The 115343-nt window shown below is 33.6% G+C and carries 96 protein-coding genes and 4 tRNA genes (1 of these 100 only partly in view); 21 read left to right on the forward strand and 79 right to left on the reverse strand.

The window, feature by feature from the left end:
• A protein-coding gene (locus BN4220_RS01210; protein ID WP_066712446.1) for a glycoside hydrolase family 28 protein crosses the window boundary here: on the reverse strand, window positions 1-1325 show its 5' portion. Its footprint begins 241 nt before the window's first position; the window shows 1325 of its 1566 coding nt (coding positions 1-1325); the start codon lies at window positions 1323-1325; the stop codon falls past the left edge of the window.
• Window positions 1326-1378: 53 nt separating this feature from the next.
• Window positions 1379-2524 carry a glycoside hydrolase family 88/105 protein gene (locus BN4220_RS01215; protein ID WP_242867721.1) on the reverse strand — a complete coding sequence of 382 codons (1146 nt, stop codon included), beginning with the start codon at window positions 2522-2524 and terminating at the stop codon, window positions 1379-1381.
• 118 nt (window positions 2525-2642) lie between these two features.
• Here BN4220_RS01215 and BN4220_RS01220 point away from each other — a divergent pair, with 118 nt between their 5' ends.
• Together BN4220_RS01220 and kduD are read left to right on the forward strand one after the other, a co-directional pair.
• Window positions 2643-3518: an AraC family transcriptional regulator gene (locus BN4220_RS01220; protein ID WP_066712448.1), complete on the forward strand. Its 876-nt coding sequence runs from the start codon at window positions 2643-2645 to the stop codon at window positions 3516-3518.
• Between the two features lie 402 nt (window positions 3519-3920).
• Window positions 3921-4682 (forward strand): 2-dehydro-3-deoxy-D-gluconate 5-dehydrogenase KduD, encoded by a 762-nt coding sequence (kduD, locus tag BN4220_RS01225; protein WP_066712450.1) that lies wholly within the window; start codon window positions 3921-3923, stop codon window positions 4680-4682.
• A 119-nt stretch (window positions 4683-4801) separates the two neighbouring features.
• Here the strand turns inward: kduD and BN4220_RS01230 are convergent, their stop codons facing one another.
• The 20 genes from BN4220_RS01230 to BN4220_RS01325 all read right to left on the reverse strand — a co-directional run bounded on the left by BN4220_RS01230 (window position 4802) and on the right by BN4220_RS01325 (window position 25403).
• Window positions 4802-5578, reverse strand: coding sequence for an SDR family NAD(P)-dependent oxidoreductase (locus BN4220_RS01230; protein ID WP_066712807.1), 777 nt, complete (start codon window positions 5576-5578; stop codon window positions 4802-4804).
• 105 nt (window positions 5579-5683) lie between these two features.
• Entirely contained in the window at window positions 5684-6694 is a 1011-nt protein-coding gene (locus BN4220_RS01235) for a LacI family DNA-binding transcriptional regulator (protein ID WP_066712453.1), read from the reverse strand.
• A 69-nt stretch (window positions 6695-6763) separates the two neighbouring features.
• Window positions 6764-8179 (reverse strand): C4-dicarboxylate transporter DcuC, encoded by a 1416-nt coding sequence (gene dcuC, locus BN4220_RS01240; RefSeq protein WP_066712456.1) that lies wholly within the window; start codon window positions 8177-8179, stop codon window positions 6764-6766.
• Between the two features lie 71 nt (window positions 8180-8250).
• Entirely contained in the window at window positions 8251-9171 is a 921-nt protein-coding gene (gene rihC / locus BN4220_RS01245) for a ribonucleoside hydrolase RihC (protein WP_066712458.1), read from the reverse strand.
• A 97-nt stretch (window positions 9172-9268) separates the two neighbouring features.
• Window positions 9269-10186, reverse strand: coding sequence for a ribokinase (gene rbsK, locus BN4220_RS01250; protein WP_066712459.1), 918 nt, complete (start codon window positions 10184-10186; stop codon window positions 9269-9271).
• A gap of 113 nt (window positions 10187-10299) precedes the next feature.
• Window positions 10300-10716, reverse strand: a complete 417-nt coding sequence (locus tag BN4220_RS01255; protein ID WP_066712461.1) for a GNAT family N-acetyltransferase — start codon at window positions 10714-10716, stop codon at window positions 10300-10302.
• 193 nt (window positions 10717-10909) lie between these two features.
• Window positions 10910-12265 carry a C4-dicarboxylate transporter DcuC gene (dcuC, locus tag BN4220_RS01260; protein WP_066712463.1) on the reverse strand — a complete coding sequence of 452 codons (1356 nt, stop codon included), beginning with the start codon at window positions 12263-12265 and terminating at the stop codon, window positions 10910-10912.
• A gap of 513 nt (window positions 12266-12778) precedes the next feature.
• Window positions 12779-14110 carry a TIGR04283 family arsenosugar biosynthesis glycosyltransferase gene (locus tag BN4220_RS01265; protein WP_066712465.1) on the reverse strand — a complete coding sequence of 444 codons (1332 nt, stop codon included), beginning with the start codon at window positions 14108-14110 and terminating at the stop codon, window positions 12779-12781.
• 83 nt (window positions 14111-14193) lie between these two features.
• Window positions 14194-15171, reverse strand: a complete 978-nt coding sequence (locus BN4220_RS01270; protein WP_066712467.1) for a (Fe-S)-binding protein — start codon at window positions 15169-15171, stop codon at window positions 14194-14196.
• Window positions 15152-15541, reverse strand: a complete 390-nt coding sequence (locus BN4220_RS01275; RefSeq protein ID WP_148401674.1) for a hypothetical protein — start codon at window positions 15539-15541, stop codon at window positions 15152-15154. The genes BN4220_RS01270 and BN4220_RS01275 overlap by 20 nt, the downstream gene beginning before the upstream one ends.
• A 150-nt stretch (window positions 15542-15691) precedes the next feature.
• Window positions 15692-16756: a sulfurtransferase gene (locus BN4220_RS01280; protein WP_066712471.1), complete on the reverse strand. Its 1065-nt coding sequence runs from the start codon at window positions 16754-16756 to the stop codon at window positions 15692-15694.
• Between the two features lie 182 nt (window positions 16757-16938).
• Complete coding sequence (locus BN4220_RS01285) at window positions 16939-17952, reverse strand: aminoglycoside phosphotransferase family protein (RefSeq protein ID WP_066712474.1); 1014 nt, start codon at window positions 17950-17952, stop codon at window positions 16939-16941.
• 114 nt (window positions 17953-18066) lie between these two features.
• Window positions 18067-18876 carry a rhodanese-like domain-containing protein gene (locus tag BN4220_RS01290; RefSeq protein WP_066712477.1) on the reverse strand — a complete coding sequence of 270 codons (810 nt, stop codon included), beginning with the start codon at window positions 18874-18876 and terminating at the stop codon, window positions 18067-18069.
• 123 nt (window positions 18877-18999) lie between these two features.
• Window positions 19000-19872, reverse strand: a complete 873-nt coding sequence (locus BN4220_RS01295; RefSeq protein ID WP_066712481.1) for a nucleoside hydrolase — start codon at window positions 19870-19872, stop codon at window positions 19000-19002.
• Between the two features lie 103 nt (window positions 19873-19975).
• A complete protein-coding gene (locus BN4220_RS01300; protein WP_082811950.1) occupies window positions 19976-20833 on the reverse strand; it encodes an ABC transporter ATP-binding protein in 858 nt (285 codons plus the stop codon).
• A gap of 11 nt (window positions 20834-20844) precedes the next feature.
• Window positions 20845-21657: an ABC transporter permease gene (locus BN4220_RS01305; protein ID WP_066712486.1), complete on the reverse strand. Its 813-nt coding sequence runs from the start codon at window positions 21655-21657 to the stop codon at window positions 20845-20847.
• Window positions 21654-22535 carry an ABC transporter permease gene (locus BN4220_RS01310; RefSeq protein ID WP_066712487.1) on the reverse strand — a complete coding sequence of 294 codons (882 nt, stop codon included), beginning with the start codon at window positions 22533-22535 and terminating at the stop codon, window positions 21654-21656. The genes BN4220_RS01305 and BN4220_RS01310 overlap by 4 nt, the downstream gene beginning before the upstream one ends.
• Complete coding sequence (locus BN4220_RS01315; protein WP_066712491.1) at window positions 22535-23773, reverse strand: ABC transporter substrate-binding protein; 1239 nt, start codon at window positions 23771-23773, stop codon at window positions 22535-22537. Before BN4220_RS01315 ends, BN4220_RS01310 begins: the two co-directional genes overlap by 1 nt.
• A gap of 225 nt (window positions 23774-23998) precedes the next feature.
• Window positions 23999-24691 carry a TVP38/TMEM64 family protein gene (locus tag BN4220_RS01320; protein ID WP_066712498.1) on the reverse strand — a complete coding sequence of 231 codons (693 nt, stop codon included), beginning with the start codon at window positions 24689-24691 and terminating at the stop codon, window positions 23999-24001.
• Entirely contained in the window at window positions 24681-25403 is a 723-nt protein-coding gene (locus tag BN4220_RS01325) for a TVP38/TMEM64 family protein (protein WP_066712500.1), read from the reverse strand. The genes BN4220_RS01320 and BN4220_RS01325 overlap by 11 nt, the downstream gene beginning before the upstream one ends.
• 387 nt (window positions 25404-25790) lie before the next feature.
• Here BN4220_RS01325 and hpdB point away from each other — a divergent pair, with 387 nt between their 5' ends.
• The 4 genes from hpdB (at window position 25791) to BN4220_RS01345 (ending at window position 30543) form a co-directional block, all read left to right on the forward strand.
• On the forward strand, window positions 25791-28481 hold the full coding sequence (hpdB, locus tag BN4220_RS01330; RefSeq protein ID WP_066712503.1) for a 4-hydroxyphenylacetate decarboxylase large subunit: 2691 nt from the start codon (window positions 25791-25793) through the stop codon (window positions 28479-28481).
• 35 nt (window positions 28482-28516) lie between these two features.
• On the forward strand, window positions 28517-28777 hold the full coding sequence (gene hpdC / locus BN4220_RS01335) for a 4-hydroxyphenylacetate decarboxylase small subunit (RefSeq protein WP_066712507.1): 261 nt from the start codon (window positions 28517-28519) through the stop codon (window positions 28775-28777).
• A gap of 13 nt (window positions 28778-28790) precedes the next feature.
• Window positions 28791-29729: a 4-hydroxyphenylacetate decarboxylase activase gene (gene hpdA, locus BN4220_RS01340; protein ID WP_066712510.1), complete on the forward strand. Its 939-nt coding sequence runs from the start codon at window positions 28791-28793 to the stop codon at window positions 29727-29729.
• A gap of 118 nt (window positions 29730-29847) precedes the next feature.
• The gene (locus BN4220_RS01345; RefSeq protein WP_066712513.1) at window positions 29848-30543 is read left to right on the forward strand and encodes a Crp/Fnr family transcriptional regulator; all 696 of its coding nucleotides are present in this window, start codon (window positions 29848-29850) and stop codon (window positions 30541-30543) included.
• Between the two features lie 71 nt (window positions 30544-30614).
• On the opposite strand, the gene rlmD is transcribed toward BN4220_RS01345, so the two are convergent.
• The 12 genes from rlmD to BN4220_RS01405 form a co-directional block, all read right to left on the reverse strand.
• The gene (rlmD, locus tag BN4220_RS01350) at window positions 30615-32024 is read right to left on the reverse strand and encodes a 23S rRNA (uracil(1939)-C(5))-methyltransferase RlmD (protein WP_066712516.1); all 1410 of its coding nucleotides are present in this window, start codon (window positions 32022-32024) and stop codon (window positions 30615-30617) included.
• 279 nt (window positions 32025-32303) lie between these two features.
• The gene (locus tag BN4220_RS01355; protein ID WP_066712519.1) at window positions 32304-33248 is read right to left on the reverse strand and encodes a 3'-5' exoribonuclease YhaM family protein; all 945 of its coding nucleotides are present in this window, start codon (window positions 33246-33248) and stop codon (window positions 32304-32306) included.
• Window positions 33249-33335: 87 nt separating this feature from the next.
• Complete coding sequence (locus BN4220_RS01360) at window positions 33336-34694, reverse strand: S1C family serine protease (RefSeq protein ID WP_066712522.1); 1359 nt, start codon at window positions 34692-34694, stop codon at window positions 33336-33338.
• 117 nt (window positions 34695-34811) lie between these two features.
• Window positions 34812-36215, reverse strand: coding sequence for a HAMP domain-containing sensor histidine kinase (locus tag BN4220_RS01365; protein WP_066712524.1), 1404 nt, complete (start codon window positions 36213-36215; stop codon window positions 34812-34814).
• A gap of 141 nt (window positions 36216-36356) precedes the next feature.
• A complete protein-coding gene (locus BN4220_RS01370) occupies window positions 36357-37067 on the reverse strand; it encodes a response regulator transcription factor (RefSeq protein WP_066712526.1) in 711 nt (236 codons plus the stop codon).
• 15 nt (window positions 37068-37082) lie between these two features.
• Window positions 37083-39467 (reverse strand): endonuclease MutS2, encoded by a 2385-nt coding sequence (locus BN4220_RS01375; RefSeq protein WP_066712529.1) that lies wholly within the window; start codon window positions 39465-39467, stop codon window positions 37083-37085.
• A 609-nt stretch (window positions 39468-40076) separates the two neighbouring features.
• Window positions 40077-40571: a tRNA (cytidine(34)-2'-O)-methyltransferase gene (locus BN4220_RS01380; RefSeq protein ID WP_066712533.1), complete on the reverse strand. Its 495-nt coding sequence runs from the start codon at window positions 40569-40571 to the stop codon at window positions 40077-40079.
• Window positions 40572-40840: 269 nt separating this feature from the next.
• A complete protein-coding gene (locus tag BN4220_RS01385) occupies window positions 40841-41311 on the reverse strand; it encodes a chemotaxis protein CheX (RefSeq protein WP_066712536.1) in 471 nt (156 codons plus the stop codon).
• Between the two features lie 92 nt (window positions 41312-41403).
• Window positions 41404-42567 (reverse strand): pyridoxal phosphate-dependent aminotransferase, encoded by a 1164-nt coding sequence (locus BN4220_RS01390; RefSeq protein ID WP_066712539.1) that lies wholly within the window; start codon window positions 42565-42567, stop codon window positions 41404-41406.
• Entirely contained in the window at window positions 42564-43046 is a 483-nt protein-coding gene (locus BN4220_RS01395; RefSeq protein WP_066712542.1) for an Lrp/AsnC family transcriptional regulator, read from the reverse strand. The genes BN4220_RS01390 and BN4220_RS01395 overlap by 4 nt, the downstream gene beginning before the upstream one ends.
• 24 nt (window positions 43047-43070) lie before the next feature.
• Window positions 43071-44054 carry an AIR synthase related protein gene (locus BN4220_RS01400; protein WP_066712545.1) on the reverse strand — a complete coding sequence of 328 codons (984 nt, stop codon included), beginning with the start codon at window positions 44052-44054 and terminating at the stop codon, window positions 43071-43073.
• Between the two features lie 160 nt (window positions 44055-44214).
• Window positions 44215-45216: a VanW family protein gene (locus BN4220_RS01405; RefSeq protein WP_066712548.1), complete on the reverse strand. Its 1002-nt coding sequence runs from the start codon at window positions 45214-45216 to the stop codon at window positions 44215-44217.
• A 309-nt stretch (window positions 45217-45525) separates the two neighbouring features.
• On the opposite strand from BN4220_RS01405, the gene BN4220_RS01410 reads away from it, so the two are divergent.
• Window positions 45526-46143: a hypothetical protein gene (locus BN4220_RS01410; RefSeq protein WP_066712551.1), complete on the forward strand. Its 618-nt coding sequence runs from the start codon at window positions 45526-45528 to the stop codon at window positions 46141-46143.
• Here the strand turns inward: BN4220_RS01410 and BN4220_RS01415 are convergent.
• The 17 genes from BN4220_RS01415 to mazG form a co-directional block, all read right to left on the reverse strand.
• Window positions 46115-46840 carry a 3'-5' exonuclease gene (locus BN4220_RS01415; protein WP_066712554.1) on the reverse strand — a complete coding sequence of 242 codons (726 nt, stop codon included), beginning with the start codon at window positions 46838-46840 and terminating at the stop codon, window positions 46115-46117. The two genes, BN4220_RS01410 and BN4220_RS01415, sit on opposite strands and share 29 nt — an antisense overlap.
• A 1-nt stretch (window position 46841) precedes the next feature.
• Window positions 46842-47510 carry an endonuclease III gene (gene nth, locus BN4220_RS01420; protein WP_066712557.1) on the reverse strand — a complete coding sequence of 223 codons (669 nt, stop codon included), beginning with the start codon at window positions 47508-47510 and terminating at the stop codon, window positions 46842-46844.
• Between the two features lie 14 nt (window positions 47511-47524).
• A complete protein-coding gene (locus BN4220_RS01425) occupies window positions 47525-49264 on the reverse strand; it encodes a B12-binding domain-containing radical SAM protein (RefSeq protein WP_066712559.1) in 1740 nt (579 codons plus the stop codon).
• A gap of 94 nt (window positions 49265-49358) precedes the next feature.
• Window positions 49359-49429, reverse strand: a tRNA-Gly gene (locus BN4220_RS01430).
• A 263-nt stretch (window positions 49430-49692) separates the two neighbouring features.
• A tRNA-Leu gene (locus tag BN4220_RS01435) sits at window positions 49693-49778 on the reverse strand.
• Between the two features lie 3 nt (window positions 49779-49781).
• Window positions 49782-49863 (reverse strand) — tRNA-Tyr (locus tag BN4220_RS01440).
• Between the two features lie 545 nt (window positions 49864-50408).
• Window positions 50409-52262: an ATP-dependent zinc metalloprotease FtsH gene (ftsH, locus tag BN4220_RS01445; protein WP_347477042.1), complete on the reverse strand. Its 1854-nt coding sequence runs from the start codon at window positions 52260-52262 to the stop codon at window positions 50409-50411.
• A gap of 21 nt (window positions 52263-52283) precedes the next feature.
• Window positions 52284-52805: a hypoxanthine phosphoribosyltransferase gene (gene hpt, locus BN4220_RS01450; protein WP_066712561.1), complete on the reverse strand. Its 522-nt coding sequence runs from the start codon at window positions 52803-52805 to the stop codon at window positions 52284-52286.
• A gap of 34 nt (window positions 52806-52839) precedes the next feature.
• On the reverse strand, window positions 52840-54246 hold the full coding sequence (gene tilS, locus BN4220_RS01455) for a tRNA lysidine(34) synthetase TilS (protein ID WP_066712563.1): 1407 nt from the start codon (window positions 54244-54246) through the stop codon (window positions 52840-52842).
• A 177-nt stretch (window positions 54247-54423) separates the two neighbouring features.
• On the reverse strand, window positions 54424-55923 hold the full coding sequence (locus BN4220_RS01460) for a SpoIIE family protein phosphatase (RefSeq protein WP_066712564.1): 1500 nt from the start codon (window positions 55921-55923) through the stop codon (window positions 54424-54426).
• Window positions 55924-56149: 226 nt separating this feature from the next.
• Window positions 56150-56223: transfer RNA gene (locus BN4220_RS01465), tRNA-Met, on the reverse strand.
• 119 nt (window positions 56224-56342) lie between these two features.
• Window positions 56343-56636, reverse strand: a complete 294-nt coding sequence (locus tag BN4220_RS01470; protein WP_066712566.1) for a hypothetical protein — start codon at window positions 56634-56636, stop codon at window positions 56343-56345.
• Complete coding sequence (yabQ, locus tag BN4220_RS01475) at window positions 56596-57246, reverse strand: spore cortex biosynthesis protein YabQ (RefSeq protein ID WP_066712569.1); 651 nt, start codon at window positions 57244-57246, stop codon at window positions 56596-56598. The genes BN4220_RS01470 and yabQ overlap by 41 nt, the downstream gene beginning before the upstream one ends.
• A 16-nt stretch (window positions 57247-57262) precedes the next feature.
• Window positions 57263-57547: a sporulation protein YabP gene (gene yabP, locus BN4220_RS01480; RefSeq protein ID WP_066712571.1), complete on the reverse strand. Its 285-nt coding sequence runs from the start codon at window positions 57545-57547 to the stop codon at window positions 57263-57265.
• A gap of 79 nt (window positions 57548-57626) precedes the next feature.
• Window positions 57627-57866 carry an RNA-binding S4 domain-containing protein gene (locus tag BN4220_RS01485; RefSeq protein ID WP_066712573.1) on the reverse strand — a complete coding sequence of 80 codons (240 nt, stop codon included), beginning with the start codon at window positions 57864-57866 and terminating at the stop codon, window positions 57627-57629.
• A gap of 96 nt (window positions 57867-57962) precedes the next feature.
• Window positions 57963-58238, reverse strand: coding sequence for an HU family DNA-binding protein (locus BN4220_RS01490; protein ID WP_066712576.1), 276 nt, complete (start codon window positions 58236-58238; stop codon window positions 57963-57965).
• 341 nt (window positions 58239-58579) lie between these two features.
• The gene (gene mazG / locus BN4220_RS01495) at window positions 58580-59290 is read right to left on the reverse strand and encodes a nucleoside triphosphate pyrophosphohydrolase (protein WP_066712578.1); all 711 of its coding nucleotides are present in this window, start codon (window positions 59288-59290) and stop codon (window positions 58580-58582) included.
• A 217-nt stretch (window positions 59291-59507) separates the two neighbouring features.
• Here mazG and BN4220_RS01500 point away from each other — a divergent pair, with 217 nt between their 5' ends.
• Complete coding sequence (locus tag BN4220_RS01500; RefSeq protein ID WP_066712585.1) at window positions 59508-61286, forward strand: glycoside hydrolase family 2 protein; 1779 nt, start codon at window positions 59508-59510, stop codon at window positions 61284-61286.
• A gap of 84 nt (window positions 61287-61370) precedes the next feature.
• Here the strand turns inward: BN4220_RS01500 and BN4220_RS01505 are convergent, their stop codons facing one another.
• The 6 genes from BN4220_RS01505 to truA form a co-directional block, all read right to left on the reverse strand.
• Complete coding sequence (locus BN4220_RS01505) at window positions 61371-62348, reverse strand: patatin-like phospholipase family protein (protein ID WP_066712587.1); 978 nt, start codon at window positions 62346-62348, stop codon at window positions 61371-61373.
• A gap of 67 nt (window positions 62349-62415) precedes the next feature.
• Window positions 62416-62739, reverse strand: a complete 324-nt coding sequence (locus BN4220_RS01510) for an MGMT family protein (RefSeq protein ID WP_066712589.1) — start codon at window positions 62737-62739, stop codon at window positions 62416-62418.
• A 33-nt stretch (window positions 62740-62772) separates the two neighbouring features.
• Complete coding sequence (locus tag BN4220_RS01515; protein ID WP_066712592.1) at window positions 62773-64101, reverse strand: APC family permease; 1329 nt, start codon at window positions 64099-64101, stop codon at window positions 62773-62775.
• The gene (locus BN4220_RS01520; RefSeq protein WP_066712595.1) at window positions 64065-64571 is read right to left on the reverse strand and encodes a hypothetical protein; all 507 of its coding nucleotides are present in this window, start codon (window positions 64569-64571) and stop codon (window positions 64065-64067) included. Before BN4220_RS01520 ends, BN4220_RS01515 begins: the two co-directional genes overlap by 37 nt.
• 217 nt (window positions 64572-64788) lie before the next feature.
• Window positions 64789-65331, reverse strand: a complete 543-nt coding sequence (spoVT, locus tag BN4220_RS01525) for a stage V sporulation protein T (RefSeq protein WP_066712605.1) — start codon at window positions 65329-65331, stop codon at window positions 64789-64791.
• 119 nt (window positions 65332-65450) lie between these two features.
• Window positions 65451-66242 (reverse strand): tRNA pseudouridine(38-40) synthase TruA, encoded by a 792-nt coding sequence (truA, locus tag BN4220_RS01530; RefSeq protein WP_066712607.1) that lies wholly within the window; start codon window positions 66240-66242, stop codon window positions 65451-65453.
• 204 nt (window positions 66243-66446) lie between these two features.
• On the opposite strand from truA, the gene BN4220_RS01535 reads away from it, so the two are divergent.
• A complete protein-coding gene (locus BN4220_RS01535) occupies window positions 66447-68564 on the forward strand; it encodes an LTA synthase family protein (RefSeq protein ID WP_066712609.1) in 2118 nt (705 codons plus the stop codon).
• Window positions 68565-68665: 101 nt separating this feature from the next.
• Here BN4220_RS01535 and BN4220_RS01540 read toward each other — a convergent pair whose 3' ends face one another.
• The 13 genes from BN4220_RS01540 to BN4220_RS01600 all read right to left on the reverse strand — a co-directional run bounded on the left by BN4220_RS01540 (window position 68666) and on the right by BN4220_RS01600 (window position 83908).
• Window positions 68666-70507 (reverse strand): heavy metal translocating P-type ATPase, encoded by a 1842-nt coding sequence (locus tag BN4220_RS01540; RefSeq protein ID WP_066712612.1) that lies wholly within the window; start codon window positions 70505-70507, stop codon window positions 68666-68668.
• A gap of 22 nt (window positions 70508-70529) precedes the next feature.
• Entirely contained in the window at window positions 70530-70745 is a 216-nt protein-coding gene (locus BN4220_RS01545) for a heavy-metal-associated domain-containing protein (RefSeq protein WP_066712614.1), read from the reverse strand.
• Window positions 70746-71012: 267 nt separating this feature from the next.
• Entirely contained in the window at window positions 71013-71411 is a 399-nt protein-coding gene (locus BN4220_RS01550; protein WP_066712617.1) for an ArsR/SmtB family transcription factor, read from the reverse strand.
• A gap of 371 nt (window positions 71412-71782) precedes the next feature.
• Window positions 71783-73000, reverse strand: coding sequence for an ABC transporter permease subunit (locus BN4220_RS01555; protein WP_066712619.1), 1218 nt, complete (start codon window positions 72998-73000; stop codon window positions 71783-71785).
• Window positions 73001-73002: 2 nt separating this feature from the next.
• Complete coding sequence (locus BN4220_RS01560; RefSeq protein ID WP_066712621.1) at window positions 73003-73779, reverse strand: ABC transporter ATP-binding protein; 777 nt, start codon at window positions 73777-73779, stop codon at window positions 73003-73005.
• Window positions 73780-73882: 103 nt separating this feature from the next.
• Window positions 73883-74083, reverse strand: coding sequence for a helix-turn-helix transcriptional regulator (locus BN4220_RS01565; RefSeq protein WP_066712624.1), 201 nt, complete (start codon window positions 74081-74083; stop codon window positions 73883-73885).
• A gap of 353 nt (window positions 74084-74436) precedes the next feature.
• Window positions 74437-75486: a peptidylprolyl isomerase gene (locus tag BN4220_RS01570; protein ID WP_066712627.1), complete on the reverse strand. Its 1050-nt coding sequence runs from the start codon at window positions 75484-75486 to the stop codon at window positions 74437-74439.
• 121 nt (window positions 75487-75607) lie between these two features.
• Window positions 75608-79099 carry a transcription-repair coupling factor gene (mfd, locus tag BN4220_RS01575; RefSeq protein ID WP_347477045.1) on the reverse strand — a complete coding sequence of 1164 codons (3492 nt, stop codon included), beginning with the start codon at window positions 79097-79099 and terminating at the stop codon, window positions 75608-75610.
• A 50-nt stretch (window positions 79100-79149) separates the two neighbouring features.
• On the reverse strand, window positions 79150-79719 hold the full coding sequence (gene pth, locus BN4220_RS01580; protein WP_066712633.1) for an aminoacyl-tRNA hydrolase: 570 nt from the start codon (window positions 79717-79719) through the stop codon (window positions 79150-79152).
• A gap of 105 nt (window positions 79720-79824) precedes the next feature.
• A complete protein-coding gene (locus BN4220_RS01585; RefSeq protein WP_066712635.1) occupies window positions 79825-80901 on the reverse strand; it encodes a polysaccharide deacetylase family protein in 1077 nt (358 codons plus the stop codon).
• A gap of 286 nt (window positions 80902-81187) precedes the next feature.
• Window positions 81188-81463: a septation regulator SpoVG gene (gene spoVG / locus BN4220_RS01590; protein ID WP_066712637.1), complete on the reverse strand. Its 276-nt coding sequence runs from the start codon at window positions 81461-81463 to the stop codon at window positions 81188-81190.
• Window positions 81464-81500: 37 nt separating this feature from the next.
• Entirely contained in the window at window positions 81501-82637 is a 1137-nt protein-coding gene (gene glgD / locus BN4220_RS01595) for a glucose-1-phosphate adenylyltransferase subunit GlgD (protein WP_066712811.1), read from the reverse strand.
• Entirely contained in the window at window positions 82634-83908 is a 1275-nt protein-coding gene (locus BN4220_RS01600; protein WP_066712639.1) for a glucose-1-phosphate adenylyltransferase, read from the reverse strand. The genes glgD and BN4220_RS01600 overlap by 4 nt, the downstream gene beginning before the upstream one ends.
• A gap of 438 nt (window positions 83909-84346) precedes the next feature.
• Between BN4220_RS01600 and murC the strand changes: the two genes are divergently transcribed.
• The 4 genes from murC (at window position 84347) to BN4220_RS01620 (ending at window position 89674) form a co-directional block, all read left to right on the forward strand.
• Window positions 84347-85753, forward strand: a complete 1407-nt coding sequence (gene murC / locus BN4220_RS01605) for a UDP-N-acetylmuramate--L-alanine ligase (protein ID WP_066712641.1) — start codon at window positions 84347-84349, stop codon at window positions 85751-85753.
• A 396-nt stretch (window positions 85754-86149) separates the two neighbouring features.
• Window positions 86150-87253 carry a DnaD domain protein gene (locus BN4220_RS01610; RefSeq protein WP_066712644.1) on the forward strand — a complete coding sequence of 368 codons (1104 nt, stop codon included), beginning with the start codon at window positions 86150-86152 and terminating at the stop codon, window positions 87251-87253.
• A 60-nt stretch (window positions 87254-87313) separates the two neighbouring features.
• Window positions 87314-88303, forward strand: coding sequence for an ATP-binding protein (locus BN4220_RS01615; protein ID WP_066712646.1), 990 nt, complete (start codon window positions 87314-87316; stop codon window positions 88301-88303).
• Window positions 88304-88507: 204 nt separating this feature from the next.
• Window positions 88508-89674 carry a ribose-phosphate pyrophosphokinase gene (locus BN4220_RS01620; RefSeq protein ID WP_066712649.1) on the forward strand — a complete coding sequence of 389 codons (1167 nt, stop codon included), beginning with the start codon at window positions 88508-88510 and terminating at the stop codon, window positions 89672-89674.
• 111 nt (window positions 89675-89785) lie between these two features.
• Here BN4220_RS01620 and BN4220_RS01625 read toward each other — a convergent pair whose 3' ends face one another.
• From BN4220_RS01625 to BN4220_RS01645, 4 genes are all read right to left on the reverse strand, one after another.
• The gene (locus BN4220_RS01625; RefSeq protein ID WP_066712652.1) at window positions 89786-90757 is read right to left on the reverse strand and encodes a CPBP family intramembrane glutamic endopeptidase; all 972 of its coding nucleotides are present in this window, start codon (window positions 90755-90757) and stop codon (window positions 89786-89788) included.
• A gap of 493 nt (window positions 90758-91250) precedes the next feature.
• Window positions 91251-93605, reverse strand: a complete 2355-nt coding sequence (locus BN4220_RS01635) for a transglycosylase domain-containing protein (protein ID WP_197467872.1) — start codon at window positions 93603-93605, stop codon at window positions 91251-91253.
• Between the two features lie 185 nt (window positions 93606-93790).
• Window positions 93791-95872 (reverse strand): ATP-binding protein, encoded by a 2082-nt coding sequence (locus BN4220_RS01640; RefSeq protein ID WP_066712657.1) that lies wholly within the window; start codon window positions 95870-95872, stop codon window positions 93791-93793.
• 15 nt (window positions 95873-95887) lie between these two features.
• Window positions 95888-96973, reverse strand: coding sequence for a metallophosphoesterase family protein (locus tag BN4220_RS01645; RefSeq protein ID WP_066712659.1), 1086 nt, complete (start codon window positions 96971-96973; stop codon window positions 95888-95890).
• A gap of 222 nt (window positions 96974-97195) precedes the next feature.
• Between BN4220_RS01645 and BN4220_RS01650 the strand changes: the two genes are divergently transcribed.
• Window positions 97196-98278, forward strand: a complete 1083-nt coding sequence (locus tag BN4220_RS01650; RefSeq protein WP_066712662.1) for an HD-GYP domain-containing protein — start codon at window positions 97196-97198, stop codon at window positions 98276-98278.
• A gap of 181 nt (window positions 98279-98459) precedes the next feature.
• Here the strand turns inward: BN4220_RS01650 and BN4220_RS01655 are convergent, their stop codons facing one another.
• From BN4220_RS01655 to BN4220_RS01665, 3 genes are all read right to left on the reverse strand, one after another.
• Window positions 98460-98792: a rubredoxin-like domain-containing protein gene (locus BN4220_RS01655; protein ID WP_066712665.1), complete on the reverse strand. Its 333-nt coding sequence runs from the start codon at window positions 98790-98792 to the stop codon at window positions 98460-98462.
• 332 nt (window positions 98793-99124) lie between these two features.
• The gene (locus tag BN4220_RS01660; RefSeq protein ID WP_066712668.1) at window positions 99125-100879 is read right to left on the reverse strand and encodes an ABC transporter ATP-binding protein; all 1755 of its coding nucleotides are present in this window, start codon (window positions 100877-100879) and stop codon (window positions 99125-99127) included.
• On the reverse strand, window positions 100876-102606 hold the full coding sequence (locus tag BN4220_RS01665; RefSeq protein WP_066712671.1) for an ABC transporter ATP-binding protein: 1731 nt from the start codon (window positions 102604-102606) through the stop codon (window positions 100876-100878). The genes BN4220_RS01660 and BN4220_RS01665 overlap by 4 nt, the downstream gene beginning before the upstream one ends.
• A gap of 214 nt (window positions 102607-102820) precedes the next feature.
• Between BN4220_RS01665 and BN4220_RS01670 the strand changes: the two genes are divergently transcribed.
• The 3 genes from BN4220_RS01670 (at window position 102821) to BN4220_RS01680 (ending at window position 107028) form a co-directional block, all read left to right on the forward strand.
• The gene (locus tag BN4220_RS01670; RefSeq protein ID WP_066712674.1) at window positions 102821-103663 is read left to right on the forward strand and encodes a MerR family transcriptional regulator; all 843 of its coding nucleotides are present in this window, start codon (window positions 102821-102823) and stop codon (window positions 103661-103663) included.
• A gap of 123 nt (window positions 103664-103786) precedes the next feature.
• A complete protein-coding gene (locus BN4220_RS01675; protein WP_066712677.1) occupies window positions 103787-104284 on the forward strand; it encodes a QueT transporter family protein in 498 nt (165 codons plus the stop codon).
• 83 nt (window positions 104285-104367) lie between these two features.
• Window positions 104368-107028: a YfhO family protein gene (locus tag BN4220_RS01680; RefSeq protein ID WP_066712681.1), complete on the forward strand. Its 2661-nt coding sequence runs from the start codon at window positions 104368-104370 to the stop codon at window positions 107026-107028.
• A gap of 157 nt (window positions 107029-107185) precedes the next feature.
• Here the strand turns inward: BN4220_RS01680 and asnS are convergent, their stop codons facing one another.
• Window positions 107186-108577, reverse strand: a complete 1392-nt coding sequence (asnS, locus tag BN4220_RS01685) for an asparagine--tRNA ligase (RefSeq protein WP_066712684.1) — start codon at window positions 108575-108577, stop codon at window positions 107186-107188.
• A 304-nt stretch (window positions 108578-108881) separates the two neighbouring features.
• Window positions 108882-110150 carry a transglutaminase domain-containing protein gene (locus BN4220_RS01690; RefSeq protein ID WP_066712686.1) on the reverse strand — a complete coding sequence of 423 codons (1269 nt, stop codon included), beginning with the start codon at window positions 110148-110150 and terminating at the stop codon, window positions 108882-108884.
• Window positions 110151-110356: 206 nt separating this feature from the next.
• On the opposite strand from BN4220_RS01690, the gene BN4220_RS01700 reads away from it, so the two are divergent.
• From BN4220_RS01700 to BN4220_RS01715, 4 genes are all read left to right on the forward strand, one after another.
• Entirely contained in the window at window positions 110357-110599 is a 243-nt protein-coding gene (locus BN4220_RS01700) for a (2Fe-2S) ferredoxin domain-containing protein (protein ID WP_066712693.1), read from the forward strand.
• Complete coding sequence (locus BN4220_RS01705; protein WP_066712696.1) at window positions 110599-112326, forward strand: [Fe-Fe] hydrogenase large subunit C-terminal domain-containing protein; 1728 nt, start codon at window positions 110599-110601, stop codon at window positions 112324-112326. Before BN4220_RS01700 ends, BN4220_RS01705 begins: the two co-directional genes overlap by 1 nt.
• Before the next feature lie 15 nt (window positions 112327-112341).
• Window positions 112342-113514: a SpoIIE family protein phosphatase gene (locus BN4220_RS01710; RefSeq protein ID WP_066712700.1), complete on the forward strand. Its 1173-nt coding sequence runs from the start codon at window positions 112342-112344 to the stop codon at window positions 113512-113514.
• A 259-nt stretch (window positions 113515-113773) separates the two neighbouring features.
• Window positions 113774-115225, forward strand: coding sequence for a 4Fe-4S dicluster domain-containing protein (locus BN4220_RS01715; RefSeq protein WP_066712703.1), 1452 nt, complete (start codon window positions 113774-113776; stop codon window positions 115223-115225).
• Window positions 115226-115343: the final 118 nt, after the last annotated feature.

Consider the following 115343-nt stretch of genomic DNA (forward strand, 5'->3'; position numbering starts at 1 on the left):
TAAAAGTAAGCTGCTGCAACATGACAGTTTTTACACACAATATTCTTAAACTTTAAATCCTTAATACTTGGAGTACGTTCATCTACTGGTAATGCTTCCTTACTAGAAACGTAGTTTGTCCTTCCGTCTGGGTCACAGAAATAAAAACTATTCACAACAAATGGTGTTTGAACATGATCCATTTCAATATTTTTAAAATAAATATTCTGAAGAACTGAATCCTCTCCTCTTCCTCTTCTTGTCTTAATACGTAATCCTCGGTCTGTCTCTTCAAATTTACAATTCATAACCTTGATATTATCTACACCAGCAGCTATTTCACTTCCAATCGTAACTGCTCCATGTCCTTTTTTCATGTAAGAATGTCTTATTATGAAATTCTTTGATGGTGTTTTATACGTCTTACCCATATAAATCTTACCAGACTTAATTGCAATGCAGTCATCTCCAACAGAAAAATATACCCCAACAATTTCAACATCATCGCAGGATTCTGGATCGATGCCATCTGTATTTTGGGAATTTGAAGGAGATAGGATAGTAATATCATAAAAACGTATGCTTTTTGAAAAGTATGGGTGCAGATTCCAAGCTGGTGAATTTGTAATTGTCACCCCTTGAAGTGTAACATTTTTACAATTATTTAGAAAGAGCATTTTCGGACGTGCTGGATCATTTTTTCTCTTTTCTTGATCCCACCAATTATCAAAACTTGCACACCCATCAATGGTTCCCTTTCCACAGATTAATACATTCTCAACTTCAATCCCTGTAATCAGTGACGCAAAACTATCTAATGGATTTCCTTCCCAGGAGGCTAATAAATATTCCGAACGCTCATCATAACTCTCCACTCTTCCTGGAAGTACAGGAAATTTAGTTTTATCTATAAATGCAGAGAGAACTGCTCCTTCTTCTAATTCTATTATTATATTACTCTTTAAGAATAGGTTAGTAAATTTATAGGTTCCCTTTGGTACCAAGACCCTGCTATTTTTCGGGCAACTCATAATTGCTGCTTGTAAGAAAATTGTATCATCCGAGATACCATCTCCCTTTGCTCTAAAATCTTTTACATTTAGTGTTACAAATTCTTCATTTGTGTGTACTTTAACGTCTGTCGAATATTGATCTCCCTGAACAATACTTAATGTATAATCCGTGTCTGGTGACAATCCATATAATGTTTCCACTACTTTATTAGAGGTCATAACCTCCTCTCCGTTACAAATAATCTTATATTCCTCTGTATGATAACATGATTTTTCATCTTGTAATTCAATTACAATGCTTCTCGCAGTTGTTAATAATATATGAAATTCCAATGTTTTTCTCCTTTCTTATTAAAAAGTTTCAGAATTTTTTTAATGCAATGGATTTATTTGTTCTGATTTAATTTTAGATATTGTGCATATGCCATAAAAAGTGCTGCTATCCCTTTATTATCATTGGATACTATAGGTTCGGAAAGATAATATGAGATACTTCCATCTCTTCTTAGATTATCCTTTGGTCCAAGACCAGATACCGCATTTATATCATTTAATATGTATTTCCCATCCTTATATACTAATTTTCTCTCAATAATACTATTAAGAATGTTTTCGGCAGCCTTTTCATATTTTTCTGGTAATATAACTTTCATTCTACAAGCTTTAAATATTGACGCTGCAATCATTGCCGACCCTGATGTTTCAAGATAATTTCCTTCTTGCTCAGGAAGTGCGATTAACTGATAAAACAAGCTACTTTCTTTCTCTTGATACTGCAATAATCCTTTCAAAGCTTCTTTAAACAAATCACCCAATGTACGATAATTTTCATAAATTGCTTTTGACATCTCCTCCATCGTATCAATGAGTGCCATCTGGTACCATGCGATGGCACGTAGCCAGAAATTCTTTGAGCAGCCACCTGGTTTTTTCGCCCAGAATATTTCCTCTGATTCATCAAATCCGTGGTAATGTAACTGTTTTTCAGGATCAAACATATGCTTTCTCACTTGAAGAAACTGTTTTACGATATCTTGATAATGTTCCTTCTTCCCATATTTCGTCTCACATGCTGTATAAAATGGTTGTGCCATATATAAACCATCCAACCATACTTGGTTCGGATATATTTTTTTGTTCCAGAAGTTTCCGGATTCCGTTCTTGGCTGTTCGTTCAGCTGATTTTCTAAAACTTTCACTGCCTTATAAAACTTTTCATTTCCAGTCTGTTCATATGCAAAGATTAAGGCTCTCCCTGGTGCTATGTTATCTAGATTGTAGTCTTCTAGTTTATAGTGCTTTAATGTTCCATCTTCTTCTATATATTTATCCAAATAAGAGATGATAAATTCACGGAATAAACTCTTTCCTGTTGCTTCATACAGTTGGATTGCAGCCATAAGAATACATCCATCTTCGTAATTCCATTTATTAAATCGAACATTTTCATAGTTCCTATAAAACACTTCTACAAATGCATTTATTTTCTTTTCATTTATTACATTTAACATTTTTACAATCCCTTCTTTCATTATTTTCCTTCTATTGTTTAGTATAGTGGTTTATAGTATAATAATCTAAGATTATATTCCTATTTTTGCTATTTTTTCAAACTTAAATGAACAGAGAGAAAAGGAATGGTATGAAATTATGAAATATACAGTATTTGCAGAAAGAATGGATGGAGTGCGTGTTGAACATATCATACGAGATGTTGAATTTACAATGCCAGTCAAACACATGCATCCAGAATATGAACTGTTTTATTTAATTGAAGGGGATCGCTACTATTTTATAGAAAATGAAACCTACCTTATTCATACTGGAAGTCTAGTTTTCATTAAAAGAAACGAAATTCATAAAACAGGTGCTGTTCAAAATCGTACCTACCATAACCGAATATTAATTTCTGTTGCTGCAGAAGTATTAAATCCATTTCTAAATGCCATCGGACTATGTTCATTGGAACAATTTTTCTCAGGCCACCGAGTGGTTACCCTTGATACACAGGGGCAGAATTATGTTTTACAGAGGTTTAAAGAAGTTGCAAAAGAAATAAATGAAAAAAAAGAAGGCTATGAATGCCTTGTTAAAATGAAAATTACTGAACTGCTACTTTATATTCAAAGAATTCGCAAAGACCCTCGCCGTATATTAACAGAAACAATCTCTGAATCCGGGAAACATAAGAAAGTCCAAGAAATTACTACTTATCTATGTAGACATTATAGAGAGCAGTTTTCACTGGATGATTTAGCAGATAATTTTTATATCAGTAAGAGTTATTTAAGTCGCATTTTTAAAGATGTAACTGGATTTACCATTACCGAATATACAAATATTCAAAGGGTTAAATTTGCGAAAGGAATCTTAGAAAATAAACGTTGTAATATAACAGAATTATCCGCCCAATCAGGATTTGAAAGCATTACTTATTTTGAACGGGTTTTTAAAAAATACACGAAATTATCGCCTTTAGAATATCAAAAAGCGATTCATTCAAATTCATTCAAATCAAGAGAATAAAAGCTGTTAAATTAAAATTTCATAATAGAAAAAGATTGTTACAGAATAAACACATTTCTAATAAAAATAAGGGAATTTAGCATCAAAAGACTGAAAAATAGCTTAAATCACGTTATCTTTTTAACATTTGTTGAAAAGTTCTGACTACTATGATATCATTTCCATTGGCGCTAGAATCAATGTAATTTTGATTACATATATCTAGTAGAGCTTTCGTAAATGCAAAGCGCATAATATATACATATCTACATTTAACAATTCCTTATGCATACATTGCATAAGTAATATAAAAAATAGTAAATAATAGAATAATCAAGCAAAGTCTAAAACTTAGAATGCGAATTTTTCTATTTTACTAAACTAGACTTTACAAAGTTTTGCACATGAAGAGGAGTGGAAAAAATGATATTAGACATGTTTAACCTTAATGGAAAAGTTGCTGTTGTTACAGGTGCCAACACAGGCCTTGGACAAGGAATGGCCGTTGCACTTGCACAGGCTGGTGCAAAAGTAGTTGGCGTTGCAAGACGTTCCTGCGAGGAAACAAAAACTAAGATTGAAAGCTTTGGAGGAACATTTGTTGAAGTAAACGCAGACCTATCAACAACCGAACCTGTTCAAAGAATACTTGATGAATCTTTAGCAGCATTTGGAAGAGTTGATATTCTTGTAAATAATGCTGGATTGATTAAAAGAATTGATTCTATTGAATATGATGAAGCAAGTTGGGATCAAGTTATAAATGTGAATCATAAGGTGGTATTTTTCCTTTCACAGGCATTTGCAAAACAGTATGTGAAACAAGGACAAGGCGGAAAAATCATTAATGTAGCTTCTATGTTGTCATATCAGGGTGGTATAAGAGTTCCTGCATATACAGCAAGTAAGAGTGCTATTTTAGGTCTTACAAGAGCACTTGCAAATGAATGGGCAAAATATAATATTAATGTAAACGGTATTGCGCCTGGATACATGGCTACTAACAATACTGAGCAACTTAGAAAAGATGAAGACAGAAGTACCGAAATTCTTGATAGAATTCCAGCTGGACGTTGGGGCACTCCTGAAGACATGCAAGGTGCAGTAGTTTGGCTTGCATCTGATGCTTCTAATTATGTAAATGGCTTTACCGTAGCTGTAGATGGCGGTTGGTTAGCAAGATAATAAAAAGTTGGAATACGGTTTCGTATTCCAACTTTTTTGTGAGCAAAAAAAGGTTGCCGCAAAAAAGATATCTTCTCTTCTACGACAACCCCTTTATGGTCTATGTAATAGCTTAAATATTAAACAAGAGCTCCTCCACCATCTACGATTATGAATTGACCTTGAACATAACTAGAGGCATCACTGGAAAGATATAATACAGTTCCATTTAACTCCCCTTTGTTTGCAGGGCGTCCTGTAGGGTTTAATGTATTATATTGAGTCAAGAATTCCTGCGATTTAAATAAGGTAGCACTTGTCATTTCACTTTCAAAAAGAGCTGGTCCAATGGCATTTACAGTGATTCCATACTTTGCATAGGATGCTGCCATACCTCTTGTTAAACCAACAACTGCTGCTTTTGAGGAGTTATAGGAATGTCTAATAAATGCATCAAATTTATCTGCAACTACTGCATTTACAGACGCAATATTAACAATTTTGCCATAGCCTCTTTCTTTCATTTGAGGAACTACATATTTGCTGGCTAAAAAGATACCTTTTACATTAGTATCAAAAGACTTATTCCAGTCTTCTACGGACATACTATCTACTCCGCCACGTACTGCAACTCCTGCATTATTTAGTAAAATATCAATATGTCCAAAAGTATCAAGTACGGTTTGCATTGCTGCCTTTACACTTTCTTCATCGGTAACATCGCATCCAACTGCAAGTACTTTTCTACCTGTCTTTTCAAGTTCTTCTTTTACTGCATTTAACTTTTCTACACGTCTTGCTAATATTGCAACATCTGCCCCTGCCTTTGCATATGCAAGTGCAGCATCTGCACCAAGACCTGAACTTGCTCCAGTTACAACAGCTACTTTTCCTGATAAGTCAAATAAATTATCCATGTCCATTCACCCTTTCTTTCTAATTATTGTATCAAATTTATTAGTCTTCATTCATTTTATTGGATTTATCCATCCATCTAAAACGCCATATAGTCTGCATTGTAATTATTTATTTATTAACTTAACACTTTCATTTACAAGTAATTGAGGATATAAGCAAATAACTTCTGGTGCGGCATTTTCGTTATTAATATGTTTAAATAATAATCTACAGGAATTTCTCGCCAGTTTACCTAAATCTTGATCAATTGTAGTTATCTCTGGTGAAACAACAAAATTATGTAACGTATTATCATAACTAACGATAGAATAGTCATCAGGAACTTTTTTGCCATATTCACTCAAACATTTTAAAAATCCAAGTGTCATCATATCATTACAAATAAATACTGCTGTTAAATCACTATTCACAATTTCTTTCCCCGCATTATATCCGCCGATTGCCTTATATTGGCCATCATAAATATAATTTTCATTCACAGGTAAATTAAATTGTTTCATGGCCTCTTTATAACCAGTAACACGGGAATTCGCTTTTGCTACCGCATTTCCGATACAACCAATTTTGGTATGTCCACTTTTAACCAACATTGATACTGCTTGAAAAGAACCATTGATATTGTCTATGTAAACTTTGTTGCATTCAACATCATCCAAATAACGATCTACCATAACATATGGAACTGGAAGCGATTTTAAGTATATTTTAACTTTCTCATAGTCTTCATCGCTTCCGATACTTGGGGTATAAAGAATACCATCTACACCTCTGGAAACCAATAGATGCAATAATTCAATATCTGCTTGGGGATTTTCATCGGAGTTTACAATCATGATTGCGTATCCCTTCTTACGGCAATATTCTTCGATTCTCTTAGATAGCGATGAGAAGAAAATATTTTCGATATCGGGAATAATTAATCCTATTACATTCGATTTTTTAGTAACCAAACTTCTTGCCTGCTGATTCACTGTGTAATTGAATTTTTTTGCAACCTCTATAATCCTTTTTTTTGTTTCCTCAGCAATTCTACATTCTTTTTCATTAAGCACCAAAGAAACTGCTGCTGCACTTACACCTGCTTCTCGTGCAATATCTTTAATTGTAACTTTCATTTTATGTAACCTCCAGACAACCAATCCTTACAAACTATATAGTAACACAGGTTACTAATAAAAGCCATGCTAAAGGAATAATATCATGGATAATATAAACATAAATACAACGCCAGAAATCATGGGAATGGATGTACGCTTTACAAGTTCTAGAGGATTAATCTTAACTGTACCCGCTACAATCATAACAACTGCTGCTACCGGCGATACCGCTCTTATGATATTTCCTGCTAATGCCATTGGAATTGTGACGGCAAAAGCACTGATACCTGCCGCTGTTGCTAATGGCATCATCAATGGCACTAATGCATAGAATAACGCCGTTCCACTACCACTTACTAAAACAATGATTAGGGTTAGCCCAACAAGTATTAGTGGTAACACAAATCCTAAGCCTGATCCTTTGATTTCAAGCATTGTGTTTTGTAAGGATGATATTAAACCGATTGATTTAAGGCCAGAAACATAAACAGTCGCAGCAACCAACAAAGCTACGATTGACATAGAACCACCCATGCCTTTAAAAAAGTTTTCTGTTTTACTAAAAGCTTCTGCAGTGCTTTTGTTACGAATCGTTTCGCAAAGGATAGCAACAACAAAAGAAAATAATACTGCCAGTTCAACACTTACATTAACGGTTACTCCCGCAAAAGTATCAAATATATAAATTGCAATTAACAATAAAATAGGAAATACCGGTAAAATGGTATAGACGATTCGATATATCAAACCGCCCTTGATTTCGTCTACTTTCTCCATCTTTACTTCATCTTCATTATGTATCGGAGTTTTTTTGTCTAGATACTTTTGCCAAATAAAATGTACTACCGCCATAACTATTAATGTTGGTATCGATACAACTGCATGATATTTTAAGACATAGTCGGATACTGTTAATCCAGTAAATTCAGGATATTTTGCAAGCTCTGTTGCAATTGCTACATTATCTCCTCCCAAAGGTGTGGGCATTACCGTTGCTGTTGTAGCAATTACAGCTGCTGTTGTAAGAGTTGTCATTCCTGCCTGACGTAATACTGGGTACAACGTTGCTAATAAAATAATCGCCAAATTAGATGCACTTGGTATTACTAAAGAAAGTAAGTTACCTATTAAGAAAACGACAGGAACTAGAATATATACGGATTTAATCTTTTTAATTGGTTTTGTTAACGTATGAACTGTAACTTCATTTGCACCAATCGCTGACATATACGCAGTATATCCACCTAAAATCATGATGATAAAACCAGCGGAAGTAAGTGACGATTTAAATTCATTGATAATTACCAGTAGTGGATCTAAGAGTAGCAATCCTGATGATTCAAAATTGCTACCACCAATTGTGTTTCCTGCAAACGATGCTACATACATTAATAAAATACCCATTACTAGCATGGTTATCTTGATATCCATCTTTTTAATTAACATAACAATAACTATAATAATTGATAGCAGTGCGATACTATACATAATAAAGTTATTCATATGAAGTCACTTCCTTCCGCTTATTTTACATCAGGCCCTACAGCTTTTATGTCTTATAAAATTACATTTAACTAATTGCACTTACGAATTGATTCTTTAAACCATTGACGGAATTTATCCGGATCAATATCAAGACAAATCTTAGCATTGTTTGGTTGTTTTAGATAACCTCTTAAGTCAACTACGGTACATCCTGCAGTCATTGAACCTGCAAGTTCAACATCAATGTAGGTATCTACTACTTCATAAATTTCAGGAGCAAGTAGGTAAGCGATAGCAGTACTATCATACATTTTTAACCCTGTGTTAAAACTACCACCACGATATTTTTTGAATAAGCAGTATGCCATTTCTCCTGTTTTATTCATAGTTTTAATTTCTTCACTATCCTCTGGCAATACCAATGCCTTCATACCAACATCTAAGCCTACCATGGTAATTTCAAGTCTGCTATGGAATAGGATATGTGCAGCTTCTGGGTCAACACCTACATTATATTCTGACATAACACCCTTATTTCCACGGCTTGCACTTCCACCCATCATAACAACTTCTTTGATGTTTTCTTTTACTTCTGGATATACCTTTAATAAAAGTGCTACGTTTGTTAATGGCCCAATAGCAACGATTGTTATTGGCTCTTCGCTTTCCATGATAACCTTTCTCATGGCATTTATTGCGTGCTCTTTTATTGGCGTTTGAGTTGGATCTTCAAAATCATAACCTTCCATACCACTCTTACCATGAACTGAGCTAGCGTCTTCATAAGGTCTGATGAGTGGCCCCTCTGCTCCTACTGCAACTGGGATATTCTCTTTTTCAAAGAATTTTAATAAACGCAATGCATTGTATGTGGTTTTATCTAATCCAACATTACCTGCTACAGTGGTAATTAACTTTACATCTAATTCCTCTGAATATAATGCAATCGCAATTGCTAAGGCATCATCAATGCCTGGATCTGTATCTATAATAATTGGTCTTTTATTCATAATTTTCTCTCTTTCTGCCTTTGGCTGAACACAATAATGAAAAGGATTTTCCTTTCCAGTGGAAATACTGCTATTTCACAGTGAAAACACTATTATTTTACTTATTCTCTTTAAAATATTCCTCTACTTCATTTAAGTAAGGTATCGCAACCTGTGCACCCTCTTTAGTAACTGTTAGAGCTGCTACATCGGAAGCAAATCTTAAACCTTCTATAAAATCTTTATCGTAAACGATATAGCGACATAAAGCTCCAATATAGGAATCTCCTGCTGCTGTTGTATCCACGGCTTTTACTTTTCTTGAATCTATATGCTGAAGTTTACCATTGTAATTTGTAATACTTCCATCTGTACCAAGTGTAACAATCGCCTTTACACCCTTAGCCTGAAATACATCCAGTACCTCTTGATAGGTGCCTTCATTATCAGGGTAAATACCAGTTAATAACTCACATTCGCTTTGATTTACAATAATTAAATCTAAATATTGATATAAATCATCTTCTAATACTCTTGCAGGAGCAGGGTTTAAAATCGTATAAAGTCCAAGTTCTTTTGCATACTTTAAAGATTTCTTAACAACTTCAAAATCATTTTCTAGCTGTGTTAAGAAAACATCCCCTGGATTCCCAATCTTTTGTAATTTATCTTTTATAGAATCAAAATCCAATGCATGATTTGCACCATTACTTAGTATAATTCTGTTATCATTGTTACACCTCGTAATCATAGCAACTCCCGATGAAACGTCATCAGAAATCTCTACATTAGAAACATCTACACCATAGTTTTTTAAATCCTCTACTAATTGCTTACCAAAGATGTCATTTCCAACTTTAGCAATCATTTTAACTTCTACACCAAGTTTAGCCGCAGCTACTGCTTGGTTACCGCCCTTACCACCTGAATTCATAAAGAAACCATATCCATTAATAGTTTCACCGCTCTTTGGCATATAATCACTTTGAATTGAAAGGTCCATATTTAGGCTGCCTAGTACTATTAGTTTTTTCATAATTGGTCACCTCTTCTTTAATAAAACTGCCACTTCACAGTCATTTTTCATTCGTAATCAAATTGCCAGTCAAGCATGCGCATTTCCTCATATATCTGAAGTCTTTCCATAAATCATACACTATGATATTTAACCATTCCCGGTCCTAAGTCCTTAGTCGGTCTTTCAATAAAGCCAAACTTTTTATAAAATCCAGCCAGTCCTGGAGTAGACATAAGCCCTATATATGCGCCATCGCATGCTGTCTTTGAAATGTATTCTTCTAAACGATTCATCAACATAGAACCTATCTTACGTTTTTGATATTCAGGAATAACTACAACATCCTTAATAAAAAAAACAATTCTTCCATCTCCGACGATTCTTGAAATCCCTACGGGCTTTCCATCATCAAAAATCACCACTGTATAAAGAGAATTCTCAAGGGAAATTTTTACGTCTTCATAACCATATTCCTTAAAATTTACCTGCTTTCTGACATCGATATATATTTCTGGAGTTAATGCATTATCAACAACTTCTAATTTCATCCAATCACCTATATCTTAAATATCCCTTCAAAAATATAACGAACTATAATCTCTTTTTAAATATAACGAACCATAATCTCTAAATAATTTGCTTTTAAATATTTCTACTAAATTAAAAGCTTTTACTGCAGTTTAAACGATAACTTGAATATTATTATAAAAATGAGCGCCAGTAAGCGCTCATTCTTTTAGCTTAGAATAATAACACAAATGATAAAACTAAGCAGCTTATCGTTCCAACAATAATTGGCACGCTTGTTCTCTTAACTAACTGAATTGGAGTTGCTCCAGTTGATGATGCTACAATAACGATAACAGCTGCCACTGGTGATATCGAACGCACCAAGTTAGCAATCATCTGCATTGGTAGAGCGATCATCGCTGGTGATACACCTGCTGCCGCAGCAACACTTGGAATTAATCCAACCGTTGCATAAAATACAGATAATCCATTACCACTAATTAATCCAATCACAAATGTAATTCCACTAAACGCTAACATCATAATAACGCCAGCACCTTCTAATCCATTTGCTGATTCCATAAGCATATCAACAACACCTAGAGCTTTTAATCCATTAACGAATACAGTTGCTGCAACCATTATGGATACTACAGATGCTAAACCAGTTCCCATACCTTTGAAAAACTCTTGCACATCTTGAGTAACCTTAGGGATTTGTCTTTTTCTTAAAGCTTCACATATAATTGTTACAATTAAACTGATAAAAGTAATAGTTACTAGGCCAACATTTAATGAAGGAAATCCTAAATTTATAACAATTACTAAAATCAAAGGTAATACTGGTAATAATCCATAAAAGGTTGGAGGTAGATCTTCACGTAGACCTTTTAACTCAGTTTTAAATGTAGTACCTTTTGCTTCATCCTTTTTATCACAATATTTTTGCCAAAAATAATGTGCAATAGTCATAAGAAGTAATGAAGGAATGGAAATAGCCGCATGCTTTCCAACATAATCAAGTATTGTCATCCCAAAAGTTTCAGCTGCGATTACATTGTCAGCTCCAAGGGGTGTAGGCACGATCGTTGCTGTAGTAGCAATAATACCTGCTGCTGTTAAAGGGCTCATTCCGACTCTTGTTAAAATTGGGAAGAGTGTTGCCATTAATAATACGCCTAAGCTAGAAGCACTTGGTACAACTAATGACAATAAGTTTCCTAGTAAAAATATAATTGGCACTAAGACATATTTTGATTTGATCTTACCGATCGGTTTTAACATAATCTGAACAGTTTTATCATTAGCACCAATATAAGTCATGTAGGTTGAATAACCCATTAAAGTCATAAGTGTTAAACCTATGTTACCTAATTGACTTAAAAATGCTGTCTCAATATTTTTGAAAATATCAAGCAGCGCAAAACCAGTTGTAGAATCACTATCCAAAACTGGATGTCCTAAAATGACAGCTGCAGCTAATAAAATAATTCCACATAAAAGTAATGCAATTGTAGTATTATATTTCTTTACAATTAACACTGTAAGCAATATTATTGCTGCAATTGAAATAATAATCTCGACCATATTTGTTCTCCTTTTCTTCTGTTATAATTGAATCTAGAGCAAATGGTAAAACGTTTTATCTTATGAGTATAAAATATCATATTTTTATTAACCTTGTCAATAAAAATATAAGACGCCTTCATACATTTTGTTTAAAATAGATTTTATTTTTAATTGTTTTTGTAAGTTTTGCATAAATAATTTTATTGTATTTTCTATTATTTGGTATATTCTTTATTAGAGGCATTAAGAACTAAAGTGCGCTTCATACACTCTCGCGAGCAAATACTTATATAACACACCTTTTGCTCCGCGCACAGATGCGTATCCTTAGGGGGAACGATTTTTAAATAATAGAACAAAGCGTTTATGCTTTTATTTCTTATCATTAAAAAAAGACAGATGTATCATGACTAATTTATTGTCATATACAACTGTCTCTTATTTAATATGCTAAGCTCCTTCTCAAGCTCCTTATATTTTATCAAACAAACTTTTTCTATGCTATTCTCGTACCCTTATAATGCCTATATTCTACCGTATATCCTTATATAACTTTGCAATCTTATTAACATCCACACCACTTCGATACATCTTTCTTAAACGATTCATCTGCCACATCAATTTAAGCTTAGGAATCGTACCTTTTGGGAATCTTCTATCCGAAGTATAGATACGTTTCTTGGTCATTCCTAACTTTTCATTTCTTTCTTTTAATGTAAGGGATAGTTGATAGTCCTCCATAATAGGAAGATCAGGGAACATCCCTATTTCGAAAAATAAGTCTCGATCAATAAAAAGCCCTTGATCACCAAATATTACTTTTCTATCTTTTACTCGATGATTAGAAATAACCCTACATGTCCACATAAAGAAATTCCAAGAATGAAAAGCAATTCCAAAACATCCTACTCTATGGTCTTTCATTACATACCGAATTTGGCTGAGAGGATTCTTTGGAAGCTCACTGTCACAATGCAGAAAGAATAAAATATCACCAGTACTTTCTTTTGCCCCAAGATTCATTTGATTTTGTCTTCCCTTTTTCGAATGAAGAATACGAAATTCTAAGTCCAGTAATTCCAAGGTTTTATCAGTACTCCCTCCGTCCACAAATAAAATTTCACATTTATTTTTAAGAGGTCTTAATTGCTCTTGCATCTTAATTATTGTAGCTTCTTCATTATAAATAGGAACAATAATAGAAATACGGCTTGTCCGCATTAAATACTTACCAGTCATTGTTTGTTGTAGGCTCTTATCTGTGCGCATTCGTTCTTTAAATCTTTTTAAATCCTCTGGAACATCCATATCTGATAACTTTGGTATATATCCTATTGTTATCCCGTGATCCCTTAAGTATTTAGAAGTATTCTCAAGCACCTTATCATGCCCATAACTTTGTTTATGAAACACTTCAATATATGGAGTTTTCATTCCAACTAAATAATATCCTCCATCTGAAGTGGGCCCAAATACTACATCCTTACTTTCTAAAATACAAAAAGCCTTTTGAAGATGTTTTGCTCTAATCTCAGGTACATCCGTTCCAATTAAAATACAAGCGTCATATCCATGGCCTAAAACGCTTTGAATGCCATGATACATTTTTTCACCCAAATCTGTTCCGGTCTGAGGGAAATACTCCTTATCACTACCTAAAATAGAAACCAGGCCATCTTCTTTACCTTCTGGGGTGTAGCAAACATAGATATCTGCGCCTACCTTCTGGCACTCCTCTTTTATATCATAAAGAAAACAACGATGCAGCTGTGCACATTCCGATGGCTTAAGCCAAGGCATCATTCTCGTTTTCGTCTCTCCCGGGATAGGTACCCGTGTAAATATAATGATTGCTCTTTTCATTTACTTATTATCTCCAGTATCTTAATTAATTACTGCCTTTTGTTACTTATTAGTGTGAAATAGGTTTTTCTTCAAGCTTCATATTACCAGAACTTTGTTTTTATTCGATTCATTAGCGACTTTTCTGTATCTGGATCTTCGTGAATCCCTAAAATTTCTGTTAAAATGTGTGACACATTTTCACATCCATTTCTACTAAGATGCCCCGCACAGGATCCACAATACGTATAAATGTGCTTATAATTTTTCAATGCTTTTGGCATTCTTTTTGCTAACTCTGGCTCTTTCACCCCAGCGCAGCCTCCAAGCCCACAACACTGTGCCTCCTGTATGACATGAACCTCACCGTTTAGATAAGTATTCATCCATGAAAGCCACCTATTTTCTTTGCGATCTGGGCAAGGTCTAAAGACCTGTATGTCTCCTTTAATTTTCTGACCAATTCCAAGTTCTTGAAGCTTCTCATAAATACTAACTACCTTAACCTGTAATTTTCCTTCTAAAAAGTCATAACAATTAGGACAGACCATAATTACTTCCTGAATATTAAACTTTTTCAATCTATCATTCAAATTATCTAAGAGTAGTTTCTCCTGCTTGTACAATCCCAATTCAGCGATTGGTTTCCCACAACAATCAAATACCACACCTATGTCTGCCTTCTCTTTTAATAAATCAACTAGCCTCTTTGTGGTTCTGGGATAAAACGATGGAAAATTACAACCGGGAAACAATACACTTTTTCCCGGCTGCTTATAATTCCGAAAGAGATAGTTCTTCTTTTCACCTAGAAGCATGTTGTACCCCTTTACAGGTAACTTTCCATTATTTTTTTCTGTTTGCTCCCTACGTATTTGAAGAATAACTTCTCTTCCATCAATTCCTTTTGGACAAACCTCAGAGCATTTTCCACATAAAAAGCAGTGATAAGCCAATTCTTTAAAATCTTTCATAGCACCGATATCTATCTTATACTTGTCAAGAAACAGACAGTTCTTCATACACAAACCACAATGTATACATGAATTTGTATCTACCGATTTATGAAATTCCTTTTTCATAATTTGCACTTCCTTTTGATGGGTCAGTGAGTATCGCAGCAAATGCCTTTATAATCTGTACTATAGTGGCGAGAGCAAAAATAGGACTAATAAAATAAAAAGCTCTCATAGTTTTTACTGAGTTCATAGCTGTAAACACCGTATACAACACCGTCATTACAACCATCCCCCCATTCACCATAGAAGTCATCTTCGTGATTTTATTTCTTCTGATTATATAAAATATAACAACTGCTACTGTCAAGAGTACAATCAGTAATAATACGGAAGTCTTCCATGATTCTAAGGGATAATCTCGTTCCCATCTCTGATTTTTATAAATCACGTATCTGGCCATTCCCATTTTCTTTTTTGTAAAATATCGTATCAAATATCCTCCTAAAAACAGAAGTAATTCTACCAATGTCAAGAAGAGATAGCCTACCTTTCTCATATTTATAACCATACTCCTTCCAAAGTAGTTGAAAAACACAGTTTTTCAACCTGCTACACTTGCTATTAACTTTCAACTTTTACAGAATTATTTTGCTGCTTTATCCGTTGATAGCTCTCCTACTGTAGTATATACACAATCATCACTATTTGGATCTCCTACCTGAACTGGAAGCTCATCATTCATCTGCCATTGATTCCAACCTCCATCGTATAAAGAGACATTTTCATAAGAATTCTCATAACAGATTAAAAATGGAATTGTTGCTCTCCATCCTGTACCACAATAGAAAGATAGTTCATTATCTAAAGAAGCGCCAGATTCTTGTAAGTATCCCTCTAACACATCAATTCCTACTGTAGTTCCATCTTCGTTATTATAAGATCCGTCATCGGTATCATGTCCCCAAATTGCACCTTTTGGCTCTCCAGCTCTATCAATGTATCCGTAGCCGCTTGTCTCACCTAGAAATTCTTGTTTACTTCGAATACTAACTAACTTGAAATTTTCATCATTTTCAAGCTTATCTTTTACTTCATCAATAGAAAGTATATACTCAGGATGTGCAGGAATGGTAACTCCAAAATCTTCTTCTGTTTTACTTGGCTTATTACTTTCTTTTTCTATTGCATAATCAGCCTTTACCCAGGCTTCCATTCCACCATCTAAACATTTAACATTTTCAACTCCTGCCCAAAGCATAGAAAATGCAACTCTATCATCGGCTGAATTTGAACCTGTATCACTATAACAAATCACTGTTGTATCTTTTGTAATACCAAACTCTGACATCAACGCTACAAATTCTTCTGGCTCTCTTAAATTCCAGTACTCTTCTGACTCAACATTGTCTGTATTCATATGAACGGATCCTGGAATATGACCTTCCTTATATGTGACGCTATCTTCTTCTGTACCCCATGAACATTCAAGAATAATATAATTTTCCGATTCCTTTTGATTTCCATCAATAACACTCTGTACCCATTGTGGTGTCACATACACTTTTCTAGTATCTACTGCATCCGCTGTTACATTGCTTTCTTCTTTTTGCTGTGTTGCATCGTTTTCCTTTGTAGCCGCTGTGCAACCAGTTACCAACACACTTGCCATTGCTGCGCATAATAATACTTTTAATACTCTCTTCTTCATCGTTTACTCCTAATTCTAAAATATTTATTCTAACTCTTATCTACCTTAAGTTTAAATTCGTAACTCAAGCTTCTTAGTTTCAAAATCTATACTATACTTGATAAATTCAACCAGAACAGTATATTAATTACAAGGATTGAAACTTTTACGTCGACGTGACTATGATGAATTTGTGAAACGAATTAAGGTTTAAAATACTGTCTTTCAATACGAACCAAAAAATCTTCATTTAAATAATCCTCAAGTTTATGGAATGTATCTTGATTACGTATGAGTCGTCCTGGTTCTTGGTATTGCACCCACGCCATAGCGCACCATGTAATCCCTCGAAGACAGGTAATTGATATAAAAAGTTCTAACTGTTCTTTCAAGTTCTCTATCATAAATCGTCCATCCACAGCCATAAGATACGCTTGTACAAACTCATCTATTTCTTTTTGAGAAAGAATAATATCCGTCTTCCAAAAAGTAGTGGTAGGAGCTAGAAAATGTCCCAAATCCTGTACTGGATTCCCCGATAAAGGCTTCTCCCAGTCCACCAGATAATTAGATTTCCCATAACCGTTTATAAGGAAATTTCCTGAATTAAGTTCCGTGTTAATGCAACAGTGATATCCTGTATAAACACCCTCGGAAGCTAATTTTTCCTCACCATACTTTAACATTTTTTCAATTTGTTTCTTAATCTTAATACTACCAAGAGGCGAATCATAATATGTTTGAACCATAGCATGGCATTCATCTAAGATAGCCTTAAGAGGATTTGGTGGCGATAAAAGCCCTTTATGACCTAATATCGGAACACTATGAATATCAGCCAAACATTCTGCTGCAAGAGGAAGATCCGTTTTATAATTTAAACTTCTTCCTTCTAAAAATTCCATAACCATGACACCATAATCTAGGAATTCTTTGCTTCCATCTACATAGAAAGGTCTCGGGGTTCGTCCAGATTCCTTTAAAAATTCAAGAGCATCATATTCATATTGTATTTGATTTAAAAGATTCATTTGGCTCCCTGTGTTTACTCGAAGGACCATCTTCTTCTTCGTCACCGGATGCTCAAAAACATAGTTAATATTATATTCACCTTGAGCCAATTCTTTATATACGATTCTTTCTTCTTTCGGAATTTCTAACACATCCTTTAAACTACTCTGCTCAAGATAGTCTCTTAACCCCTTAATCTTGTCCATTCCTTTTATCCTTTCTTAAAAACTATCAAAGATATTTACGACCCGTATTATAATTTCTAAATACGGGTCGGTATTTCGGAAAATCCACGAACCAAGGAAACTCTTACTTTTATTTTACTCCTGTACAAAAGCTGCCTGTACTGCTGCTCCCTTTGCTCCATCTTCAATAATATATAAATTGTCTACATCAAATCCTGCATCTTTTAATACAGAAACACCTGCTTTGGCACATTTATTACCACTGTAACATAAGAAGTAAACTGGTTTCTCTTTATCTAATTTTTCTTCAGCCAAATTATACAATGCTGTCTGTGCTTTTGCATCATCAAAATCTGTTAAATCACTATGAATAGAGCCTTTTAAATGTCCTGCATTATAATTCTCATCATCACGTACATCAATGATTTGAGCATCCGCATTTTGTAATGCTTCTTCACCACTTATATACTGCCATTCAATAGTTTCATCAGAACGATCTGTTGTAAGTGCATTCTTCTCTTTCGCCAATGCTTTTGCTCCACCTTCAACTGTATAGATTAAAGATGCGTCAATACCTGCTTCTGTTAACACTTCTGTTGCTTTCTGTGCCCCTCTTTGTCCACTATTACAAATAATATAGATTTTTTCGCCATCATTTAAATTTTCTTTTGCATAAGTAGCCATTTCATCTGCAAGGGCTTCCTCTTCTAAAGGAAAAATCGGACACCACTCAGAGCCTACAACTCTTCCTTCTTCATATGTACTCCATTCACGTACATCTAATACATGTCCGCTTCCATCTTTCGCTAACTTCACAGTTTCAGAAGCTGACACATACTGATATCCGTCGTCTGAAACCTTAGCACCCTCCTTAGAATTACATCCTACCAATAAGGATAATGATAATACCACTGCGAACCCTAAACTCATTACTTTTTTCTTCATAATTAATCTCCTATCTGTGCACTTAGCACACGTACAAATCAGTTTGAGTAAAAGATATCCTTCCTCTCACCCTAATTTCCTGTTCTTTTAATTTTTATGTATTCAAAAGCTTATAACTTTCCCTTATTTATAAGCCATTGGTACCTCAAGCCATGTGTCATATATATTGCGTTTAAATGACATTTCATCTTTTATTTCAGGCAAATTCAAGGTATATCCTTCGTTTTCTTCCCTTAAATATCCCTTCGTTAAATCTTCCTTTGAAAGATCAAAAAATCTTTCCTTCTTTTCAAATAATTCAGGATGCATTAAATATACCGCTGCCGTAACATCCCAGTTATAGAATCCTTTAATTCCATACCCATCCTGATTATAAGAAAACCAGTAGTCGGTTTTCTCCCTGATATATTTTGCAATTCTCTTTTCACTGTTAAAAAGTTCCCTTTTATACTCTTCTTTTGTGAATAAAACCTTCAAACAATTATTACCGGTAATAACGGATACATCATGTCCGTATTTCAAAACATGATATGTGGCCAGTGGATCGCAAGAAAAATTCAGCTCATCCATCACTTTCTTTTCAAATACCAGCGGAGAGGTAATTCCACCCATCAATACAATCTCTTTTACATATTTATAAAAATTAGGTTCCAGTTCATATGCGCCTTGCAAATTGGTCAAAGACCCAGTAGCCAGAATGGATAATTCCCCTGGATAGCGACTTGCCATCTCAGCCAGATATTCAGATGCTTCATTCCTATAATCACCAGGACAACTTCCGCCCTTCTTTAAAGTTATGTCCTCACATCCAATTTCCTTTTGCATCTCTTTTATATTCGAATAAACTGCGTCAATCTTGTTGTTGCCATAGGTTGCGGTGATTCCACAAACTGTAGCATCCTTACAGCCTAATAGATATAGTAATGCCAATCCATCATCCACATCACATCCCTTAATTCCCATGGTATTATCGCAATCAAATATAATTTTCTTCATCACAAACTCCTATCTGTGTGCTTTTCCCACGTAATATGACGTATTCTTCAAGAACTATATGTTTTATTAAGAGCTAAACGTTTTCCTAGAACTATAAGCTTTTCTAGTTCTCACTTATCTCTTTTCGAAAATAAGTAAAACCTGAACCATCCACTGCAATATTCACTTCATAAACGCCATCCTCTAAGTCAGCCTCCCATTCACAGGCCTTACCTATGAATCTGCCGTTCTTAACGGTCCCTATCATGCAGTTTGCCTTCCCAATATATTCTTCAACCTTCTGATTTTTCGGATGATATAGTATATTGTGAGGAACGTCATATTGAATGATTCTTCCTTCACTCATCAATGCAATTCGGTCCGATAACTGAAGTGCTTCCTGCTTATCATGAGTGACTAAAATGGTAGTTAAACAGCGTGTTTCATGTAATTTCTTAACTAAACTAGCCATCTCTATCCGAAGCTTCCCATCCAGCCCTGAGAAGGGTTCATCTAAGAGCAGTACTCTAGGCTCGGCAGCCAATGCTCTTGCCAGTGCGACTCTTTGCAGCTGCCCCCCTGACATTTCTCGTATCTTTCTCTTTTCAAAGCCCTCAAGTTGAACTTCTTTTAATAATTGTGATACCCGCTCTTTTTGAATCTTCTTAGGTATCTTTTTAAGTTCCATAGAAAATGCAATGTTTTTTTCTACTGTCATATGAGGGAAAAGACGCAGGTCTTGAAATACAATCACAGTCCCTCTTTTTTCAGGTGGTATTTCCTTCATAGATTTTTCATTTACGGAAATCTCCCCTGATTCTATCTCAATCAGACCGGCAATGCTCTTTAAAAGTGTACTTTTACCGCAACCAGATGCCCCTAATAAAGATATAAATTCACCGTCTTTTATCTCCATATTCACTTCATGTAAAATGTCTTCTTTTTGTAATTTTACATTTAATTTTTTAATGACTAAACTCATACAAACTCCTGTTAGGCATAATAATCTACTTTGTAGTTTTTACTGTATTTATTTGCAACCCACTCAAATAGTCCAAATATAACGAGTGTTATGCCTAAAAACACAGCACTATATACCGAAGCAATATTTCTATCTCCGCTCTGCAAATAAGGTACCATCACTATGGTAAAGGTTTTCACCTTTCCTCCGCCAATTAATAAGGTAAGAAAATACTGACTAAAAGACACAAGGTATGCCATGCTAAACGCTGACAACATCACCGGTACTAAAAGTGGTAATGATACCTTATAAAATGCCTTAAGGGGTGTTGCTCCAAGAACTCTTGCCTGCTCTTCCAATCCTTTTCCTACTCCCTTGGTTCCATCCATCAAAAGCCTGATTGCATATGGTAGGGAATAAATAAGTTGGGCTATCACTACCCCATACACTGTATTGTTAAGTCCTGCCTTAATAAACGTCACCTGTATCCCCATAGCGAATACCGTTGCTGGCACCATAAAAGGTAGAATCGATAGGAAATAAAGTATTCCTTTTCCTTTAAAATCATAAAATACAAATGCTCTTGCCGTCATGGTACCTATCACTACTGACAAGGCTGCTACCACAGTAGATATGAATATACTGGACATAAAGAGCGAAACCATCTGATGTTTTCTACTAAGTATTTCTAGTGCTGCACGAGTAGAAAAAACCTGAGGTAACAAATCTGGCCATGCCCAGCGTTCTACAAATACCCAAATGAAAATTGTGAAAACAGGTATCAAAATGATAAGCGCAAATGTGAATAATATTAATGTAGTAATTTTATTCTTCTTTCCTGTCATTCTTTTCCCTGCTTTCTTTGGTTCAATCTCCTGATCTTTTTTTCCATTAGTATATAGTAAATACACGCACTGATACATGAGATAATAATAATGATTCCATTTAAAGCCATAGCATAAGGTCTGTTCTTTAAATTCGGATGAATATACTCAATATATGCCTGTACGGGAAGTGCTCTTGGCATTGTTGCTCCAAGAATCGCGGGCAGCTCATATGCTCCTAACGAAAAGACAAATATAATAAGGAATCCACTTAGGATTGAATTTTTACAAAGCGGTAATGTTACCTTATAAAAGGACGTCCATCTACTAGCCCCCAAATTCCTAGCTGCTTCACCTAATTTATCATTGATATTCGACATTAAAGCAATAATAAAATATATAATAAAGGGAACCTCTTTCCACAGATAAGCCAGAATAATTCCTATCCCATAAGAATCATACATAAACATTGGAAATTGCTGCTGTTCCTTAATAATTCCTAAAGAATAAAAAATTCTGGCTACCATTCCATTTTGAGATAATATATTAATTGTAAATAACGCTACCACTACATGAGGCACCACAATAGGCAGTTGCACAATTCTCATGTAACTCCCTTTTGTTCTGCGGCTCATAACAATCACAGCACATATAACTACACCAATGAACGTTGCTAGTACAGAAGAAATAAAAGCAATCCTAAGACTATATTCAATGGACCTCATTGTACTTGGATTTCTTAAAATCTCTTTATAATACTTAAGTGTTGGTTCCGTTAATCCAAATGCAGGAATCACCCCAAGGCTCTGAGCAATTGCACTTATTAATCCGATTAAAAATATTATTGATAATATTATCTGCGGTATTAACAATCTGTAGGGAGCTGACTTCTTCCACATTACTTCCCAACTACCTCTTCTTCCCATATTTCTTCAATGATAGGTACTAATTCAGCCTTCATCTCTGGTAAACGTTTTTCAAGAAGTTCATCTTGAGGAATTGTTCCTTTTCCTAGATCTACTTTATCAAAAGCTTCTTTTTGTGTATCATTTAATTTATCGTAATCCACTACCGGAAGTACTTTCAACTCATCATATCGGTCTGCCTGAACTTCAGGAGAAATCATTTCATTAATGGCTACCATGGCTCCAGCTTTGTTTGGTGCATTCACTGCGATTGCCATAAAGTTAGTATTTCCAATGGTGCCCTTGTCAAACTGAAATGTCTGAGTCGTTTCAGTATACGTTCCATTTTCTATCTTTATCGCTGTCCCATATGCATCATAGCTCATATTTAGTAACACTTCACCATCTGCAAACATGTTATCCAGTGTGGTTGAAGAATTCGGAAATGTAGTTCCCTGATTCCATAAATATGGATTTAACTGTCTTAAATATTCAAGCGCTGGTTCTATGGCTTCTTTTACCACTTCTTTATCTGCTTCCATCGTAAGAAACTGTTCATATCCACAGATATCATAAATAACGTTACGCACAAATGCACTTCCTGTAAAATCTGGAAGGGCTGGATATGTCACCTTCCCCGGATTCTTTTTCACAAATTCCATTAATGCCTCAGTGCTGGTTGGCAATTCAGTAACAACAGCAGTATCTGCAATCATGACAATCTGTGCCTTTCCATATGGTGCCTCAAATCCCTCAATCGGGTATGCAAAATCTAATGTAACATCTTCTGATTCTGTATCGATATACTCGTTATAATTCGGAAGTTTATCTACAAATGGACCGTAAAGCATATTATTTTCTTTTGCAGATTGAAAATTCTCACCATTGATCCAAATCATATCAATACTTCCTTTTTCTTTCCCTGCCTGTACTTCACCAGAGAGTTGGCTAAGTACCTGATCAATGTCCATAGGTACACGTTCCATGGTAATATCATATTTTTCTTTCATAAGTGGTGCAAATTCATTATCAAGCCACTGATTAAGCTGTTCATCTCCACCCCACCCGTAAAACGTAACTGTGGTTCCTTTTGCTGACTCTACCATTTCTTCAAAGGTCATATCAGCGATATCTGTTTCCATTTCCTTTGTATTATTCTCTTTCTTTGAGCAAGCTGCCATAGAAAATAGCAGTACTGTAAGCATAAACATTGTAAACAATTTCTTTTTCATGGTGTTTTTCCTTTATTCCAATATTTTTATATTCGCATCCTACTTTTCATTATTACTGTAATTCTAAATTCTATTTATTTATGTAATTTGTTCCACCTTCTTCATTTTTTCATTCATAACTTTACATTTATTCATCCATTCTCATTACTTATGAATTCACATCATCAAATTCATTCATCTATTTACGTTACTTTTTAGTTAACATCATTTTCAAATCCTCATATCTTACAATTCTTCCTTATCAGCCTTTAGGAACTTTCTTTGAATCAAAATTCCCGTTCCAGTAACTACAAACGCAAGAATTCCTGCAATGAGAAAATATCTCCATTTTTCCTCACCTGCCGTAAGCCCCGCAGCTCCAATTGTAAAAAAAGATACTCCAGGAAGCATAAATATGAATGTAAAGATTGAGTATTTCCAAAAACTAATATCAGTAATCCCATAGGCGAAATTCTGCAAATTGTATGGGAAAATTGGAACCATTCTAGTAATCATTAATACGAGCATATCGCTCTTTCCATCTTCTAAAAATAGAAGTTTTTTTAGTACACTATTCTTCTCAAGCATCGGCTTAATTGTGTCCCTCAAAAAAAATCGTGCAGTTAAAAATGCTAACATTGCTCCTAAAGTGGTGGCAACAAGGCATGCAAATATACCAATGACAGGTCCAAACAAAACCCCCGCTATAACAGCAAATGTAATGCCTGGAAGGGCAAACACCACACATCCGACAATCGTCAGCACAATATAGATGAAAATGGCTACTAAGAAATTATTATTGACGATTTCCTGTAAAAAGGAAAGGTTGTCCATGTTGCTCAAATACTTAGACCAACCAAAACAGCCGTTTAATGTCACAATAACAATAACAAGCAACGTAAATAACAGAAGCTTTGTTAAGCCTTTCTTATTTTCCATTGTTACCGTGCCTCTTCTGACGTTCTATGTAAAGCTGGCGGAATAAAACAATCAATGCAGACAGTGCAAACAAAATCAGTAATGCTGTTACAAACATCTGTGCACCACCAGTTAGCATTCCTCCCACATAAGAGTAAATAACGGTTGCAGGTAATTGACCAATCCCAGTTGCAACTATAAAGCCACCAAATGACATAGACGTAAGCCCTGACGCATAGCTAACGATATCAAAAGAGATAAAAGGAAGTAATCTAGCAATTAATATACTCATACGACCATGCTTTTTGAAAAAATCATCAATTTGTTTTATTCCTGTTTTACTTGTCAATTTTTCTACTACATCACGTCCCAAAATTCTTGCAATAAAGAAGCAAATAGCTGCTCCCACCATAGAACTCACCCAGGATAAAATTGCCCCCTGCCACCAGCCAAATAGATTGGCATTTGCAAATGTAATTAAGAAAGCTGGCAACGGTGCCGCTATGGATTGTAATATCATCAATAAAAATGATACCAATACTGCATACGGTCCATAAGACTCAACGAACGTTCTAAGTACCTTAAAATCACCGCTTGCGAACATCTTTAATATACTATTAAAATTCTTATTTACTGATGGTATAAAAAAATACATCAGTACTGCCGCCACAAAAAAGGCAAGCATAACGACCTTGGTCACCCATTTTCTCTTTTTTAATGCATTCTTCTCCATAATTCCCCCTGATTTCTTGTCTCGACTTTCAATTATAGCATGCATCCCATATATTTCAATTAATAGGGTCTATATATACAAAAATACAATATATAACCATAGATATATAGATGATATGATTAAAAGCTTCCAAGAGTTAAATGCTACTCCTTTTATATTTTCTAAAGAATGTCTATTCAGGATAGTGTAATTTACACTATCAGATGATAAAAAATAAGTACTATAATATTATCGTTTCAAGAAACTCTGTAAGTCAGTACTTAATAAGTTCTGATTTACAGATTTTTTTGGGGTCAATCTATTTATGCTGGAATTTTACAACAATATAAATTCCAACTAAATAGTTTATTGATATATATTAGTTAGGAAAGAAAAGAGGTATTTTAAATGAATTCAACAGGAAATACACTTGAAGATGTCTTAAAAAGTCGTGGTATTGACATGGCAGATGTTGACGCTCAAGATTATAAAATTCCAGAACCAAAAGAGAGCACAAAAAGACTTATGGAAATCTACTACAACTTAAAAGTTACTGCAGATATGGAAGCTCCATACTGGTACAACAGAGCTTGGTGGGAAAATGACGGAGATGTAACTATCGTAAGAAGAGCGAAAGCTATGGCTGCATGCTTATCACATATCACACCTACAATTTTGCCTTATGAGAAACTTGTTATGAACAAGACAAAGAATGTTAGAGGTGCTTTCCCATTTCCTTGGGTTTGTGCAAGTTTCTTTAACGCACAGGCAGAAGCTTTAATGAACGAAGTGGATGCTCCAGCAGAGAGTGAAGCTGATTCAGTCAGCATGGTTGGTGCTGGTGGCGGTAATGTTACTGAAAGTTATGGAAATGTTATTTCTCTTGCTAAGAAGTTTGGTATGAGAAAGGAAGAAATCCCAGTTTTGGTTAAAACATCTAAACCTTGGGATGGGGTTTCTGTTGAAGACATAAGTGCAAAATATGCAAAGTTCACACCAGGTTATGATTTAGAACAACGAATTATGGAATCTGTTATCTGTATGTTTGATTCCTGGGCAATTCCTCAAGGACGTGAAGTAATGAACTATTACTTGCCTTTGGAATATGGTTTTGACAGAATCATAGAATTATGTGATGAAAAAATCGCTGAGGTTATGGGTGAAGCAGGTGATGATGGAATTCAGGGCATGAGTAGAGGTTATTACTACGTAGCAATGAAAGAAATCACAAAAGGATTGAGCGCTTGGTGTGAAAACTATTCAAAGCAGGCACAATATTTAGCTTCCATTGAAACAGACCCAGAATTAAAAGCTAACTACGAAAAGATTCAAGAAGTTATGGGAAATATTGCACATAAGAAACCTTCAAACTTCTGGGAAGCAATTCAGATGACAATCTGTTGTCATTTAGGCGTTGTCAATGAAGATCCTCAGTCTGGTCAATCCATTGGTAGACTTGGACAAGTATTACAGCCATTTTATGAAAAAGATATTGAAGATGGCATTATGACAGATGAAGATGTTATTGAACTTCTTGAATTATACAGAATTAAAATTACTTGTATTGAATGTTTTGCATCCGCTGGAGTATCTGGCGGTGTTCTTTCCGGCAATACATTCAACAACCTTTCTTTAGGTGGACAAAGTTACCATGGCCTTACAGCAGTTACTCCACTGGAATATTTAATTGTTGAAGCAGGTATGAGAAATAGAACTCCTCAACCTACACTAACTGTATTATATGATGAAAAGACACCTGAAGACTTTCTTATGAAAGCTGCTTCCTGTACAAAATTAGGATGCGGATATCCTGCATGGGTGAATAACCAGACTGGTATGAACTTTATGTTAAGAAATTATGGACCAGAAGGAATGAGTCTTGAAGACGCAAGAGCATGGTGTCTTGGAGGATGTCTTGAATCTGCCCCTGGATGCTTCTTACCACTACATTATAATGGAAAAGTAACCATGATTCCTGGCGGAGCTTCACCTACCTGCGGTACAGGTGTTCATTTTATTGCTATGCCTAAAATACTTGAACTTGTTTTAACAAACGGTCTAGATAAAAGAACAGGAAAACAAATATATCCAGCTCACAATAGAACGATTGATTCTTATGAAACCATGGTGGATCAATGGGGAAAATATATGGAGCTTACTACAGATGTTGTTAATAAGGTTAATAATATCCAAATGGATCTTTGGAGAAAAAATAACATGCCTGTTGTTAACTCACTCTTAAAACCAGATTGCTTTACCAATGGTCAAGACATTGGTGCTATGGGCGCAAGATATAATGCAACGATTAACTTCGAATCTTGTGGTACTATCACATTGATTAATTCCTTAGCTTCTATTAAGAAAAATGTCTTTGATGATAAAAAGTTTACAATCGAAGAAATGACAGATGCATTGCTTAATAACTTTGGATTTGAAACTGCATACCAAACAGGGGTATTCTCACCAGATTCAAGAGTGAGCACAGAAAACAGCCCTAAATACGAAGAGATTTTTGCGGCTTGCATAAATGCACCAAAATACGGAAATGCAGACCCATATGCTGATAATATTTTAAGAGACTATGAGTATTACATGTATGACATGGTTCGTAAATTTAAGTCATACTACGGCAAACCTTTATATCTATGCCAAATCTCAGTATCAACCCATGGTCCTCAAGGTTTTGTAACATTAGCTACAGCAGATGGAAGATTGGCAGGTACAACTTACTCAGATGGTTCTTTATCTGCAGAGGCTGGAACTGATAAGAATGGTATTTATGCTATATTCGAATCTGCATCTGTTTATGACCACTCAATGGAACAAAACTCACAAATGAATTTAAAACTTCATCCTACAGCAGTAAGAGGTTTGAATGGAACAAGAAAACTTCTTGATATTGTACGTGCTTACATGAGAAAAGGTGGATTTCATGTTCAGTTTAACGTTGTTGATTCAGAAACATTAAGAGATGCTCAGGAGAGACCAGATAATTACAGAGACTTAATGGTTCGTGTAGCTGGATTTACACAGTACTGGTGTGAAATCGGTAAGCCTATACAAGATGAAGTTATTTACAGAACTGAATATGAAGCATAATAAGGAACATTTAAAGAATGAACGGAGGCAAATCTATGCGTCACTATGATTGCAAAAATTATATAAATTTAGATTGTGAGAAAGGTATATGTGCTCTATGTAAGGCGATTGTACCTATTGATGGTGAAGGAAGTGAAGCTTGCTCTAATTTTAAAGCTGCTGATAAATGTGGAAACTGTAAAAACTTCTCTAACCCAGATAAATACGGAATTGGAACATGTACTGGATTAGGTAAAGAAAACTGGTCATATGCTACTATGAATGCTTGTACCTGTTCAGGATATCAAGCAAAATAGGGTAGGATAAGACATGAGTAAAAAGGGCTTAATATTTGACATACAGAGCTTTTCTGTACACGATGGACCAGGATGTAGAACCAGCATATTTCTAACAGGATGTCCTCTGCAATGCAAATGGTGCGCAAATCCTGAAAGCTGGATTCCTAAAAAGCATCTTCTATTTGCAGAAAACTCCTGTAAATGGGAGAAAGGCTGTCGGGCATGCAAAAATGTATGCCCACATAATTCAATTACCTTTGATGAAAATGGTAAGCCAAGTATATCCTTTGATATTTGTAATAAGTGTGAGACTTTTGACTGTGCAAGTATCTGTCCAAATAATGCTTTAAAACAGTGTGTGAAAGAATATACTGTAGATGATGTTATAAAAATCTTAAGACGTGATTTTAATAATTGGGGTCCTCAGGGAGGAGTCACTTTCTCAGGAGGAGATCCTCTCATACAGCATGAATTCTTAATTGAAGTTTTAAAGGAATGTAACAAATGGCAAATTCATACCGCTATTGAGACCAGTGGTTATGCAAAAGAAGAAGTATTTTTAGAAGTACTCAAGCACATTAATTTCGCATTTATTGATGTGAAGAACATGGATAGAGAAAAGCATAAAGAGAAAACGGGAGTATATAATGATTTAATACTTTCAAATATTGAAGCACTGAAAAAATCCGATTGGAAGGGTAGACTAGTTCTAAGACAACCTACCATCGCCGGCTATAACGACAGTGATGAAAATGCATATAAGTTAATTGAATTTATGAACAAAAACTCATTATATGAAATTAATCTTCTAAAATTCCATAGGTTGGGAGAAACAAAGTGGAATCAACTAGGAAAAGAGTATGCATATCATGATAATGGAGACATAACACAAGAAAAACTGGAACATCTTCAACAAATATACTTAGATAATAATATAGCTTGCTATATAGGTGATAACACCCCTTTCTGATATTTATTCATAAGTAACATAGAAGGTTGATTTTTTGAAAAACTAGTAGTTCTAATATTGGAATTACTAGTTTTTTATATATAATATAAATATACACTTATTTATAAAGGATGATTTGATGGAACTAAAAGACATATGCATATATGATTACATAAAGGATTATTTGAATGAAATATACATTGTAAACTATAATAAAGGACAATATATTGCTCATTCCAATGAAAACTTTGAAGGTATTTATTTTATATTGGATGGAGAGGTTAAAGTAGAATGTATCACTAATTATGGAAAGAGCTTTTTAGTAGACGAGCTTTCTAAAAATGAATTTGTAGGGAAAATTAGTTATATGTATGAACAGAATTTATTGTGTGATATTACTGCCATGAGTAAGGTTACTCTACTTAAAATAGATAAAGACACCTTTAAAAAACTGCAAAAAAACTCAGAGTTCTTAAAAATATTCCTATTTAAGACTAGCAAGAGAATCTATTGTATGTATAAGAAGCTTATGTTAAGGGATTTATTCAGTCTGGAAGAAATCTTTGCATTTTACATGCTAAAAAATTCTAAAAACAATATATTTGAATATAAAAGCATGTATAGTCTTTGCAAAACCTTGTCCATGAGCAGAAAAAGTCTTTATAATACAATAAATAAGCTTATAGAAAAGGGTTATATTAGAAAAGACAAAAATTCACTTATTATTTTAGATAAGGAATATCTAAATAGAATATCCATATCCGTAAGAGAATTTTATGAAATAGATGATTGTGATTGCAAATTTGACATAAAAATCCCCTATCCCCTTTCATAAGGAGTTAGAGGATTTATATTCTCTTAAAATACACCTTCAGTTACTTAAACAAGGTTCAAATCCTTGTAAAATCAAGCCTTCTTTGTTAATTGACAAACCGTCTCCACATGTGTTGAATGTGGAAACTGATCCACTGGGCGTACCTTTTTCACTTCATATCCGTTCTCTGTCATATACTTAAGATCTCTTGCTAAGGTTGCTGGATCACAAGATACATAAACAACTTTCTTAGGCTCCATAGCAATCACAGTATCTAATAAACTTTGATCACAACCCTTTCTTGGAGGATCTACAACAATAACATCCGCTCTCATACTGCCATTGCTTTCTTTATACTTTTTAGGTAAAACATCTTCTGCCGCTCCAACAAAAAATTCTGCATTGTTTATATTGTTTAACGTTGCATTCCTCTTTGCATCCTCAATGGCTTCTGGTATAATCTCAACCCCATACACTTCCTTGGCTTTCTTAGCTAAGAATAAAGAGATTGTTCCAATTCCGCAGTATAAATCCCAAACAATTTCCTCTCCACTAAGGTCTGCATAGTCAAGTGCTAAATCATAGAGCTTCTTTGTTTGTATCGGATTTACCTGGAAGAATGATAATGGTGAAATTTCATATTTAATATCACCAATCATATCTGTAATAAAGGTTTGTCCAAATATAGGAATGATTTTCGTTCCAAGAATAACATTCGTCTTGTCCTTATTTACATTTAGACATATACTTTTTAAATGATATTCTGGATAATCATTTAGGGTTTCCTTTAATTTGCTTACCAACTGCTCTATATATGGTAGTTTCGTTCCATTAATTATTAAGCATACCATAACTTCTTTTGTAGTAAATCCAACTCTAGTTAAGATATGACGAACTAAACCTTCATGTTTCTCTTCATTGTATATACTTATCTTATACTCGTCTAAAAAATTTCGTATCGTATCTAAAATTGGTACATTAATTTTATCTTGTATATAGCAGTGACTGGAATCTATAATGCTGTGAGTACGGCTTGCATAAAATCCAATGGTCACTTTTCCTTCTTTATTTAGACCTACTGGAAATTGTGCCTTATTTCGATAATAGTATGGTTCTTCCATACCAACTATCGGTTCCATAGGAATGTCTTTTAACCCGCCGATACGCTCTAAACAATTTCTTACCTTATTTTCTTTAAAAGACAATTGCTTTTCGTAAGACAAAGGTTGAACTTGGCACCCACCACACTTTGTGGCAATTGGACATCTAGGTTCAACGCGGTCAACGGAAGGCACAATAATTTTCTCAATCTTTGCATATCCATACGTTTTTTTAGTTTTTAATACTTTTGCTAAGATGGTATCTCCAACTACTGCATCTTTGATAAATAAGGTAAAACCCTGATATTTACCAATGCCTTCACCATCACTTCCGATATCTTCAATGATAACTTCAACTAAATCATTCTTTTTGGGAATATTGATACTTATATTTTCCTTCATTACTCAATTCCTATCTATCTATTAATTTTATTAATTTCCTTGTTATAATATATCATACGTTTTCTCATATAATATATGTAAATTTACATAAGCAACGCTTTATATTCTTACCCTTTTATATTCTTACCGAAACTAAATAAGTTTTTCATTAATATTTACATACTTCTTAACCATTACAGAAAGCTTTATTTAAAGAACAAACGCATGGAATTTATAGTATGTGAATAACTACACATATAAAATTTCATGCGTTTGCCTAGGTCATTATAACCCTATCTATTAATATATTGAAGTTCTACGAACATTAGATTCAAATAATCTTTGATAACCAAGCCAGTCGCTCTTTTCTTCTGAACTATTTAAAAGTTCTGTCATCGTTTGAAGCTTTGCATCCAAGTTGTCAGCTAAGCTAAGGGCTAATGCTTCTGCAATTGCTGGTTTTTTAGGTGAACCATATTCTAATTCACCATGATGAGCTAATATACAGTGCATAATTTCATTTGCCATCTTATTTGGAAAACCTGGAATGGTTTTTATTCGCTCATTAATTAATTGTGTTCCCATATAGATGTGACCTAGAAGATTTCCTTCATCGGTATAATCATTTTCTGGAAATGGCGAAATCTCTTCAAGTTTACCAATGTCATGAAACATAGCAGATGCCAGTAATAAATCTCTTTGTAACATAGGATAATGATCTGCTAAGTAATCACACAATTTTGTAATACCTAAAGTGTGCTCTAACAATCCACCAATAAAACCATGGTGTACACTCTTAGCTGCTGAATGCTTTTTAAATTTATCAATAAACTTTTTATCCTCTACAAAAAAACTATTAACTAAAGCTTTCATATGAGGTTCTTTAATCTTATTCACATAACTAAGAAGCTCTTTATACATCTCCTCTACATTTTTTGTAGATGTTGGCATAAAATCTGCTGGATTATATTCACCTTCTTGACTCTTTCGTATACGCTTTACATTAAGTTGTAATGTACCTTGAAAGTTAGTCACTTGAGCCTCGATATGTATATAATCCATGGCATCAAAGTGTTCTATTGCCGGTCCAAGCTCCCATACCTTTGCATCAATTGTTCCTGTTTTATCTTGTAAAAGCAAAGAATAATAGCTTTTCCCATTCTTAGTTTTTAATGTCTGGGTCTGCTTACAAAGGTATGTTTCTTTAAGCATTTCACCTTCTCGTAACTCGTTTAGATATCTCATTTTTATACCTGGCCTTTCTAACTCCATAATTCCATTATACCCTACAAATGCCGAGATATAAAGTAAGAAATATAATAATCCATAAATCTACTTACTTTTTTTTTGTAAAACTACATCAACTTCCATCTCTTTTAATACTTGCTTTGATTTTCTTTGTATGGTTATCGTAACTTTTTCACCAACACTATGGGTATTTAAAATTCTATTAAATCCATTCATTGACTTAACTTTTGTATTATTTACTGCTGTAATTATATCTCCTTGACAAATTCCAGCATCTAAAGCTGGGGAATCGGAATGTATATCTGTTACATAGATTCCATTTTCAAGTCCCTCTTGTTCTAAAAAGTCTTCTGGTATATCCATTCCTTGAATACCAAAATAAATACGATCCGTTTTATTTGCAAGTGATGAGATAACCGGCTTTAGCTTCGAAATTCCAATAACAGTGCTTATATTAGAATTTGTATCTTCCTTTAATGTCTGCGTAATAACCCCAATTATATCACCATATTCGTTAATTAATATACCAGCACTTTCCGGTGTATCTGTAATGTTTGTAGTGAACAAATCAAGGCTATTATCTGTTACATACACTAAACTACCCTTGCTTGTTATCATTCCTATTTCCATCGAACCAGCATAACCATTAGGGCTTCCAAGTGCCATTACAAAATCACCTACTGCAACTCCATAAGATTCACCTAAATCAGCTTTTACGATATGTTCAAGCTTATCCTCTGGTATGCTTTTAAGTTCCACTGCAATGACTGCAAGATTATATTCTTTATCATAATTCCATAACACCCCAGAAGCCGTTACATCCCCATAGAATTTTACTTCAATGTTATCTGCATTCTCGACTTTATCTAGATTTGTAAGAATTAAGATGTCTACATTATTTTCTCCAATTACAACACCTGTGGTTGATTTTCTCTTCTCATATTCATTGTTAAACCAATCCACTCCACTTTCCACTGCTGTTACGGTTGTTAAGGAATGGTTGATTTCACCCGCAAGTTCTTTAATATCTGAATATATACTTTGTAAATCTCCAAGTGTAGCATCAATTTTTTGCTCTATAATTGTTGGTTGAGGCTTTTCTTCCTTTTTCTCATCTACCGTCTCACTTGCACCATTGGTTGGCGCAATACTTATGCTAGGGATAGGAGTAGGTGTTAAACCTATCGCTGCACCGGCTTCATCTGGACCGTTTGAAGGAAATAAAATCTGCTGGCGCTGGGCCTCGTCCAATCCTAATAAATGAAACAATAAAGAATCCGATTTTATAAATGCTATTCTTGCCACAATCCCAAAAATGACCGCAAGAACCAATGTAGCTGCAATTGAAAGCATAAAACGCTTAATTCTATGCTTTCTTCTTGAAACTACCTTCTCTTGTATAAAACTGAATTCTTTCTCATTTCCACGTTTCATTGTATCCATATACCTTCTCCTTATGCTTCCATAAGTTACGCTTGTCTTATCATTGTAGCACCAACTTATGAACATATTATGAAGATTTTGTAAATATTGTTACTTATGCAAGGTTATGTGTCATTTTTATATATCTGAGCGATGTAAGGTAAAAATAAATTCTGTTCCAACACCTTCAGTACTAATTACATTTATATTCTCATTATGCGCTAAAAGTATCTCTTTCGTAATTGAAAGTCCTAAACCAGTACCTTTTTTATCCTTGCCTCTTGATGTATCAGTTTTATAAAATCTTTCCCAGATTTTTTTAATGCTATCTTTTGGTATACCAATTCCATGATCTTTAATTGATATAAAAACCTTGGAACCCTTTTCCTCAACAGAAACCTTAATTGTGGATTCTGGATTACTAAATTTAATTGCATTATCAATTAAATTGTATAAAACTTGTTGAATTTTATCAACGTCTGCATCTACATATATTTCCATTGATGAAAATATAAGATTAAGCATTATTTTCTTCTTTGTACACTGACCTTCAAAGGTTGCTGCTGTTTTTCTTATTACCTTATTAATATCAAAAGAAGTAATATCTAATATTGTTCCATTATTCTCAAAACTATTTAATGCAAGTAAATTAGTTGTTAACTTTGTAAGGCGCTCTGCCTCAAACAAAATAATATCTAAATACTTTCCTTGCATTTCATAGCTTATCGTTCCATCTAGCATTGCTTCTGCATATCCTTTAATACTAGTTAGAGGAGAACGAAAATCGTGTGATATATTTGCTACGAACTTTTTTTGATAATCATCTAGATTTTTTAATTCATCTGCCATATATCGAATGGTATTTGCTAAATCACGATACTCATCATGGGAATATACTTTGATTGGATAGTCAAAGTTTCCACTGGAGTATTCTTTCGTTGCTTTTATCATCCTCTCTACTGGAATCACCGTAATATAGTAGATAATCATAAATATTAAAAGTAAAATTAACAGAAAAATAAGATAGCAAATATTGATAAAGTCAACATAGTTAACACTATCCCCTTTGATTCCTTCCATCGAAGTATGAATGCATACATAACCCTTTACAGAATAATTATAAGGAATCCTTACGATAACACTTAACATTGGTTCCGAAAAAATCCCTTTAAAATATACATTTTTAGCATATGTTTGTTCTAAGTAAGTCTCATCTATCTCATTGATATTAATACCCTGGGCATTACTTTTTGTATCAGCAATTACTTCTCCATTGTTGTCTACAATCCATATTCTCGTCTTTAAAAATGAATCTACCGTACGAAGTTGCTTTAGCATATCTGTTAATGACATTTGCTCATTGTAGTATTGGCTCGCATATTCTGATACAATAAGGGATGCTTCACTATAGAGTGCTTCTTTTTTCTTTTCAATTAAATTTTCTTGCATAAGATTTCTGCCAAACGTATTTAATAAAAAGAACATAGATAGAGCAGCAATCAAATATAGAACTACTAATTTTATAAGTACACGTTTTTTCATAGTGCTCCCCCTATCCTGTATACTTTCTTAGTTGTAACCCTTATCTTTCGTGTTTTCCCTAAAATACCTCTTTTATTAAATATATGATATAGTGCGCACAACTTCTTCGAAATCATACTAATCTGCCAACGCAATCATATTCTATTTTTTCACTTCAAACTTATACCCAATTCCCCAAACAGTAGATAGCCTCCAAGACTCATGATCTTTTATCTTTTCACGTAAACGCTTAATGTGAACATCTACCGTTCTTGTATCTCCCATATATTCATAACCCCAAATATGATCTAGCAACTGCTCTCTTGTAAATACTTGATTTGGATGAGAAGCTAGAAAATAAAATAATTCTAGCTCCTTTGGTGGCATTTCAATCACTGCCCCATAATAAGTAACAGAATAGTTGGACTGATTTACCGTAAGGTCTGGATAAGATACAAAATCGCCTGTTTGTGGTATGCTTTCTTGTCCGGATTGTGGTGCTTGAACCACTCTTCGAAGTACCGCCTTTACCCTAGCTACAAGTTCTTTTGAATCAAATGGTTTTATCATATAATCATCTGCACCAAGCTCAAGACCAAGAACTTTATCAAAAATCTCGCCTTTTGCAGACAACATAATTATAGGAACCGAAGACGTTTTTCTAACTTCACGGCATACCTCGTATCCATCAATTCCTGGAAGCATCAAATCTAATAAGATTAAATTTGGTTGATAACGTTTGAATTGTTCAATCGCTTCTTCTCCATCATATACAATTAAAGTATCAAAACATTCTTTGATTAAATATAAAGAGATAAGTTCTGCTATATTAGCATCATCATCAACAATTAATATTTTTTGCTTTGTTGCCATTTGACCCCACCTTTTCTACTTAAATTCAACGATAGTTACACCATGGTCCCCTTCACCAAACCCTCCAATGCGGAAAGATTTCACATATTTTGTGCGTTTTAAATGTGCATGTACTGCCTCTTTTAATGCACCCGTACCGCGGCCGTGAATAATTGTAACTTGTGGTAAATGTGCAAGATAAGCATCATCTAAGTATTTATCTACTAAAGGAATTGCTTCATCTACACGTTTCCCAATAATGTTTATTTCAGGGCTAATGGATAAGGATTTGCTCATACGTATCTTACCACTTTGGGTTTTCGTAAGAACAGGCGTCTTAATAGTTTCTTCATCGATCAACTCTAAATCTTTAATATTTACAAGGGAACGCAAAATACCCATTTGCACATATAGATCACCTTTTGCATTTGGAAGTGAACTAACGGTACCCTTTAAGTTAAGACTTAGAACATTCACAGAATCTCCTAGTTTAAAGTCACTTGGTTTATGTTGTTTATTACTCTTCTTTTTCTTTACCGCAAGCTTAGAATCAGCTTCACCCAATCGTTCACGTAAGGCATTTCTCTCATTTTCCATATCCTTACCAATGCCGCCTTCTTTGCTCCACTTATTGTACTTACGTATTGTCTCATCCGCATAGTCTTTTGCTTCTTGTAAAATCTCACGAGCTCTTTCATTGGCTTCTCTTAAGATTCTTTCTTTTGCAGAGTCAATCTTATCATTCTTTTCTGCCAAACGCTTTTTAAGCTCTTCAATCTCTTTTTTATGAAGATTAATTTCTTCTTTGTCTTTTTCCATTGCAATACGACTAGCTTCTAAGTTACTAATAACGTCTTCAAAGCTTTCATCCTTTGTACCAATAAGTTCTCTCGCATTATCAATGATAAAATCAGGTAGTCCTAATTTTGAAGAGATGGCAAATGCATTACTCTTCCCTGGAATACCTATTAATAAGCGGTAAGTTGGTCGTAAGGTTTCTACACTAAACTCACAAGAGGCATTGGAAACCCCTTCTGTTGATAGCGCATATATTTTAAGTTCACTATAATGGGTGGTTGCCATTGTGCGAATTCCCTTATCCTTTAAATAGGACAAAATAGATATTGCTAATGCAGCACCTTCGGTTGGATCTGTACCCGCACCTAATTCATCAAATAAAGCTAATGAATTTTCATTGGCTTGCTTTAAAATGGATACTGTATTTGTCATATGAGATGAGAATGTACTTAAACTTTGTTCAATGCTTTGCTCATCCCCAATGTCTGCATATACTTCTTCAAAGACTGATAATTCAGAACCATCAAAAGCTGGAATATGAAGTCCTGCTTGCCCCATAAGGGTAAATAAACCAACAGTTTTTAATGAAACCGTCTTACCGCCAGTGTTTGGTCCTGTAATTATTAATAAATGAAAGTCTTTACCAAGATAAATATCAATTGGCACTACGTGATGTGGATCAATGAGCGGATGACGTCCTTTTTTGATATTAATATAATGATTATTATTAAATTTAGGTTCTGTACCCTTCATTTGCTTCGACAACTGAGCTCTTGCAAATATAAAATCAAATTCCACAAGGGTTTGTAAGTTATATTTTAAATTCTCTGTTTCTTCTGCAACCATATTACTTAATTCTGCAAGAACTTTTTCAATTTCTTCTCGCTCACGAACCGCTAGCTCTGCTAATTCATTGTTTAGCTTAACAATTGCCATCGGCTCAATAAATGCTGTGGAACCAGTGGAAGATTGATCGTGCATCATACCTTGGAAGGTGTTTTTATATTCTTGCTTTACTGGTAAACAATAACGACCATTGCGCATTGTAATAAGCGCATCTTGAAGCATTGTACGAGTAGTGCTGGAATTTAATATGGTATTTAACTGCTCATGTACTTTGTCATTTGTTATTTTAATTTGTCTACGAACACTCTTTAAGCCTGGACTTGCATCATCTGCAATCTCTTCTTCTGAAATAATGCATCGTAAAATTTCATTATTTATTGGAGATAATGGCTCTAATAGACGAAAACGTTCTGATAAGCTATCGCCTTCTTCCTCATCATCTTCGTTTTTAGAGGAGTACCCATAATTCTTTACTCGAAGTGTTGCTGTTAATATAGAACTAATTCTTAATAACTCACCTGCTCCAAGTGTTGATCCAACCTCCAAACGGATAAGAGAAGCCCTAATATCTGGCACTCCAGAAAAGGATAGACTGCCTTTCTTAAAAATACGAGATAGCGCATCACTCGTTTCTTTTTGCATTGCTAGTATTTCTTCAAGATTACTACTAGGCTTTAAATGGGAACATTTCTCCTTTCCCATTGTTGAACCGGCATATGCGGTTAATTTATCGATAATTTTGTAATATTCTAATGTCTTTAATGCTTTTTCATTCATAACTTGACCTCCAAGCTTTCACAAGGAATCCCATACATATCGATTGCACAGGTATACACCAATACTTTGGATTATTCACAATATTGTTAAAATAAGCTGATCATATCTATTTTACATTATTTCTCTTAAAAATTAAACATAAACTTTATTTTTGAATTGGCTATAATGCCTTTGTTACTTTGTTGGAATGGCGATTTGGATAAAACAGAAAGACTCATGCTTCGATTTCAATGTATAAGAAGTACTAATTCTCTTATTATTTGTGTTAAGCATATCAGCAAACAGATAACTCGCCTAGCTCAAACAAATCTGTTTGCTGATATAACACAAATAATAAGAGAAAAGTACTTCTAATACATTTCCATAGGCGCATTCGTTCTTTCTGTTTTATCCAAATCGCCGGCAAGGTTTTGAAACAAGTAGTTGATAGGGAAATTTTTAATAGAGATATCTTTTTTAGAGACAACGCAAAGCACCTGCCAATAAATTTGCTTCTTTGTTAATTTACGATAAAAACAAAGAAAAGAAATTTATCAACAGGTGCACTATTAGAATAACCTTTTTGTCCACAAATATACATGTTTATGCACAAATTAGTTTCTATTCATCTTACTCATCCCAAGAATGGTGATGTAACTCTCCAAACATACGCATATGATCAAAGTTATTCTGGCGTAATGCTTCATAGAGTACGATGGCTACCGAGTTACTTAGATTTAGAGAACGAATGTCTCCTATCATAGGTATACGAATCGCTGTATCTTTATTCTGTAATAGAATTTCTTCTGGGATTCCTGCGCTCTCCTTACCAAACATAATATAGCAGTCTGGTTCATATGAAACTTCTGTATAAACATGTCTAGCCTTTGTTGTTGCCATATATATTTTAGCATTTGGATTTTTAGCTAGAAAATCTTCATAGTTTTCATAAACAGTAACGTCTAGATCTTTCCAATAGTCTAATCCAGATCTTCTAATTGCTTTTTCATCTAAGCTAAAACCTAGCGGTTTGATTAAGTGTAATTTAGCTCCCGTTGCTACACACGTTCTACCGATATTCCCTGTATTTGCTGGTATTTCTGGCTCAAATAATACAATGTTCATATTAAAAACTCCTTAGGTAGGCTAATTTCTATAATGCCTTTTTATTTAAATTCAATTAATTCTTTAATTCTATTATTGTTTTATCATCTATTATTTAAATAATTTTCTATCTATTATTAAATAATTTTTTTATGATCTATTATTTTAATCAATTATAATAAATGAATAATTAAATTGATTATATAAATCAAATTATAATCAATTCATTTTATGAGTCATTCCATTTAAGAAGGGTTGTTGCAAAAATTATTCCGCAACAACCCCCTTCTTTATGCGCTTAATGCCACATTAATTTCAATTACCTTATCTTCTTCATAGATAAGTGGTATACAAATATTAGCTGCGTACATACTCGAAAAAGTGACTGGTCCGCTACAAATCGTAGGAGGTGTTATATCAATACCAATTCCCTTTGTTGAAAATACAGTTGCAGTATTTCCAAGAATCATATTGCCTAGTTCACACACTGCACTTTGTGCAAGATCATTCATTTCATCCAATGGCATCATACACATCTTTGAAGCAACGTCCAAAGCTACTGTATTTTGAAAATCAAGAATAACCTGACCTTTCATCTTACCGGTAACTCCTAGCATAATAAGTAACGACTGTTCTCCAAATTTAGTATCCTTAGTGTAAGGTTTACCAATTTGAGCATCGATACATACCATATCTCTAAGAACCTTTGTTGCTGCAACTAAAAATGGATTGATATAATCAGCATTCATTATTGCCGCCATTGCTGTTCCTCCTGTGTATTTCAAGAAATATTTAGTAATTTATCCTAACTAAATAGATTGTAACACACCTAAGATTTTCCTTCAACTTTTTCTTATTTTCGATATTTATTTACAAAACGCTCAATTCTTCCTAACGCTTCTTTTAAAGCTTCAATGGAATACGCATATGAGATACGTAAATATCCTTCTCCTGAATCACCAAAGGCTGTTCCAGGAACTACTGCAACTTTTTCTTCTAGCAATAATTTATTTGCAAATTCTTCAGATGTCATTCCTAAACTTTTAATGCTTGGGAACACATAAAAAGCTCCATATGGTTCAAAACATTCAAGTCCCATTTCATTAAGGGCATGAATTAAAAAGCGACGACGTTTATCATATGCATCACGCATCATTTCAACGTCAGGATCGCCATTTCTTAAAGCTTCTACGGCTGCATATTGGCTTGTTGTAGGCGCACACATAATGGCAAATTGATGAAGTTTAGTCATTTGACGAATTATTTCTTTAGGGCCTACTGCATAGCCAAGTCTCCAACCTGTCATTGCATGAGATTTGGAAAAACCGTTAATTACAATGGTACGCTCTTTCATTCCTGGAAACTCTGCAATGGAAGTATGTCTTACTCCATATGTAAGTTCAGAGTATATTTCATCTGAAATAACATATAAATCTTTTTCAATTATAACCTCCACAATTTCAGAAAGTTCTTCTCTTGTCATAATTGCTCCCGTTGGATTATTTGGGAATGGCATAACCAAGATTTTCGTTTTTTCTGTAATTGCGTCTAACAATTCCTGTTTGGTTAATTTGAAGTTATTTTCTTGCTTTAATGGAATTACAACAGGTACACCGTTTGCCATAGCTACGCATGGAACATAAGAAACATAACTTGGCTGAGGTACTAAAACTTCATCCCCAGAATCTAACATACAACGAAGGGCAACATCTATTGCTTCACTTCCACCAATTGTAACTAAAACTTCAGAATCTGGATGATAACAAAGATTATATTTTCTATTTAAATAACAACAAATTTCTATTCTTAAGTCCTTTAAACCTGCATTCGAAGTATAAAAGGTACGTCCTTTTTCAAGAGAGTATATACCCTCTTCACGGATGTGCCAAGGAGTATCAAAATCTGGCTCTCCTACACCTAATGATATTGCATCTTTCATTTCATTTACAATATCAAAAAATTTTCTTATACCGGATGGCTGTATTGTAGTAATTTTTTTATTTAATGGGTCTCTCAAGGTGTAATCAGCATCCTTTCATCTTCAACTTCTTGAATCAATGGTATACCATGTTCTTTGTATTTCTTTAGAACAAAATGGGTTGCAGTACTAAGCACTGACTCCATTGGGGCTAGTTTGCTAGAAACGAAATTTGCAACTTCACGCATGCTCTTACCATCAATAATTACAGTAAGATCAAATCCGCCAGACATTAAATATACAGATTCCACTTCTTCAAATTTATAAATGCGTTCTGCAATTTTATTAAAGCCTTGTCCTCTTTGTGGAGTTACTTTTACTTCAATCAGTGCTGTTACCTTTTCACTTTCAGTTTTATCCCAGTTAATTAGGGTTGGATAACCACAGATAATTGATTCGTCTTCTAATTCTTTGATTGTCTGGGCGACTTCTTCCTCCGTGGCCCCTAACATTATCGCCAAATCTTTAACGGATAATTTACTGTTCTTGTCAATCGCTTTTAAAATCTTTTCTCTCATGCTTATCCACTCCTTTACGAAATATTATAATACTTTATATATCTGATCGCCCTTTGATGGCTCGAGATATCTTATTTCATCCTCATTATGAATTATTTTATCATTGGAAGAGGATACATTACCTATTGCAACAACCGGAATATTCCCAGCTTCTAAAGACCTTATAATCTCCTCTGGGTTACTTGTTACAATAAGCATACAACCGCCTGAAACAAGCATGTATGGATTTAGATCATAAAATTCGCAGAACTCAATGGTCTCTTGTCTCATTGGTATTTTTTTAAGATCAATATCAAAACCACAATTTAGTCTTACAGAAAGCTCCCACAAAGCGCCGAAAATTCCACCCTCAGCAACATCATGAAGATACAACTCTTCCTTATCTTTTAAGGCCTCATAAACTCCTTTTAAAGATAAATCAATATGCTCTGCATCTCCATTTGATATGAATGTTTTTGTATATCTAGAGTTTAATTCTTCAAATTTCATCTCTGCTAAACGAATGGTACCTTCTAGCCCAATAGGATTTGCAAGTAAAATTGTCTGATTTGCTTGGGCAAATTTCTTTGCCTTTCCTTCATTACTATTTTGCACACCAAGGGCATTAATTGTAAGAACAGCTTCAATTACTCCATCGCTAATCGTAGTTTGTCCACCAAGAACATCAACTTCATGTTGAGCACCTATTTTATCAATAAGTTTCATCCATTCCTTGATGGTACTTTCTTCAAACTTCCTTGGAATGGTTAACGAAACTGTCATACCTACTGGTTTCGCTCCACTTGCATAAATGCTATTGATTGCACGGTAAACTGCAGTAATTGGTACAAAGTTACCATGCCCTGTAATTGTGGCTGTAGATGTTAACACATCCGCTCCTTGTTGTAAGGTAACCCCATTGGCATCAAGTCCAATCTGCGGACGATTTAAAACATCCTTTCGTCTTATTTTTATATTTTTAAATACAGATCGATCTAATACTGCATGTGTAGCCTTACCTAGTTTCATAGCAACCTCTTTCTCTTTCGACGTAATATCAATTTCATACACTAACGTGTCAATTAAGCGATATTATACATCATTACAAATGATGTTTCAATCATATTTCCATTTAATTCACGAAGTTTATATGATGTCTTTTACTTTTTATTTGAGATCAAAATACTTTTTATTCACTCTTAGTTCCCACCGTCATATATTGTGGTGACGCTTCATAAACACTCTTATTTATCTTGATTCGATCTACTTCTTGGCCATTTACATATACAATTTTATAAAGCTCAGCCTCATATCCAGTATGTGGTGCTTGGGTTACTTTGACATAACTTGATGGTTTTGTTTTATCGTAAGTGATCACTGCTTTCGGAGGTTTTGTCTCTTTTAAAATCACCGATTTAAACTCTATTTTTCGTACTTGTTTATCCCTTGTTTCCTCACCTAAAATAGTAAAGGTTAACCTTCCATCTTTTGCAGTAGCATTTATTACAACTGGGTAATCTAAATTATTTGTAAAACTTAGATCCATATAATCCCCTGCAATCGCCGCATCTCTGGATAGATCCACATAACTAACAGTCATCGAATGTGCATGCCTTTCTGTAACTTCAAGTTCTGCACCAAGTATAGCATTATAAAGTGTGGTAGATACCTGACAGATTCCACCCCCAACACTGGATACAATTTTCCCATCCTCATAGGAACTGGCAACCGTATATCCATTCTCTTCTGTAATGGGTTTTAATGCCTCATAGCAAGAAAAGCTCTCTCCAGGTAAAATACTTGTCCCATTTATTTTCTTTACTGCATTTTCGATGTTTTGCTTTCTTGCCTCGGATGAGCTTAGATAACTTGTGGTATATTTTCCCAAAACATTATCAAGAGTTAACGATGCCCCGCTTCCTGGATTTTTGGGAGTCTCTTCATCCTCTACTTTTCCTCCTTGTGCACCTGTTGTAACGATTGGCGTTATTTCAGGCGCTATGCTAGGTGTAGCAATAGGGGTTATCCCCGAGGTTACATTTGGCACATCCGAAGGAGCTTCTAACATAGGCCCTTCATTAGATAAAGCCCCGCCGTTTTCTTCCAGCGAGGCTTTTTTATTACAAGCGGACAAAATGCATCCTGCAAATACTATTGTCGCAATTATAAATAAAATGTATTTTTTGTTCATAATCCAACCTCCTGCTTTGTGAAAAATTCATGCAATCGTGTAATATTAGAAGGCAATTTCTAGTACTACGACTTCATTGACATTTATCATTATTCTATGTATATTTGAAATAGATATACATTTTAATGATAAGTTGTCACAAACACAGAAGTGTCTTTTTATTTGTTAAAATGCAGCTACAACGATGGATAAAAGCATAGAAAGTACGAGTAATAAGATAATAACTGTTGAAATTATTCTTTGTGTTTTTTTATTTCTAAAATTCATGTTGTTCACCTCTTTCCAATTTTACTGAAAGGTCGTGTTATTATGCCCGCAACTTTAATCTGTATTATGATTTTCGTTATATGGTTAAAATACCAATTATCAAAATCCTCGAAACAATCCACAAAGGAAGCTAGTTCATTCTGGGATAAAGAAAATAAGTCTAATTTTGTTCGAAAAAAAGATATCTCAAATTTAGATTATATATCCATACCTCTTGATACTTTACCCTTTCAAGAAAATGCAAGTCAAGAAATTAATTTTATTCAAAATGAAATTAGAAAACTTGCCACTAAGAAAATTCTCAATTTAACCGGCTATTCTAATACGGATTTAAAACTTACATACGGCACTGCTAACATTAATGTCTTGTCTGATTATGATCAAAATTACACTTTCTTAATTCGTAATTTGCATAAATGGGCCACTCTTTTATATGATGCAGGTCAATTAAAAAATGCAAAAACTGTTTTATTATTTGCAATTGATTGCCGCTCAGATATCAGCGGCACTTACATTTTGCTTGCAAACATATATGAGATGGAAAAAAATCCAGACAAGATTTTGGAACTAATTAAAATTGTTGATTCCCAAAATAGTCTGATAAAGGAGACCGTCCTAAATTCCTTAAAAACTATCTACGAGAAAGCATGCCATGATTGAGTATAATTTTATCAATTAGCTTAGAAGCACTACTCTTCGTAAGTTCATCGAGATTTACCTTTTCACTAATATTATGATACTCCATTAAATCAAGCAAGTACTTTTTCTGTTTTGCAGTTATAGGTTCTTGCTTTTTTGGTTTATAATTCAGTACCTCTGGCTCAAATTGATCATCCAATTGTTTTTTATCTTCTATACACTTTTTTATCAAACCTTCATACAACTCTGCCGCTGCTTTTGCATCATCGTACGCACGGTGCTTATTCTCTCTTATAATTCCGTATTTCTCACACATTGCCTCTAAGGTTCTGCTTGGTAATTCAGGATGTATCACTTTAGCAAGTCTTAATGTGTCAATTCCCCTAGTTTCAAAACTATACCCTAGACGCATTGCTGCAGTTTTAAGAAAGCTAAAATCAAATTTTATATTATGTCCAAGAATTAAATCGGTATCAAAAAATTCTAAAAATTCAGGAAGAACTTCTTTGATACTTCTTGCATCTTCTAGCATTTCATCAGTAATTCCAGTTAAGTCAACTATTCTAGATGGTAAAGTAATCCCAGGATTTATAAAACTTGAGTAAGTATCCACTACTTCACCATCTACGTACTTGACTGCCCCAATTTCAATGATTGCATCCTCCTCTGGACGCAATCCAGTCGTTTCAATATCGACTGCTATATATGAGCGTTTCATTTTATGAAACCACCTTTCTACCCTCTTTGCATAAATCCTTTAAAAAGCATTCCATGCATTTTGGACTTCGTGCAGTACATATACTTCTACCATGTGTGATGATCTGGATATTGTATAAAATCCAATGATCTTCTGGCAGAATTCTCATCAAATCATATTCTATTTTCTCTGGGTCTTCTTCTTTTGTAAACCCAAGTTTTTTTGAAATACGCTTTACGTGAGTATCTACAACAATACTTGGCTCATGAAAGATATTTCCGCGAATTACATTCGCTGTTTTTCTTCCTACCCCAGCAAGAGCGGTAAGTGCATCGATATCATTTGGAACTTCACCATGGTACTCAAGGAGTAATGTTCTCATGCATGCAATAATGTTTCTCGCCTTATTACGATAAAATCCAGTAGAATGAATATCCTTTTCTAATTCTCTAACATCTGCATTTGCAAAATCTTCGATACTTGTGTATTTTTTAAATAAATCTTTCGTAACAATATTTACTCTCTCATCCGTACATTGTGCACTTAGCATCGTAGCAATCAATAGCTGCCAAGCATTTTCATGGTTTAAGTAACACTTATATTCCGTTGTATAATGCTCATCTAATAATGCTAGTATTGCATTAATTCGCTCTCTCTCTGCTTTTGTAACACGCTTTTTTGTTACTTTCAATGAACTCTTCCTTTCTAAAAGAATCCCTTTAGTTTTTTAGTCATTGCTGCCTGAGTTAAAGGATCTTTCTTGCTATAGTCAAATACCACATAACAATCCTCTTTCTTTAAAGGGCTTCCTTGAATCAGTGCTTCTACGTCTATTGTAAAATATTCCAAATGAATCATTTCACCAAACTGACCTCTGATTTCTTTGTTTGACATAAATTCCTTAAGATTTGCCTTATAAGAATCTGTAGAACATGCAAAGGCTGGTCTGGCTTTTAATTTTTCACGAAGGTATAAATCATATACAAGGATTTGGTCAAATACCTCATAGTAATCCTCATCCATAACGCGTTCCTCTCTAATAAAGGAACGTAATATCTCGTATCGTTTCATTCTAGAGTGGTTCATGCCAAAGAGCCCATTCTTTTCATAATAAACTCCAAGGCTTTCAAACAATGTAAAGGCATCACTAAAATAACGCTCTAAAAATCGTACTGTATGGGTAAATTGATCACTATTGTAATACACTTCTACCATCTCTTCCACTGCTTTTAAACGGATGACATCATCATATGGCAACCAATTCGTATACAATACCTCATAAGGAGCAATTTCTTTGTAAGCGATACCATACTCCTCACTCTTATCACGCATTAATGAACCTTTTAATACCTTTAAGAACCCTAATTGAAGTTGATCTGGTCGCATTGCATAAACATCGTTAAAGGACTTCTTAAAGGAATTATAATCCTCAAATGGCAAACCTGCAATCAAATCTAGATGCTGATGTACATTATGGGCTTTTTTTACCAAGGCTACATTTCTTGCAACCTTTTTTAAATCCATCGTTCTTTGTATCGCTATAATCGTTTCTGGATTCGTTGATTGCACACCAATCTCAAGCTGTATTAAACCTGGTCGTAAAGTAGCAATTAGCTCAATTTCATCATCCGTAAGAATATCTGCTGCAATTTCAAAATGAAAATTCGTAACACCGTTGTCGTGCTCCCTAATAAATTCCCAAATCGCCATAGCATGTTTCTTATTACAATTAAACGTACGATCAATAAATTTAACTTGTGCCACTCTATGTTTTAAAAATAATAATAACTCTTGCTTTACTAAGTCGATATCTCTAAGACGAACACGTTTATCAATAGAGCTTAAACAATAACTGCAAGAAAATGGGCATCCCCTGCTTGTCTCATAATAAATAATACGGTTTTCAAACGTACTTAAATCCTGATTCTCTTCGTATAAAAAGTCATAGATAAATGGTAGTCTTGAAAAATCCAGTGGCTCTCTTACTTTTGTTATTACACATTTTCCATTTTGATCACGATATGCAATGCCTCTGATATCATCTAATGTTCCTTCATTCTTTACGTAATGTCTTGTCAAATCAAGAAAAGTAGCTTCCCCTTCACCAATCATTACTCCATCCACTTGTGGCATACTGTCTAAAAATTCTTTTGCATCGTAGCTTACTTCAGGACCACCTACCCATATTTTAACGTCCTTATCTAATTTACGATATTCACGAATAATTTCTCTTATTAGTCCAATATTCCAAATATAGCATGAAAATGCTAATACATCTGGCTTTTGTTTATATATCTTTTGTAAAATATCATCGGAATAATTGTTGATTGTAAACTCTGCTAAGAAGATATGTTCTTTAAACTCCTTCGCATAGCACTTTAGACTATAGATTGCTGGATTAGAATGGATATACTTTGCATTGATCGCAGTTAATAATATTTTCATAATGTCCTCCACACTGCCAAAGACAGATAAAATACGGAGCTAAAAGTACTCTTTGTATTTTTTTATATTATAATCTATTTTTGGGTACACAAAAAGCGGGTGATGGGAATCGAACCCACGTATCTAGCTTGGAAGGCTAGTGTTCTACCATTGAACTACACCCGCATGTCTACTATACTTATTACGACAATAGATATTCTATTATTTGAATCAATCGTACAACTTAACACTCACTGATTCGTTGTTATTTGTTGTTCTCTTGAACATTGATTATTTTATCGTAATTCAGTTTATTTGTCAACTATTTTTTTAACTTTTTTAATTTTTTTTAAAGCATATCTAATTACATCAATAAAAGGCTAAAATGAAGTTTCGAAAAAACAAAAAAAAGAAATTCCATCGTCTAGAATTTCTCTCTCAGTATATACTGCCGGCGACCGGAATCGAACCGGTACGGGAGATTAGTCCCGCAGGATTTTAAGTCCTGTGCGTCTGCCAGTTCCGCCACGCCGGCATATGGATGGAGAAGGATTCGAACCTTCGAAAGCGTCGCTAACAGATTTACAGTCTGCCCCCTTTGGCCACTCGGGAACCCATCCTTATTGGTACTGACAAGGATGAATTATAGCACACTATTTTTAAAGAATCAAGCCTATTTTTAAATTTTTTTTATTTTTTTTAAATTTCCTGTTCTAATATGCAAAATCAGTAAGTATACTATTATATTTTTACAATATACAATTGTGAATATACTTTTATATTTTTATAATACCCAATTGCAAATATACTGTTATATTCTTACAATTGGGTATTATAAAAAAGGACAGCTTTACGGGTGCTGTCCTTTTTCGGAGAAGGTATTTTTGTTACTTATGGGGTGTAGCAAAAACTATATAATGTATTGGGGTTTACGTGTATTATTATAACATCCATGCACATATAAGTGTGCACAAACATTATTCTAATTTGTATTCTTTTTTGTTCGTTTTCACAGTGGCTAAATTATCCAGCAAAAACTCTCTTGTAAACTCATCTAATTTTTGTCACTTTAAAAAGACTTTTTTATACTAGTGTAAAAACTAAAAATAGCTACACACCCCCTGTCTATATGACAGGAAGCGTCTAGCCATTAAAAAAGCAGTTTTTAAATTTCTATGTTTAACGACTCGATATTTTCGCCATCATGAAATAAAGCTTCAAACTCCTCACGTCCGATTCTTTCTTTCTCAATTAAAAGATTTGCACAATTATGCAATATATCCATATGATCGATAAGAATCTTCTTTGCTTCACTATAGCAATCATCAATGATTTTTCTTACTTCTTCATCAATCTTACTAGCGATTGTTTCACTATAACTTCTTGTGTGAGCAAGATCACGACCAATAAATACTTCGTCGTCGTCATTTTCATAATTAACCATACCAATGGTATCTGTAAAACCGTATCTAGTAACCATACTACGTGCGGTTTTTGTTGCTACCTTAATATCTTGAGAAGCTCCTGTTGTAATATCATCGAAAATCAATTCTTCTGCGATTCTACCACCAAGACTTACAATAATATCTTGACGCATTCTTCCCTTAGTATTAAACATCTCATCCTTTTCAGGTAATGGCATTGTATATCCTGCTGCACCATTTCCTGTAGGAATAATTGAAACCGTATAAACTGGTCCAACATCAGGAAGCTTATGGAATAAGATTGCATGACCAGCCTCATGATATGCAGTAATTTTCTTTTCTTTATCTGAAATAACACGGCTCTTCTTTTCAGTACCAATGCCTACTTTGATAAATGACTTTTTAATATCTTCTGCTACGATATAGCTACGATTATCTTTTGCTGCTGCAATCGCAGCTTCATTTAATAGATTTTCAAGGTCAGCTCCAGTAAATCCTGCTGTAGTTTGTGCAACCTGTTTTAAATCTACATCTTCTGCCAATGGTTTCCCTTTTGCATGAACATTTAAGATTTCTTCTCGTCCTCTAACATCTGGTCTACCAACCAATACTTTACGATCGAAACGTCCTGGACGTAAAATTGCAGGGTCTAAGATATCTACACGGTTTGTAGCCGCCATTACGATAATACCTTCATTTGCACCAAATCCGTCCATTTCAACTAATAACTGATTTAATGTCTGCTCTCTTTCGTCATGTCCGCCGCCCATACCAGTTCCTCTTCTTCTAGCAACGGCATCGATTTCATCGATGAAAATAATACATGGAGAATTCTTTTTCGCTTCTGCAAATAAATCTCTAACACGAGAAGCACCTACACCAACAAACATTTCAACGAAGTCAGAACCTGAGATTGAGAAGAATGGAACTCCTGCCTCGCCAGCTACTGCTTTCGCAATTAAAGTTTTACCTGTTCCTGGAGGTCCCTCAAGTAAAACACCTTTTGGAATTCTAGCACCAACTTGAATATACTTTTTCGGTGATTTTAAGAAATCAACGATTTCTTTTAATTCTTCTTTCTCTTCCTGTAAGCCTGCAACATTTTTAAATGTTGTTTTATTACTCTCATCAGTCGTCATCTTAGCACGGCTCTTACCAAAGTTCATCACTTTGTTATTACCGCCGCCACCGCCACTCATTTGACTTGTTAAGAAAGAAAACATTAAAATAATTACTACAAAGCCAAGTAGATATGGTAATACACTTGTTAAGAACCAGCTTGGTTTTTCGATATCATGCACGACTGGCGCAACTCCCTCGTCCATCGCTTGCTGTTCTTGATCTTTTATATCCGTCGAGTTAAACGTATACGTATTACCGTCGTTTAATTCGACTTTAATACGTCCAGTGGGAACTTCTTCATTTGGATAAATCTCCACTGATTTAACGTTACCATTTTTTAAACTCTCTAAATATTGTACTTGGCCAAAATTCTTAGAGCTACCGTTACTTAAGCCTTCTGACAGGTAAACGGCCGCCATTATTATCAATAGGATAACGGCGTAAAAACCGTATCCCCTCATCGACTTTTTCAATACGTAGCCTCCTTTTTATTTTTATTGTTCCACCACACCTACAAATGGAAGATTTCTGTATTTTTGCATATAGTCAAGACCATATCCAACCACAAATTCATCTGGAATTTGGAATCCACTATATTCAACTTTAACATCTACTTCTCTACGTTCTGGCTTATCTAGTAATGTACAAATCTTTAAGCTAGCAGGAAGACGACCCTTTAATAAATCCATTAAGTAAGATAATGTTCTACCGGAATCGATGATATCCTCTACTACTAAAACATCCTTGCCTTGAATTGATTCATCTAAGTCTTTTACAATTTTAACTCTACCAGAACTTACGGTTGCGTCTCCATAACTACTTACTGACATAAAGTCTATGGAAACTGGAACTGTAATGTGCTTTGACAATTCTGTCATGAAGAATGCTCCACCCTTTAAAATACAAATTAAATGTATTTCTTTACCAGCGTATGCCTTACTAATTTCTTCCCCCAATTCCTTGATCCTAGCGTCTATTGTTTCCTCCGATATTAGTACCTTAATATTTTCTGCCAACGTACTGCACCTCTTTCTTTATTCCTTAACTAATCTACTTACCGTTATCGGTACTTATTTTATCTGCTTTAACAACAAGTACGGTTTTTGTTTCCTCATCGATACGGTACCCTTCCGAAGTTCTACCTTCCAAAATCCATAAAACATGATTTCCATCACAAATTAGTGGTATTTTGTCTCTTAAATCACTCGGAATTTTGTTGTCTACAAAAACGGATTTCAATGATTTTTTACCACCCTGCTTACTAATTTGCAGATAATCACCGATCTGTCTCGTTCTTATTACAACAGCAGTCTTTATTTTATCATAGTCAAACCATTTCGTATAGCCGTTTTTCGGAATTATCATTGAATTTTTATATTCTAACAATTCAAAAGAAATGAAATATCCGCAACTTTCTAATTCATAAGTCCCAGGAATCGTTACCTGATAATATAATTCCTGACTCTCATGACTTTTATTTGATATTTCCTTTGAAAACGCAATACTATGATAAGTTCTCTTTGCAATGAGACCATATGGTAAATGAATATACTTTCCTACTTGTTTATTCATTAAAGCAATGATATCCATAATATGCCCTTCTTGGATGTCTTTTAATTGCTTTACCCACAAAAAAATAACTTTTCTTATTAAACTTTTTTGAATTGCAATATTCAGCTTTGAAAATCCTTCTAAATCAATCTCAAAACCATCCTGATTTTCATGAACAACTTCATCATATGCCTCTTGCGTTACTAAATCAATATAATCAGCAACTTCACTTAACTGTTCTGACATTGAAACAATATGCTCCATTGCTTTTGTATTAATTTCTCTTTCAGCAAATGGTAAAATTGTTAGCCTTATTTTGTTCCTTGTATAATCTTCTAAAAGATTTGTGGCATCCACATGAAAAGGAATCTTATTTTTTTCTAAATATTTTTCGATTTCATTTCTGCTGGTGTTAAGTAACGGTCGTATAATTTTATCTCTTTGTGGCTTGATTCCGGTCATTCCATGAATCCCACTTCCGCGCAATAGATGAAATAACACCGTCTCTGCATTATCATTCTTATTATGAGCAATGGCTATTTTATTACAATTATGTTTTTCACACTCTTCATAAAAAGCCTGGTATCTAACATTTCTACCTGCTTCTTCTTCAGACCATCCATTATCACATGCAATCTCTTTTACATTCTTACTAACTACATGCACATGAACTCCATGCTCCCTACAATAATTAACGACAAAATCTTCATCTTCCTTAGCTTCTTGCCCACGAATATTATGGTTGATGTGAACAACAAAAAGACTTAGATTATATTCTTCTCTTAGTGTTAATAGCACAGATAACAAGCACATAGAATCCGCGCCTCCAGATACTCCTATCACAACACGGTCATTGTCACAAAGCATATTAAACTGCTCTACATATTTCTTTACTTTGGTAATCATAAATCACGTTAGCCTTTCTTCAACGTAGATTTTAAGGAACAATAAATGTGTTATGCACATTCTCCGATGACACGCTACCACAAAAGTGACGAACTACTTAACGTGTCATTTACACAAGTATTCTACAACGAAGACTGGTAAATAGCAAGTATTCCCAATCAAAATAAAACCTTTGTATTATTTTTCCCATATTCCTGAAACTAAAACCGTCATATCATCTACAGGTTCATAGGAATGCTGCATTAGGGCTGCTGTTAAGATAGCATTGGCTATTTCTTGAGGGCTTTTACAAGTAATATTCATAATTACCTTTTGAAGAAACTCCTCTTTTTCTTCCTCGTCTATACAATCCAACACCCCATCCGATACCATGATTACAAAATCACCATCATATAACTTTTTACATTTTCGCTCAAACTCAATTCGATTTAACATTCCAGCAGGCATCGTTGTTGAACTAATGGTTTCAACCCAATTACTTCTCTTTATAAATGTAGTTGCTGCTCCTACTTTTACAAATTCACAAGTGCCAGCACACAAATTTATAACGCATAGATCCACCGTTGAGAACATTGTATGTTCTGATTTTAAAACGAGTACAGAATTTATTAGTTTAACAGCAGGTTCTTCTTGAAACCCTGCTTCTAAAAACTCCTCTAATAATTCTATTACCATTTCGCTTTCTCTAGAAGCTTCTTCGCCCGTTCCCATACCATCGGATAGCATCATTACAACATCCGAGCTATCTGGGTATAAAAAGGAAAAGTTATCCCCTGATAATTCGCCTTTAACTTTTGACGCCCTTGCCACTCCCGTTAGTACTTTAAAGTTTGCATCCTCACAAAATACATAGTCGGCATAGTCTTTTCCAATTACATTTCTTGAATCCTCTCTTGGAACGAATTTCTTGTTAAGGGCAAGTCCAACAAGCATTGCTGCTTCTTTGGTTGTAATGCAACGTCCATCTTTACACTTTGCACGAATATGTAATTCCATTCCTCTATTTTCACGCTCAAACATCATGACTCTTTGCACTTTTACACGATGGGATCGTAGCTTAGTATTAATTTTTCTTTTTTGTAATTCTATGATCTCGCCTGTGCTGCAAATATCATTGGAAAATTCCTTTACAATCCTTGCAACTTCTTCTAATTGACCAGCAACAGCTTCCCTACTTTCTGCCAGTCGATTATGCCAAGAAAGTTTCATCTTAGCTAGCATTAAGTTTCGGTTTGTTTCTGTAACAAATCCCTCAGAATTAATACAATGTTTTAGAAAATGTTCGGGCAAATCCTTAAGCGTCACCATACCCTGTTCTTTGGCTTTATCAAGGAGAATACAAGTTGCATTGTAACTCTCTTCAAAATGTTTCTCCCAGCACATTCTGCATTTACTACAATTTCCACATAAATGACCAGAAATCCCCTCAAACACAAGATTCATGTCTTCTCCATCCAATGTTGATTTTGGATCTGTAAGCTGCTCAAAACTAAGCGCCAACTTATTAAATGAACCCGAAAGTCCTTCTAAGCGTTTTCTTGCCGTATTTTCCAATTCCTCTTTTACATAATTTCCGCTACTAAAAGTTGCTCCTCCCTTTCGTATCAAGTTCTGAATTATAGTTACGACGCATACAAGTACTATAAAAATGGTTACCCCTAACATAGTATTTATCATCCCAACCACCAAGCCTTTCTTCTTAATATAACTTACGCCAATACGCCTAAGCCGTGTAATTTCGCATTATAATGGTGGGGTCGTAAAATATTTGTCATTTGAAAGGCTTATAATCAAAAAACTTTTTGACAATAAATCCTCTAGATTAAGTTAGAACTCGAATGAAGGGTATTGATTTTGTTTAAGAAATTAAAAAAAAGAGGCATTACTGCCTCTATATATCAAATAGCGAAGGGGGGATTTGAACCCTCGACACCACGGGTATGAACCGTGTGCTCTAGCCAACTGAGCTACTTCGCCGAAGTGACAAAGCACATTATATATGGTTTTTTATATATTGTCAACACTATTTTTTATCTTATTCATAAAAAATATAAGATAATTAAGATAAATACCTAAGTACTCAATAATGCTTGTCCTTATTCTCCCTCTTTAAATAAAACCTCATCCTCATACACAAGTCCAAGTGCTTCTCTTGCAACATCTTCAACAAACTTCTTTGTCTGCATATAAGCCTTTTTATCCTCAAGCTCTTTTGCAACTTCATTCTCTTTTTCAATCTGTTGATTTAGCGCTTCTTTCTTAAGTTCTTTTGTCTTATATTCTTTCTCTAAATCTTGACGTTTATAAATTACAATTCCACAAATAAACATTACCATAACAGCAATGAGTCTAAGACCGGTTCTTCTTCTTTTTTTTCTTACTCTTCTCATCTTTCTCATCCTCATCAATTTTTTCAACTGGGCTGTGAATCAACTCAAAACTTCCCTTTGGACTTTTCTGTAATTCTGGTATGGTAGGCAAATTCGTTGCCTTCTTCGTCCTTTTCTCTTCACGTTTAATTCTAACCTTTTCTGCATGGTTTTTCAATCGTTTTTGCACAATTAATGCGAAAAAGTTAAACCGCCTCTTGCACTTTCTTGCAACAAAACGTAAAAACTTCTGAATGCGCTTTATTACAAAACGAAATGGCTTTAATAATATAGTAAGTACCTTACGGATAAATGCTATTATTTTCTTAGTTACTGTGGTTACAAATGTAACAACCATATTGCTAATGGTATTGCGATAAACAATCATACCCAGTGTAAGTCCTATTATAAAATACCAACGTATGGTTCCATGATTTTTTGTATACATCATCTGAAATATAAGTACACCAGAAACTACCCAAAAAACAACATCTTCAATTGCAGTAATAATACCATTATGTTTTATAATATTACGAAAAATAAGGAGGCAGTCATAAATAAAAAACAGAAATACCCCCCAAAAAAATGATGCTATAAAAAAATTTAATTCAGCTAGGATAGCTCTATTCATTACGTACACCCCCGAATTATTTAAATAAACGTTTTAAAACGGATTCTCCTGATTTATTAAATCCTTTTAATTCTGAGTATACAAAGCTATCCATATTACCTGTGATATCTACTTCGCCTTTTTCAAGGGTTAATCTACCAATATGCAATTCTGTCCCACGAATCATAAGAATACCAAATTCGGTCTCTAGAATAATTTCATGATCATCAAAAGATTTTACATCTTTAACACCAGTAAGCCCGGCAACCTTACGATCACATATATTAATTACATGCTTTTTTACTTGTCTATTATCTTCCATCTACATTCCCTCGCATTATAATCTACATACCATTGTTAATATATATGCGATGGAGCTTAAAATCATGCTGGTTTACTTATTATAAGTACTTGTAAAGTTCTTTTGCGTCATCTTTTCTTGTGGTCTCTTGCACATCAAGTACTTCAACTCTAACTGCTTTACTTCCAAAACCGATTTCAATGATATCCCCAACCTTAACATTTGTAGACGCTTTTGCTGGCTTATCATTAATTAGAACTCTACCTGCATCACATGCTTCATTGGCAACTGTTCTGCGCTTTATTAATCTGGATACTTTTAAATATTTATCTAACCTCATATGATACCTTCTTTCTTAAATCTATTGTCGAAAAAAGCTGTTTTGAAGTCATCTTCAAAACAGCTTTAGATTCTTATGTTTACCTAGAACAATTAATTATTTATTAATAACATCCTTTAATGCCTTACCAGCTTTAAATTTTGGTGCCTTGGAAGCTGCAATAGTGATAGTTTCCTTAGTCTGTGGATTTCTTCCTGTTCTAGCTGGTCTTGCAGAAACTTCAAATGTTCCGAACCCTACTAATTGTACTTTTTCACCTTTAGTTAATTCTTCTGTTACAACATCGATAAATGCTTTTAATGCCTTCTCGGAATCTTTTTTAGATAATTCTGTTTTTTCTGCAATAGCTGCAACTAATTCTGCTTTGTTCATGGATAAACTCCTCCTCTAAAGTATTATTATAATAGTTCTTTCTGAATAATCAAATTTGATTATCTCACACGTCCCCATAGAGCCATTGCTCATCTTTCGGGCATTCAGGTGAATACGCTTAAAATGCACGCTACATGTGATTTCACCTTCAATCTATTTATAAACTTATTATGCGCATTTGTCAAGGAATTTTCTGCATTTATTTCCAAAATCACAGAGTTTTTTTCTGCAGATTCCTTGAAACGAAGAAATATTTTAATTTCTAGTTCTAATATCCTATTATTTCTTCAAAATATAGTAAATATACGTAATTAATTGTACTTCTTCCTAAAAAGAATTTCTTAGTTTATATTTGCTTCATAAGTCTCAATAAATTCTTCGATTGCATCACTTAATGCGTCTTCGGTATCAATTTTATGCCTTTTTGCAAGTTTTGTTATATCAAGCATTAGCTTTCCAATTAACTCCTTGTTTCGAAGATTACTCTTTTCATTACTCTCACATCTTAATTCTTCAATTGCAGTACTCATGGAAGAAATAATTTCCGCTTCTTTTTCCTTTACATGATATAACTCTTCCGCTTTTTTTAATACCTTAGATGCTCGAATCAGTGGTGGAAACGACCTTGGGATATATCTTAGCGTATCCAATTCATTTTTTTCTCTTTTTTCACTTTTCTTAATAGCTTCCCAAGATTTAATGACATCTTTTGCATTTTTTACTGCTTTGCTTCCAAACACATGGGGATGGCGACGTACCATTTTTTCTGATATTTCATGTATTACATCTTCCATTGTAAATATGCCTTCTTCCTTTGCAATCTGGCTATGCATTACAACTTGTAGTAATACATCTCCTAGCTCTTCTCTTAAATTAAAATAATCCCCTTCTTTTTCGTAACGATTAATACCTTCAACCACTTCATAGGCTTCTTCAATCATACACTTTTTAAGACTACTATGTGTTTGTTCACGATCCCATGGACAACCGTCCTCTGACCTTAATTTACGAACAATCTCTTCAAGATCTTCAAATTTATATTTTGATTCCATATTTTTTTCTCCATATAAGGAAATTATAACAATCTTTTCCTTTTTACATCAAGCTTTAGTATATCATGTATTTATGTTTTCGTAAACATTTCCCATAATGTTTAATATTATATCTTAACATAAACTATCAGTAATAAGCGTATTTTTTCATTTATTCCCAGTTATAAATGGAATTATATGAATATATCTGGTATACTTTCCCTAATTGGAGGTTGTTATGCTATCTACAAATTTTAGTAAAAAAATAAATAAAAAGAGTATTTTACCAGAATATCCACGTCCAAATTTAAAGCGAGACAGCTATATAAATTTAAATGGCTATTGGGAATATGCCATTACCACAACTTCAGATTTTCCTTCTGATTATGATGGTAAAATTCTTGTCCCTTTTGCTCCTGAATCTATGCTATCAGAAGTCAACAAGCGCTTAGGACCAACGGAATATTTATGGTATCATAGGACATTTCAAACACCACTTACGGATAAAAACCACCGCCTTATCCTTCATTTTGGTGCAGTGGATCAAACTGCTACGATATATATAAACAACCAAGAAACTACGACACATCACGGTGGTTATTTGCCGTTTTCAATAGACATCACAGATTTTTTAACGGAGGATATGAATATCCTAATTGTTAAAGTTAAAGATGTTACCGATACATCCTATCATTCCAGAGGAAAACAAAAGTTAGAGCCTGGTGGTATGTTTTACACACCAATTAGTGGCATTTGGCAAACCGTGTGGATGGAGTGTGTACCGCTTAACTATATTGAAAAATTAATGATAACTCCAAGATTTGATGAGGATAGTGTTCATATTAAACTTATCACAAGAAATATAACATCCAATGATTCTAGTCAAGATGTTGCTGAGCTTTTTATTTATGCTGATAATACGATTGTTGCTCATGAGTTTTTTAACGATTCCTTTGAGAAAACTGTAAAACTAAATGAAATACATCCTTGGTCTCCTGAACATCCTTTTATATATGATGTTAAAATTACTTATTGCCATGATAGCGTAATGAGTTATTTCGCAATGAGAAAGTTTTCAACTAATATTGATAAAAGTGGGACATTGCGATTGTTTTTAAACAACCAGCCTTATTTTCACAATGGTTTATTAGATCAAGGCTATTGGCCAGAGAGTCTTTACACCCCACCAAGTGATAAAGCCATGATTTATGACATTATGATGGCTAAGAATTTAGGCTTTAATATGCTTAGAAAGCATGCAAAGATTGAACCACTACGTTGGTATTACCACTGCGACCGAATTGGAATGTTAGTATGGCAAGACATGGTGAATGGTGGATCGTCCTATCATATGTGGTTTGTTACTTACATGCCAACCTTATTTTCCATCATTGCTAAAAATATAAAGGATAATCAATATTATCTACTTTCACGCTCTGATGAATTGGGACGTAAGGAATTTATAAATGAAACAAAGGAGACGATAGAACTATTATATAACTTGCCTTGTATTGCTATGTGGGTACTTTTTAATGAAGGATGGGGGCAATTCGATGCCGTAAAGATTACTGAATATGCGAAAAGCTTAGATTCTACACGAACCATTGATAGCACAAGTGGCTGGTTTGATCAAAACACTGGAGATGTAAAAAGTCTTCATATCTATTTTACTCCCCTTCGTTTCCATAAAGAATCAAGGGCTGTTGTTCTTTCCGAATTTGGAGGTTATGCTCTAAAACTAAAGAAACATTCTTACAGTGACAAAATTTATGGCTACCGAATCTATAAAAACAAAGAGGCCTTATTAAAGGCATATCATAGGTTATATACAAAAAAGATTATCCCGGGAATTAAAAATGGCCTTTCTGCCTCTGTTTATACCCAGTTAACTGACATCGAAGACGAAATTAATGGCTTAATGACCTATGATAGAAAAGTATTAAAACTTGATGCAGATACCGTAAAGCAAATAAATAAGTCACTGGCACAGGAATTTTATGATAGAGCAATTCTTTAAGAATGCTTTTGTTTTTATAATAAAAAAGTGTTGTAACATAAGAAATATCCTGCGCATCCTTATGTACAACACTTTTTATTTTAACTAAATCTTTTTTGTAAGTCGCTTTGCTATCTCGTCAATCCGATATTTCTCACGCATTGCCAATTTCTCACCATACCCAATAAATAATTCTATGGCTTCGTTTGAAGCATCGTCCATTCCTGGAATTTCATTTTCAACAATCCATTGCATTCGATAATAATCTTGTGGCTGATTGATTGACTTATACAGACGTTTTAATTGATAATCCACGGTTTGTTCACTGCCATCCATAAAGACATCTAAAATTGGTTTTGCCCATTGAAATAATCCCCACCGTTTCACCTCATCATAAGAATAACTTTTAGGATTATTTACATTCCCTATAGATAACAGCATAATATCGTTTATACCATCGCACTTCGGCAGCTTTAATGCCTCAATCAAGGCACAAAGTGCAGGATTATTCGCCACCACTCCTCCGTCAATTACGCAGTTTTCACATTGTTTTCTAACTCTTAAACAGCTTGGTGGAAAATATGTAGGGGCTGCTGTCGAAGCCAAAATAGCATCCTTTAACAAATAGTTTCTCTTTGGATCTTTTCTACTAGATACTGTATTAAAAAATACAACATCTCTCTTTGTCATATCATAAGCAGCTAAGAGACATGGCTTTCTTAATTCTCCGATGGTTGTAGTTTCAAAAAAATTATCTAGTAATCTTTTAAATGGTCTATTTGTGTATTTTGCACCAAACAATGGAAATAAATAGTTTCTCTTAAAAATATCTTTTCCATGAATTAAATAAAAATCAAGAATTTCTTGTGCCGAATACTTTGATTCTCCCTGGGCTGTTGGGTATAAATATAATGCAGTTAAAATTGCCCCTGTACTAGTTCCTGCAATTAAATCAAAATAATCTGCAATTCTAGCATTTTCATTCCCACTATAAAGTTTTAGTTTCTCTTCTAGGTGTTTTAAAACGATGGCAGAGACAATCCCCTTCATGCCTCCGCCATCGATTGATAGAACTCTTTTCATTCCATCATCCCTATTATACTATTTCTAAACTATATGTGGATTTCTATCTTTCTACCACTAAATTTAATTATAATAAACGTTTTTTCCATTGATATTTTTCCATATCAATATTACCGTTTTCTAAAAATTCAACGCCTTCTGCAATAAGAAGTTCACGTTGTTTATTTTCTCCTCCAAATGCAAAGGCTTTTGAAACCTCACCATTTTTTGTTACAACCCGGTGGCAAGGTATTACACCTGGTTCAGGATTCGAATGGAGTGCATACCCAACAACCCGTGACATCCTACGATTTCCCGCAAGTTCAGCTACTTGTCCATAGGATGCTACACTCCCATAAGGAATCTGCTTAACAACTTCATATATTTTTTGAAATGTGCCTTGACCTCCCACGAATTATATCCCCCTTCCGCTTATATAAGAAATTTATATAGCATAACGTTTCGTATAAAAATATCCACCTAATAATATTATAGCACTAAAAATAAAATATCCCCAAAATAATGGATGTGAAAATGATGCTGTAAAAATTACAAAGGAACCTATCGACGCTATTACTGGAGCAACGTAGCCCATCATTTTACTTTTTATTTCTTTTTTCTTAGTTAAACGAATGACTGCAATATATAACACAATGAAATTTGCATAATTAATACAAATTGGTATCTCTGATGCATCCCCAGGCAACCCACCTTTTTGCATTAGGTAATTGATGATCAACCAAATACATGAAATAAAAAATCCAAAAATAGCAGAGTTTACTGGCATGCCATTTAATTTGCTTGATTCTTTTTTCAAAGTATTACTAAAAGGAATCATATTACGAATTGCAAGGGAGTATGGCATTTGTATATATGCAAGTATCAATCCATTTAATGTACCTAGCACCGAAATTATTACAAATACTATAATTAATTTTGCCCCTATGGCACCGAATATTTTATTTGCTGCAAGGAACGCACTCTCATTCCCTGTCTTTAGTACGGTATCAACGCCAACCAAAGAAGTTACACCAACAAAATATGAAATATAAATAATTAAAATAATAATTGGTGATATACTCAAAGCCAATGGTAAGTTTCTCTTACTATTGCGAATCTTATGACAAATCGAGGTAGCAATAATCCAACCATCATAGGAAAAGGCAATCGGTGCAAATGCCGCTAGCAAATTTGTACTTCCCACAGTTTGACCAACTGTTTCAAAATCATGTTTAATAATTGATACTGGTTCTCCAAAAATCACACCAACAACTGCTATAATAGCAAGTGGAATCAGTTTAATAATCATAGAAGCATTCTGAAAATGCCCACCCAAAGCTGAGGATAATATATTCATTAAGTAAAGCAAACAAAATACAAGAAACCCAATGAGTGTGGTATTCTCATTGGTACTTGGTATATTAAAAATCTGACATAAGTATATACCAGAAACCCAAGCTACTACTGCTACCAACGGTGACAAATACAAGAACACCTGAAACCAACCAAATGCCCCTGCACAATTAGCACTTACAAATTCTTCTGCATAACTTATAATTCCACCAGCTTTATCACTACGACTAGCTAAAAGTGAGACCGATAATGATCCAAAAATTATTACAACGGCTGCCAATAAAAATACTAAAATACCAAGTGTCATATTTCCATTGGTATACGTTAACACGTCATCACTCTTAAAAAAGATTCCTGAGCCAATGACAATGCCTGTAATCATCGTTATAGATGTAAATAATCCATATTTTTTCTCTTGCATGAAATAATCCCTTCAATTTTTTCTCGCATCCCTTTATCTTTATAAAAGATAGGGTACTTTCTTCCATAGTTTCCCCATATTGTACATGGGAATTTACTAAAATAATAAGTACAAAACAGCATCTCTTTTGCATTAAGAATTGCGGTAATCTCTAATAATTCTTTTGTAAGTTTGTAATACACAGTATTCGCATTCTTAGTAATTTCCTTAACATATGAAATCTGTTCTTCATTTAATACAGTAAAAAGGATTTGCTGTTGGTTTTGCTTCAATTTATGAAAGTAAAAATCAACAAATGAATGCTCTTCTCCATTTTCACTATATAGCGCAGTTAGCATAGCAAATAATTCTTCTTCAGTACCCTCAATAATTTCATAAGGATACTTCTCAAATCCCTCTTCTACCCGTTCAAAAAATATACAATCAGAGAGAATAAATTGTTCAAAGCTAATATTGATATCCTTCTCCATTATGATTCCCCTACCTTTTCACTTAAAAAATGAAAGAATTTCCTAATAAAATAACTCATTTAGTATATCACTTACGTCTTACATAAAATTAAGAAGGGCGTTAAAAAATAAATTCTCTTAACCACCCTTCTTTACCATAAATTAACTCCAATTACAAAAGGCTGTTTCGATAGTGAAATTATACTATCATAACAGCCATCATAAATCAATGTTTGCCTTAGTTTTCCATCTGCCTTCCCATGAATGCGGCGGCAGTAGCAGCAATTTTCACTTCAATCTCACCAAGTTTGGCTTTTGCATCTTTACTTAAGATAAGAACAGCTCCAATTGCATCTCCTTCAGAGATAATAGGTGCTATTACCTCATAAAGTATATCATCATCATCTTGTGAAACTTTAATAAAACCTTTTTCATCTTTTCCAGCTACAACGCTTTCACGATCATTAATCAAAGTTTCAAGATCTTTACTAATGGGTTTTGTTACCCAATCTTTCTTCATTCCAGCTACTGCAATAAATTGATCTCTATCTGCGATTGCCACGATATGTCCCGTTGTCTGCCCTATGGAATCTGCATACTGTTTTGCGAATTGTCCCAATTCACCAATAGGGGAATATTTTTTTAGAATGATTTCTCCTTCGCGATCTGTAAAAATTTCTAAAGGATCTCCTTCTCTAATACGAAGAGTTCTACGAATCTCTTTTGGAATTACAACTCTACCTAAATCATCTATTCGTCTTACGATTCCAGTCGCTTTCATACTGCATATTCCTCCATCTACATTGTCTAATCTTATAATCCTAATACTTAAGTAATCGTTATGATTATATTGTTAGTAGAATTGAGGAATTTATACCTACATAGTCATAAAATTTCAATTTAATACTCAACGTTTTTTAAAAATAAACCCTGTGAACCTATTGTAATCCCAGCATTTATTCTTTCTTTTTTTTCTAAAGTTTCTTTTATATTTTCTGGATTTCGCTTCAAAAGTCCCACTTCAATTAACGTACCGACAATAATTCTTACCATATTATATAAGAATCCATTCCCAGTAATTTGGATTTTTACTTCATTTGCTCCAAATCTTTCATTTATTTTTTCAATTTTAATATTATAAATAGTTCGTACCGTTGATTTTCCATCCTTTCGATCCGTACAAAATGCTTTAAAATCATGAGTTCCAACTAAGTATTTCGCACCTTCCTCCATTAACTTAATATCAAGTGACTCCCCTAACGGATACGCATATTTTCTATTAAATACAGACTCACGTTCATTGATATCAATAAAATATTCATAGGTCTTTTTCTTTGCATCATATCTACTATGAAAATTCTTTTCTACTTCTTCTACTTCATAGATACAAATATCTTCTGGTAATAATTCATTCATTTTAAATTGTAGCATAGTAAGATCAATATCTTTATTTAATTTAAAATTAACTACTTGTCCAAATGCATGAACTCCTGCATCTGTTCTTCCAGAAGATATTATAGTAATCTCTTCCTCTAAAATCTTGGACAAACCTTCTTCAATTACTCCTTGTATGGATGGTTTTGTAGCCTTAACATTGTTGACTCTTTGCCATCCAGAATATGAACTTCCATCATACATAACTTTAAACTTTATATTTTTAATTTTATTGCTTTTTGAATTTTCATTTTGCATTATAAGCATCCTCACATTTGTCTATTTTGCCGAATGACTTTCCATTTTTGTAAAAAATTCTTAAGAAAACATCTATATGAAAATCATATATTCTATGATACACTATGATGGCATAAGAGTGTAGAAATTTATTACAAATAACATATAAATTCTTTACACAAGTAACAAAACGTAATATGCATTGTTCATCCTATGGAGGTTATTATGCAATGGAATATTAAAAAGTTAAACACACCTAAAATAAAGGAAAAACTATCTAATCCTATTATTTTATGTCTTGTAACAGCTGTTTGTTTAAATTTATTTGTCGAAGCAATGTCACGGCGATCGCTGTTTGGCGCTTTTGGCTATTTATTTACAAATCCAATCGTATTTATTTATAATACAATTCTTATAGCCGTTACCCTATCAATTTCATTATTTTTTAAACGGAAACATTTTGTTTTGTTTGTAACATCGTTGGCCTGGGTTATTATTGGTATTACAGACTTTATTCTATTGTTATTCCGAACCACACCTTTTACAGCTACCGACATTACATTAGCTAAGTCAGCCGTGGATATATGGCAATATTATTTAAAGTTTTACCATATCATTTTAATTGCCATTGGGTTAGTATTACTTGCTATATGTTGTGTCATTGTATGGAAGAAGACAAGTAAAAATAGTACCAGATACCCTATCGTAAAGAGCATTTCCTTTTTTGTGACTACATTAGGGCTTTCCTTTTTACTCACCGGCGCTGGTCTGAAAATGAACTTCCTAGCTGCTAATTTTGGTAATTTGGCCAATGCGTTTCATGACTATGGTTTACCTTATTGTTTCGTAAATAGCGTAATTAATACTGGTATTGATAAACCAAATACTTATAACGAAACAGTAGTAAATCAAATTGTAGAAGCTGTAGAAAGCGGAGACCTTGTAGACTCCACTTTATTAACCCTATCAGGCAATAAAGATACAGAGATAACACCTACAGCGACCCCAATTCCAAGTCCTACTGCTACACCAACTCCTGAACCAACGAAAGCAGTCACAAAAGAACAGCCAAATATTATAATGCTTCAATTAGAATCCTTTTTTGACCCTACTTTAATCAAAGGCATCAGTTACACTATGGACCCGCTTCCAACATTTCATAAGTTACAAGGTGAATTTACATCTGGTTTCTTAAATGTCCCTTCCATTGGAGCTGGAACTGCAAATACTGAGTTTGAAGTTATAACGGGTATGAATCTTGACTTCTTTGGTCCTGGAGAATATCCATATAAGACAATTCTTAAGAAAACAACTGCCGAGAGTGTTAGTTATAATTTAAAAGGACTTGGCTATGCTACACATGCGATTCATAATAATACAGGTACCTTTTATGATCGTAATCAGGTGTTTGCACAGCTTGGATTTGATACATTTACACCGATTGAATATATGAACAATATTGAAAGAACTCCAACCAATTGGGCAAAGGATTTTGTGTTAACATCTCAGATTAAAGATACACTTGAATCTACTCCTGGTGAAGACTTTATATACACAATTTCTGTGCAAGGTCATGGTAGTTATCCAACTGAGAATATTTTAGAGGAACAACGTTTTGATTTAACGTTACCAGAAGGACTAGAAAGTCTTTACTATCCACTCCTTTATTATTCACATCAGATCAATGAAATGGATCAGTTCATTAATGAATTAACTACTTATCTAAGTTCCTTAGATGAAGATACTGTTCTTGTCATGTATGGAGATCATTTACCTGGTTTTCAATTAACCGCAGAAAACCTTGAAAACGGAGACTTATTCCAAACTCCTTATGTAATGTGGAGTAACTTTGATTTAGATGTTGAAAATAAAACCGTTGAAGCATATCAATTGTATTCCTATGTGTTAGGACGATTAGGTATTTCTAATGGTTTAATTACTAAGTTCCATCAAACACAATATAGCTCTGATGCTTATCTTGAAGAGTTAAAATTACTTGAATATGATATGTTATACGGAGAATTAAATTGTTTTAATGGAGTAAATCCTTATGAAAAAACCGATTTACAAATGGGTATACATGAAATAACAATTGAGAATGTTACACCATTGTACGTTGGTTCGGATAGTAATAGTTCAGGTATGCTAGTTGAGGGTAATTATTTTACTCCATATAGCAAAGTCTATGTAAACGACGAATATAAAACTACGTATTTTAAAGATGAAAATACATTATATGCCGCAGATATCACACTAAAAGATGGCGATGTTGTAACTGTCGTTCAAAGTTGTGATGATATGGTTCCGTTAAGCTCAACCAAACCATATACATTTAATAAGTAGTATTTAACAAATAAATACTACCTACGAAACAAAGAACCCCCTTTCACTAGACTTTATGTCTAATGAAAGGGGGTTCTTTTATTTTCAACCCACATGTGAAATTATTTATATCTTAAAACTCGAATTGCATTTAAGATTGCAATGACGGAAACACCAACATCTGCAAATACTGCTTCCCACATATTTGACATACCAAAAGCAGCCAATATTAAAACTAATATCTTAACTCCAAGAGCAAATACGATATTTTGTTTTACAATTCGTAATGTTTTTCTTGAAATCCCTATTGCTGTTGCAATCTTAGATGGTTCATCTTCCATAATTACTATGTCCGCTGCCTCAATTGCTGCATCCGAACCTAGACCACCCATGGCAATTCCAATATCTGCTCTTGCAAGTACTGGGGCATCATTAATACCATCGCCAACATATGCGAGAGTTTCTTTGGGATTTTTAGCACTTAGCAATTTTTCTAATTTTTCTACTTTGTCACCTGGTAATAGATTCGTATACACATCGTCAATTTTAAGTTCAGAAGCAACTTTTTCACCAACTTGTTTTGCATCTCCAGTTAACATAACTGTTCTACGAATACCTGCTTTTTTAAGATCCAAAATCGCTACTTTCGCATCGCTTTTAATCTCATCTGCGATTACAATACTACCAAGGAATGCTCCCTCTGCTGCCACATAAACAATTGTTCCTACTTCTTTACAAGGAACATAATCTATCTTATTTTCCTTCATCAAACGTTCATTACCAGCAAGCACCGTTTTTTCATTGATAATGGCCTTCACTCCATATCCAGGAAGCTCATTAACATCTTTAATATCGTCCTCTGTTATCTCTTTTCCATACGCCTTTTTAATTGAAATAGAGATTGGATGATTGGAATAATACTCCGCTTTGGCTGCAAGTTCTAATAATTCCTCTTCACTTCCAGAACTTGTATTTATACTTGTCACTGCAAAGTTACCTTTTGTTAATGTTCCTGTCTTATCAAAAACAACGGTTCTAGTATTCGCCAAAGCCTCTAGATAGTTACTTCCTTTAATTAAGATTCCTTGTTTACTTGCACCACCGATACCACCGAAAAATCCAAGTGGAATTGAAATTACTAGTGCACAAGGACAAGAAACTACTAGGAAAATAAGTGCACGGTATAACCAATCTTTAAAGCTTGCATCTGGGATTAGTATAGGAGGAATAATTGCTAGTATTGCTGCAACAATTACTACAATTGGTGTATAATACTTTGCAAATTTCGTTATGAAATTTTCAGCTTTTGCTTTTTTAGAACTAGCATTTTCTACTAAATCAAGTATTTTAGCAACCGTTGATTCTTCAAACTCTTTATTTACCTGTACTAATATGATTCCATTTAGATTAATGCAACCACTAATTACTTCTTCACCAGCTTTCACTTCTCTTGGTAAAGCTTCTCCAGTCAAAGCTGCAGTATCTAGTGTTGTACTTCCTTCTATGATTGTTCCATCCAAAGGAACTTTCTCACCAGGTTTTACCAAAATAGTCTCACCAACCAAAACTTCTTCTGGGTCAACAGTAACATACTCGCCCTCTCTTAATACATTGGCAAAGTCAGGGCGTATATTCATAAGCTCCGTAATGGATTTTCTTGACTGATTTACAGCATAGGACTGAAATAATTCTCCCACTTGATAAAAAAGCATTACCGCAGCGCCTTCTGCAAAATCACCAATGGCAAAGGCACCAACTGTTGCGATGGCCATTAAAAAGTTTTCATCAAAGATTTGACCTCTTAGTATATTACGAATTGCTCGGTATAAAACATCATATCCAGCCAAAGCATACGCCACCGTAAAAAGTGCTAAGCTTACTAGTTCAACACTCTTAAAGAGAAATCCAAATGCAAATATAATCAACGCTGTTCCAATACGAAGCGTTTCTTTCTTAAATTTCATAAGCGCCTCCCATATACTTCATTTATTTTATAATGATATCTGGTTCAACCTTTTTGATTACTTTTATAGCTTGCTCTATAATGCTTTCCATATTCTCATCATTTGCAAGTAGTGTAACTTTTTGTGTCATAAAGCTAACAGTAGCCTCTTCAACACCTGCTATTTTTTTTATTCCATCTTCCATCTTTGCTGCACAGTTTGCGCAATCTAAACCTTCTAATTTTAAAATCTTTTTCATAATAGCTCCTTCCTTTCATGTGGGTAAATCCACTTCAAATACATTTTTGTCTTTCTATATGATTTAATAATTAAACAACTGTTTAATCGTTTAATTCATTATATGATTTACATTTAAAATTGTCAATAGCTAAACGTAACTTATTTTAATTTAACTTATTTTAATTTAACTTATTTTAATTTAATAAAGAAAAAAGAGGCATCCTTTTGCACAAATTTTATTTGCAACAAGAATACCTACTTTTCATTTTTTATCGTAATTTTGTTTTTATAAATCCTCTAACTTAACAGCCTCTCTTGGGCAATTTATTTCAAAAACATCATCTATCATTCTATGAATCAACTGGGCTTTCGGAGTTTTCTCAAGTGTGTATAACACCTCTTTGCCTACTCTTCTACTTGTTATTATACCAGTCTGACGGAGCGACTTAAGATGATGGGAAACTGCCGGAGCACTCATTTCTATTGCAGCTGCAATATCATTTACACATTCCTCGCTATGGCAAAGTAACCAAAGAATCTTTAATCTAGTCCCATCACTTAATTGGTCGAAAACTTCAGCTGCTAAAATAAATGCTCGCTCTTTTGGCATTGTTTCTAATAGCTTTTCTGTATTATAACCATGATCATGTGGTATTCTTTGAGTTGTATCACTATGTTCACTCATCGCATTATCCTCTCTTTATATAAAAAATACAAATATAAATATATATCTAAATCTAACTCATAATTAACCTACCTATAATGTATCACATTTAAAAATAATTATATATGAAAATATTATATAATTCCATCTTCAAGTGAGCTTGCAGATGGCCCATTCTACTTTCATTATACCATGAACAAATGCAGTTCATGATCTTGTTGCTCCAATCGCTATCTTCAAGCGAGCTTGCAGATAGCTCATTCCGCTTTCATTATACCATGGACACCTGATAATACAAGCTTACTTACTATTATAAAGTGAAAAAGGAATTGATATCAAGCTAAATAACTTGATATCAATTCCTTTCTAGGATGTTCAATTTCTAAACTGAATTATGCATTAAACATTATCTTCTCGCTCTTAAATGCTTTTGTTAACAGTGCCGTAACGATTGCCGCAAGTGCTAGTGTTCCAGCAATTGATACGCCAAATTGCACCAATGTTAATTCTTTCGTCATTAAGTTTTGAATGGCCAATGAATTTCCATACACAGGAATTGCATACATATATAGAGGTTTCTCAAATCCACCTTGGTACATCGTTAGCAACCCTGCTACGATTACAACAATGTAAATTGGTGATATATAGGTATTGGCTTCTTTGGCTGTTTTTGCAATAACTGATACAAGTGCAACTAAACCAACATATACGTAAACCATAACTAACATAATGATTAAAAGTTGAATCGCTTCTAACACAGAAAAACTAATGGTTGCTGATGTTCCCTCACCAAAAAGATCACCTGCCATCAGTGGCATCCCAAAAATCATAGATACTGCATATACACACGCAGAGATACTCGATAATATAACTAACGAAATTAATTTACCATATACAATCTCACTTCGCTTAATTGGAGCTAGCAATAATTTAGCCATTGTTCCACGTTCTTTTTCTCCAGTAATTGCATCTACCCCTAAACTCATGGCACCAACAAATAATAAAAAGGTAATTAAATACGGAATCAACATTGCAAGGACCTTACCATTCTCCTTATCTGCATCAACAATGATTTTCTCATTTAATTTAAAAACTGTTAATTGCTCTAAGTTCCCTAATCGATCTCCAAGAAGATTTGTCTCCAATGGACTGAGTACCTTTTCCTTAAAAGAATTATATGCTGCTACTGAATAATCTTCTGCAGTATTGTAATAGATACTTACATTTGGTATCGTATCTCCTTGCACTTTATATGCTTTTATCTCTTCTAAAAACGTAGATGGAAAACTTACTAATAAATCAACTTCACCTTTTAATATACTCTCTTGTATTGTCTCCACACTATCTGATCCGCTTATATAAGTAATATTAGCTGTATTGTTGTATAAGCTTGCTTCCATTACTTCCTTTAATCCATCTGGCGCATTTTGTATGTATACATTAGACGCATGCTGTTCTACATTATCCACCATTTTTTCCATCATCGTCCCCATAAGTGAGTACATACCGATCATTAATATGGCTGGTAAAATAAATAAGCTAAAAACAAGTTTTTTATCTTTAAATACACGAGTTAACTCTTTTTTAATGATTGTTTTTGCCCCATTCATTATTATGCCTCCTCCTTATTATAAACCTTATAAAGCTCAAAAAACGCATCTTCTAATTCCTTTGTATTGGTCTTTTCAAGAATTTCTAAAAGCGTTCCCTCAATTACCTTCTTGCCTTGAATAATAATACCGATACGATCACATAACTTCTCAGCTTCTGACATAATATGCGTTGAAATAATTACTAACTTACCTTCTTTTTTTAGTATCTTTAAGTAATCAAGAACACCTCTTGCTGTAACAATATCTAAGCCACTTGTTGGTTCATCAAAGATAACCACCTTAGGATCATGTGCTAAACTAACAGCGATTGCAGCTTTTTGCTTCATACCTGTGGATAATTCATCTATTTTTTTATCTTGAAATGGCGTAATTTCAAAATATGAAAATAATTTTTCTCTTCTCTCTTCTATCAGAGCATCGTCCATACCATGTAATTTACCAAAAAAGTTAAACATATATTTTGGAGAGAACTGCGGATCTAATTTAATTTCATTTGTTAAAAATCCAATGTTCTCTCTTACTTTTTCAGATTGTTTTACTGTGTCATAACCTGATACTTTTACAAATCCTTCTGTTGGCTTTAAAAGTGTAGCCACACAACGAAGTATTGTTGTCTTACCTGCACCATTTGGTCCAAGCAATCCATAAATTTCTCCTTCTTTTGCAATTAAACTAACATTATCTGCTGCCTTCTTCATATTGTTCTTTGTCTTCATTTGCAGCATCTGTTTTTTGCTTAGCTTGTAAATCTTAGTCAAACCATTAATTTCAATCATTGTTGCACCATACCCTTCTTTTATATTTATTCCTTAACATCAACAGGCGGTTTTAATCATACATAAAAAGCACCTCATTGCTTTTTATATATAGCATATCAGCTTATTCATCATCACCAAAAATCTCGTCAAGAGTCTTACCAAGCACTTTACATATATTTTTACATAATTGAATCGTTGGATTATAATTTCCACTCTCAATTGCATTTATTGTTTGCCTACTAACATTCACTTTCTCAGCTAAATCCTTCTGAGATAAATCAAGTGCAGCTCTTGCGGATTTCAATTTTAGGTTTTTTGCCATTTTGTCCTCCAACGCATATACATAAATAAAAAATTATATATGCCTATGTAAAGAAGAATATCTAAATATTCTATTTTCTTTTTGTTTATTTCTTTTTGTTTATTTCTTCTTTGCTTACATTGATTCTACTGTTTTCATAATAGTATCATAGGTTAGTTATTGTGTCAATTATATTTTACATTTTGTCAAGTAATAATGCCTTGTTACCTACTCAGATATTTTTATAATCAAAAAACGCCGTCACAAAATAGAGGTCTTATATGTCTGTTCTATGTTCACGCAATGTAAACAGTAGAATTTCTATATCCAGTACTCTATTTTGAGACAGCGTTTTATCAATAATTTATTAATTATTATTGAAATAGCTGATCATCAAAGCTTATATCATTCCAGATGTCCTTATTTAATTTAACCTTTGTATTATCTGCCCATTCCTTGTATGTTGTGTTAAAAGCCTCCTCCTGGCGATTGGAGATTATTTCTTCCTTCGCAGCATTCGTAGCTTCACGGTCTAAGTCCGATACACAGTATAAAATATAAAATCCACTTTTAGATTCTATTACATCACTAATTTCACCCTTAGTCATGGAAAAAGCAACCTTCTCTAAATCAGCTTCCATGTCTCCTTTGCCAACAGTTATTTCAATTTCATCCTTATTATCACTATTTTCTTGTGCAAAGGAGTAAAAAGAATCTGCTTCTAAAGCCTGTTGTCTTAATTCTACAGCCTTTTCCTTAGCTGCCTCTAATTGTTCTTCTGTATATTCAACACGATTTCCATTTTCATCAAATGTACAATTAGATACTAATAAATACTGAAGTACAATTTGTCTTGCTTCTTCATCTGACACATCTGTATCAACATTTAAAGTTAAACTTTCGTAAATCTTATTGGCAAGCATATTGTCCATATAGACTTTTTTAACCGTTTCAATATCAATATTGTATTCTTTCATTTGTGCCTCTGTAAAGGAACTTAAAAAAGTAGCTGTTAATTCATCTACATCTAAAAGCTCGTCCTCGGCTAGTGTAACTCCTAGATTCTCTGCTTGTGCACATATTGTCTTAATATTAATAATATCTTCCAAAAGTTTTTCTTTAAATACTGTTTCAAACGTTTTTCCTTCAGAGTCTACCTTATAGCTCCAAATATCTCCTCCATAAAGGTTTTCATATTTATCCTTATAAGATTGCATATATAAAAGCACTTCTTTATAGCTTACATCAATATCACCAACTGTTAAGACAGTCTCATTTGATAAATCTACAGTACTTGCTTCTGTCTCATTTTGCTGTTTACTAGCATCTGCAGTTTCCTTATCTTTTTTATTACAGGAAAGTAGGCTAGCTGACGTTAACGATGCAATCAACAAAAAAACTGAGACTTTCTTTATATATTTCATAGATACCCCTCATTCTACCGCCCACAGCGGAACTAAATATAATCAACGATGCCCCATCGCGAGCCTTCCACGGGCCTTACGCTTTATTGCTTTGATGTCTTATTATAAATGAAATCAATAGTTACATCAATATTTTTAAATCATTTAATATTTTTTTTACAACTTCAAACAATTCGTAAGTGTCATATTTCACTATCTTATTATTCTTTTTAGCATCCTTTAACTGATACGTAAAATAAGGTGTAGTACCTGGAACTAACTTTAACTGATTATTATATTCTGTCAACAATTCAGGTATTTTCTCAACATTAAATTTTGCTTTTGCATACAGAACAAACTTTATTTCATTGCCTTTTTGTACAAGGTTTGTTACATAAACTGAGTGAGCAATGGATTTTAATAAAGCAATGTTAAGCAAATTGTTTACAGATGTTGGAATATCTCCAAAACGGTCCATTAATTCCTCTTGCATATCCATAAACTCTTCTTCATTCTCAATTCCTGCAACTCGTTTATACATATCAAGCTTTTGCATTTCATTCTTAATATACGTAGATGGTATATAAGCATCCATATCTAAGTCAACGGTTGTATCAAAAGTATCTTCCTCTTTAATTTCACCCTTTAACTTTTTAACTGCTTCATTTAGCATTTTGCAATACAAATCGTATCCTACGGATTCCATATGTCCACTTTGTTCTGCTCCAAGTAAATTACCTGCACCTCTAATTTCTAAATCTCTCATAGCAATCTTAAATCCAGAACCTAGTTCTGTAAATTCTTTAATTGCTTGCAAACGTTTTTCAGCAATTTCCTTTAATAGCTTATCTCTTCGATACATCAAAAAGGCATAAGAAGTACGATTCGATCTTCCCACACGCCCACGTAATTGGTAAAGCTGTGAAAGACCAAGTCGGTCTGCATCATCAATTAGCATTGTATTTACATTAGAGATATCTAGTCCTGTTTCTATTATCGTTGTGGATACCAATACATCAATCTCACCATTGATAAACTCGAACATAATTTTCTCTAAGGTGTGTTCATTCATTTGGCCATGAGCAAAGGATACATTCGCATCCGGAACCAATTTTGCTATGTTATTTGCAACTTCATCAATTCCATTTACACGGTTATAAACATAATAAACTTGGCCACCTCTAGCAAGTTCTCTATTAATTGCCTCACGAATAATCTCATCATTATGCTCAAGCACATAGGTTTGAATTGGTAATCGATCCACAGGTGGCTCTTCAAGTACACTCATATCACGTATTCCAACTAAACTCATATGAAGTGTTCTTGGAATTGGGGTAGCTGTTAATGTTAAAACATCAATGTCCCCCTTCATTTGTTTAATCTTTTCCTTATGTGTTACACCAAAACGTTGTTCCTCATCAACAATTAACAATCCTAGATTCTTAAATTGAACATCTTTAGATAATACTCTGTGTGTCCCTATTAAGATATCCAATTGGCCCTTCTTTGCTCGTTCGATTGCCTTCTTTTGTTCCGAAGCCGTTTTAAATCGAGACAGCATATCAATGCTAACTGGAAAGTCCATCATTCGCTGAGTAAAAGTATTATAATGTTGCTGTGCTAAAATCGTAGTAGGAACTAAAATAACCACCTGTTTTCCATCCGCTACCGCCTTAAAGGCTGCTCTTATGGCTATTTCTGTTTTACCATAACCAACATCCCCACATATTAAACGGTCCATAATACGTTTACTTTCCATATCTCGCTTGGTATCTTCAATGGCTCTTAACTGGTCTTCTGTTTCTTCGTACGGGAACATCTCCTCAAATTCTTTTTGCCAAACCGTATCTGGACCAAACTGATGTCCTTCTTTTGCCTGTCTTGTAGCATATAATTTAACCAATTCTTCCGCTACATCTTTTACCGCACCTCTTACTCTTGCTTTTGTATTTTTCCACTCAACAGAATTTAATTTATTAAGTTTTGGCTTTCTTGCGTCTGCACTTGCATATTTTTGTATCACATCTAGGCCTGTTGCAAGTATATACAACACGCCGCCACCGCCATACTCTATTTTAATATAATCCTTACTAACCTTATCTACTTCTATCTTCTCAATACCACGATAGATTCCTAAACCATGGTTTTCATGAACTACATAATCTCCAATATTCAAATCTGAAAAGCTTTGAATCTGCTTTCCTTCATAATTAGTTTTTTTCTTTTTCTTCTTTTTCTCAGCTCCAAATATATCGCTCTCAGAGATGATAACAAATTTAATTAAAGGGTATTCAAATCCTTTGTGAAGGTTTCCATAAGTTACGAAAATTTCACCCTTTTGAATTTCTCTATTTAATTCATCTGTGTAAAATGCGTTTAGTTCGTATTCTCTTAAGTCCTCAGCTAATCTAGCAGCTCTTGTTCTAGAACTTGATAATAAAACAACGCGGTAGCCGTTCTTCTTCCAATCCTTTAAATCCTTTACAAGTATTTCAAAATTATTATTATATGGATTTACTGATTTGACTGAAATATCATATTTCTTCTTAATGGTCACATGGGTTGTTTTATGGTCCATTGTACTAATTAATACTGCATTCTTACGACCTAAGTTAGCAAGTATCTCTTTGTAATCATAAATAACATCCATTTGACTTGGTAAGATATATCCTTTTTCTATACGGCTTACCATACTCTCTCGAAACTCTGTTGTTACTGCCTCTCCTTTTTCAATCATCCTACTTGGTTCATCTAAAAATACAATGGAACTTTCATTCGCAAAATAATCAAAAAAACTACAAGTTTCATCATAAAAAAACTTAATATAGCTTTCTAGTCCTATGGATCCTTGTAAGCACTCGAGGTTTTCCTTAAACTCTGCAATTATTTTTTGTACTCTTGCAGATTCTTCTGTCTTCATTTCTAAACGAAGCTTTTTAACATATTCAGCTTCTTCTTTTTCAATCTTCTTAAGTCCAAGATTCCTAGCTTCTGGCTCTAATATTATCTCTGCTGCTGGAAAAATGGATACTGTACTTACTCTCTCAATGGATCGTTGACTACTAACATCAAAAGTACGTATGGAATCGATTTCATCTCCCCATAATTCAATACGATAAGGCACTTCCTCGGTTAAAGGAAAAATATCAATAATACCTCCTCGAATGGCAAATTCTCCTGGGTTTTCTACTTGTCCTTGTCTTTCATATCCAATATGAATTAACTTTTCCGCCAATTCAGATAACTCTAGGGAATCTTCTTCATGTATTTGAATTACTCTTTGAGCTATGAAATCAAGGGGTAATAATTTATCCATACCACCATCAATGGTAGCAATTACAGTTACCGGTTTCCCTTCGATTAATCGTTTTAAAATCTGTAAACGGTCCTTAACAATTGCATTCCCATGAATATCGGCACTGTAAAATATAATATCCTTTGCTGGATATAACATAACATTTTTATCATATAATTTGTAATCTTCATAGATTTCCTTCGCTTTTAAATCATTATATGTGATGATTAATTTAAAAGGAAAATCACTTGATAAAGCTGCTATAAAATTGCACTTTTGTGAGTCAATACAGCCAGTTACCTGTAACGGAAATTGATGAAGCGATACGCTATCCTTTATGTCATTAAATTCCTTATAGCCGTAAAGAGGTTCCGTAAAAACATTCACAATTAGCCCTCCTTTTTATTATAAAGATTCATTGCTTCCTCAATTCCTTTCGTGATAATTGTATCACAGGCATTGGAGGTTCTCTTTAATGCTTCTCTTATTTTCTCCTCATCTTCTTTTGGAAATCTTGCTAGAACATAATCAGCCAAATCCCAATCTTTAGGTTTGTCTCCTACCCCAACTTTTATTCGCATAAATTCATCCGTTCCAAGATGGGCAATGATATTTTTAATACCATTATGTCCTCCTGCACTTCCTTTCTTTCTTATACGAAGTTGGCCTACATCTAGACTAATATCATCATAAATAACAATGATATCTTTATTTGTTAGTTTATAAAAGTCAATAAGTTCTCTTACACTTTCTCCACTCAAGTTCATATATGTTTGTGGTTGTGCAAGGATAACACGTTCTGACCCAATCATTCCTTTGCCACAGATTGCTTTATGCTTTTTTGTATCTAATGAAATGTTGTAATCATCTGCTATTCTTGTAATCGCATCAAATCCAATATTATGCCTAGTTGCTTGATATTCTTTGGATGGATTACCTAATCCAATAATAATATACATAAATACCTCTTTTCCACAACTTTCGCCGCACATATGCAATATATCCCTATTGCATACCTGCGGCCTTTTATTTACATTATAAGTCTCTTATTATATAATTGCAATCTATTCATGATTGACAACGTTTGTAATAGTTTTTGCATTTCGGTAAATGTTCCCTGCTTCAAGTGTAATTCCTTTTGCTTCAAATAATTCATCTACCGTTACTAATTGATATCCCATTTCAATTAGTTTTGGTATGACTACTTCCATTGCATCTGCTGTACTTGAATACAAATCATGCATAAGTACAATATCTCCATCTTGTACAACATCTATTATATTCTTTATCACTTGATCTTTATCACGGCTCTTCCAATCCTCTGGATCTACCGACCATGTTATCATAGGTACATTTACTGTTTTATATACCAAATCATTCTTTGCTCCATAAGGTGGTCTTAAAACAGCATTTCCAACAGGTGCATACTTCGTTATCAAATCATTGGAATGTTCCACTTCATAACGAATTTTATCTGCACTAAGTTTTGTTAAATCCTTATGGCTAAAGGTATGGTTACCAATTTGGCATCCTAAAGAGTAAGCTTTCTCTACCGTATCACCGTACTCTTCCATACGATTTCCCATTACAAAAAACGTCGCCTTTGCCCCATTCTCTTCCAATAAATCTAAAATACGATTTGTCACTGGAGGATATGGACCATCATCAAAAGTTAAAGCAATCATTTTATCTTTTGATACTTTATCCCCATCAATAGTAGCATTCTTATCATCCGTAGCATCTTCATTTACAGGGCTTTTTGTAACTTCTGGATTATTATCATCCTTACCGCCCTCCGGTGTTACTTCTGGGGTTATCGAAGGTGTTACTTGTGGTGTAACCTGGGGTGTTATTTCTGGTGTTACTTGTGGTGTAATTTCTGGTGTTACTGTATTATTATCAGTATCATCCGGTGTTATTTCTGGGATATGCTCTGCTTCTATATCCTCTATGTTTCCACCAATATTGTTTACTTCTTTATTTAAATCCTGGTCCCCCAAGCCATCATTCTTTTTCTTACTAAGTAATCCAATACCAGCCACAATAATTATAATTGCTGCTAATAATGCACCAACTATGCATACCACTTGTAAGCTCCTAACTGAAGATCTTCTGCCTCGTTTTCTGTAATTTCTACTCATTATAAAATCCTTCCTAACCTTCACCAAATACCTATCCCTACGTATGTTTGCAAGCTATCGCTTACAGTTTAGAATAATACAAATTTCAACAATTTTCAAGCAATTTAAACAAATATTAAGAAAGAATTTTGTGAAAGCTCCACATTTTACTCATAACGTAAGTTTTGCTTCCATATATGGTTTATTCTTCTAATTAATTGTATGAAAGAAGAAGAAAAAACAGACTGCATTTGATAGCAGTCTGCTCTAGGAATGTTTTTTTTAAACAGGTGTTTTTTGCTAATTCTTACTCTACGGTATTATCCTCGAGTGCAGCAATTTCATATTTTTCTAATATGATTTTTTGAATTCTATCTCTTGTCTCAGAGTTAATTGGATGAGCTATGTCTCTATATTCACCATCGCCAGCTTTTCTGCTTGGCATAGCAATAAATAAACCTTTCTCTCCCTCGATAACCTTGATATCATGAACAACAAATTCATTATCAAGAGTTATAGAAACAACTGCTTTCATTTTACCTTCTTTACTTACTTTGCGCACTCTAACATCTGTAATCTGCATTTTGTATCCCCCTTTGTAACATCAGTCTTTTGTCAGTTTAAGCTAGAATAGTTTTGTTACTAATATCGGTCATTTTTTCAATGACAATCTTAACATTCCCTTCTGCTCCCACATGAGATGTATTTGCCATAATTGTTTCACAGCTTTCTACAATACAATTCTCTATGTAAGTATTGTCACCAATATGTACGTCATTTAGAATAATTGAGTCTTTAATGGTACAGTGATTACCCACATAAACATTTTTAAAAAGTATGGAGTTTTCTACCCTGCCATTAATGATACATCCGCTGGAAACCAAGCTGTTATTAACCTCCGCTCCCATATTATACTTAGCAGGTGGTAAATCATCGATCTTGGAATACACATCTGGATACTGTTTAAAAAAATAGTTCCTAATTTCTTTATTTAAAAAATCCATATTGGTCTTATAATAAGAATTTACGCTAGCAACATTACTCCAATAGCTTTTCATTTCATAAGCATAAATTCGTTTAGCACTTATGTACCTTATTATGATATCTTTTACAAAATCATATTTATCTTCTTTTGATGCTTCCTCAAGTAAATCTATTAAAAGTCTTCTACGAATTACATATATTCCTGTAGAAACCATAGAAGAATTCGAGATAAGAGGTTTTTCTTCAAATTCCCTTATTCGCCCATCCGCAACTGTTTGTACAATTCCAAATCGCGTTGTATCTTCGATTTCATCTAATTGCTTTGTAACAATTGTTATATCAGCATTCTTCTCTATATGATATTCTAAGACTTTATTGTAATTTAGCTTGTACACGCCATCTCCAGAAGCAATTATCACATATGGCTCATGACAACTTCTTAAAAAATTAAGATTTTGAAACATAGCATCTGCAGTTCCACGATACCAAAATCCATTATCCACCGTTATTGTCGGTGTAAATATAAATAATCCACCTTGTTTCCTTCCAAAATCCCACCATTTGGACGAACTTAGATGCTCATTTAATTTTCTTGAATTATATTGTGTTAATACAGCTACTTTGTGAACATGTGAGTTTGACATACTACTAAGTGCAAAGTCTATACTACGATAACAACCAGCAACTGGCATTGCTGAGATTGCTCTTTTATCTGATAATTCTCGCATTCGATTACTGTTGCCACCTGCTAATACGATCCCAATAGCTCTCACTTTAAAACACCTGCCTTTATCAAACATTCTCCACTCTTTAGGATACAATCGGCATAATCCTCTGTCGTTGTTCCTCCTGATATCGCAGTGTTCTTTCCAATCTTTATGTTATTAGGTATCGTCGTATTCTCTCCAATTGTAACAAGCCCATCCATATAGATATTTGGATATTTTTCATTAATATACTCTTCACCAACTCCAATTTCGCAATTCGAACCAATGAAACAATTCTCAGCTATAATGGACTTGTTGACTTTTGTATTTTCCCCAATGGTTGTAGACTTCATAATTATTGAATCATAAACCTTAGCACCTTGTTCAATAATGACGTCTGGGCCTATAACACAATTATGTACTTCACCATATATTTCACTACCTTCTCCAATAATACAGTGATTAATAACCGCTTTTTTAGAGACAAACTGTGGTGGTATCATATCGCTTTTCGTATATATCTTCCAAAAATTTTCATAGAGATTAAAAACGGGTACTAAATCAATTAACTCCATATTTGATTCCCAGTAAGAAGTTAGCGTACCAACATCCTTCCAATAGCCATTGTATTCATAAGCAAAAACGCGATTACCCTGACTATGGCAATAAGGAATAATATGCTTTCCAAAATCACAACCTTCTTGATTTGATAAATTGATTAAAGCATTTTTTAAAACATCCCATGAAAATATGTAAATCCCCATCGAAGCTAAGTTACTCCTTGGATTCTTTGGTTTTTCTTCAAATTCTATAATTTTCTTTTGTTCGTCTGTGATAACTACTCCAAAGCGACTTGCTTCCTTAATTGGTACTGGAATTGTCGCTAAGGTTATGTCAGCTTGATTGGCCTTATGATTCTCTAACATCATATCATAATCCATCTTGTAAATATGGTCGCCACCAAGAATCAGCACGTACTCTGGATTATAATATTCCATGTACTTTAAATTTTGATAAATTGCATTGGCTGTTCCTGTGTACCATTCAGCATTGGTGCTTTTTTCATAAGGCGGAAGGATGGATACACCACCGATGTTGCGATCCAAATCCCAAGGAATCCCAATCCCTATGTGTGTGTTAAGTAACAACGGCTGATATTGAGTTAATACTCCAACCGTATCAATACCAGAATTGATGCAATTACTTAGTGGAAAATCTATAATACGGTATTTCCCTCCAAAAGCTACTGCTGGTTTTGCAATATTAGAAGTTAAAACACCAAGTCTAGATCCTTGTCCACCGGCTAAAAGCATTGCGATCATTTCTTTTCGTACCACGCAATCACCTCTTGCTGTTTAATATTATACATTATACCATTATATGTAACATATGTGAATATATTTACTAACAATTTTAAAATATTTTGATAACTTTTGTTTATTTTTATTAATAATATGCTCTTTTTTGATAATCCTGTTCTTTTTAATGCCATTTTTCACAAAATGTGATTTATTTTGATAAAATTTTTTTTGAAATTATATAAAATCATTTAGTATCCATTTAAAATGCAAACTCATATAATAGTATTTAATACCATAATTTACACATTTATAGAAGCTACTTGTCATTTGATAAGTTATTGTAATTTTGTTAAAAACGGTTATAATAGCAAATAGAATACAGTCATATAATAATTAGTACTGTTATATTTTTTATTACGTCAGTGCTTATTAAAATTTAACTTATAAAATAAGAACAGAATAGGATGTGCTCCCATGTATAAAATTAATTTTAATCAACCAGTTCATATACATTTTATTGGGATTGGTGGGATTAGTATGAGTGGACTCGCTGAGCTTTTACATAGCAAAGGATTTAAAGTAAGCGGCTCCGATGCAAAAAATAGTAAAATTACAAATCATTTAAGTAATCTTGGTATCCAAATTTCCTACGGTCAAAGTGCCGCTAATATTACAGACGATATTGATGTTGCCGTTTTTACTGCGGCTGTTAAAGCTGATAATCCAGAATATCAGGCAGTGTTAGAACATAATATACCACTTCTTGATCGAGCAGAATTATTGGGCCAAATTATGCTCCATTATAAAGATGCTATTGGTATTTCTGGTACTCATGGTAAAACAACTACTACATCCATGATTTCTTTAATGTTAATTGAGGGTGGATTTGACCCAACCGTATCTGTTGGGGGTATCCTCGATAATATCGAAGGTAATATTAGAATTGGTGAATCCGAACATTTTATTGTTGAATCCTGTGAATATACCAATAGCTTTTTAAAATTTAATCCTGTGAATGAAATTATTTTAAATATTGAAGCTGACCATCTAGATTTCTTTAAAGATTTAGATGATGTTCGTCATTCCTTCCGTTTATTTGCAGAAAAAGTCCCATCACATGGTAACTTAATTATTAATGCATCAATTCCTGACTATGAAGATTTAGTTAAGGATCTACCATGCCATGTTATAACATATAATGTAGTAACCAGTGATGATGATCAAGATGCATTATATAAAGCTGATTATACTGCTAGTAACATAACTTATGACGACCATGGTTGTGGCAATTATGATCTTTACTATAAAGGCGAATTCATAGACCATATCGCTCTTGGTGTTATCGGTATTCATAATATATCAAACTCCGTTGCTGCAGCGGCTTTAGCATTAACACTTGGAGTATCAATTGAGGCAATAAAAAAAGCTCTAAAGAGCTTTGTTGGAACAGAACGACGTTTTGAATATAAAGGTAACGTTGGTGGAGTAAATATTTTTGATGACTATGCACATCACCCAACAGAAATTGATGCTACACTTTCAGCGGCAAAACGTTATCCACATAATGAAATTTGGTGTGTATTCCAACCACATACTTATACAAGAACCAAATCATTGTTAAATGAATTTGCAGAGGCTCTTTCTCATTCTGATCATATTGTTTTAGCTGATATATATGCTGCAAGAGAAAAGAATCCTGGTGATATCTCCTCAAGAGATTTACAGAAAAAACTTCAGGAATTAGGTAAAAATACCTACTATTTCCCATCTTTTGATGAAATAGAAAATTTTTTATTACAAAATTGTACTAACGGCGATTTGTTAATAACCATGGGCGCTGGAGACATTGTAAACATTGGAGAATCGCTACTCGGAAAATAGTTATCCACATTATCCACAAGCTTATCAACATTTTTACTCAGATATGCTTGTGGATTTTTTCATACCTGCTATTTTTCTACAAGAATAGACTAAATTAAAAAAAATATAAGCTATACTTATATTTAAAGCTATTTTTACAATAATTGACAAATAGAATCCACCGACTTATCCACATTATCCACATTATTAACATTTGGCTCATGTGTAAGTTGCTGAAAAATTATCCTATTTTCTTTCAATTTTTAATATGCTATAATGTGCATGCGCTATGATTTATCAAGCTCGCGCTAACATTAAGACATTAATAGGATAGATCTAATAAGAGTCATTGTTTTTTAATGACCAGAAATATAGTAACTTGTTAATATGGATTACATAGAGATTTGGGGTAATGATATGAGTAAAATTTTTCTTAGCAGTAATATGCAAACTGGAATTACTATTGTGCAAAACCAGTTTATTGATGACTATATGCCTACAGCAAATGGAACTTTTGTTAAGGTATATATTTATTTGTTACGTTGTATTTCAAATCATATGTCTGACATTTCTATTTCTTTTCTTGCTGAAAAGTTGGATGAAACAGAAAAAGATATTGAACGAGCTCTTAAATACTGGGAAAAAGAACAGTTAATAAAAATTGATCGAGATCAAAATCGTACGATCACTTCAATACTTTTTTGCCAGCTAGGTGGAGATTCTTCTACAAAGAATACAGCCGCTGCTGCTACTTCTGAAACAGCTTTAGAAGAAACTACAGTAGCTACTGAAACCTCTGCAGTGAAACAAAATGTTTTTCATAAGCCTAATTATTCAGATGCTCAAATTGCTCAATTAACAGATATTGATGAAGTTAAATTTATGATGAATACGTTAGAGCAATATTTAGAGCGCTTGTTAAAACCAACCGATGTTCAACTTGTACTATTTTTGTATGAGAGTGTTGGTTTTTCTGCTGAGTTAATTTTATATCTATATGAGTATTGTGTGTCAAAAAACAAAAAAAATTCCTCATATATTGAAACTGTTGCTCTAGCATGGGCTGAAGAAGGCATTGATACTGTAGAAAAAGCAGAAGCTGCTACTGCCACTTATAATAATAATTATAATGCTATAAACAAGGCTTTTGGGCTTAACCGTGCGCCTGGTACAATCGAAAAGAAATTTATGCACCGCTGGTTCCATACGTATAAATTTGAAATAAGTATTATTGAAGAAGCTTGCAATCGTACTATTCTTGCAACTGGAAAACCAGACTTTAAATATGCTGATAAGATACTAGAAAATTGGCATAAAAAAGGTGTTACTCAAAAAAGTGATATTGATAAACTAGATGAGGAACATGCAAAATTAACAGCTATGGTAAACAGCAATAGACAAACAAATACCGCAAATACAGCCAAACCAGCGACAAATAATAAATTCAATTCATTTCCACAACGTAACTATACAAAGGAAGAGTATTTATCCATGGAACAAAGATTGCTTAATCGTCAGTAAAAAGCATCATGTAGATAGATTCATTCATCGCTTAATAAACCTGAGGTAGGAGGAGATACAATGGCTTTAAGAAATTATCAATATAATACAATTTTAAGAGAATATGATAACCGCCGTTTGCAGAGCAAGTATGAACTTGATCGCAGAAAAGAAGAAGTCTATCAGGCGATTCCTATTTTATCTGAAATTGATGAACAGATGGTACATGACTCCATTCAAAGTGCCAAACTATCTCTAACTGGAGATACGAGTGCCTTACGTACCTTAGAAGAAAGAAATCAACGTCTTTCTGAAAAAAAGCAGCAAATTTTAGAATCTCATGGATATCCACATGATTACTTACAACCAAAGTACGTTTGCAATTCATGTAAAGATACCGGCTATATCGGAAACAACAAATGTCACTGCTTTAAGCAAGCAATTGTAGATTTACTATATTCTCAGTCCAATGTAAAAGATGCAATTAAAGTTGAGAATTTTTCTACCTTTACTTACAAATACTATTCCAATGAATATATTGAAGAAACTACAAATCTCACACCACTTGAAAATATGAAACGTGTTGTTGTAAAAGCTAAGCGTTTTATTAACGATTTTGATACCAAATATGAGAATCTCTTAATTTACGGAAATACTGGCGTAGGAAAAACATTTTTATCAAATTGCATTGCAAAAGAATTATTAGACACTGCACATACGGTTATTTATCTTACTTCATTTCAACTTTTTGAGATACTTGAAAAATACAAATTTAATCATGAAGATGATTATGAGAACATTCGAAATCAATTTGATCATATTTTAGATTGTGATTTGCTTATCATTGATGATATCGGAACGGAGTTAAGTAACTCATTTATTAACTCCCAGCTTTATCAATGCATTAATGAACGCCATCTAAAACAGAAATCAACCGTTATCTCTACTAACTTGTCCTTTGAACAATTAAAAAGTACTTATAGTGAACGAATATTTTCAAGAATTACGAGTAATTATATATTATTAAAAATTGTTGGTGAAGACATTCGTCCGCAGGTGATACATTCTTAATCGACAGGAATATACATTTTAACCAAACTAAATCAATCTTAAATTCACTTATAAGTAAAATTAACGTTTTTTATAAGAAATTTCAATGATGCTTGACGAAATATAAGTATAATAGTATGATAACAATTGCTTAAAACCATTAAACCAAAATGAAAAGACGTGACTTTTCATTTATATAGGAAAATATTACTGGAGGAAAAAATAATGTCACAAGATAATTTTTTAGAAACCATTCCCGTTGGTACCTTAGGAATTATTGCTCTAGAAAGTAGTAAAGGTCTTGGCCAAAAAGTTAATGATTACATCGTTGAATGGCGAAATGAAAGATCCGAATCTGAATCTACTTTAACAGCACTATCCGGTTATCAAAGAGATTCCTACCTCATCAAACATGAGTGCCCACGTTTCGGCTCGGGTGAAGCAAAAGGTACCATTAAGGAATCCGTAAGAGGTGACGACCTATATATACTTGTTGACGTTTGTAATTACAGTCTGACATACAGTGTGTGTGGACATACCAACCACATGTCTCCTGATGATCACTATCAAGATCTTAAGAGAATCATCGCCGCAGTCGGTGGCAAAGCACGTAGAATCACAGTAATTATGCCATTCTTGTACGAAAGCAGACAACATAAGAGAAGCTCAAGAGAATCTCTTGATTGTGCTTTAGCATTACAGGAATTAACAAATATGGGTGTTGAAAGTATCATTACCTTTGATGCTCATGACCCAAGAGTTCAAAATGCAATCCCATTAAAGAGCTTTGAAACAGTAATGCCTACGTACCAATTTATTAAAGCACTTCTTCGCAATGTTCCAGATTTAGTTGTTGATTCTGATCATATGATGGTAATCAGCCCTGATGAAGGTGCTATGGGCCGTGCCGTTTATTTTGCAAACGTTCTTGGACTTGATATGGGTATGTTCTATAAGAGACGTGACTATACAACAATTATAAATGGACGTAATCCAATTGTAGCTCATGAATTCCTTGGATCCGATGTGGAAGGTAAGGATGTTGTTATTCTTGATGACATGATTTCTTCTGGCGAAAGTATGCTTGATGTTGCTACTGAGTTAAAGAAGAGAAAAGCTAAGAGAATTTTCATTTGTTCTACATTTGGTCTATTTACAAACGGACTTGAGAAATTTGATGAAGCTTACGAAAAAGGTTTAATCTATCGTGTAATCACTACAAATCTTGTATACCAAACAGAAGAACTCTTATCTAGACCTTATTACATTAACGCAGATATGAGTAAATACATTGCATTATTAATCGACGCATTAAATCATGATGCTTCCATCAGCGAATTCTTAAGCCCAACAGAAAGAATTCAAAATATTTTAAACAAATACAAGAAATAATTTTACTTCAGTAAATATAATAGGTTATCATTCAACCAATGTTGAATGATAACCTATATTTATTGGATATGGTTTATATTCTTATGTTTTAGTAGCTTTATAAGCACTTATTTATATTTCGTCGTGATTCACCACAGTTTCATCCATTATAAAATCTTTCGTTTCATTTCGTTCTTTTATATCATTTGGATCCACTATTTCATTTATATACTCCAATTCCTTACCTATTGCCGCCTCATAAATTGGTATAGCATTCTTTTCAGTTAATATCAATCGAATAACAAATATGCTTATAGCTAATGTTAGAACTGAAATTACAATTATCATTAATAAATTTAAATCGACTCCACTTAGAGCTATATCTATAACATATCCGCTGAAATTAAATACGATATGGAATAATATCGTTGATAGTATTGTATTATATTTACGGTATATGTATCCAAATATTATTCCTAAAACAAACGCATAACTTCCTTGAACTAAATTACCATGTAACAAGGCAAATAAAAATGCTTGCACAATATTTGCAGCTACAAAGGGCATAGCCTTTTTCATTTGGTTTAAAACAAGTCCACGCATCAGTAATTCTTCTACTATCGGTCCTAGAATCGCTACATATATAAGTGACTGCCATGAATTTCCTATATCAAACTGCTTCATTATCTCATTATAGTTTGTAAACCAATCTGGCTTTATCGCTTGAATAATACCTACAAACGTAATTAAAAAGACTTGCACACTTACTGCTAATAATATAATTAAAGATACTTGCTTTACAGTAAAAATCTCTTTTAAGTTTACCTTTTTCCCTTTTACGTATCTTTTTTTATACCAAATGGAATATAAAATAATTGAAACAATTGAAAATAGGCATGATATAACCATTAAAAAACTTGAAGAAACTACATCATCTAAGATTATTTCATAAGCTAAATTAAAATCTGAAATTCCCTGTGCTGATATCTGAAAATATCGAATGACTGAATATCCAATAGTTACAATAACCCCTACAATGATCTGAATTAGTAGATAGGTAAATACCTGAAAAATCCCCCACAATACTTGCCCAACCTTTTTCATTTATTACTCTCCTCCTCAATTTTTATGATTAGCGAGTAGAAAAGGGAAATTCCTTTTCTTTATCCGCTTCACTTTCTGATATATTTAGAAAAAATATTGATAATGCTATAGAAACTAAACTAAAAATATTATGGTATTGTTTTATAAACAACTGAATCATTAAGTTTGACACAATAATTATAACACTTAAAACAATTAGATAATTTTTCTTACATTTAAACAGCCCTAAGAAACGAGTTCTAATTTTTAGCAACCTCTCTAATACAAGCTCAAATAAGAGATATAAACCTAATATTATAATTATTATAGCTTTATATTTTAAATAAAACATATCCTATCACTCTTCTTCCTAATGAATTATGTCAAAAAATGTTATTTATTAATATTCTAATGAAATTTTTGACATTTGCAAGTGATATATTATAATAAGTCGATTTTTAGTAATATTTTTTAGTTTCGTCTTCTATATTAGTAATATTTAATACTATTACCGTTATTCATCTTGCCATTGTTCGTTTTGCCACTGTTGCTCATCCCAGTACACATCGTCTAAATTTACCTCATCGTTAATTTCCCCATTATCTATGACACTCTCTAACTCATCGTCTAATTCATCATTTTCGGGATTGGCTTCCTCCTTATCAACTCCTTCAACATCATCGATGTCTTCCATCTCATGCTTATAATCGGACTCATTTGACGAATCTTCCAAACTATTATTAGAATGGTTTGTATCTCCGTTAAATATATTTTCGCCATTTGAATCTATGGCATTTTTATTACCACTGTTTATACCCATATTCGTATCTTCTTTTGCATTTTCCTTTGCATCTTCTTTTGCATCTTCTTTTGCATCTTCTTTTGTATCTTCTTTTGTATCTTCCCTTGTATCTTCATATGGTTCAAATAATTCATCCGCTAAATCTTTATGAATCTCATTCATAAATTCTTTCCATATCTGCCCTGGATAAGAATTACCCGATAAACCAGCAATGGATTTAGGATAATCACAACCTACCCATACACCTGTCGTATAATATTTTGAATACCCCACAAACCAGCCGTCTTTTCGATCCGTTGTAGTACCGGTTTTACCAGCCGTTGTGATATGGTCAAGTGCCAATCTACTTCCTGTTCCATTTTCCATTACACCCTTTAAAACATCCGTCATCATCCGAGCTGCATTTACTTCATAGATTTTTTTCTCTTTCACAGTACTCCCAACAATTTCGTTTCCATCGGCATCTGTAATTTTTACTACACATGTTGGAGTACGGTATATACCATCATTGGCAATACTTGCAAAACCAGAAGTCATTTCTAAAGGGCTTACTCCATATGTGAAGCCTCCTAATGCAATTGCTAAATTATAATCCGCACTTGTAATATGGGAGAAATTCATCTCCAGTAAGTAGGACAATCCAACACTCGGCGATAACTCTTTTAATAAATTCCAAGCGACCGTATTCTTAGATACTTCAACAGCCCTTCTAAGTGTTATTTCTCCAGAATAGACATCGTTCGCATTCTTTGGGCCATCTTTTATTTTTTCATCCATCACTAAAGTGTCTGGATGATACCCCCTTTCAAATAATGGAGTATAAATAAGCAACGGTTTAATGGCACTTCCTGGTTGCCTGAAACTTTGATAAGCACGGTTTAGTGTATATCCTGCAGTATTTTGATTCCTACCTCCAATAATAGCTATTACAAGACCAGTGTCATTATCAATGCAGACTGCTGCCCCTTGTAACTCATAAATACCTTCTTGATTGACTGCAGTAAATTCACTTAGTTTATTATTAATGGCCTCTTGCAATAATTCTTGTTTTTCTAAATCAAGAGAGGTATAAATACGATATCCTTTGGTATATAGCTGTCTTTGAATCCTATAATACGACTCATAATACTGTTCTTCATATATCTTTTTTTCTTCTTCGTTTTTAAAAGATGTTTTAAGCTCAAATCCTTCCGCTTCCATTAACAAACGAATTGCATTATAGTAGGTAAAACTTTCTGCATAATTATGTTTTATATCTTCACTACGGTTAAGCTTTATCTCCTCAGCTAATGCATCGTCGTATTCTATCAAAGAAATGACTCCGCTATCATACATTTGCTTTAAAATCTTATCTCTTCGTTCTAAGGTATTATCAAAGTTTGTAACTGGATTTAGAACGGTTGGATTATTGGGTATTGCTGATAGAAACGCAATTTGAGATAAAGATAAATCTTTTATTCCTTTGCTAAAATACCCATTACTAGCCGCTTGGATTCCATAATATCCATTGGCATAATAAATATTATTTAAATAAAACTCTAAAATTTGCTGTTTCGAAAATTTTTTTTCTAAGTCAGCCGCTAAAAATAACTCTGTAACTTTTCTCTCAAAACTTACCTCAGTTGTTAAAAATACAGTTCTAGCAAGTTGCTGAGTTATCGTACTTGCCCCTTGTTTAATCTCACCTTTATTCTTAATTAGTGCAATAAATGCACGGATATTTGCTAAATAATCGATTCCTTCATGGGTGAAGAACTTTTTATCTTCTGTTACTAAAACAGCATCAATTGCCGCTTTAGGTATACTGTTGTATGGTAGATAATAGACTTCTTTCTCAGATTTTAAGATTGAAATCACACTACCATCCTCTGCATAAACAATACTTGTTTGTGACGCTTTAAAAGATTCTTCATTGGACTTTCTAGAAATCTGATCTGCCCTCTCTTTTAATGCAAGAATATCTTTTCCATAACAAATATAAAACCACGTAAGAATGCCCGAAAGAATAAATAACAATAACAGAAATATCCGTACTATTATTTTTTTGACTCGTTTTCCTCGTGTCATTTTACTCCCCATTCTTGCCCACGTTCTTTATGCATAACATGTTTGTGGTGCACAAGCACAAACTTGCATGTAATAATTGATTTTTATTTTTCACAATATCCTCCATGCTGCCTAATGGCAATCGGATATTTTAAATCCGCTAACAATATCTGTCCATAACTTTTTAACTATTTTTCATACAATAACTATAACTTCGTATAATTAAATGGCACACCAGCCTCATTTAAATATCTTTGCTCTCTATTATGACAAGTAAATATAAAGATCTGTCGATCCTTCATAGACGCAAGTACTTGTAATACAGCTTTTAACCGATTATCATCGTAATAAGCAAAGCTATCATCCAAAACCAATGGCATTGAATCTCCTTCAAATAATAAATCCCCAATTGCCATACGAAGTGCAAAGTATACCTGTTCCATCGCACCTATACTTAATTTTTCTAGTGGAATGTATTGCTGTTCATGGAGTATTTTAATATTCAAGTTTTCATCTACAAGAACCTCTTTATACTTTCCACTGGTTATTGTATAAAGATTCTCAGAAACTTTCTTACTAAGACTTATGCCAAAGCTATCATGAATCTGGACTGAAAGTTCCTTAATGGTATCCATAGTTAATCGAATTGCTTCTAATGAAAATTCCTGCTCTTCTTTCAAATGTAGTAATTCTTCATACTCTCTTTGTTTATCAACTAAAGCACTTTCCTTTTCTTGATATTGCATGATTAAATTTTCTAAACGATCTATCTGTATCGCTACACTCACTTTTTCAGATTCAAACTCTTGTTTTATCTCTTTCATAAGTTGGTTCTTACTTTTAATTTCTTCCTCAAGTTGTTGCATTATTTCTGCCGATACACCATCGCAAGAATAAAATTCATTTGTAAAAAATACTATATCATCGAATAAGCTTTCTAACTTACTTTGCTTAGACCGTAAGGTTTCTTTATACTCAGTCAATTGTTCTTCCAAGTGCTCATTTCTTATTTCCTCTTTCGATATCTGTTTCTGATATTCTCTAAGTATAGCAATATCATCACAGCGATATTTTACAAAGATTTCTCTTTTCTTTTTCTCGAGAAATTCCATATTTAGTTGAAATGCTTCTTCCTCTTTTAAAAGGGTTTCATCAGTGTAAGTTAACTTCTTTCCACTTAAAATAAGAAATACAAAGGATACTATCAAAATTCCTAAGCCTAATGCTATTCGTATCACTTCGCTACCTATAGGTAATAAACATAAAATAATGCCTAGTAGCATAGAAACTGTTGCAAAGAGTTTGATTTTTCTACTCTTTAATTTTATATCCAAACGCTTTGGATACTCACTTTCCTGCTTTCCCTTAAGTACATTTTGTTCATGAATCAGTTCCTCTAGGATTCTGATATCTTCCTCTAAAGCTTTAGAAACTTTGGAATTATTACTGAATTGTAATTGTTGCGTAATCGTATTAATTTTTTCAATTAATTGTTTACTCTCCTCTTGTAACTCTAACCACCATTTATACTTTTGCTTAATTACAGGAAGATTGTTGCCCTTTTCTATGAATGGTTGTAAGTTTTTCATTTGCAATAGATAGGACTGCTCTATCTTTTTTTTCTGATTTAAAAGTTCTGATAAGGAGCTGCTGGCTTCCTTTATTGCACGTTCGCATTCAAAACCCTCTTCAATTTCTTCCATAGCTTTTTCAATAAGCTCTAAGGTTTCCTTTGTATCAATTCCCTTTTTCTTTTCTAACAAGCTATTCATTGCCTTATTTACATCAACTTCACTGGCCTTTGATGTTGTTAAATTGGCAATATAATTTCTTACTTCACTTGCAAGTTCTGCATCAGTTCTAGCACGTAATTGTTCTATACTAACGGTATTTCTATATGCGCTTTCTGTTAGTTCTGGAAAAAGAGAGATAAGCCTTCCCTCATCATTCTTAATTTCCTTACCTAAGGTCAAATTAATTAATTGGGTGTACTTTTCTTTTTGATAAAAGCGTCTATAGATTAAATAATCTTCCTCTTTGTATCTAAATTCCATACTTCCTTCATAAGAACCTGGCGTATCAAGAGGCTGGTACTTTATATATAGATCATCTTTTCCCGCTCTACCCCTTGCTTTTTCTATGCCAAATAACATTCCCCGAATAAAAGAATGGATCGTTGATTTACCAGCCTCATTTTCACCATAAATAATGTTGATACCAGGCTTGCATTCAATTTCTTTTTTATGAAATTTTCCGAAATGACTAAGTGTTAACTTTTTTATGTACAAGCGTAATCAACCTTTCTATTCTCTTGCTTTTAATAATGCCTCAATCCCTAAATACAGAGCCTTTTCTTTTAACTTCTCATCCACATTCTGATTTAATATTCGATCAATATATAGTCCAATGATATTATTTATATTATCGTCACGTAGTTGTATAAAATTATAATCCGGAAGGGTTTTGTCTTCAATTTCTATAACATTTCCAAGTGCTATCAACGCATTAGAATCGAATATAATGTCCTCATCACGCTTTCCATTCAATACAAAACGATAGATGTTGGTATCGCCGTGAAGCTGAATTAAACCACGAATTTCATCTACTAAGCCACCGTTTGTCATATCCGGTGTCACTTCAACTTCTAATTTTACATACTCCCTAATCGCAGCTTTCACAAACTTGGTCTTTATATTAGAATTTGAATTTAGTGTGTGCATATTTTCTTCTGTCTTTGTGATTTCACCTAAAATATAGCCATGCTCACCAAGTTCATTTTTATCCAAAGGCTCTAAAGAGCCAGGATAAAACATTCGATCCGAAAACTGTTCTGGCTTATGTATATGTCCTAATGCAATGTAATCAAATCCAGATTTTAAAAGTAACTTCTTATCAAAGGGCTGATTTCTCTCATCCCCACCATGAGTTAATAAAATATTGATTCGCTCTTCCACTCCAGGAGAAATATGATCCACCTTTGATTTTAAAATATCTCTAGTATGATAACTAAATCCATAGACTTCCGTATTAATATCTTCTAAGTAAATACTATCTACCGACTCATCTTCTAACATAAAAACGTGATCACACCATGGAAAGTTTATATAATTGGACCTTGCTCCTATATAATCATGATTCCCTGCGATCAATACTACGCTTGTATTTTCTAATTGTTCAAACATATAGTTCAATTCTTTTAATTCTCGGATTAATGGTTGCTTATGAAATAAGTCACCTGCTATTAGCAACAGCTCAACCTTCATTTCATTACAATCTTTTATTACCTTTTGAAAGGTATCATAGATTTCTTTTTGACGTAATTTGCCCCAAGGATACTTACTATCTGGAGTAGCCCCTAGATGAATATCTGCAATATGAATAAATCTCATACGAAACCTTCCTTTCAATTCCTTCCCACAATGTCAAACTTACAAATATCTTTTTTATCTATCTTTCTTACTCCTGTAAAACAAGATTCTTTATATACCTTAGCGGATATTATAACATAGCTTGTTTTTTTTTCCTATAAAGTATTGTTTTTTTCTAAGTTCCATTTATAATAAAATTATGTAATTATTTTACTACTCACATGAAAGAGGGAGGGAATATTTATGGCTGTTTTAAATGTTCCATTACAGCACTTATTACCTGGCATGATTGTTGCAGAAGATGTGTATAACAAAAGCCAGCAAAAGATTTTATCGAAAAATACAATCGTAAGTCAGAAAACTGTAATAAAACTATCCATTTACGGCGTCAAGGAAATTATCGTCTATATACCACAATCACTTGCAGATAAGATAGAAGACGATGTAGAGACACCAACAAACATGTTAAAAGAAACTCTTGAATACAAAAAATTCAAAAAGTATTATCTTGAAATTATTGAAGACCTAAAAACGTTATTTTCTTCATTATTGCATCAACAATTTACTATTTTACCTATCTTTCAATTACTTCCCAAAATTGAAACACTATATAAAGATTGTGGTAATTCAATGCGTACCTTTGATATGTTACATTGTATGAGAGAATATGATGACCTTATCTATGTGCATTCTTTAAACGTTGCACTAATGTGTTATTCCTTTGGAACTTGGCTGAATTATTCACAAGATGATGTAAGAAAAATCACTTTAGCCGGACTTTTACATGATATCGGAAAACTAAAAATACCACCAGATATCATTTCAAAGCCCTCAAAACTTAATACTGTTGAATATACCATTGTAAAACAACATCCAAAACTTGGCTATGAACTTATTAAAGATATTGAATTAGACGAGCATATAAAATTAGCAATTTTAATGCACCATGAACGCTGTGATGGAAGTGGCTATCCACACGGACTCGTTAATTCCCAAATTAACAACATTGCTAAAATTATTTCAATTACTGACGTTTATGATGCCATGACTTCCAACCGTGTTTATCGTGATCCAATTTGTCCATTTGATGTTTTAGAGCGAATCGAACATGATGGATTTGATAAATATGACCCTACATACTTAATGCCCTTTCTACAGCAAGTCGCACAATCGTATATTGGAACTTCTGTTATACTTAATAATTCACTAATTGGTGAAGTTATTATGATAAATAATTCAAATCTCACGAAACCTATTGTGAAAGTAGATGAGAAATTTTATGATTTATCAAAGATGAGCTATTTGAAAATAAAAGAGTTCCTATAAAGAAAAATAAATGTGCGTAGCACATTCTCACACTGTGTGCCTTCAGAAAATGACGAAAGACTTTAGCGCGCCCATACTGGGCGCACATTAAAAATAGCATGTTATTTACCTAAATAGGTAATAACATGCTATCATTTTCTTAATTTAACTTATCTGTTCATAAGATTTGTTTAAATGTTTCTTACCATTTACCTTTGCTCATATGACCAGCAAGTTCTGCCTTAGATCTTTGTTTAATTGTCCAAGCTTCATTCTTAGCTTTTGTAAATACACCTACACAATATGGATCTAAGTTATCTTCAATTCCTGCTTCGCTAAGTGCAGCAATTTCTTCTGCTAAAGCGATTATTTGCATATGGATTGAGTTGGATTTATCTGAACGATAAACCTTATCTGCATCCTCTTTATTCATTTCTTCAAATTTGTCAGGGCCTACGCCACATTTTGGACAAGCATCAGGAGCATTTTCTCCTTCATAAATATAACCACAAACTGTACATCTAAATAATTTCATATTTCATTCCTCCAAATTGTTTAATTAATAAATAAGTAACCTTTTGGATCGTTTCGTAAGATCCTGTATTATAAGTTGAATATGCGCACAAATTATATGTAAAATATCTCTTATTTCGATTATTTATCTATTTGATATGATTATTATAACTCTATTATGTCAATTAGTCAAATTGTATTTACTATTTTTTTTTATAATTTATCTTATAAAATAAGAAAAGCACCCATTTATTTAAACCTTTCATACGCAATCATCATACTATAACCGCATATAAAATATAATAAATGGATGCCTCTAACTTTTTTACAATATTTAATTACCTTAATAATTTTTTATGCTTGTCTTTGAAATTGACTCATATAAAGTTTTTCATAAAAGCCTTTCTTAGCCATTAATTCATCATGAGTACCTTGTTCAATAATTGTTCCATTATTCATAACAAGAATTAAATCTGCATTACGTATTGTTGAAAGACGATGGGCAATAACAAAGCTTGTTCTGCCTTTCATGATGTTCTTCATAGCTGTCTGTAACATCAATTCAAGTCTTGTATCTACTGAACTTGTAGCCTCATCAAGAATTAAGATAGCAGGGTCTGCAAGGAAAGCTCTCGCAATTGTTAAAAGTTGCTTCTCACCAGCAGAAACGTTTGATGATTCTTCATTTAAAATCATATTATAGCCATCTGGTTGCGTTTTAATAAAATGATCTACATTTGCTGTCTTGGCTGCGTTTTCTATTTCTTGCTGCGTTGCATCTTCTTTTCCGTACTTAATGTTTTCGGAAACAGTGCCATTAAATAACCAAGTATCTTGTAAAACCATACCAAAGATAGAACGAAGATCATCTCGTTTCATATCCCTAATATCCACGCCATCTACTTTGATAGCACCACCGTTTACATCATAGAAACGCATTAACAGGTTAATAAGTGTAGTTTTACCTGCACCGGTTGGACCAACAATGGCTACCATTTGACCACTTTTTACATTAACATTAAGATGTTCAATTAACATTTTATCTTTACTGTATCCAAAGGAAACATCTTCAAATGTAACATTTCCCTTTAAATCGTTAATTTTTACTGGCTTAACAACTTCAGGAACTTCTTCCTCTTCTTCTAAGAAATCAAACACTCTTGTAGCTGCTGCCATTGCAGATTGGATTGTAGAAGACAATTGTGTCACTTGCTCCAACGGCTCATTTAACTGCCACATATAACGTATAAAGGCTTGTAAATGTCCAACTGTAATTGCACCTGAAACCGCATACATTGCACCTAAAATCGTTACAGCAACGATAGATAAATACGTAAGCAATGAAATTAACGGTGACATAAGCCCTGAAATAAATTGTGCCTTAAACCCATTCTCGCATAAATTATCATTAATTTTCTTAAACTCTTCAATGGAATCTTCTTGTTTTCCATATAGTTTAATTTCTGTTAAACCAGTATATCTTTCTTGAATATATCCATTCAAATTACCAAGTGCCATCTGTTGATTACGAAACATTGCAGAAGAACGCTTCATGATAAATTTCATAACGAATAAACTACTTGGGATTAATAAAACTGCAATAATCGCCATTACTGGATTAATATAAAACATTAACACAACTGCTAAAGCAATCGATAAGAAAGCAGTTAATATTTTTGATAAACTTTGCTGTAGGGCGTTTGATATTGTATCAATATCATTTGAAATAATACTTAAAATATCACCTACTGTACGTTTATCATAATAGCTAACTGGAAGCTTTGCGATCTTTTTTTGTACATCGTTTCTTAAGTCACGCATTGTGTTTTGTATTGCATCCGTTAGCAAATGTTGTGAAGCATAGTTACAAACAGCATTCCCCGTATAAACTACGAGTAAGATAATTAAAATCTTAATAATGTATGAAAAACTTATCGCTGCTCCTGGAACTTTGTTTGCAATATCAACAACATCATCTTTTAATCTGGTCGTAATTAAACCTTCAATCAAAGGTGCAGCCCCCATGAACCCAGCGTATCCAACTGTAAGAAGAACTGCAAATATAAAAAGCTTTAGGTACGGCTTAATATATGGAATTAATTTTTTCATTGCTCAAGTTCCTCCTTTGTTAATTGTGAATCTGCAATTTGATAGTAAACTTCACAGTTTTTCAATAATTCTTTATGAGTACCAATACCAACAACTTCACCCTCATTTAAAACAACTATTTTATCTGCATTCATAATTGTACTAATTCTTTGAGCTACGATAAACATGATAGAATCCTTGGTCTCTTCTTTTAAAGCAGCACGCAAAGCGGCATCTGTTTTAAAGTCAAGTGCAGAAAAGCTGTCATCAAAGATATAAATTTCTGGTTTACGGATAAGTGCTCTTGCAATGGAAATACGTTGTTTTTGTCCACCAGATACATTTTTAGCACCTTCACTAATGTATTCTTTCAATTTATCCGGTTTATTCATAATAAAATCTTTTGCTTGTGCAACTTCAATTGCATGATCAATTTCTTCTGGTGTCGCATTTGGATTACCAAATTTAAGATTATCTTCAATTGTCCCTTTAAACAAAAATGCTTTTTGAGGAATAAAACCTATTTTTTGGCGAAGAGCTTTTAAATCATAGTCTCTAGTATCCACACCATCTATTTTTATGGAACCACTTGTTACATCATAAAATCTAGGAATTAAGTTAATTAAAGTACTCTTACCACTTCCTGTACTACCGATAAAAGCTACTGTCTCTCCCTTACGGGCTGTAAAAGACACATCCTTTATAATTGGTAGTTCACCGTCTGGATATTGGAATGTAACATGATCAAATTCAACGGTACCAGTAGTTGCTGTTTTTGTCACACCATTTTCAGGATTCTGAACCAATGGTTCCTCATCTAGTAATGCCTGAATACGTTCTGCAGATACCTGCGCTCTTGGATACATTACAAAGACCATGGAAAATAACATAATAGAGAACAACGCATGAAATTGATACTCTAAAAATGCAACTAATTGTCCAACTTGTAACGTTCCCTTATCAATCATTAAACTTGATATCCAAAAAACAGCCATCATAGCAACATGCAATAAGAAGAAAAATGCAGGTTGAGTAATAGACATTATTTTAAATAATTTCTTTGAATTGCTTGCATACATCTCATTCGTCTCTGCAAAACGTTCAGATTCATGCTCACTTTTACGAAAGGCTCTAATAACACGAACCCCTGTTAAATTTTCTCTTGAAATTCTGTTTAATCGGTCCATACCTTTTTGTTGTTTTACAGAAAGAGGATTTGTTAATCTCGCTATGATAAACACACCAGCTATAATAAATGGAAAACTTCCTCCAATAACTAAAGAAAGACTCACACTTGTTTTAATTGTCATAAATACACTAATAACGATCATAACTGGTGTTAAAAGTGCAGTTCTAAACAACATATTTGAAAATAGCATTAACTGGAATGCATCATTTGTTGTTCGTGTAATCATGGAAGATACACCAAATTTATTATATTCTGTATGGGAAAATTTTTGTGATTGGATAAAAACATCATTTCTGATATCACGAATCATATTGGTTGATATTCTTGATGATGCAAATGTAAGTAAAATAGTTCCTGCACCTCCAAGAACGCTGACAATCAGCATAACCCCTCCCATTTTCTTGATATATGCGATATCGCTGTTACCAATACCGTTATCGATCATCCATGCCATAATGGTAGGAATTCCGAGCTGTACAGCTACGAAACTAAAGATACCTAAAACATTTAATAAAATCAGTTTGGGGTATCTTTTCAAATACTTTAACATTAATTTCATAACATTACTCCTTCTTACTATACTGTGCAGAATTGCATATTTTAAGCCCCTTTCCTTGACAGAAAAGGGCTGCTAAAATATTATAAACTATAAGGTAACCTTATAGTCAAGAAAAATAGTATATAAATCGACACATTATTAATATTATTTGTTATTAATATTGTTTGTTATTAATACTAATTTAAAACATTAAATAAATAGAGAGGTAGTTTTTATGTCTAAGAATACAAAAGAATATTTAACAACAGGAGAGTTTGCAAAAATCTGTGGCGTTCCCAAACACCTCTTGTTTCATTATGATCAAATAGGGCTTTTTCAACCGGAACTTATCAAAGAAAACGGATATCGCTATTATTCTTTCCGTCAATATGATACCTTTTCAATTATATCCGCTTTAAAAAGATTAGGAATGCCCTTAAAAGAAATAAAAGAATACATGGATGATAGAAATCCAACGGACCTGGTTGATTTACTAGAGCAGAAAACAAACGAAGTTGAACAAGAAATTAATAAGTTAGAACAAATCAAACGTGAAATAAATGCTTTAAAACATTTAACTACAAAGGCTTTATCCGTGGAATATAATCAAATTATACCCGTCTATCAAAAAGAAGTTAAGGCTCTTCGTAGTTCAATCAAGGATAAGGACAGTGATAATTCATACTCTAATTTTATCGTTGAATTAATTGAGTTTCGTAAAAATAGTAACGCAACGATGATTGACTTTTTAGGGGCATCCCTTACCCTTGATAACATTCGAGAAAAAAGATTCAATAGCTTTTCCTTTTTGTATACAAAAACAGATAATCCAGATAGGGTAGGCACAACATTAGTGCGAAAAGAAGGTTGGTATCTTCAGGTCTATTATAAAGGAAGTTATAGTAATATTAGTAATATGTATGCCAAAATTATTGAGTATGCAGATAAAAATGGTATTAAACTTGGTGATAATGCTTACGAAGAGTATTTGATTTTTGAAATAGGGACAATAAATCGGGATGACTATGTCACTTTGATCTTAGTTGAAATTGATGGTGAACCAAAAATTGAATCTTGACAAGCTCCTTTTTCCTGTTATACTGAAATAGTCGTAAACCCTTATAAATCAAGGGATTTCACAATTAACTATCGTGTGTTCGAGACCTTCCACACGTAAAACAAAACTAAAGGAGAATTGAATATGAAAAAAAGAAATGTAACTTATGTAGTGCAGGCAGCAATGATTGCAGCAATCTACGTTGTTTTAGTATTTGCGTTCCAGCCAATTAGCTTCTCGCAAATCCAATTCCGTATTGCAGAATCATTAACCATCCTACCTTTCTTTACACCAGCCGCAATACCAGGTGTAACAATAGGATGTTTACTTGGCAATCTACTTGGTGGAGCAGATATCCTTGACATTGTGTTTGGTACACTCGCTACACTTATTGGCGCTTTTGGCTCCTATGCACTTAGAAAGCATAAATTTCTTGTTCCACTACCTCCAATCATAGCAAATGCGGTTATCATACCTTGGGTACTACGCTTTGCTTACTTTGAAACTGCCCCAATTCCTTTTATGATGGCAACGGTTGGTTTTGGTCAAGTTATTTCTTGCGGTGTTTTAGGTCTTGCATTACTTTTTGCACTAGACAAATATAAACATATAATTTTTCACACAAGTTCAGCACAATCGTAGGTGGATTGAATATTTTATAATGAAATACATTTCATCTATTTGCTGATATGAAATAAAATAGAAGAAGTATTGGAAAGGCTACCATGATTAAAACGAAAACTATTGGTAAAAGAGAACTTTTTTTATCCTACATTTTACCATTCTCAGCACTATTTGTTATTGTGCAGTATTTTGTATTTTTTGTTTTTTATAGGCACAATATCACATTTATTTGGAACTATGATGGAGTACATCAACATTATCCTGCCCTTTCCTATTATTCTTCCCTGTTAAAAAATCTACTGTCGGGTAAAGGTCTTTCGATGGTAGATTTTTCTATAGGTCAAGGGTTCGATGTAATAACAACACTCAATTACTACGTGATTGGTGATCCACTTACCGTACTTGCTGGAATTTGGGATCCTAATCACTTAGAAACACTTTATGATCTTTTAGTGATTTTGCGATTTTACTTAGCTGGGGTTTCTTTTCTTGCTTTTTGTATCTATAAGAAGAAAGCTCCATTCCCAGCACTACTTGGTGCATTTATTTATGTATTTAGTGGATATTCCTTGTTTGCTGGTTTGAGGCATCCATTCTTTTTAAATCCAATGATTTATTTACCATTGCTATTCATTGGTGTAGAACAACTACTTAAATATAAGCGTTCCATATTTTTTAGCATTATGATAGCAATCAGCGCAATGAGTAACTTTTACTTCTTGTATATGCTATCTGTAATCATTTTTATCTATGCTTTGGTTCGCTTTTATGATTGTTATAAAGAAGAACGTATTAAGAACTTTTTCTTAGTTGTATCAAAGTCAGTTCTTTACTATTTACTTGGAATTTTACTATCTGCCGTTTTATTACTGCCTATGATTTATGCATTTATGAATAACGGTAGAATTGAAGGGGCATCACAAGCTGTTAACCTATTCCTATACCCTATGGAATATTATAAATTGCTTTATCAGAATCTTCTCTCTCTTGGTTTCCAAGCGGGGCATTGGTCTTATATCAGCGTTGGTGTTGTAGGCGCTTTATGTGCATGCGCGGCACTTATGAGAGAAAAGAAAAACCGGACTGTGATAACTTTATTAATCATATCCGTTGTATTTATGTGCATTCCTTTGTTTGGATATTTTATGAATGGTTTTTCCTATGTCGCAAACCGATGGACGTTCGTATTTGCATTTCTTATTGCCTATATCGTTGCCGATTCTTATGAATCGATATTCGAATTATCACGTAAGAAACGATTTATTATATTAGCTATCAGTGCTATATATTGTATTACTACGTTTTTATTTATGAAAAAATACTCTAAGTTACCTGCACTATTTTTAGTAGCAGGTGCTGGTTTTATGGTATTTTCTCATTATTATAAAATAAAGCCATTATATAGAAATCTTATCTTTTTAGTACTCTGCATTGTAAATATTGTATCTAGCAGTTATTTATTTTACAGTGGAAGATTTAATAACTATTCTTCTGCATTTCTTACAAAGGGTACAATAAAGGAATACGAACATAATGATGCTGTGGAATACATTAAATCCATCGATGATAGCTTTTATCGCATCCAAATTGATGATGCTATCAGTCCAAATATTGCAATGCCACTTAACGTAAATGGAACTGGTTTTTATTTTAGTATTTTAAACAGCAATGTTTTTAACTACATGTTTGAATTAGAAAACTCATCTCTTCGATTTGCTTGCCAATATGAAGATAATAATGAACGTGCAGCTATGAATGCACTTTCATCGGTTAAATACTACATAACCAAGAGAACCATCAATATTCCTTTTGGATATAAAGAATTAAAAACCGATCAAGTATTTGAAGATGGCACACGTATTTATATTAATGAATACTATCTGCCACTTGGATTTACCTATAACTCATATATTACTTCAGCAGAATATGAGAAACTGACTGCATTGCAAAAGCAAGAAGCGCTGATGCAATCGGTTGTTCTTGAAGAAGATACCGATGTAGTTCCTAAGAAATCCTTAGAATTTACCTCAAAGGAGCTCCCTGTGACCTTTATATTAGATGAAGGCATGACATTAGAGGGAAATACTTTGCATGTAACCAACCCAAATAGTTTGCTTTATATTAAAACAAAAGGTCGCGTATTTAGTGAAACCTATTTACATCTTGAGAATCTTCAAATCACAGACCCAGATGTAAAAAGAGTAGGCTTAGTGAGTGTTACCAAACGATGGAGAATTAATAAATTCGGACTTCGTACGCCGGAAGATAACAACTATTTTGGCGTATCAAACTATTTAATTAATTTAGGATATAAGTCGAAAGCAATGCGACAAATCAAGTTGTACTTTAAGGAACCTGGAACATATGAATTTGATTCCATTAAGGTTTACGCACAACCTATGAAATACTATATCAATCAAGCTCTTCAATTAAAGGAAACTGTATTAGAAGATGTGGTTGAGTCAACGAATCGAATTTCAGGAAAAGTAAATACAACATCACCAACTATGTTGTACTTATCCATTCCATATAGTAAGGGCTGGAAGGCTACCGTTGATGGTAAACCTGCTAAGCTATTAAAAGCAAATACTATGTATATGGCATTAGAGCTTCCGGCTGGTAATCATGAGATTGTACTAGATTATCAAACCCCTTACTTAAAAGAAGGGCTTATGTTATCAGGGCTTGGAATTATAATCACTCTTTCGCTTGTTTTAACACCTTACGTTAAGAGAAAGATTATAAAAAAAGAAAATGCGTAATTTTTCTTTCACAGGCTAACTATGATGAAGTGACTAACTACCTTGGTGGGTTATATACATCCTTATCGGAGCGTTTTACCACACAGTTTGTTAAAAGAAAAAACCTATGTGTATTCGAACATTTATAAAATGTTAGAATCACATAGGTTATTTTATTTTATAACTCGCAGTTATTTACTGTTCTTGGGAATGGTATAACGTCTCTGATATTGCTCATACCAGTTAAATACATAACACAACGTTCAAATCCAAGACCAAAACCTGCATGTCTTGTAGAACCATATTTTCTTAAATCTAAGTAGAAGCCATAATCTTCTGGATCTAATTTTAACTCTTCCATACGTTTTAATAACTTATCGTAGTCGTCCTCTCTTTGGCTTCCTCCAATGATTTCACCAATTCCAGGTACTAATAAGTCCATAGCTGCTACTGTTTTATTATCCTCATTAAGCTTCATGTAAAATGCCTTAATATCCTTTGGATAATCAGTTACAAATACAGGCTTTTTAAATACTTGTTCTGTTAAGTATCTTTCATGCTCTGTTTGTAAATCACAGCCCCAAGATACTTTGTAATCAAAGTTATCATTGTTCTTTTCTAATATTTCAACTGCTTCTGTATATGTTACATGTCCAAATTCAGAGTTTAAAACATTATTCAAACGTTCTAATAAACCTTTATCTACAAATGAATTGAAGAAATTCATTTCTTCTGGAGCATGCTCTAATACATAAGAAATTACATATTTAATCATGTTCTCAGCTAAAATCATATCGTCTTTAAGATCAGCAAATGCAATTTCAGGCTCAATCATCCAAAATTCTGCTGCATGACGAGTTGTATTGGAGTTTTCTGCACGGAATGTTGGTCCGAATGTATAAATATTACGGAATGCCATTGCATAGGTCTCACCATTTAACTGACCACTTACTGTTAAATTCGTTGGTTTATTAAAGAAGTCTTCGCTAAAATCAATCTTACCCTCTTTTGTTTTAGGAACGTTGTTTAAATCAAGGGTAGTTACCTGGAACATCTCGCCTGCACCTTCAGCATCACTTCCTGTAATTAATGGAGTGTGTACATATACAAAGTCTCTTTGTTGAAAGAATTCATGGATTGCATATGCAATTAAAGAACGTACACGAAATACCGCTTGGAAAGTATTTGTTCTAGGTCTTAAATGTGCAATTGTTCTTAAATATTCTAAGGTATGTCTCTTTTTCTGTAATGGATAATCAGATGTAGATGCACCTTCCACTAGAATCTCTGTTGCTTGAATTTCAAATGGTTGTTTTGCATTTGGCGTAGCCACAAGTTCACCAGTTACGATGATTGCAGATCCAACGTTTAATTTTGAGATTTCAGCAAAGTTATCTAACTTATCTGAATATACTACCTGTAATGTTTCAAAAAAGCTACCATCGTTTACAACAATAAAACCGAAAGTCTTTGAATCTCTTACGCTTCTTACCCATCCACCAATGGTAACTTTTGTTCCAATGTACTGCTCTTTGTTACGGAACAATTCTCTAACTGTTAATAGCTCCATGTTCATACTCCTATTCCTTTAGCCTATTTCATATCATAATTACTCATATCTGATATATTTCACATCTTACTTACGCAGATTGTCTTATATTTACGATGCAAAAAACACACCTTTTCTCAGATATTAAAAAACAACTTCTGAGAAACTATATATAGGAACCAAAAGACGTTCCTATAATCAGATTTATTATAAGCTCTTACTACGTTATTCTCGTCTATTATACCACAATCATGCATGATTACAACTATTTCGTTACAAAACAAGCACCGTTTAACCAGTAAAACACAGCATTTTTAAATTATAGTCAAGGTTTTACTGTTAGTTTTAACTTATGAACGTATGTCTTACCACCTTGTTTTACTGTAGTTGTAATTACACATGTCCCTTTACCCACTGCAACGATCTTTCCCTTACTATTCACTTTTGCAACATTACTTTTACTTGAATAATAAGTAACTTTAGCCGTACTAGATAACTTTTTTATAACTTGTGTATATGATTGCTTGAACGATAAGGTTTTATTCGACGCATAAAATAAAGGTTTTGTTAAGTCCTTTAAAAAACTCTCACTAAAACGTTGTGATTGAATGATCAGCTTTTCATCTTTTGCACTTGATTCACTATAATCATCCTTTGACAATGTTTTTAATGTAAAATTAAATCCACCATTATTTAAGTTTCCATTTGCTTTATGGTCTTTACTTCCCGCTACACTATTTGCTCCGACTAAAAAATATTCATGACTTAAATTTTTACCGTCTTTGTAATCACTGGTACCATTTAGTAATGGATCGTCAAACGTTACATCCACTAAATACCACTTTCCATTGTCCATCTGAACATAATTCCACATATGGGTATCACTTGTTACCAATTGATTTGGAACACCGATTTTCTCACAAGCCATTTTAAATGCCTTTGCATACCCTTCACAAACACTAAGTTGATTAATGAGTGCCCCAGAAGCCGAATGAATTTTTTTCTCCTTTTGGGAAGTATCATATGTTACATTTTTTACTAAATAATCATGAATATACTTAAGCCTTTCATATCTTGTTACATATTCCTTTGGCATTTCATCTAGCATCTTATTTAGAATATCATCTATTTTATTTAATTCCTTGGATACCAAATCTGCGCTTTTATATTCATCCTTTATGACAGGATAAAACACTAACTTAGTCGCAACGCCATTGACATAATTAATTTTAAAATGGCTGGCGTTCTTGCCTCCAAGCTTTAACCACTGATAATCTGGGAAATCATAAAACATTGCATTTAGTGCATTGTTTAAAGATTCACTGATTGTCTTTTGATTTCTTCCTTTTAGTGATATTGTAAACTCTTTTTCTGTTGGAGCCTTCAATCTTTTAAGTAGCGTCAAATAATAATATTGGCTATCCTCATCTAATTGGCTACCAAACAAATACGTTTTATTATGAAATATATAATCAAACTTTGTCTGCTCTTTCGCTTTTACTGATAAAGCATTCAAAGAGAATACACTAGCGCTCATGCAAATTATTAAGATTACTAGTATCACGGCTTTATAACTCTTTTGTATAACTCTCATCACATACCCCTTTTTTGTTTTTTATTTATTTTACCCTACATGAATATAATATCCTAATTTTACCATCTTTTATTCTCCTAGTAAACCACGACAATAGTTCCATTTTTAGTACTATAAATAAAACTTTTAATTCTTGTTTTGCGAAATCTAAAATGGTATAATTTGTATATATTGTTAAATTTTTAGCATTCATAGGGAGGTAGCTTATGATAATTACTATTTGCATTGGTAGCTCCTGTCATTTAAAGGGGTCCAGAGAAATTGTTACAAAGCTAAATCAACTGATTTCTGAGAATAATTTAGGAAAAGAAATTGAGTTAGTTGGTTCCTTTTGCATTGGAGAATGTATGAAAGGTGTATGTGTAAAAATCGAGGAAGAACTTTTCTCATTATCTCCAGAAAAAACAGATCATTTTTTCAGAAATGAGGTATTAAGGAGGCTTACTTAATGGATGTGATTGGTTTTAAAGAAGCAAAGTGTAAAAATTGTTATAAATGTGTACGCAACTGTGATGTAAAAGCCATTACCGTGAAAGATTCACAAGCTTATATCATGAATGATAAATGTATACTATGCGGTCATTGCCTAGAAGTATGTCCTCAGAATGCTAAAACACTAATTAGCGATTTAGACCGTGTAAAACAATACTTATTCGATGGATACAAAACGATAGTCTCCCTTGCTCCAGCATATCTTGGAGTAATTAAGTATAAAACCCCAGGACAGGTCATTCGTGCCCTTTTAGATTTAGGGTTCACTGCTGTCCATGAAACTGCAGAGGGGGCAGCGTATGTTACTAGAGACTACATACGCTTACTTAAGGAAGGTAAGATGGAAAATATCATTACCACTAGTTGCCCAAGTGTGAATGATTTGATCGAAATCTATTATCCAAGCCTTACAAAATTTATGGCTCCTGTTGTCTCTCCTATGATAGCACATGGTATGTTACTTCGTAAGCAATACGGTGAGGATGCTAAGATTGTGTTCCTAGGTCCATGCATTTCAAAAAAAAGAGAAGCAGAATGCGATGAGCGAACAAAGGGATATATCGATGCTGTTATTAACTTTAAAGAATTTGAAGAATGGTTAGATGAAGAAAATATCTGCCTTACCGGACTAAACGATGAAGTACCAAACAATCCAAATCCAGAAGTAAATCGCTTATACCCAATAAGCAGCGGCGTATTATCCTCTGTCCTTACAACCAATGACACAACAAATAAATACCGAAAGTTCTATGTTCATGGAATAAAGAATTGCATTGATTTATTTCAAAGTATGGAAAAGGGAGAAGTTAGCGGATGTTTTATCGAGGCTAATATTTGTAACGGTGGTTGTATTAAAGGACCAGCAATTGATCGTGATTGTATCTCTAGATTTAAAGTTAAATTGGACATGGAAGAAAAGGTACAAAGACAACCCGTGAATGATGATATATTTTTCAAAGATAATTCTATCCCATTATTTAAACATTTCTTTGACCATTCACCCAAAGATCCTCTGCCAAGCGAAGCGCAAATATCCTCTATCTTACGTAAAATAGGAAAAACAAAAACTGAGGATTTCCTAAATTGCGGAGCTTGTGGTTACGCAACGTGTAGAGACAAAGCAATTGCAGTGTATCAGGGGAAGGCTGAGCTAAATATGTGTATTCCTTATATGCATGAAAAAGCTCAATCCATGTCGAATATTGTTTTAGATAATACTCCTAACATTATCATCATCGTAGATGCGGAAATGCGAATATTGGAGTTTTCTAAGGCAGCTGAGAAACATTTTAACACCTCTAGAAATAAAGCAAAAAACATGTATTTATATGAGTTTATTGATCATACCGACTTTCAAGCAGTACTGGATACTCACACAGATATTTTAGGAAAGAAGGTTACCTACGAAGAGAGTAACTTTTACACACTACAAACCATTGTATATATGGAGGAGCTTAACTGTGTACTGGGAATCTTTCAAGATATCTCTTATGAAGAAGAGCAAATTAAACAAGCCTACAAAGTTAAGATGGAGACAATTGAAATGGCACAAAGGGTTATTGATAAACAAATGCTTGTTGCACAAGAAATTGCAGGCCTATTAGGAGAAACAACAGCAGAAACAAAAGTTACATTGACTAAACTAAGAGATACCATCTTAAACGACGGACGTACGGATCAGTAATAGGAGGAAGGCTTAATGAATGTTACTATTGATGTCTCCTACAAGAGTTTAAATAAGCATAACGAAGAGCTATGTGGGGATAAAGTTGAAATTCTAAAAACAAAAGATTCAAACATAATTATTTTAGCTGATGGTATGGGTAGCGGTGTAAAGGCAAACATTTTAGCTACCCTAACCTCTAAAATTCTTGGAACTATGTTTTTAAACGGTGCCAAACTCGAAGAATGTGTGCAGACCATTGTAAAAACTTTACCAGTTTGTAAAGTACGGCAAGTTGCTTATTCTACCTTTAGTATTTTGCAAATTTTTCATAACGGCGAAGCCTATCTTGTGGAGTTTGATAATCCAGCATGTGTATTTATTCGTGATAAGAAGTTGCATAACATTCCTTACAATGAGCGTATTATTGAAGGTAAAAAAATTCGTGAATACCGCTTCCAAGTAAAAATGAATGATTGTTTCATTTTAATGAGCGATGGCGTTATTCATGCTGGAGTAGGAAAAGCCCTTAATTTTGGATGGACGTGGGATAATATGGCCAAGTATTCCGTGGATGCAACCAATGCAACCTTATCTGCCTCCCGTTTAGTATCTATTTTGTCAAAAGCTTGTGATGACCTTTATATGCACTCACCTGGTGATGATACAACCATTGCTGTAGCAAGAGTCACTGATTCAAAAGTTGTTCATTTATTTACTGGTCCCCCACTGGATAAGCAGGACGATGAAAAGGCAGTTAAGGCTTTCCTATCTGGTAGCGCCACACGTATTATAAGCGGTGGGACCTCGGCTAACATCGTATCTAGGATTACTGGTCATCCAATTAATACTTCGTTAAATTATACGGATATGGACTTACCTCCTATTGCTAGTATTGAAGGGATTGACTTAGTCACAGAAGGTGTATTGACATTAACAAGAACACTTCAATTATTAAAGCACTATGTAGATGGGGCAATTGATGAACACTTCTTCTTAGAGCTTGATAAAGATAATGGAGGTTCTTTAATTGCTAAAAAAATCATTGAGAGTTGTACCGAACTTCATATGTTTGTTGGACGAACAATTAATGAAGCACATCAAAATCCAAATCTACCTTTTGATTTAAGCATACGAATGAACTTAGTAACCCAAATCGCTGAAGCAGTAAAGAAAATGGGTAAAACTGTTTTTATCACTTATTTTTAAATTCTTTGTCTATTTATATTTTTTTATGGTATAATAGTACCGAATATCTATTGACTTGGATTATCCTTTCGATAATACTAGGGGCATTTAAAGATAGTTAGATTATACTATTTTAACAGTTCCTAATAATTGTCGGTATTATAGGTTATGCTTGTGTAAGTCGTTCCCCAACACTTCTATGCTAACCTTTAATATAAATATATATGGCTCTCAAATATCACAAATGATGTGATTACCGCCAAGAAAGGTAAGGATTTTTATGTTACAAGTAAACAATGATATCGGTACCATCAAACACGAAGTTCTATATGAGGTTGCAAAACTTGCATTTAACAAAGAACTTGAAGAAAAACAAGAGGCTCTTCCTTATGAAATGATACAAGGTCCACATGCCAATTTTAGATGTTGTATCTATAAGGAAAGAGAAATTATTCGCCAGCGAATTCGCCTTGCACAAGGCTTATCACCGGTATATAAGGAAAACAAGAATATTGTACAAGTAATTCCTTCTGCATGTGAAGAATGTCCAATTACTCGTTTTACTGTAACCGACAACTGCCAAAAATGTATGGGTAAGTATTGTCAAAATTCATGTAATTTTGGTGCTATTTCAATGTTACGTGATCGTGCACATATTGACCCTACAAAATGTAAAGAATGCTCTAAGTGTGCACAGGCATGTCCATACAATGCAATTGCAGATTTAGTTCGTCCATGTAAAAGGAGCTGCCCAGTAGATGCGATTTCCATGGATGAAAACGGCATTGTTATTATTGATGAAGAGAAATGTATTAATTGTGGTAATTGCATCAGAAATTGTCCTTTCGGTGCAATATCCGATCGCTCCTTCATGGTAGATGTTATTAATTTATTACTCTCTGATGTTCCTGTATATGCAATGGTCGCACCTGCGATTGAAGGCCAATTTGGTCCAACAGCAACAACTGGTGTAATAGCCGAAGCACTGAAAGAACTTGGTTTTGATGGAATGTATGAAGTAGCAATGGGTGCAGACTTTACCGCTGCCTCAGAAGCAGAAGAATGGGCAGAGGCTTATAAAGAAGGTAAGAAAAAAACTACCTCTTGCTGTCCAGCATTTGTTAATATGATTAAGAAACATTTCCCTACCTTAGTAGATAATATTTCTACAACTATTTCTCCAATGCATGCTACAGCTAAAATAGTAAAAGCAATGCATCCAGATGCAGTTACTGTTTTCATTGGACCATGTATTGCAAAAAAAGGCGAGGTCATTGACAACGCTGGAGAAGGTAGCGCTGATTATGCATTAACATTTGACGAACTTTATGCAATGTTCCGAGCTAAAAATGTTGAGCTAAAATCCGAAAGCGAAGAATTGCAACAAGGTAGTATTTATGCAAAGAACTTTGCCGTTGCTGGTGGTGTTACTGCTTCCGTTATCCGTGCATTACAAGAAAAAAATGTTGATGCAAATATCACTGTGAAAGGCTGTAACGGTGCAATTGAATGTAAAAAAGCTTTAATGATGATGAAAGTTGGTAAATTACCAGAAGACTTCATGGAAGGCATGTCCTGTGTAGGTGGCTGTGTAAATGGCCCTGGTAGTGTATTAACAGGAAGAATTGCTGCCGCAAATCGCCAAAAATTATTAAGTACCGTAGATGATAGAAATATCTATGATACCGTAAATACTTACAGTAAATATGATATACATATGCATCATGAGTAATTATTAGTTTATCATTGTAAACATACGATTCTTTAAAAATAAAGGAGAAACTTATGCATTAATTTGCTTAAGTTTCTCCTTTATTTTTATTCATTACATCTCTTATTTGTAAATACTT

This window comes from Clostridium sp. Marseille-P299, from assembly GCF_900078195.1.
In the GTDB taxonomy this organism is placed as follows: Bacteria; Bacillota; Clostridia; order Lachnospirales; family Lachnospiraceae; genus Lachnoclostridium.

What these genes read in the sequence shown, in the direction of transcription:
- BN4220_RS01215 (WP_242867721.1), bottom strand. Translation starts at nt 2,524, where the DNA reads ATGAAAGAAGGGATTGTAAAAATGTTAAATGTAATAAATGAAAAGAAA.
- BN4220_RS01220 (WP_066712448.1), top strand. Translation starts at nt 2,643, where the DNA reads ATGAAATATACAGTATTTGCAGAAAGAATGGATGGAGTGCGTGTTGAA.
- kduD (WP_066712450.1), top strand. Translation starts at nt 3,921, where the DNA reads ATGATATTAGACATGTTTAACCTTAATGGAAAAGTTGCTGTTGTTACA.
- BN4220_RS01230 (WP_066712807.1), bottom strand. Translation starts at nt 5,578, where the DNA reads ATGGATAATTTATTTGACTTATCAGGAAAAGTAGCTGTTGTAACTGGA.
- BN4220_RS01235 (WP_066712453.1), bottom strand. Translation starts at nt 6,694, where the DNA reads ATGAAAGTTACAATTAAAGATATTGCACGAGAAGCAGGTGTAAGTGCA.
- dcuC (WP_066712456.1), bottom strand. Translation starts at nt 8,179, where the DNA reads ATGAATAACTTTATTATGTATAGTATCGCACTGCTATCAATTATTATA.
- rihC (WP_066712458.1), bottom strand. Translation starts at nt 9,171, where the DNA reads ATGAATAAAAGACCAATTATTATAGATACAGATCCAGGCATTGATGAT.
- rbsK (WP_066712459.1), bottom strand. Translation starts at nt 10,186, where the DNA reads ATGAAAAAACTAATAGTACTAGGCAGCCTAAATATGGACCTTTCAATT.
- BN4220_RS01255 (WP_066712461.1), bottom strand. Translation starts at nt 10,716, where the DNA reads ATGAAATTAGAAGTTGTTGATAATGCATTAACTCCAGAAATATATATC.
- dcuC (WP_066712463.1), bottom strand. Translation starts at nt 12,265, where the DNA reads ATGGTCGAGATTATTATTTCAATTGCAGCAATAATATTGCTTACAGTG.
- BN4220_RS01265 (WP_066712465.1), bottom strand. Translation starts at nt 14,110, where the DNA reads ATGAAAAGAGCAATCATTATATTTACACGGGTACCTATCCCGGGAGAG.
- BN4220_RS01270 (WP_066712467.1), bottom strand. Translation starts at nt 15,171, where the DNA reads ATGAAAAAGGAATTTCATAAATCGGTAGATACAAATTCATGTATACAT.
- BN4220_RS01280 (WP_066712471.1), bottom strand. Translation starts at nt 16,756, where the DNA reads ATGAAGAAGAGAGTATTAAAAGTATTATTATGCGCAGCAATGGCAAGT.
- BN4220_RS01285 (WP_066712474.1), bottom strand. Translation starts at nt 17,952, where the DNA reads ATGGACAAGATTAAGGGGTTAAGAGACTATCTTGAGCAGAGTAGTTTA.
- BN4220_RS01290 (WP_066712477.1), bottom strand. Translation starts at nt 18,876, where the DNA reads ATGAAGAAAAAAGTAATGAGTTTAGGGTTCGCAGTGGTATTATCATTA.
- BN4220_RS01295 (WP_066712481.1), bottom strand. Translation starts at nt 19,872, where the DNA reads ATGAAGAAAATTATATTTGATTGCGATAATACCATGGGAATTAAGGGA.
- BN4220_RS01300 (WP_082811950.1), bottom strand. Translation starts at nt 20,833, where the DNA reads ATGAGTTTAGTCATTAAAAAATTAAATGTAAAATTACAAAAAGAAGAC.
- BN4220_RS01305 (WP_066712486.1), bottom strand. Translation starts at nt 21,657, where the DNA reads ATGACAGGAAAGAAGAATAAAATTACTACATTAATATTATTCACATTT.
- BN4220_RS01310 (WP_066712487.1), bottom strand. Translation starts at nt 22,535, where the DNA reads ATGTGGAAGAAGTCAGCTCCCTACAGATTGTTAATACCGCAGATAATA.
- BN4220_RS01315 (WP_066712491.1), bottom strand. Translation starts at nt 23,773, where the DNA reads ATGAAAAAGAAATTGTTTACAATGTTTATGCTTACAGTACTGCTATTT.
- BN4220_RS01320 (WP_066712498.1), bottom strand. Translation starts at nt 24,691, where the DNA reads ATGGAAAATAAGAAAGGCTTAACAAAGCTTCTGTTATTTACGTTGCTT.
- BN4220_RS01325 (WP_066712500.1), bottom strand. Translation starts at nt 25,403, where the DNA reads ATGGAGAAGAATGCATTAAAAAAGAGAAAATGGGTGACCAAGGTCGTT.
- hpdB (WP_066712503.1), top strand. Translation starts at nt 25,791, where the DNA reads ATGAATTCAACAGGAAATACACTTGAAGATGTCTTAAAAAGTCGTGGT.
- hpdC (WP_066712507.1), top strand. Translation starts at nt 28,517, where the DNA reads ATGCGTCACTATGATTGCAAAAATTATATAAATTTAGATTGTGAGAAA.
- hpdA (WP_066712510.1), top strand. Translation starts at nt 28,791, where the DNA reads ATGAGTAAAAAGGGCTTAATATTTGACATACAGAGCTTTTCTGTACAC.
- BN4220_RS01345 (WP_066712513.1), top strand. Translation starts at nt 29,848, where the DNA reads ATGGAACTAAAAGACATATGCATATATGATTACATAAAGGATTATTTG.
- rlmD (WP_066712516.1), bottom strand. Translation starts at nt 32,024, where the DNA reads ATGAAGGAAAATATAAGTATCAATATTCCCAAAAAGAATGATTTAGTT.
- BN4220_RS01355 (WP_066712519.1), bottom strand. Translation starts at nt 33,248, where the DNA reads ATGAGATATCTAAACGAGTTACGAGAAGGTGAAATGCTTAAAGAAACA.
- BN4220_RS01360 (WP_066712522.1), bottom strand. Translation starts at nt 34,694, where the DNA reads ATGGATACAATGAAACGTGGAAATGAGAAAGAATTCAGTTTTATACAA.
- BN4220_RS01365 (WP_066712524.1), bottom strand. Translation starts at nt 36,215, where the DNA reads ATGAAAAAACGTGTACTTATAAAATTAGTAGTTCTATATTTGATTGCT.
- BN4220_RS01370 (WP_066712526.1), bottom strand. Translation starts at nt 37,067, where the DNA reads ATGGCAACAAAGCAAAAAATATTAATTGTTGATGATGATGCTAATATA.
- BN4220_RS01375 (WP_066712529.1), bottom strand. Translation starts at nt 39,467, where the DNA reads ATGAATGAAAAAGCATTAAAGACATTAGAATATTACAAAATTATCGAT.
- BN4220_RS01380 (WP_066712533.1), bottom strand. Translation starts at nt 40,571, where the DNA reads ATGAACATTGTATTATTTGAGCCAGAAATACCAGCAAATACAGGGAAT.
- BN4220_RS01385 (WP_066712536.1), bottom strand. Translation starts at nt 41,311, where the DNA reads ATGGCGGCAATAATGAATGCTGATTATATCAATCCATTTTTAGTTGCA.
- BN4220_RS01395 (WP_066712542.1), bottom strand. Translation starts at nt 43,046, where the DNA reads ATGAGAGAAAAGATTTTAAAAGCGATTGACAAGAACAGTAAATTATCC.
- BN4220_RS01400 (WP_066712545.1), bottom strand. Translation starts at nt 44,054, where the DNA reads ATGAAACTAGGTAAGGCTACACATGCAGTATTAGATCGATCTGTATTT.
- BN4220_RS01405 (WP_066712548.1), bottom strand. Translation starts at nt 45,216, where the DNA reads ATGAACAAAAAATACATTTTATTTATAATTGCGACAATAGTATTTGCA.
- BN4220_RS01410 (WP_066712551.1), top strand. Translation starts at nt 45,526, where the DNA reads ATGCCCGCAACTTTAATCTGTATTATGATTTTCGTTATATGGTTAAAA.
- BN4220_RS01415 (WP_066712554.1), bottom strand. Translation starts at nt 46,840, where the DNA reads ATGAAACGCTCATATATAGCAGTCGATATTGAAACGACTGGATTGCGT.
- BN4220_RS01425 (WP_066712559.1), bottom strand. Translation starts at nt 49,264, where the DNA reads ATGAAAATATTATTAACTGCGATCAATGCAAAGTATATCCATTCTAAT.
- tilS (WP_066712563.1), bottom strand. Translation starts at nt 54,246, where the DNA reads ATGATTACCAAAGTAAAGAAATATGTAGAGCAGTTTAATATGCTTTGT.
- BN4220_RS01460 (WP_066712564.1), bottom strand. Translation starts at nt 55,923, where the DNA reads ATGATAAATACTATGTTAGGGGTAACCATTTTTATAGTACTTGTATGC.
- BN4220_RS01470 (WP_066712566.1), bottom strand. Translation starts at nt 56,636, where the DNA reads ATGAGAAGAGTAAGAAAAAAAAGAAGAAGAACCGGTCTTAGACTCATT.
- yabQ (WP_066712569.1), bottom strand. Translation starts at nt 57,246, where the DNA reads ATGAATAGAGCTATCCTAGCTGAATTAAATTTTTTTATAGCATCATTT.
- yabP (WP_066712571.1), bottom strand. Translation starts at nt 57,547, where the DNA reads ATGGAAGATAATAGACAAGTAAAAAAGCATGTAATTAATATATGTGAT.
- BN4220_RS01485 (WP_066712573.1), bottom strand. Translation starts at nt 57,866, where the DNA reads ATGAGGTTAGATAAATATTTAAAAGTATCCAGATTAATAAAGCGCAGA.
- BN4220_RS01490 (WP_066712576.1), bottom strand. Translation starts at nt 58,238, where the DNA reads ATGAACAAAGCAGAATTAGTTGCAGCTATTGCAGAAAAAACAGAATTA.
- mazG (WP_066712578.1), bottom strand. Translation starts at nt 59,290, where the DNA reads ATGGAATCAAAATATAAATTTGAAGATCTTGAAGAGATTGTTCGTAAA.
- BN4220_RS01500 (WP_066712585.1), top strand. Translation starts at nt 59,508, where the DNA reads ATGCTATCTACAAATTTTAGTAAAAAAATAAATAAAAAGAGTATTTTA.
- BN4220_RS01505 (WP_066712587.1), bottom strand. Translation starts at nt 62,348, where the DNA reads ATGAAAAGAGTTCTATCAATCGATGGCGGAGGCATGAAGGGGATTGTC.
- BN4220_RS01515 (WP_066712592.1), bottom strand. Translation starts at nt 64,101, where the DNA reads ATGCAAGAGAAAAAATATGGATTATTTACATCTATAACGATGATTACA.
- BN4220_RS01520 (WP_066712595.1), bottom strand. Translation starts at nt 64,571, where the DNA reads ATGGAGAAGGATATCAATATTAGCTTTGAACAATTTATTCTCTCTGAT.
- spoVT (WP_066712605.1), bottom strand. Translation starts at nt 65,331, where the DNA reads ATGAAAGCGACTGGAATCGTAAGACGAATAGATGATTTAGGTAGAGTT.
- truA (WP_066712607.1), bottom strand. Translation starts at nt 66,242, where the DNA reads ATGCAAAATGAAAATTCAAAAAGCAATAAAATTAAAAATATAAAGTTT.
- BN4220_RS01535 (WP_066712609.1), top strand. Translation starts at nt 66,447, where the DNA reads ATGCAATGGAATATTAAAAAGTTAAACACACCTAAAATAAAGGAAAAA.
- BN4220_RS01540 (WP_066712612.1), bottom strand. Translation starts at nt 70,507, where the DNA reads ATGAAATTTAAGAAAGAAACGCTTCGTATTGGAACAGCGTTGATTATA.
- BN4220_RS01545 (WP_066712614.1), bottom strand. Translation starts at nt 70,745, where the DNA reads ATGAAAAAGATTTTAAAATTAGAAGGTTTAGATTGCGCAAACTGTGCA.
- BN4220_RS01550 (WP_066712617.1), bottom strand. Translation starts at nt 71,411, where the DNA reads ATGAGTGAACATAGTGATACAACTCAAAGAATACCACATGATCATGGT.
- BN4220_RS01555 (WP_066712619.1), bottom strand. Translation starts at nt 73,000, where the DNA reads ATGAATGGGGCAAAAACAATCATTAAAAAAGAGTTAACTCGTGTATTT.
- BN4220_RS01560 (WP_066712621.1), bottom strand. Translation starts at nt 73,779, where the DNA reads ATGATTGAAATTAATGGTTTGACTAAGATTTACAAGCTAAGCAAAAAA.
- BN4220_RS01565 (WP_066712624.1), bottom strand. Translation starts at nt 74,083, where the DNA reads ATGGCAAAAAACCTAAAATTGAAATCCGCAAGAGCTGCACTTGATTTA.
- BN4220_RS01570 (WP_066712627.1), bottom strand. Translation starts at nt 75,486, where the DNA reads ATGAAATATATAAAGAAAGTCTCAGTTTTTTTGTTGATTGCATCGTTA.
- pth (WP_066712633.1), bottom strand. Translation starts at nt 79,719, where the DNA reads ATGTATATTATTATTGGATTAGGTAATCCATCCAAAGAATATCAAGCA.
- BN4220_RS01585 (WP_066712635.1), bottom strand. Translation starts at nt 80,901, where the DNA reads ATGAGTAGAAATTACAGAAAACGAGGCAGAAGATCTTCAGTTAGGAGC.
- spoVG (WP_066712637.1), bottom strand. Translation starts at nt 81,463, where the DNA reads ATGCAGATTACAGATGTTAGAGTGCGCAAAGTAAGTAAAGAAGGTAAA.
- murC (WP_066712641.1), top strand. Translation starts at nt 84,347, where the DNA reads ATGTATAAAATTAATTTTAATCAACCAGTTCATATACATTTTATTGGG.
- BN4220_RS01610 (WP_066712644.1), top strand. Translation starts at nt 86,150, where the DNA reads ATGAGTAAAATTTTTCTTAGCAGTAATATGCAAACTGGAATTACTATT.
- BN4220_RS01615 (WP_066712646.1), top strand. Translation starts at nt 87,314, where the DNA reads ATGGCTTTAAGAAATTATCAATATAATACAATTTTAAGAGAATATGAT.
- BN4220_RS01620 (WP_066712649.1), top strand. Translation starts at nt 88,508, where the DNA reads ATGTCACAAGATAATTTTTTAGAAACCATTCCCGTTGGTACCTTAGGA.
- BN4220_RS01625 (WP_066712652.1), bottom strand. Translation starts at nt 90,757, where the DNA reads ATGAAAAAGGTTGGGCAAGTATTGTGGGGGATTTTTCAGGTATTTACC.
- BN4220_RS01635 (WP_197467872.1), bottom strand. Translation starts at nt 93,605, where the DNA reads ATGACACGAGGAAAACGAGTCAAAAAAATAATAGTACGGATATTTCTG.
- BN4220_RS01645 (WP_066712659.1), bottom strand. Translation starts at nt 96,973, where the DNA reads ATGAGATTTATTCATATTGCAGATATTCATCTAGGGGCTACTCCAGAT.
- BN4220_RS01650 (WP_066712662.1), top strand. Translation starts at nt 97,196, where the DNA reads ATGGCTGTTTTAAATGTTCCATTACAGCACTTATTACCTGGCATGATT.
- BN4220_RS01655 (WP_066712665.1), bottom strand. Translation starts at nt 98,792, where the DNA reads ATGAAATTATTTAGATGTACAGTTTGTGGTTATATTTATGAAGGAGAA.
- BN4220_RS01660 (WP_066712668.1), bottom strand. Translation starts at nt 100,879, where the DNA reads ATGAAAAAATTAATTCCATATATTAAGCCGTACCTAAAGCTTTTTATA.
- BN4220_RS01665 (WP_066712671.1), bottom strand. Translation starts at nt 102,606, where the DNA reads ATGAAATTAATGTTAAAGTATTTGAAAAGATACCCCAAACTGATTTTA.
- BN4220_RS01670 (WP_066712674.1), top strand. Translation starts at nt 102,821, where the DNA reads ATGTCTAAGAATACAAAAGAATATTTAACAACAGGAGAGTTTGCAAAA.
- BN4220_RS01675 (WP_066712677.1), top strand. Translation starts at nt 103,787, where the DNA reads ATGAAAAAAAGAAATGTAACTTATGTAGTGCAGGCAGCAATGATTGCA.
- BN4220_RS01680 (WP_066712681.1), top strand. Translation starts at nt 104,368, where the DNA reads ATGATTAAAACGAAAACTATTGGTAAAAGAGAACTTTTTTTATCCTAC.
- asnS (WP_066712684.1), bottom strand. Translation starts at nt 108,577, where the DNA reads ATGGAGCTATTAACAGTTAGAGAATTGTTCCGTAACAAAGAGCAGTAC.
- BN4220_RS01690 (WP_066712686.1), bottom strand. Translation starts at nt 110,150, where the DNA reads ATGAGAGTTATACAAAAGAGTTATAAAGCCGTGATACTAGTAATCTTA.
- BN4220_RS01700 (WP_066712693.1), top strand. Translation starts at nt 110,357, where the DNA reads ATGATAATTACTATTTGCATTGGTAGCTCCTGTCATTTAAAGGGGTCC.
- BN4220_RS01705 (WP_066712696.1), top strand. Translation starts at nt 110,599, where the DNA reads ATGGATGTGATTGGTTTTAAAGAAGCAAAGTGTAAAAATTGTTATAAA.
- BN4220_RS01710 (WP_066712700.1), top strand. Translation starts at nt 112,342, where the DNA reads ATGAATGTTACTATTGATGTCTCCTACAAGAGTTTAAATAAGCATAAC.
- BN4220_RS01715 (WP_066712703.1), top strand. Translation starts at nt 113,774, where the DNA reads ATGTTACAAGTAAACAATGATATCGGTACCATCAAACACGAAGTTCTA.